General features: G+C 73.3%; 104 protein-coding genes and 3 pseudogenes (2 of these 107 cut by a window edge). 56 read left to right on the top strand and 51 right to left on the bottom strand.

Annotated elements, in window-relative coordinates; genetic code table 11:
- Positions 1–100, bottom strand: the 5' portion of a protein-coding gene (locus tag ACZ4MU_RS17695) for an MgtC/SapB family protein (protein WP_467876994.1). It extends 713 nt beyond the left edge of the window; only the first 100 of its 813 coding nucleotides appear in the window; its start codon is at positions 98–100; its stop codon lies off the left edge, out of view.
- A 139-nt stretch (positions 101–239) separates the two neighbouring features.
- Between ACZ4MU_RS17695 and ACZ4MU_RS17690 the strand changes: the two genes are divergently transcribed.
- The gene (locus ACZ4MU_RS17690; protein ID WP_467876992.1) at positions 240–545 is read left to right on the top strand and encodes a MazG-like family protein; all 306 of its coding nucleotides are present in this window, start codon (positions 240–242) and stop codon (positions 543–545) included.
- A 39-nt stretch (positions 546–584) separates the two neighbouring features.
- Here ACZ4MU_RS17690 and ACZ4MU_RS17685 read toward each other — a convergent pair whose 3' ends face one another.
- From ACZ4MU_RS17685 to ACZ4MU_RS17670, 4 genes and pseudogenes are all read right to left on the bottom strand, one after another.
- Positions 585–2,441: a cellulase family glycosylhydrolase gene (locus tag ACZ4MU_RS17685; RefSeq protein WP_467876990.1), complete on the bottom strand. Its 1,857-nt coding sequence runs from the start codon at positions 2,439–2,441 to the stop codon at positions 585–587.
- A 117-nt stretch (positions 2,442–2,558) separates the two neighbouring features.
- Positions 2,559–7,952: a pullulanase-type alpha-1,6-glucosidase gene (gene pulA / locus ACZ4MU_RS17680; RefSeq protein ID WP_467876988.1), complete on the bottom strand. Its 5,394-nt coding sequence runs from the start codon at positions 7,950–7,952 to the stop codon at positions 2,559–2,561.
- 116 nt (positions 7,953–8,068) lie between these two features.
- Positions 8,069–9,478 (bottom strand): annotated as a pseudogene (locus ACZ4MU_RS17675) (alpha-amylase); the annotation flags it as partial.
- A 361-nt stretch (positions 9,479–9,839) separates the two neighbouring features.
- Positions 9,840–10,502 (bottom strand): LUD domain-containing protein, encoded by a 663-nt coding sequence (locus tag ACZ4MU_RS17670; protein WP_467876985.1) that lies wholly within the window; start codon positions 10,500–10,502, stop codon positions 9,840–9,842.
- A gap of 97 nt (positions 10,503–10,599) precedes the next feature.
- Here ACZ4MU_RS17670 and ACZ4MU_RS17665 point away from each other — a divergent pair, with 97 nt between their 5' ends.
- Entirely contained in the window at positions 10,600–11,826 is a 1,227-nt protein-coding gene (locus ACZ4MU_RS17665; RefSeq protein ID WP_467876982.1) for an ROK family protein, read from the top strand.
- Positions 11,827–12,165: 339 nt separating this feature from the next.
- Here ACZ4MU_RS17665 and xylA read toward each other — a convergent pair whose 3' ends face one another.
- Positions 12,166–13,335, bottom strand: a complete 1,170-nt coding sequence (gene xylA, locus ACZ4MU_RS17660; protein ID WP_467876979.1) for a xylose isomerase — start codon at positions 13,333–13,335, stop codon at positions 12,166–12,168.
- Positions 13,336–13,518: 183 nt separating this feature from the next.
- On the opposite strand from xylA, the gene xylB reads away from it, so the two are divergent.
- Positions 13,519–14,991 (top strand): xylulokinase, encoded by a 1,473-nt coding sequence (gene xylB, locus ACZ4MU_RS17655; RefSeq protein ID WP_467876977.1) that lies wholly within the window; start codon positions 13,519–13,521, stop codon positions 14,989–14,991.
- Positions 14,992–15,017: 26 nt separating this feature from the next.
- On the opposite strand, the gene ACZ4MU_RS17650 is transcribed toward xylB, so the two are convergent.
- The 4 genes from ACZ4MU_RS17650 to ACZ4MU_RS17635 form a co-directional block, all read right to left on the bottom strand.
- Positions 15,018–15,434 carry an SsgA family sporulation/cell division regulator gene (locus ACZ4MU_RS17650; RefSeq protein WP_467876974.1) on the bottom strand — a complete coding sequence of 139 codons (417 nt, stop codon included), beginning with the start codon at positions 15,432–15,434 and terminating at the stop codon, positions 15,018–15,020.
- 183 nt (positions 15,435–15,617) lie between these two features.
- On the bottom strand, positions 15,618–15,806 hold the full coding sequence (locus tag ACZ4MU_RS17645; RefSeq protein WP_467876971.1) for a hypothetical protein: 189 nt from the start codon (positions 15,804–15,806) through the stop codon (positions 15,618–15,620).
- 166 nt (positions 15,807–15,972) lie between these two features.
- Entirely contained in the window at positions 15,973–16,686 is a 714-nt protein-coding gene (locus ACZ4MU_RS17640) for a class I SAM-dependent methyltransferase (protein ID WP_467876968.1), read from the bottom strand.
- Positions 16,687–16,731: 45 nt separating this feature from the next.
- Complete coding sequence (locus ACZ4MU_RS17635) at positions 16,732–17,055, bottom strand: putative quinol monooxygenase (RefSeq protein WP_467876966.1); 324 nt, start codon at positions 17,053–17,055, stop codon at positions 16,732–16,734.
- A 142-nt stretch (positions 17,056–17,197) separates the two neighbouring features.
- Here ACZ4MU_RS17635 and ACZ4MU_RS17630 point away from each other — a divergent pair, with 142 nt between their 5' ends.
- On the top strand, positions 17,198–18,004 hold the full coding sequence (locus ACZ4MU_RS17630) for a putative protein N(5)-glutamine methyltransferase (protein WP_467876964.1): 807 nt from the start codon (positions 17,198–17,200) through the stop codon (positions 18,002–18,004).
- Between the two features lie 31 nt (positions 18,005–18,035).
- Here the strand turns inward: ACZ4MU_RS17630 and ACZ4MU_RS17625 are convergent, their stop codons facing one another.
- Both ACZ4MU_RS17625 and ACZ4MU_RS17620 read right to left on the bottom strand, forming a co-directional pair.
- Positions 18,036–18,707, bottom strand: a complete 672-nt coding sequence (locus ACZ4MU_RS17625) for a DUF6445 family protein (RefSeq protein ID WP_467876962.1) — start codon at positions 18,705–18,707, stop codon at positions 18,036–18,038.
- Between the two features lie 178 nt (positions 18,708–18,885).
- On the bottom strand, positions 18,886–19,716 hold the full coding sequence (locus ACZ4MU_RS17620) for an SAM-dependent methyltransferase (RefSeq protein ID WP_467876959.1): 831 nt from the start codon (positions 19,714–19,716) through the stop codon (positions 18,886–18,888).
- 224 nt (positions 19,717–19,940) lie between these two features.
- Here ACZ4MU_RS17620 and ACZ4MU_RS17615 point away from each other — a divergent pair, with 224 nt between their 5' ends.
- From ACZ4MU_RS17615 to ACZ4MU_RS17590, 6 genes are all read left to right on the top strand, one after another.
- A complete protein-coding gene (locus ACZ4MU_RS17615; protein ID WP_467876956.1) occupies positions 19,941–20,771 on the top strand; it encodes a transporter substrate-binding domain-containing protein in 831 nt (276 codons plus the stop codon).
- Positions 20,768–21,568 carry an amino acid ABC transporter permease gene (locus ACZ4MU_RS17610; RefSeq protein WP_467876954.1) on the top strand — a complete coding sequence of 267 codons (801 nt, stop codon included), beginning with the start codon at positions 20,768–20,770 and terminating at the stop codon, positions 21,566–21,568. Before ACZ4MU_RS17615 ends, ACZ4MU_RS17610 begins: the two co-directional genes overlap by 4 nt.
- Before the next feature lie 7 nt (positions 21,569–21,575).
- Positions 21,576–22,412, top strand: a complete 837-nt coding sequence (locus ACZ4MU_RS17605; protein WP_467876952.1) for an amino acid ABC transporter ATP-binding protein — start codon at positions 21,576–21,578, stop codon at positions 22,410–22,412.
- A gap of 207 nt (positions 22,413–22,619) precedes the next feature.
- Positions 22,620–24,971, top strand: coding sequence for an ABC transporter ATP-binding protein/permease (locus ACZ4MU_RS17600; RefSeq protein ID WP_467876949.1), 2,352 nt, complete (start codon positions 22,620–22,622; stop codon positions 24,969–24,971).
- A 10-nt stretch (positions 24,972–24,981) separates the two neighbouring features.
- Positions 24,982–25,593 carry a hypothetical protein gene (locus tag ACZ4MU_RS17595; RefSeq protein WP_467876947.1) on the top strand — a complete coding sequence of 204 codons (612 nt, stop codon included), beginning with the start codon at positions 24,982–24,984 and terminating at the stop codon, positions 25,591–25,593.
- The gene (locus tag ACZ4MU_RS17590) at positions 25,593–26,591 is read left to right on the top strand and encodes a serine/threonine-protein kinase (protein ID WP_467876944.1); all 999 of its coding nucleotides are present in this window, start codon (positions 25,593–25,595) and stop codon (positions 26,589–26,591) included. The genes ACZ4MU_RS17595 and ACZ4MU_RS17590 overlap by 1 nt, the downstream gene beginning before the upstream one ends.
- Before the next feature lie 68 nt (positions 26,592–26,659).
- Here ACZ4MU_RS17590 and ACZ4MU_RS17585 read toward each other — a convergent pair whose 3' ends face one another.
- Positions 26,660–27,979 carry a streptophobe family protein gene (locus tag ACZ4MU_RS17585; RefSeq protein WP_467876942.1) on the bottom strand — a complete coding sequence of 440 codons (1,320 nt, stop codon included), beginning with the start codon at positions 27,977–27,979 and terminating at the stop codon, positions 26,660–26,662.
- A gap of 275 nt (positions 27,980–28,254) precedes the next feature.
- Between ACZ4MU_RS17585 and ACZ4MU_RS17580 the strand changes: the two genes are divergently transcribed.
- The gene (locus tag ACZ4MU_RS17580; RefSeq protein WP_467876939.1) at positions 28,255–29,598 is read left to right on the top strand and encodes a DUF6777 domain-containing protein; all 1,344 of its coding nucleotides are present in this window, start codon (positions 28,255–28,257) and stop codon (positions 29,596–29,598) included.
- A 234-nt stretch (positions 29,599–29,832) separates the two neighbouring features.
- Positions 29,833–31,716 (top strand): ABC transporter ATP-binding protein, encoded by a 1,884-nt coding sequence (locus ACZ4MU_RS17575; protein ID WP_467876937.1) that lies wholly within the window; start codon positions 29,833–29,835, stop codon positions 31,714–31,716.
- Positions 31,717–31,827: 111 nt separating this feature from the next.
- On the opposite strand, the gene ACZ4MU_RS17570 is transcribed toward ACZ4MU_RS17575, so the two are convergent.
- The 4 genes from ACZ4MU_RS17570 to ACZ4MU_RS17555 all read right to left on the bottom strand — a co-directional run bounded on the left by ACZ4MU_RS17570 (position 31,828) and on the right by ACZ4MU_RS17555 (position 35,185).
- Positions 31,828–32,904, bottom strand: coding sequence for a Leu/Phe/Val dehydrogenase (locus ACZ4MU_RS17570; protein ID WP_467876934.1), 1,077 nt, complete (start codon positions 32,902–32,904; stop codon positions 31,828–31,830).
- Positions 32,905–32,988: 84 nt separating this feature from the next.
- Positions 32,989–33,783, bottom strand: a complete 795-nt coding sequence (locus ACZ4MU_RS17565; RefSeq protein ID WP_467876932.1) for a hypothetical protein — start codon at positions 33,781–33,783, stop codon at positions 32,989–32,991.
- Positions 33,784–33,858: 75 nt separating this feature from the next.
- On the bottom strand, positions 33,859–34,596 hold the full coding sequence (locus tag ACZ4MU_RS17560; protein ID WP_467876930.1) for a Phenylacetic acid catabolic protein: 738 nt from the start codon (positions 34,594–34,596) through the stop codon (positions 33,859–33,861).
- Between the two features lie 178 nt (positions 34,597–34,774).
- Entirely contained in the window at positions 34,775–35,185 is a 411-nt protein-coding gene (locus ACZ4MU_RS17555; RefSeq protein ID WP_467876927.1) for a PaaI family thioesterase, read from the bottom strand.
- Between the two features lie 27 nt (positions 35,186–35,212).
- Between ACZ4MU_RS17555 and ACZ4MU_RS17550 the strand changes: the two genes are divergently transcribed.
- Positions 35,213–35,833, top strand: coding sequence for a TetR/AcrR family transcriptional regulator (locus tag ACZ4MU_RS17550; RefSeq protein WP_467876925.1), 621 nt, complete (start codon positions 35,213–35,215; stop codon positions 35,831–35,833).
- Positions 35,834–35,861: 28 nt separating this feature from the next.
- Here ACZ4MU_RS17550 and ACZ4MU_RS17545 read toward each other — a convergent pair whose 3' ends face one another.
- Positions 35,862–36,500 carry a LuxR C-terminal-related transcriptional regulator gene (locus ACZ4MU_RS17545; protein ID WP_467876922.1) on the bottom strand — a complete coding sequence of 213 codons (639 nt, stop codon included), beginning with the start codon at positions 36,498–36,500 and terminating at the stop codon, positions 35,862–35,864.
- Positions 36,501–37,357: 857 nt separating this feature from the next.
- On the opposite strand from ACZ4MU_RS17545, the gene ACZ4MU_RS17540 reads away from it, so the two are divergent.
- On the top strand, positions 37,358–38,725 hold the full coding sequence (locus ACZ4MU_RS17540; RefSeq protein WP_467876919.1) for an MFS transporter: 1,368 nt from the start codon (positions 37,358–37,360) through the stop codon (positions 38,723–38,725).
- On the opposite strand, the gene ACZ4MU_RS17535 is transcribed toward ACZ4MU_RS17540, so the two are convergent.
- From ACZ4MU_RS17535 to lnt, 4 genes are all read right to left on the bottom strand, one after another.
- Complete coding sequence (locus ACZ4MU_RS17535; protein ID WP_467876916.1) at positions 38,715–40,631, bottom strand: helix-turn-helix domain-containing protein; 1,917 nt, start codon at positions 40,629–40,631, stop codon at positions 38,715–38,717. The two genes, ACZ4MU_RS17540 and ACZ4MU_RS17535, sit on opposite strands and share 11 nt — an antisense overlap.
- Before the next feature lie 135 nt (positions 40,632–40,766).
- The gene (locus ACZ4MU_RS17530) at positions 40,767–41,576 is read right to left on the bottom strand and encodes a 3-hydroxybutyrate dehydrogenase (RefSeq protein WP_467876914.1); all 810 of its coding nucleotides are present in this window, start codon (positions 41,574–41,576) and stop codon (positions 40,767–40,769) included.
- Positions 41,577–41,631: 55 nt separating this feature from the next.
- Entirely contained in the window at positions 41,632–42,111 is a 480-nt protein-coding gene (locus ACZ4MU_RS17525; protein ID WP_467876911.1) for an NUDIX hydrolase, read from the bottom strand.
- 10 nt (positions 42,112–42,121) lie between these two features.
- Positions 42,122–43,756, bottom strand: a complete 1,635-nt coding sequence (lnt, locus tag ACZ4MU_RS17520) for an apolipoprotein N-acyltransferase (RefSeq protein ID WP_467876909.1) — start codon at positions 43,754–43,756, stop codon at positions 42,122–42,124.
- Between the two features lie 232 nt (positions 43,757–43,988).
- Here lnt and ACZ4MU_RS17515 point away from each other — a divergent pair, with 232 nt between their 5' ends.
- Positions 43,989–45,050 carry an O-antigen ligase family protein gene (locus tag ACZ4MU_RS17515; RefSeq protein ID WP_467876907.1) on the top strand — a complete coding sequence of 354 codons (1,062 nt, stop codon included), beginning with the start codon at positions 43,989–43,991 and terminating at the stop codon, positions 45,048–45,050.
- 230 nt (positions 45,051–45,280) lie between these two features.
- On the opposite strand, the gene ACZ4MU_RS17510 is transcribed toward ACZ4MU_RS17515, so the two are convergent.
- Positions 45,281–45,859, bottom strand: a complete 579-nt coding sequence (locus ACZ4MU_RS17510) for a hypothetical protein (protein ID WP_467876905.1) — start codon at positions 45,857–45,859, stop codon at positions 45,281–45,283.
- Positions 45,860–45,925: 66 nt separating this feature from the next.
- Positions 45,926–46,711, bottom strand: coding sequence for a glutamate racemase (locus ACZ4MU_RS17505; RefSeq protein ID WP_467876903.1), 786 nt, complete (start codon positions 46,709–46,711; stop codon positions 45,926–45,928).
- 58 nt (positions 46,712–46,769) lie between these two features.
- Between ACZ4MU_RS17505 and ACZ4MU_RS17500 the strand changes: the two genes are divergently transcribed.
- Entirely contained in the window at positions 46,770–47,945 is a 1,176-nt protein-coding gene (locus tag ACZ4MU_RS17500) for a glycosyltransferase (protein WP_467876901.1), read from the top strand.
- A 107-nt stretch (positions 47,946–48,052) separates the two neighbouring features.
- On the opposite strand, the gene ACZ4MU_RS17495 is transcribed toward ACZ4MU_RS17500, so the two are convergent.
- A complete protein-coding gene (locus tag ACZ4MU_RS17495; protein ID WP_467876898.1) occupies positions 48,053–49,369 on the bottom strand; it encodes a TerD family protein in 1,317 nt (438 codons plus the stop codon).
- Between the two features lie 242 nt (positions 49,370–49,611).
- On the opposite strand from ACZ4MU_RS17495, the gene ACZ4MU_RS17490 reads away from it, so the two are divergent.
- From ACZ4MU_RS17490 to ACZ4MU_RS17475, 4 genes are all read left to right on the top strand, one after another.
- Entirely contained in the window at positions 49,612–50,070 is a 459-nt protein-coding gene (locus tag ACZ4MU_RS17490; protein WP_467876897.1) for a DUF6643 family protein, read from the top strand.
- A 79-nt stretch (positions 50,071–50,149) separates the two neighbouring features.
- A complete protein-coding gene (locus ACZ4MU_RS17485; RefSeq protein ID WP_467876894.1) occupies positions 50,150–50,983 on the top strand; it encodes an MOSC domain-containing protein in 834 nt (277 codons plus the stop codon).
- 141 nt (positions 50,984–51,124) lie between these two features.
- Positions 51,125–51,730 (top strand): Rv1733c family protein, encoded by a 606-nt coding sequence (locus tag ACZ4MU_RS17480; RefSeq protein ID WP_467876892.1) that lies wholly within the window; start codon positions 51,125–51,127, stop codon positions 51,728–51,730.
- A gap of 91 nt (positions 51,731–51,821) precedes the next feature.
- On the top strand, positions 51,822–54,227 hold the full coding sequence (locus ACZ4MU_RS17475; protein ID WP_467876890.1) for a right-handed parallel beta-helix repeat-containing protein: 2,406 nt from the start codon (positions 51,822–51,824) through the stop codon (positions 54,225–54,227).
- Here the strand turns inward: ACZ4MU_RS17475 and ACZ4MU_RS17470 are convergent.
- Positions 54,197–56,643, bottom strand: a pseudogene (locus ACZ4MU_RS17470) (hypothetical protein). The gene ACZ4MU_RS17475 and the pseudogene ACZ4MU_RS17470 sit on opposite strands and share 31 nt — an antisense overlap.
- A gap of 143 nt (positions 56,644–56,786) precedes the next feature.
- On the opposite strand from ACZ4MU_RS17470, the gene ACZ4MU_RS17465 reads away from it, so the two are divergent.
- Positions 56,787–57,647, top strand: coding sequence for a DeoR/GlpR family DNA-binding transcription regulator (locus ACZ4MU_RS17465; RefSeq protein ID WP_467876887.1), 861 nt, complete (start codon positions 56,787–56,789; stop codon positions 57,645–57,647).
- Between the two features lie 119 nt (positions 57,648–57,766).
- Complete coding sequence (locus ACZ4MU_RS17460) at positions 57,767–58,261, top strand: SRPBCC family protein (RefSeq protein WP_467876885.1); 495 nt, start codon at positions 57,767–57,769, stop codon at positions 58,259–58,261.
- Positions 58,262–58,331: 70 nt separating this feature from the next.
- Here the strand turns inward: ACZ4MU_RS17460 and ACZ4MU_RS17455 are convergent, their stop codons facing one another.
- Complete coding sequence (locus tag ACZ4MU_RS17455) at positions 58,332–59,429, bottom strand: PLP-dependent cysteine synthase family protein (protein ID WP_467876883.1); 1,098 nt, start codon at positions 59,427–59,429, stop codon at positions 58,332–58,334.
- Positions 59,430–59,715: 286 nt separating this feature from the next.
- On the opposite strand from ACZ4MU_RS17455, the gene ACZ4MU_RS17450 reads away from it, so the two are divergent.
- Both ACZ4MU_RS17450 and ACZ4MU_RS17445 read left to right on the top strand, forming a co-directional pair.
- Positions 59,716–60,042, top strand: coding sequence for a hypothetical protein (locus tag ACZ4MU_RS17450; RefSeq protein WP_467876881.1), 327 nt, complete (start codon positions 59,716–59,718; stop codon positions 60,040–60,042).
- Positions 60,043–60,187: 145 nt separating this feature from the next.
- Positions 60,188–60,724 (top strand): ATP-binding protein, encoded by a 537-nt coding sequence (locus ACZ4MU_RS17445; protein ID WP_467876880.1) that lies wholly within the window; start codon positions 60,188–60,190, stop codon positions 60,722–60,724.
- A 114-nt stretch (positions 60,725–60,838) separates the two neighbouring features.
- Here the strand turns inward: ACZ4MU_RS17445 and ACZ4MU_RS17440 are convergent, their stop codons facing one another.
- Complete coding sequence (locus ACZ4MU_RS17440) at positions 60,839–61,060, bottom strand: hypothetical protein (RefSeq protein WP_467877216.1); 222 nt, start codon at positions 61,058–61,060, stop codon at positions 60,839–60,841.
- Between the two features lie 8 nt (positions 61,061–61,068).
- Between ACZ4MU_RS17440 and ACZ4MU_RS17435 the strand changes: the two genes are divergently transcribed.
- The 4 genes from ACZ4MU_RS17435 to ACZ4MU_RS17420 are packed head-to-tail and all read left to right on the top strand — an operon-like array spanning position 61,069 to position 63,537.
- Positions 61,069–61,632 carry a TetR/AcrR family transcriptional regulator gene (locus tag ACZ4MU_RS17435; protein WP_467876877.1) on the top strand — a complete coding sequence of 188 codons (564 nt, stop codon included), beginning with the start codon at positions 61,069–61,071 and terminating at the stop codon, positions 61,630–61,632.
- 27 nt (positions 61,633–61,659) lie between these two features.
- The gene (locus tag ACZ4MU_RS17430; RefSeq protein ID WP_467876875.1) at positions 61,660–62,064 is read left to right on the top strand and encodes a (R)-mandelonitrile lyase; all 405 of its coding nucleotides are present in this window, start codon (positions 61,660–61,662) and stop codon (positions 62,062–62,064) included.
- Between the two features lie 10 nt (positions 62,065–62,074).
- Positions 62,075–62,644, top strand: a complete 570-nt coding sequence (locus ACZ4MU_RS17425; RefSeq protein ID WP_467876873.1) for a DUF4865 family protein — start codon at positions 62,075–62,077, stop codon at positions 62,642–62,644.
- Positions 62,641–63,537, top strand: coding sequence for a phosphotriesterase family protein (locus ACZ4MU_RS17420; protein WP_467876870.1), 897 nt, complete (start codon positions 62,641–62,643; stop codon positions 63,535–63,537). The genes ACZ4MU_RS17425 and ACZ4MU_RS17420 overlap by 4 nt, the downstream gene beginning before the upstream one ends.
- A gap of 103 nt (positions 63,538–63,640) precedes the next feature.
- On the opposite strand, the gene ACZ4MU_RS17415 is transcribed toward ACZ4MU_RS17420, so the two are convergent.
- Positions 63,641–64,855, bottom strand: a complete 1,215-nt coding sequence (locus ACZ4MU_RS17415) for an ROK family protein (RefSeq protein WP_467876868.1) — start codon at positions 64,853–64,855, stop codon at positions 63,641–63,643.
- Between the two features lie 150 nt (positions 64,856–65,005).
- Here ACZ4MU_RS17415 and ACZ4MU_RS17410 point away from each other — a divergent pair, with 150 nt between their 5' ends.
- Together ACZ4MU_RS17410 and ACZ4MU_RS17405 are read left to right on the top strand one after the other, a co-directional pair.
- On the top strand, positions 65,006–66,217 hold the full coding sequence (locus ACZ4MU_RS17410; RefSeq protein ID WP_467876866.1) for an MFS transporter: 1,212 nt from the start codon (positions 65,006–65,008) through the stop codon (positions 66,215–66,217).
- A 209-nt stretch (positions 66,218–66,426) separates the two neighbouring features.
- On the top strand, positions 66,427–67,164 hold the full coding sequence (locus tag ACZ4MU_RS17405) for a maleylpyruvate isomerase family mycothiol-dependent enzyme (RefSeq protein ID WP_467876865.1): 738 nt from the start codon (positions 66,427–66,429) through the stop codon (positions 67,162–67,164).
- Positions 67,165–67,230: 66 nt separating this feature from the next.
- On the opposite strand, the gene ACZ4MU_RS17400 is transcribed toward ACZ4MU_RS17405, so the two are convergent.
- Positions 67,231–67,632 carry a MarR family winged helix-turn-helix transcriptional regulator gene (locus tag ACZ4MU_RS17400; protein WP_467876862.1) on the bottom strand — a complete coding sequence of 134 codons (402 nt, stop codon included), beginning with the start codon at positions 67,630–67,632 and terminating at the stop codon, positions 67,231–67,233.
- Positions 67,633–67,719: 87 nt separating this feature from the next.
- Between ACZ4MU_RS17400 and ACZ4MU_RS17395 the strand changes: the two genes are divergently transcribed.
- Together ACZ4MU_RS17395 and ACZ4MU_RS17390 are read left to right on the top strand one after the other, a co-directional pair.
- Positions 67,720–69,207 carry an MFS transporter gene (locus ACZ4MU_RS17395; RefSeq protein ID WP_467876860.1) on the top strand — a complete coding sequence of 496 codons (1,488 nt, stop codon included), beginning with the start codon at positions 67,720–67,722 and terminating at the stop codon, positions 69,205–69,207.
- A 72-nt stretch (positions 69,208–69,279) separates the two neighbouring features.
- Positions 69,280–69,567: a DUF6332 family protein gene (locus ACZ4MU_RS17390; RefSeq protein WP_467876858.1), complete on the top strand. Its 288-nt coding sequence runs from the start codon at positions 69,280–69,282 to the stop codon at positions 69,565–69,567.
- On the opposite strand, the pseudogene ACZ4MU_RS17385 reads toward ACZ4MU_RS17390, so the two are convergent.
- Both ACZ4MU_RS17385 and ACZ4MU_RS17380 read right to left on the bottom strand, forming a co-directional pair.
- Positions 69,528–69,713: pseudogene (locus ACZ4MU_RS17385) on the bottom strand (response regulator transcription factor); the annotation flags it as partial. The gene ACZ4MU_RS17390 and the pseudogene ACZ4MU_RS17385 overlap by 40 nt on opposite strands.
- 92 nt (positions 69,714–69,805) lie before the next feature.
- Positions 69,806–70,507 (bottom strand): TetR/AcrR family transcriptional regulator, encoded by a 702-nt coding sequence (locus ACZ4MU_RS17380; RefSeq protein WP_467876856.1) that lies wholly within the window; start codon positions 70,505–70,507, stop codon positions 69,806–69,808.
- 182 nt (positions 70,508–70,689) lie between these two features.
- Here ACZ4MU_RS17380 and ACZ4MU_RS17375 point away from each other — a divergent pair, with 182 nt between their 5' ends.
- Entirely contained in the window at positions 70,690–71,154 is a 465-nt protein-coding gene (locus ACZ4MU_RS17375) for a nitroreductase family deazaflavin-dependent oxidoreductase (RefSeq protein ID WP_467876854.1), read from the top strand.
- A gap of 171 nt (positions 71,155–71,325) precedes the next feature.
- Here the strand turns inward: ACZ4MU_RS17375 and ACZ4MU_RS17370 are convergent, their stop codons facing one another.
- Positions 71,326–72,630, bottom strand: a complete 1,305-nt coding sequence (locus ACZ4MU_RS17370) for a geranylgeranyl reductase family protein (RefSeq protein WP_467876851.1) — start codon at positions 72,628–72,630, stop codon at positions 71,326–71,328.
- 164 nt (positions 72,631–72,794) lie between these two features.
- On the opposite strand from ACZ4MU_RS17370, the gene ACZ4MU_RS17365 reads away from it, so the two are divergent.
- Both ACZ4MU_RS17365 and ACZ4MU_RS17360 read left to right on the top strand, forming a co-directional pair.
- On the top strand, positions 72,795–74,159 hold the full coding sequence (locus ACZ4MU_RS17365) for a M20/M25/M40 family metallo-hydrolase (RefSeq protein WP_467876849.1): 1,365 nt from the start codon (positions 72,795–72,797) through the stop codon (positions 74,157–74,159).
- Positions 74,160–74,281: 122 nt separating this feature from the next.
- A complete protein-coding gene (locus tag ACZ4MU_RS17360; protein ID WP_467876847.1) occupies positions 74,282–74,968 on the top strand; it encodes an MBL fold metallo-hydrolase in 687 nt (228 codons plus the stop codon).
- 25 nt (positions 74,969–74,993) lie between these two features.
- On the opposite strand, the gene ACZ4MU_RS17355 is transcribed toward ACZ4MU_RS17360, so the two are convergent.
- Complete coding sequence (locus ACZ4MU_RS17355; protein WP_467877214.1) at positions 74,994–76,031, bottom strand: NUDIX hydrolase; 1,038 nt, start codon at positions 76,029–76,031, stop codon at positions 74,994–74,996.
- A 240-nt stretch (positions 76,032–76,271) separates the two neighbouring features.
- Between ACZ4MU_RS17355 and ACZ4MU_RS17350 the strand changes: the two genes are divergently transcribed.
- Complete coding sequence (locus ACZ4MU_RS17350; protein WP_406555983.1) at positions 76,272–76,448, top strand: hypothetical protein; 177 nt, start codon at positions 76,272–76,274, stop codon at positions 76,446–76,448.
- Positions 76,449–76,565: 117 nt separating this feature from the next.
- Here the strand turns inward: ACZ4MU_RS17350 and ACZ4MU_RS17345 are convergent, their stop codons facing one another.
- Positions 76,566–77,528, bottom strand: coding sequence for an ROK family protein (locus tag ACZ4MU_RS17345; RefSeq protein ID WP_467876845.1), 963 nt, complete (start codon positions 77,526–77,528; stop codon positions 76,566–76,568).
- Between the two features lie 183 nt (positions 77,529–77,711).
- Between ACZ4MU_RS17345 and ACZ4MU_RS17340 the strand changes: the two genes are divergently transcribed.
- Entirely contained in the window at positions 77,712–78,749 is a 1,038-nt protein-coding gene (locus tag ACZ4MU_RS17340; RefSeq protein ID WP_467876843.1) for a LacI family DNA-binding transcriptional regulator, read from the top strand.
- 8 nt (positions 78,750–78,757) lie between these two features.
- On the opposite strand, the gene ACZ4MU_RS17335 is transcribed toward ACZ4MU_RS17340, so the two are convergent.
- Positions 78,758–80,464, bottom strand: a complete 1,707-nt coding sequence (locus ACZ4MU_RS17335; RefSeq protein WP_467876841.1) for a serine/threonine-protein kinase — start codon at positions 80,462–80,464, stop codon at positions 78,758–78,760.
- A 409-nt stretch (positions 80,465–80,873) separates the two neighbouring features.
- Here ACZ4MU_RS17335 and ACZ4MU_RS17330 point away from each other — a divergent pair, with 409 nt between their 5' ends.
- Positions 80,874–81,491 carry a hypothetical protein gene (locus ACZ4MU_RS17330; protein WP_467876839.1) on the top strand — a complete coding sequence of 206 codons (618 nt, stop codon included), beginning with the start codon at positions 80,874–80,876 and terminating at the stop codon, positions 81,489–81,491.
- A gap of 244 nt (positions 81,492–81,735) precedes the next feature.
- On the opposite strand, the gene ACZ4MU_RS17325 is transcribed toward ACZ4MU_RS17330, so the two are convergent.
- From ACZ4MU_RS17325 to ACZ4MU_RS17305, 5 genes are all read right to left on the bottom strand, one after another.
- Complete coding sequence (locus ACZ4MU_RS17325; protein ID WP_467876837.1) at positions 81,736–83,034, bottom strand: DUF6986 family protein; 1,299 nt, start codon at positions 83,032–83,034, stop codon at positions 81,736–81,738.
- Positions 83,035–83,194: 160 nt separating this feature from the next.
- Positions 83,195–84,157 carry an electron transfer flavoprotein subunit alpha/FixB family protein gene (locus ACZ4MU_RS17320; protein ID WP_467876835.1) on the bottom strand — a complete coding sequence of 321 codons (963 nt, stop codon included), beginning with the start codon at positions 84,155–84,157 and terminating at the stop codon, positions 83,195–83,197.
- Positions 84,158–84,214: 57 nt separating this feature from the next.
- Positions 84,215–85,000, bottom strand: coding sequence for an electron transfer flavoprotein subunit beta/FixA family protein (locus ACZ4MU_RS17315; RefSeq protein ID WP_467876833.1), 786 nt, complete (start codon positions 84,998–85,000; stop codon positions 84,215–84,217).
- 200 nt (positions 85,001–85,200) lie between these two features.
- A complete protein-coding gene (locus ACZ4MU_RS17310; RefSeq protein WP_467876831.1) occupies positions 85,201–85,710 on the bottom strand; it encodes a flavin reductase family protein in 510 nt (169 codons plus the stop codon).
- A 207-nt stretch (positions 85,711–85,917) separates the two neighbouring features.
- Positions 85,918–86,238 carry a TlpA family protein disulfide reductase gene (locus ACZ4MU_RS17305; RefSeq protein WP_467876829.1) on the bottom strand — a complete coding sequence of 107 codons (321 nt, stop codon included), beginning with the start codon at positions 86,236–86,238 and terminating at the stop codon, positions 85,918–85,920.
- Positions 86,239–86,472: 234 nt separating this feature from the next.
- On the opposite strand from ACZ4MU_RS17305, the gene ACZ4MU_RS17300 reads away from it, so the two are divergent.
- Positions 86,473–87,204, top strand: coding sequence for a lysophospholipid acyltransferase family protein (locus ACZ4MU_RS17300; protein ID WP_467876827.1), 732 nt, complete (start codon positions 86,473–86,475; stop codon positions 87,202–87,204).
- A gap of 21 nt (positions 87,205–87,225) precedes the next feature.
- Here ACZ4MU_RS17300 and ACZ4MU_RS17295 read toward each other — a convergent pair whose 3' ends face one another.
- The 4 genes from ACZ4MU_RS17295 to ACZ4MU_RS17280 form a co-directional block, all read right to left on the bottom strand.
- Positions 87,226–87,924, bottom strand: a complete 699-nt coding sequence (locus tag ACZ4MU_RS17295) for a B3/B4 domain-containing protein (protein WP_467876825.1) — start codon at positions 87,922–87,924, stop codon at positions 87,226–87,228.
- 293 nt (positions 87,925–88,217) lie between these two features.
- On the bottom strand, positions 88,218–89,279 hold the full coding sequence (locus tag ACZ4MU_RS17290; protein WP_467877211.1) for a threonine aldolase family protein: 1,062 nt from the start codon (positions 89,277–89,279) through the stop codon (positions 88,218–88,220).
- Complete coding sequence (locus ACZ4MU_RS17285) at positions 89,276–90,037, bottom strand: SDR family NAD(P)-dependent oxidoreductase (protein WP_467876823.1); 762 nt, start codon at positions 90,035–90,037, stop codon at positions 89,276–89,278. Before ACZ4MU_RS17285 ends, ACZ4MU_RS17290 begins: the two co-directional genes overlap by 4 nt.
- 23 nt (positions 90,038–90,060) lie before the next feature.
- A complete protein-coding gene (locus tag ACZ4MU_RS17280) occupies positions 90,061–91,458 on the bottom strand; it encodes a DUF6421 family protein (RefSeq protein ID WP_467876821.1) in 1,398 nt (465 codons plus the stop codon).
- Positions 91,459–91,843: 385 nt separating this feature from the next.
- On the opposite strand from ACZ4MU_RS17280, the gene ACZ4MU_RS17275 reads away from it, so the two are divergent.
- Positions 91,844–92,527 (top strand): glycerophosphodiester phosphodiesterase, encoded by a 684-nt coding sequence (locus ACZ4MU_RS17275; RefSeq protein WP_467876819.1) that lies wholly within the window; start codon positions 91,844–91,846, stop codon positions 92,525–92,527.
- 64 nt (positions 92,528–92,591) lie between these two features.
- On the opposite strand, the gene ACZ4MU_RS17270 is transcribed toward ACZ4MU_RS17275, so the two are convergent.
- Positions 92,592–93,137, bottom strand: a complete 546-nt coding sequence (locus tag ACZ4MU_RS17270) for a GNAT family N-acetyltransferase (protein ID WP_467876817.1) — start codon at positions 93,135–93,137, stop codon at positions 92,592–92,594.
- An 88-nt stretch (positions 93,138–93,225) separates the two neighbouring features.
- On the opposite strand from ACZ4MU_RS17270, the gene ACZ4MU_RS17265 reads away from it, so the two are divergent.
- From ACZ4MU_RS17265 to ACZ4MU_RS17240, 6 genes are all read left to right on the top strand, one after another.
- Positions 93,226–93,612, top strand: a complete 387-nt coding sequence (locus ACZ4MU_RS17265; RefSeq protein WP_467876815.1) for a VOC family protein — start codon at positions 93,226–93,228, stop codon at positions 93,610–93,612.
- 149 nt (positions 93,613–93,761) lie between these two features.
- A complete protein-coding gene (locus ACZ4MU_RS17260) occupies positions 93,762–94,334 on the top strand; it encodes a DUF5134 domain-containing protein (protein WP_467876813.1) in 573 nt (190 codons plus the stop codon).
- Positions 94,335–94,433: 99 nt separating this feature from the next.
- The gene (locus tag ACZ4MU_RS17255) at positions 94,434–95,369 is read left to right on the top strand and encodes a M56 family metallopeptidase (RefSeq protein WP_467876810.1); all 936 of its coding nucleotides are present in this window, start codon (positions 94,434–94,436) and stop codon (positions 95,367–95,369) included.
- Positions 95,370–95,490: 121 nt separating this feature from the next.
- Complete coding sequence (locus tag ACZ4MU_RS17250; RefSeq protein WP_467876808.1) at positions 95,491–96,183, top strand: phosphatase PAP2 family protein; 693 nt, start codon at positions 95,491–95,493, stop codon at positions 96,181–96,183.
- A 399-nt stretch (positions 96,184–96,582) separates the two neighbouring features.
- Positions 96,583–97,200, top strand: coding sequence for a TetR/AcrR family transcriptional regulator (locus ACZ4MU_RS17245; RefSeq protein WP_467876807.1), 618 nt, complete (start codon positions 96,583–96,585; stop codon positions 97,198–97,200).
- 68 nt (positions 97,201–97,268) lie between these two features.
- Positions 97,269–98,636: an FAD-dependent oxidoreductase gene (locus ACZ4MU_RS17240; RefSeq protein WP_467876804.1), complete on the top strand. Its 1,368-nt coding sequence runs from the start codon at positions 97,269–97,271 to the stop codon at positions 98,634–98,636.
- Between the two features lie 124 nt (positions 98,637–98,760).
- On the opposite strand, the gene ACZ4MU_RS17235 is transcribed toward ACZ4MU_RS17240, so the two are convergent.
- On the bottom strand, positions 98,761–99,108 hold the full coding sequence (locus tag ACZ4MU_RS17235) for an ArsR/SmtB family transcription factor (protein ID WP_467876802.1): 348 nt from the start codon (positions 99,106–99,108) through the stop codon (positions 98,761–98,763).
- A gap of 104 nt (positions 99,109–99,212) precedes the next feature.
- Between ACZ4MU_RS17235 and ACZ4MU_RS17230 the strand changes: the two genes are divergently transcribed.
- From ACZ4MU_RS17230 to ACZ4MU_RS17210, 5 genes are all read left to right on the top strand, one after another.
- On the top strand, positions 99,213–100,316 hold the full coding sequence (locus ACZ4MU_RS17230) for an NADH:flavin oxidoreductase/NADH oxidase (protein ID WP_467876800.1): 1,104 nt from the start codon (positions 99,213–99,215) through the stop codon (positions 100,314–100,316).
- A 263-nt stretch (positions 100,317–100,579) separates the two neighbouring features.
- Complete coding sequence (locus tag ACZ4MU_RS17225; RefSeq protein WP_467876797.1) at positions 100,580–101,668, top strand: WD40/YVTN/BNR-like repeat-containing protein; 1,089 nt, start codon at positions 100,580–100,582, stop codon at positions 101,666–101,668.
- A 10-nt stretch (positions 101,669–101,678) separates the two neighbouring features.
- On the top strand, positions 101,679–102,356 hold the full coding sequence (locus ACZ4MU_RS17220) for a uracil-DNA glycosylase (protein ID WP_467876795.1): 678 nt from the start codon (positions 101,679–101,681) through the stop codon (positions 102,354–102,356).
- Positions 102,353–103,450, top strand: coding sequence for an N-acetylglucosamine kinase (locus tag ACZ4MU_RS17215; protein WP_467876793.1), 1,098 nt, complete (start codon positions 102,353–102,355; stop codon positions 103,448–103,450). The genes ACZ4MU_RS17220 and ACZ4MU_RS17215 overlap by 4 nt, the downstream gene beginning before the upstream one ends.
- 95 nt (positions 103,451–103,545) lie before the next feature.
- Positions 103,546–104,475, top strand: coding sequence for a sirohydrochlorin chelatase (locus ACZ4MU_RS17210; protein ID WP_467876790.1), 930 nt, complete (start codon positions 103,546–103,548; stop codon positions 104,473–104,475).
- Between the two features lie 69 nt (positions 104,476–104,544).
- On the opposite strand, the gene ACZ4MU_RS17205 is transcribed toward ACZ4MU_RS17210, so the two are convergent.
- The 3 genes from ACZ4MU_RS17205 to ACZ4MU_RS17195 form a co-directional block, all read right to left on the bottom strand.
- A complete protein-coding gene (locus ACZ4MU_RS17205; RefSeq protein ID WP_467876787.1) occupies positions 104,545–105,588 on the bottom strand; it encodes a lactonase family protein in 1,044 nt (347 codons plus the stop codon).
- Between the two features lie 128 nt (positions 105,589–105,716).
- Positions 105,717–107,231, bottom strand: coding sequence for an FUSC family protein (locus ACZ4MU_RS17200; protein WP_467876784.1), 1,515 nt, complete (start codon positions 107,229–107,231; stop codon positions 105,717–105,719).
- Positions 107,232–107,413: 182 nt separating this feature from the next.
- Complete coding sequence (locus ACZ4MU_RS17195) at positions 107,414–107,785, bottom strand: VOC family protein (protein ID WP_467876781.1); 372 nt, start codon at positions 107,783–107,785, stop codon at positions 107,414–107,416.
- Positions 107,786–107,943: 158 nt separating this feature from the next.
- On the opposite strand from ACZ4MU_RS17195, the gene ACZ4MU_RS17190 reads away from it, so the two are divergent.
- Both ACZ4MU_RS17190 and ACZ4MU_RS17185 read left to right on the top strand, forming a co-directional pair.
- The gene (locus ACZ4MU_RS17190; protein ID WP_467876778.1) at positions 107,944–108,423 is read left to right on the top strand and encodes an Lrp/AsnC family transcriptional regulator; all 480 of its coding nucleotides are present in this window, start codon (positions 107,944–107,946) and stop codon (positions 108,421–108,423) included.
- A gap of 146 nt (positions 108,424–108,569) precedes the next feature.
- Positions 108,570–108,893: a cupin domain-containing protein gene (locus ACZ4MU_RS17185; protein WP_467876776.1), complete on the top strand. Its 324-nt coding sequence runs from the start codon at positions 108,570–108,572 to the stop codon at positions 108,891–108,893.
- Here ACZ4MU_RS17185 and ACZ4MU_RS17180 read toward each other — a convergent pair.
- Positions 108,877–109,881, bottom strand: a complete 1,005-nt coding sequence (locus tag ACZ4MU_RS17180; protein WP_467876773.1) for a tellurite resistance/C4-dicarboxylate transporter family protein — start codon at positions 109,879–109,881, stop codon at positions 108,877–108,879. The two genes, ACZ4MU_RS17185 and ACZ4MU_RS17180, sit on opposite strands and share 17 nt — an antisense overlap.
- Before the next feature lie 219 nt (positions 109,882–110,100).
- Here ACZ4MU_RS17180 and ACZ4MU_RS17175 point away from each other — a divergent pair, with 219 nt between their 5' ends.
- From ACZ4MU_RS17175 to ACZ4MU_RS17165, 3 genes are all read left to right on the top strand, one after another.
- Positions 110,101–111,153, top strand: coding sequence for a chitinase (locus ACZ4MU_RS17175; RefSeq protein WP_467876770.1), 1,053 nt, complete (start codon positions 110,101–110,103; stop codon positions 111,151–111,153).
- A 382-nt stretch (positions 111,154–111,535) separates the two neighbouring features.
- Positions 111,536–111,763: a type A2 lantipeptide gene (locus tag ACZ4MU_RS17170; protein ID WP_467876767.1), complete on the top strand. Its 228-nt coding sequence runs from the start codon at positions 111,536–111,538 to the stop codon at positions 111,761–111,763.
- A 74-nt stretch (positions 111,764–111,837) separates the two neighbouring features.
- A protein-coding gene (locus ACZ4MU_RS17165) for a hypothetical protein (RefSeq protein ID WP_467876764.1) crosses the window boundary here: on the top strand, positions 111,838–111,976 show its 5' portion. Its footprint extends 668 nt past the window's final position; only the first 139 of its 807 coding nucleotides appear in the window; it begins with the start codon at positions 111,838–111,840; the stop codon falls past the right edge of the window.

Raw genomic sequence — 111,976 nt, 5'->3', positions numbered from 1 at the left:
GCCCCGCCATCCGGGCCCGCCACTGGCGCTCCAGGCCGATGATCCCGCCATAGCCGAGGCCCGCGCCGATGTTGGCGGCCGTGTGCCACTCGTTGAGCATGGTCCGTACTCCTCGCCGTCTGCCTGTCCCCCTCCTATCGGCCACCGGCGCCCCGGTGTTGAACCGAGGCCGCGGGCGGACCCCGTTCGGCCCTCGTTAGGCTGGACGGACACCGCCGCACCCACCGCTCGGAGGAGTCTTGGACATCCGGACCGCCCAGGAGCAGGCCTGGGCGAACAAGATCGAGAAGGGCTTCAACGTCACCGATGTGCCGCTGGAGTTCGGTCTGCTCACCGCCGAGGTGGGCGAGGCGTTCACGGCCTGGCGCAAGCGGCTTCCGGACTTCGGCGAGGAGCTGGCCGACGTCTTCCTCTATCTGGTGGCGCTGGCCGAGATGAACGGCGTGGACCTGGACGAGGAGGTCGCCCGCAAACTGGAGAAGAACCGCCGCCGCGCCTACGCGCGCGACGAGCACGGCGTTCTGGTCCGGGTCACCGAGGGCTGAGAGCCCGCCTTCGCCCCCCGTCCGCGCCCCGCCGAGGATCTACGTGTGGGCCGCCGCCCAGGCCGCCAGTTCGGCGCGGGCCGCGCTCAGCAGCTCCGCGGACGGGTCGGTGGCGCCGTCGGTGACCAGCGCGAAGTGGACAGCGCCGGGACCGGGCGCGGTGAGCAGCAGCCGACGGCTGCCGGTGCCGCCCGGCTCGGGCGCCACGGCGACGGGGATCCCCCGTGTGTAGAGGGGCGGACCGTGGACCGCGCCGAGGTCGGAGACGACCGTGGTGGCGGCGAACGAGGCCGGCAGATGGAGCTCGGTGGGCGCCGCCACGCCGTTGGAGCGCCACAGCAGCACACCGTAGCGGCCGGCGCCGACGAGCCGGGCCACCTGCGGCAGCGCGGCCGGGACGGGGTTCCAGGTCTGGGTGGCGGAGCCGTCTCGGGAGCGGTCCTCGTAGGTGAGGGCGAGCACGCGGCCGGACGTGGCCGAGGGGTAGAGCCGGTCGAGGAGGCGGGCGTCCTGGCGCAGCACGGGCGCGCCGGAGTCGTCGCGGCGCACGGCCGAGAGGTCTTCGTCGTTCCAGGCGTCACCGGCGGTCCGGACCTTGTCCGGGTTGCCGTTCATGAGCTCGTGGTGGCGTCCGCTGTAGAGGTCCCACTGCCACTGGGTGCCGGAGAGGACGGCTCCGGACGCCGACGGGTCCGACCACCACGCGGCCCCCGTGAGGCGGGAGTCCAGCCCCTGGTACATCGCCTTGAGAACACTGGGGGCCTTGTCGGCGACGGTCCCGGAGAGCGGATGGCCGAACTCGCCGACGACCGCGGCCGTGTTCGCGGCGGCGGCCCGGTCGCGCACGGCGCCGAGGTCGCGCGTGTACTGCCCGTCGCCCGCCTTGCCCCACATGAAGACGCCGGAGATCGCCTTCTGGTCGTAGAAGTGGGTGTTGAACACATAACGCGGCCCGAGGGTGCCCGCGTCGAGCAGCCCTCCCTCCTGCCGCTGGAAGTCGAGGTTGGCGTTCCAGAAGAGGTTGGGCTCCACATACGCGGGCTTGGCCTGCCAGCCCGCCGCGTCCATCCGGGCCCGGAAGCGGGTGTAGAAGGGCCAGAGCACGTCACGCTCCCAGGACCGGCTCGTCTGCCCACCGTCGTAACTGCCCGCGTGCGGTTCGTTGTACGGATCGAACCCGGCGACGGCCGCGAACTCCTCGGCGGTGAGGTGCTGGGCCAGATGGGTCAACGTGCTCTGGGCGGTGGTGAGGAAGGCGTCCTGGATGCCGCGCGCGTTGTGCCAGAAGTCGTGGGCGGCGCGCTTGACGGCTTCGTTCTGGGTGATGTTCTGCCCCCAGAACAGGCAGATCCCGCAGGACTCGCGCGGATAGCCGCCGCCCGCGACGGCCCACGCCGGGGCCCCGTCGCCGGTGTACCAGCTGCCCGCGTCGAAGAGGTGGCGGGAGAACAGGTCCTGGTGGAAGTCGGGCAGCACCCGGACCCCGGCGTCCAGGAAGGCCCGCATCTGCTCGGTGACCGCCGCCAGGTACCCCTGGTCCACCTGGCCGCGCACGGGCTCGGCGGACGCCCAGGAGAGCAGGAACCGGACGGTGTTGGCGCCCCCCAGGGCGCGGACGGCGGCCGCCGAGGCGCGGGCGTCGGCGACCGAGGCGAAGGGCAGCCCGCCGTGCTCGGCCAGCTTGGTCTCACCGGAGACGTTGTAGCCGCGCAGCACCACCTCGCGGCCGAGCCCGTCGACCAGGTGCCCGTCCGCCACGGTGAGCGCGGAGGCCGTGGCGCCGTCGAACCACTGGGCGTCGGGGAGCCCGTCGGCCGCGGTGGCCGGGCTCTGCGCCCCGAGGAGCGCGGCGAGCAGGACGAGGACCCCGAACGGACGCGCCCACGGCTTTGGCATGCCCATCACCATCGCGGCGGCCCGGAGCACAGTCAACACTCCGGGCCGCCGCGCCTCGGGGACGCCGGGGCCGTGACCGTCGGGGCGCGACCCGTCACGGCGGACCCGTTCGGCCCGCTACCGGCGGGTGAACACGGCGACCGTCCGGCCCGGGACACCGAACGTGCCCGACCCCTTCTCGTACGAGGCCGACCTGACCGTGGCGTCACCGCCCGCCGCCTGCACCGGGTGCAGCGCGTATCCGTGGCCCGCGAGGTCCGCCACCCGCTGGGTCTGCCGGTCCGGCGTCGCGTTGAACACGACGACCAGGTGGCCGAGCCGCATGGTGATCACACCCGGGGTCTCGTCCTTGCCGGAGAGCGGGAAGGAGAGCGCCGACTGCACCTGGGCCGCGGTACTCAGCCGGAAGGCCGGGTCGGTGGAGCGGATCTTCAGCAGGTCCCGGTAGGCCGCCGAGGCGCCGGTGATCTCCGCACAGCCCGGGGTGAGCGCGCCGGCGGTCAACAGGGGCTTGGCGTACGGCCATGCGGACTGGTTGTCGGCCGCGGGCGGCAGCCCCCGCCCGAAGCCGTTGCCGTCCCGGCAGTCCCAGTGGACGGCGTTGAACCAGTCACCGCTGTCGAAGGAGTTGCGGTCCAGCGACTTGGAGCGCAGCAGGTCCGTACCGGCCTGCGAGAGCGCCGGGCCCTGCGACAGTGTGGCGGTCGCCAGCGCGAGCACCTGCGTCCTGGCCCGTCCGCCCGGCGAAGTGGTGCGCGGCAGCTTGAAGGCGAGCGCGTCGTAGAGCGACTCGTTGTCGTGCGCGTCGGTGTACGCGAGCGCGTCGCCGGGGGCCCGCGCGTACCCGGCGGGAGCGCCGTTGTAGTCGACGTCGGCGCCCTTGACCGTACGGCCGGAGGTGTCGGTGAAGGTGTACGCGGCCAGGTTGCCGGAGAGGCCGACCTTGATCAGGTCCTGGTAGTGCAGCAGCCGGGCGCGCTGCTGGGCCGGGCTGCCGTTGGCGGCCGAGGAGTTGGGGTCGGTGTACAGGCCGGAGGCGAAACCTTGGACGCCCGGGTCCTCGTCGAAGGGCCCGCCGCCGCGCACCGCGTCGCGCGCCCGGTCCGAGAAGGTCGCGACGCCGGTGCCCGCCATGTTCTTCTGGGTCGCCTGGACGAACCGGGCGTCGTCGGCGATCTCACCGAAGTTCCAGCCCTCCCCGTACAGGACGATCTTCTTGCCGTCGACGCCGTCCCTGGCGGGCGTGAGCGCGTCGAGGGCCTTGCGGACCGCGAGGATGTTGGCCTTGGGGTGGTGGCCCATCAGATCGAAGCGGAAGCCGTCGACCTTGTACTGCCGGGCCCAGGTGACCACCGAGTCCACCACGAGCTTGCCCATCATGGCGTTCTCGGGCGCGGTGTTGGCGCAGCAGGTGGAGGTGGCCACCGTGCCGTCGTCGAGGAGGCGCTGGTAGTAGCCGGGCACGATCTTGTCGAGGACCGACTTGTCCTGCTGGCCGCTCGCCACGGTGTGGTTGTAGACCACGTCCATCACCGTGCGCAGCCCGGCGCCGTTGAGGCCCTGGACCATCTGCCGGAACTCGACCGTGCGCCGGGTCCCCTCCGGGTCGGTGGCGTAGGACCCCTCGGGCACGGTGTAGTGCAGCGGGTCGTACCCCCAGTTGTAGGCGTCCTTGGCGGCGGTCTTCGCCACGCACGCCTGCTGCTCGGCCGAGTCCGGCGCGTACACCTCCAGGTCGCACGCGGGCACGGCCCGGTCGGACTTCTTCTCGGGGATCGTGCCGATGTCGAAGGCGGGCAGGAGGTGGACGTAGGAGGTCCCGGAGCGGGCGAGCTCCCTGAGGTGCTTCATGCCGTCCGAGCCGGTGTCCGTGAACGCCAGGTACTGGCCGGGGTGGCGGGAGGTGGGGTCGGCGACCGAGAAGTCGCGGATGTGCAGCTCCTGGATCTGCGCGGCGCGCAGCGGTACGGCGGCGGGCTTGCGCAGGGCGGCCCAGCCCCTGGGCGCGAGCCCCGGGTCGGCGAGGTCGACGACGAGGCTGCGGGCCGAGTCGGTGGTCAGGGCGGTGGAGTACGGGTCGGTGACCAGGTTGGTGACGACTCTTTGGACGCTGGGTGCCCACACCGTCACGGCGTACCGGTACGGCTTGCCCGACCAGGCGCGGGGGCCCGTCACCGACCAGACGCCGGTGGCGTCGTCGCGGCGCATGGCGACCGTGCGGCCGTCGATTTCGAGGGCGACCCGCCGGGCGGTGGGTGCCCAGAGCGAGAGGGTGGGGCGTCCGCCGGAGAAGACCGGGCCGAGCGCGGCCTTGGTGGCGCGGGCGCCGTAGAGGTCGTCGAGGACGCCCTGGGTCTGGACGCCGGTGGCGGCGAGCAGGGCGCCGTTGGCGAGACGCTGGGTGGCGACGACCTGCCCGGTGAGGGCCTGGCCGATCCGGGCGCGGTCGCGCGGGTCGACGGTGAAGGCCGCGTACGTGCCCAGGTGCGGGAACCGGGCCTTCTGCGCGTCGGTGAGTCCGCCGGGCACGGGGATGAGCCGCAGCCAGTGGCCCTCGCCGGTGAGGGCGCCGTCCTTCACGGCGAGGCCGCCGTCCGGCGCGTACACCAGCTGGTGGCTCGCGGCCGTCCCGCCCGTCTTCCAGGCGACGGTGTCCCGGTCGATCCACTGCGCCCGCGACTTCGCCAGGTCCAGATCGGCGGCGGAACCGGACCCCATGGGCAGCAGGTACTTCTCGACCCCGCCCAGGAGCCACACCTCGTGCCCGTACGCGGTGAGGTCCAGCGAGCGGTCGGAGCCGAACTCCTTGGTGTCGCCCTTGTGGAGGATGTAGCTCAGGCCGGTGGCGCCTTCCTTCAGTGGCACCTCGAAGACCGCGCCGAAGGCGTCGGTGCGCACGGGCGGCAGCGGGTCCGACCAGTCGGTGGGCGTCGCGGCGCCCGTCCAGGTGTGGATGCCCCAGCCGCTGTAGTCGCCGTCGGCGCGCCGGTAGTGGATGACGGCCTTGGTGGTGTCCTGCGGCGGGTAGGCACCGGCGGGCGGCGAGGTGAGCAGCGCGTCCTTGCCCTGCTCGACCCAGACCTCGCCGGTACGGCCCACGTCGATGGTGCGGTCCGCGGTGACGTCCTTGGTGCCGTCCTTGTCGATGACGAGGAACCCGACGCTGGAGGCGCCCGGCTTCAGCTTGACGTACGCGAAGGCGCCGTAGGCGTCGCGGCCGGTGAAGGCGTGGCCCGCGGGCCAGGTGGTGGACTCGCCGTCGGCGAGGTCGCCCCAGGCGTAGAGGCGCCAGTCGGTGTAGTCACCGGCGGGGCGCTTGTAGTGGACCACGGCGTAGTCGCGCCGGGAGGCGGTGGGAGCGGGCTCCGGGGCGGGGGTCCCGGTCGTGGTCAGGGCGGTCGCGCTCGCGGTGCGCCCGGCCGCGTCGACGACGACGGCCTTGTAGCGCACGGGCGTTCCGGGCGCGAGGGTCGCGGGCAGGTGCTGCACGACCTTGTACGGGGCGTGGTCGGCCGAGCCGAGGACCTGCCACGTGTCCGTGCCGGTCTGGGCGGCGAACACCACCCTGTTCAGCTGCCCGCCTTCGACGTCGGCCGTGATCTCGACGTCTCCGGTGGCGCCCGCGGCCGGGGCCGTCAGGGTGAGCGAGGGCCGTGCGGCGGGGGCACCAGGCGGCGCGGCCGCCTTGTAGACGACGGCGGACAGGGCCGGCACCCGGACCGTGACGCGGTGGTCGGCGCCGCTGGTGAGCGTGCCGGTGGCGCCGTAGATACCGGTGAACGCGGTGTCGGCGGAGCCGCTCGCGAACGCGGCGCTCTGCTCCTCGGTGGCGTTGTTGACCGCCACGACGTACTCGGTGCCGGTTCCGGCGTCGGTGCGGGAGAAGGCGTAGACGCCCTTGCCCGGCGCCGCGTACCGCTCGGTCTGCACCCCGTCGGCGAGTGCCGGGTGCTGTCGGCGGAGCTTGGAGAGAGCGGCGATCGCCTTGTAGAGCGGGTGCTCCGGATCGAAAGCACTGCTCGCGTGGGTGCGGGTCGTACCGATCTGAGGGTCGTCGAGATAGTCGGCGACCTTCGACGGGAACATCGTCTGCCGGGCGTCCTTGTCGCCGCCCGGGCCCGTGAAGCCCTGCTCGTCGCCGTAGTACACGACGGGGTTGCCGCGGCTGAGGAACATCAGCTCATGGGCGAGCCGGTCGCGCCGCAGCAGTTCGGCGGCGTCGGCCTTCGGATTGTCCTGGAGCAGGAAGCTCCCGATCCGGCCCATGTCGTGGTTGCCGAGGAAGGTCACCTGCTCGTAGGCGTTGGCCTTGTCGGTGGTGTAGCGGTAGTCCTGGCCGAGGGCCGCTCCCAGGTCCGCCGCCGAGCCGCCCTGCGAGACATAGCCGCGCATCGCCTGCTGGTAGGGGAAGTCCAGGGTCGCGTCGAGCCGGCCCCTTCTGACGTACGGAGAGGTCACGGACGGGTCGGCCGAGTACACCTCGCCGTAGATGAAGAAGTCCGGGCGGCCGCGCCTGGCCGCGTAGGCGTCCAGGGCGGTCGCCCACTGGGTCCAGAAGTCCAGGTCGACGTGTTTGACCGTGTCGACGCGGAAACCGTCCACGCCGAAGTCCTTCACCCACTTCTCGTAGATCTTCTCCATGCCCCGCACGACCTCGGGCCGCTCGGTCCACAGGTCGTCGAGCCCCGAGAAGTCGCCGTACTCCGCGCTCTCCCCGGCGAAGGTCGAGTCGCCCCGGTTGTGGTAAAGCGTCGGATCGTTGAGCCAGGCCGGGACCTTGGCGTCCCTCTCGGCGGCGGGCACGGTCGGGGTGTAGGGGAAGGAGCCGGGGCCGACGGCCGGGAAGCCCTTGCCGCCGGCCGCGTAGGCGCTGTCGTCGAAGGGCACGCCGTCCTTCGTCAGATACGGGAACGCGCCCTTGGAGAGGTACGCGGAGCTCTGTTCCCGGTGACCGATGACGTCGGCGGTGTGGTTGGTGATGACGTCGAAGAAGACCTTCATGCCCTTGGCGTGGGCCTTGTCGATCAGCCGGGCCAGGTCGGCGTTGGTGCCGAAGTGCGGGTCGACCTGGGTGAAGTCCGTGATCCAGTAGCCGTGGTACCCGGCGCTCTGGTCGGCGCCCGTGCCCTGCACCGGCTTGTTCTTGAAGATCGGCGCCAGCCAGATCGCGGTGCTGCCCAGCCCCTTGATGTAGTCCAGCTTCCCCGTCAGGCCCTTGAGGTCGCCGCCCTGGTAGAAGCCCTTGTCGGCCGGGTCGTAACCGGTCACCGAGCGGCTGCCGGTCAGGCCGCCCCGGTTGTTGGCGCCGTCGCCGTCCGCGAACCGGTCCGGCAGCACGAAGTAGGGCTGCTCCCGGGTGAGTTCGTGCCGGGCGGGCTCGGCGGCGAGCCGGGCGTCGGACGGCGGGGCCGGGGGCGCGGTGGGCGCCGGATGCGCCGCGGGCGCGGCCGACGCCAGCAGCGCGAGGGCCACGGCTGCGGTGACGGCGGTTCGGCGTGGAGAGCCGATCACGGACCTACTCCTTCTTCGGGGGACTTCTTCTTCGGGGGCCTTCGGGCACGGGCGTGGGGCACGGGGGGAGCGTCGGACCGGCCGGGCGGTTCCGCCAGGGGGTGTTCAGGTCACCTGCCGCCGCAGGTGCGGGCGCCGGTGTGCAGGGCCAGGGCGGTGTCGGCGCCCAGGGTCGCGGTGAACCGCCCGGAGCCGTCGACCGTGACGGTCCTGCCGCTCTGCACATCGCAGTAGCCGCCCGCCGGGAGCGACGTCTGGAAGGTGCGGGTGAGCGGCGAGCCCTCGTGGTTGAGGACCGCGTACGCCCTGGCGCCGCGCCCGAAGGCGATGGCGTTGCCGCCGTTGTCCCACCAGTTGGTCACCGGCGCGGTGCCCGCCGTGGTGCGGAAGTTGACCATGGATCGGATCTCCGGCCACGCGTGCTGGCACTTCCATCCGTCGCTGTAACAGGCGTTCACCCGGCCGCCGTTGGGCGCTCCCGCGTCCTTGTCGCTGAACACATAGCCGGAGTGGACGTCCGGGGAGCCGTAGGGCCAGGCCAGCATGAAGACATGGGCCAGGGTGTAGCGGGCGCCGTCGTTGTAGGTGAGTGTCTGCCCGCCGCGCTCGGTGTCGTGGTTGTCGACGAAGACCGACGCCTTGCCCCCGGTCAGATAGCCCCAGCCCTCGCCGAAGTTCTTCAGGTACGCGAGCTTCTCGTTGGTGAAGACCCGCTTGAGGTCCCAGCCGTAGCGGAACTCCTGGACGTCCCCGGTGTCGAGGTACTCGGTGGGCTGTACGGCCTCGCCCGCGCCGTAGATCGTCTCCTGCTTCCAGTAGACGCCCGGATTGCTCAGCCGGGACTTGATGGCGGACAGGTCGTCCTCGGGGATGTGTTTGGCGGCGTCGATCCGGAAGCCGTCGACGCCGAGCGAGAGCAGGTCGTTCAGGTACCCCGCGACGGTGGCTCGGACGTGTTCCTCGCCGGTGTCGAGGTCGGCCAGGCCGACGAGTTCGCAGTGCTGGACGTTCCAGCGGTCCTGGTAGTTGCCGACCTGTGCCCGGCAGTCGTCCAGGTCGGCGGCGGAGTAGGTGCCGGGGTAGTCGTACTTGCCGTACGCCGAGCCCGCCGAGCCGGTGCCGGAGCCGCTGGTCATGTGGTTGACCACCGCGTCGGCGACGACCTTGACGCCCGCCGCGTGGCAGGTGTCCACCATGGAGCGGAAGGCGGCGCGGTCGCCGAGCCGGCTGCCGATCCGGTAGCTCACGGGCTGGTAGGCGGTCCACCAGGCGTCGCCCTGTATCCGTTCCTGGGGCGGGGACACCTGGACGTATCCATAGCCGTCGGGGCCGAGTTCGTCGGTGCAGGCGCGGGCCACCGACGCGAAGTTCCACTCGAACAGGACGGCGGTCACGTCCTTGGGCCCCGGCGCGGCGGCCCCCGCCTGCGGGGCGCCGACCACGACGCCGCTCGCCGCTCCGGCGACGAGTGCGAGGGCGGCGGCCAGGGTTCTGCGCGTACGGGTGCGGGGGGTGCTGGCGTCCATGGGGGGACCTCCGTGGCGGAAACGCGGGGGACGGAGCGGCCTCGCGGAACGGCGCGGCCCGCCGCTCCTAAGGGCTCTGAATGTTCTTGCTGAAACAACCGGAAAGCTATTGCGGTCGTGACCGTAGGCGGCCTGGACCAGCTGGTCAACCCTTTGGACACACCCTCGTCACGCCGGGGAAATCTCCGCGTTTTCTCTCCACTTTCCCTCCGCAAGGTCTTTCGCAAGGGATTGCAGAGGTGTTACGTTCAACCACGCTTCGGCCGGGCGATGGCGCGAACTCGTCCCCTGAACGCCCGAAGCCGCCGCACCGGGGGGGGTGCGGCGGCTTCGGAGGGCGATGCGTGCGGGAAGGGTCCGCTCAGAACCCGATCGCCTCGCGGACCAGGACGACGGTGCCGCGGTACGGGACGACCTCGCGCCCGTTGATCAGGATCTTGGCGAGCACGCTGCGCCGGCCCATCACCCGCTGAGCACGGACGTCCTCCTTCGGCAGCGCGTACGTCTCGATACGGCGCAGCGCGGTGTCCAGGTCCGCGACGACCTTCTGGGCTCCGACCACCCAGATCGCCCGGCCCGCGCCGAACGCGTACGCGGCGAGCTGGCTGCCGCTCGCGGACGCGGTGACGAGCCGGCCGTCCTCGGTCACGGCGTGCACGCTGCCGACGACGACATCCGGCGCGGAGCGGGTGACGCGCACCTCGTCGCGGCGGGCGCGCGGGTCCCAGTCCGCCTGCTCGGCGCGGACGCTCCGGTAGCGGCCGGAGGCGTCGATGTCCTCCTGGATCCCGGAGAGCCGCAGGGTCTCGCTGGTGGAGACGAAGATCGCCTCGTCGGTGGGCAGCAGGCCGGCCACGAGCGCGCGGGCGTCGGCGGCGGTGTCCACTACGTGCACCGTAAATCCGTTGCCCCGCAGGGCCTCGGCGGCCCGCTCCACGCTCTCGGCGCTCGCGGCGACGGCGAAGGACTCGTCGGCGGGCAGTACGGTGACGGCCCTCTCACTGGTGATGGTCTTCTCGCTCATGCCCGCAGAACCTAGGCGCCGGGACGCGAGCGCCGTTCGAGCGCCGCTGGATCGGACAACTGAGGCGCCCCGCCCATCGCATAGGCTCGGCCACGACATGAAGAGCAACCTCGCCCCGCTGGCGCCCAAGGCCGACAAGGACACCGTGCGCCGGCACAACCTCAGTCTGGTGCTGCGGGCGGTCCACGACGAGGGCGAGACCACCCGGGCGGCCGTGGCGGGGCGCGTCGGACTGACCAGGGCGTCCGTGTCCTCGCTGGTCGAACAGTTGCTGGAGGGCGGGTTCCTCACCGAGTCGGGCAAGACCTTCAGCGGGCAGGCGGGGCGCCCCGGCACCGTCCTCAAGCCGGCCAGGACCGGTGTCGCGGGAGTCGGCGTCGAGATCAACGTCGACTACACCTCCGTGTGCGTGGTGGATCTGGCCGGAACCGACCGGGTCCGGCTCACCGAGCACCTGGACAACCGGGGCGGGCCACCCGCCGAGGTGCTGGCCCGGGCGGCGCGGCTCACCTCGCGGGCGCTGGAGTCCGCCCGGCAGCAGGAGCTGCGGCCCGCCGGGGTGACGCTCGCGCTGCCGGGTCTGGTCGCGGCCGGCACCGTGCGCCAGGCACCGAACCTGGGGTGGAACGGCGTACCGGCCGACGACCTGTTCGCGCGCGCCCTCGCGCGGTGCCCCGGCGCCCCGGCCCTCGCGGTGCGTTCGGAGAACGAGGCCAACTTGGCGGCGCTGGCCGAGCTGTGGTTCGGCGGCCCGGGCGAGACCCGTACGTTCCTCTACCTCTCCGGCGAGATCGGCGTGGGCGGCGCCCTCGTCGTCGACGGTGAACTCCTGCGCGGCGCGCACGGCTTCGCCGGGGAGATCGGCCACGTCCCGGTGGACCCGTCCGGCCCCGAGTGCCGGTGCGGGGCCCGGGGCTGTCTGGAGCAGTACGCGGGCCAGTCGGCGCTGCTGCGCGGCGCGGGCATCGAGGAGGGCGCCGGGGCCGCGGGCGTGGCCGAGCTGGAGCGCCGGGCCCGGGCGGGCGAGGAGCGGGCACTGGCGGCGCTGGAGACGGCCGGCCGGATGCTGGGCCGGGTGCTGGCGGGCGCCGTGAACCTCCTGGACCCGCAGAGCGTGGTCCTGGGCGGCGTCTATCGCACGCTGTCCCCGTGGCTCGCTCCCCCGGCCGCGGCCGAGCTCGCCGCCCGGGTGGTCTCGGGCCTGTGGCCCCGCGACAGCGGCCGGCTGCGCCCCTCGTCCCTGGCGGGGGACGCGGCCCGGGGCGCGGCGGCGCTGGTGGTGGAGGCGGTGCTGGACGATCCGGCGGGGTGGGCGACGGGCTGAGGGGGGTGGCGGGGTGCCCCGCCCGGGACGGGGGCCACGTGCCGGGCCACCCTGCTCGGAGCCGGTCCGGGTGCCGGTCCGGGTGCCAGGCCGGGCGGCGGGCCGGGCCGGGTGCTGGACCAGGTGAAGGCCGGGCCGGGTGCTGGACCAGGTGAAGGCCGGGCCGGGTGCTGGACCAGGTGAAGGCCGGGTGCCGGACCGGGCCCCCCCGCGCCCGGGTCCGGGCCGGGCCGAGCTCCGGGTCGCCCCCGCCCGAACCCGGTCCGTCCACCGCAACCCGGGCCGTCCGCGCCCGAACCCGGCCCGTCCGCCCCGACCCGGGCCCTCCCTGCCGACCCCTCAGCGCACCCCCGTAAGGTGCTCCAACGCCAGCTGGTCCAGCTGCTCGAAGGCCATCCCCCGGGCCCCCGCCGCCTCCGCGTCGAAGTCCTCGAAGGCCGCGCGGTCCCCGAGCAGTCCGGCCAGGCCGTCCTCCGCCGTCGGCCGGGCGAGGTCGTCCAGGCGGGAGGCCCGCAGCGCCTCCTGTACCGCCGGGTCGGCACGGAAGGCCGCCGCACGCTCGCGCAGGATCAGATAGGTGCGCATGTTGCCGGCCGCCGAGGCCCACACCCCCTCGGCGTCCTCCGTGCGCGGCGGCTTGAAGTCGAAGTGGCGCGGCCCCTCGTAGCCCGCCGACTCCAACAGGTCGACCAGCCAGAACGCGTCGCGCAGATTGCCCGCCCCGAACCGCAGGTCCTGGTCGTACTTGATGCCGGACTGGCCGTTGAGGTCGATGTGGAAGAGCTTCCCGGCCCAGAGCGCCTGGGCGACGCCGTGGGTGAAGTTGAGCCCGGCCATCTGCTCGTGGCCCGTCTCCGGGTTGACCCCGACGAGCTCCGGGCGCTCCAGGCGTTCGATGAAGGCCAGCGCGTGCCCGACCGTGGGCAGCAGGATGTCCCCGCGCGGCTCGTTCGGCTTGGGCTCGACCGCGAACCGCAGGTCGTACCCCTGGCTCACGACGTACTCGCCCAGCAGGTCGAAGGCCTCCTTCAGCCGGTCGAGCGCCACCCGTACGTCCTTGGCGGCCCCCGACTCCGCGCCCTCGCGCCCACCCCACGCCACGTACACCCGGGCGCCGAGCTCCACGGCGAGGTCGATGTTGCGGATCGTCTTGCGCAGCGCGTACCGGCGGATGTCCCGGTCGTTGGCGGTGAAGGCGCCGTCCTTGAAGACGGGGTGGGTGAAGAGGTTGGTGGTGGCCATGGGGACCGCGAGGCCGGTGGCGTCCAGGGCCGCGCGGAAGCGCTTGACGTGGGCGTCGCGTTCGGCGCCGGACGCGCCGAACGGGATGAGGTCGTCGTCGTGGAAGGTCACCCCGTACGCCCCGAGCTCCGCGAGCCGGTGGACGGTCGCTACCGGGTCGAGGGCGGGCCGGGTCGCGTCGCCGAACGGGTCGCGTCCCTGCCAGCCGACGGTCCACAGACCGAAGGTGAACTTGTCCTCGGGGGTGGGTGTGAAGCGTTCCGTCATCGTCGTGTCCACCTCGGTGCGGGGCGCCCTGAGGGCCCGGCTGCTATTTGTTTACTGACCTGACGAATATGACATGATCGCTGCGACTTCCGGAACCCCGGGCCGTCGCCTAATTTGTTCCAGGCACGCGCAAATACATCCGGCGCGTCCGTACGCGCGCCGTGCGCGGGAGAGGGGTGCCGTATGCCGCAGGCCCCGGTCGTCATCGGGGTGGACAGCTCCACCCAGTCCACCAAGGCCCTGCTCGCGGACGCGGAGACCGGGCGGACGCTCGCCGTGGGCCGCGCCCCGCACCGCGTCGACGGCAGCGCCGGGGCGCGCGAGAGCGACCCCGAGCAGTGGTGGCGGGCGCTGCGCGAGGCGGTGGCGGCCGGACTCGGGGAGGCGGGAGTACCCGCATCGGCCGTCACCGGCATCGCGGTCGCCGGGCAGCAGCACGGCCTGGTCGTCCTGGACCGCGCCGGCCGGCCACTGCGTCCGGCACTGCTGTGGAACGACACCCGCTCCGCCCCGCAGGCCGCCGCCCTCACCGAGGCGCTCGGCGGCCCGGACGCGTGGACCGCGCGCACCGGCTCGGTGCCCGTCGCCGCCGTGACCGCCGCCAAGTGGCGCTGGCTGCGGGAGAACGAGCCCGCGCACGCCTCGGCCGCCGCCCGGGTCCGCCTCCCCCACGACTTCCTCACCGAGCGCCTCGCCGGAACCGCCGCGACCGACCCCGGGGACGCCTCCGGCACCGGCTGGTACGCGACGGCGACCGGTGCCTACGACCCCGTACTGCTCGACCTCCTCGGCCTGGACGCGGCTCTGCTGCCCGAGGTCGCCGCCACCGGCGCCACCCGCGTCGGATCCCTGACGGCGCGGGCCGCCGACGCCCTCGGGCTGCCCGCCGGGACCGCGGTCGCCGCCGGCACCGGGGACAACATGGCCGCGGCCGTGGGGCTCGGGCTCGGCGGCGCCGGTCTGCTCGACCACCCCGTCCTCAGCCTGGGCACCTCGGGCACCGTCTTCGCCGCCACCCGCACCCGCCCCGCCTCCCGCGAGCTCTCCGGGTTCGCCGCGACCGACGGCACCTTCCTGCCGCTCGCCTGCACCCTCAACTGCACACTCGCCGTGGACCGCATCGCGGCCCTGCTCGGCCTCGGCCGCGACGAGGCGGAGCCCGGGGGCGAGGCCGTGCTCCTGCCCTACCTCGACGGCGAGCGCACGCCCGACCTGCCGACCGCGGCCGGACTGCTCACGGGGCTGCGGCACGCCACGACAGGCCCCCAACTGCTGGGCGCGGCCTACGAAGGCGCGGTCTTCACCGCCCTGCGCGCCCTCGACGACCTGCTGCGCGCGTGCGGGCTCGATCCGGCGGGCCCGGACGCCGCCGGCCGTCCGCTGCGGCTGATCGGCGGGGGCGCCCGGGGCCGCACCTGGGTCGAGACCGTACGACGGCTCTCGGGCCGGCCGGTCCTGGTGCCCCGGGAGACGGAGCTGGTCGCGCTGGGCGCCGCGGCCCTCGCCTCGGCGGCCGCCACCGGCGCGGACCCGGTGGCGACCGCGGCCGTGTGGGGCACCGGCGAGGGGACCGCGCTGGAGCCGGTCGCCCGCGACACGGCCGCCTGGGAGCGCATCGGCGCCGTCCTGGAGCGGGCGGCGCCGGTGCTCGGCTGACGACCGGCCTCAGCGGGCCGGCGCGCTCACCGGCTCTGGCGCAGCAGCTCGGCCAGGGCGCTGTCCATGTCGAGGTCCTGGTTCTCGGCCTCGGCGGAGACCTCCGCGTAGCTGAGGACGAGGAAGCGGCGCAGCGCCGCCGTACCGAATTCGAGGAGCGCCAGGCCGTCCGGGGAGCGCAGCTCCACCAGGGTCCGGGCGGCGTCGAGCGGCCGTACGCGCACATCGCCGGTGCCGGCCGGGGCGCGCAGCCCACGGTCGATGAGGTTGCGGGCGAAGACCCAGGTCACGCCGGTGCCGTCCAGGGAGACCTGGGCCGGGAACACCATCCGGACGGCCAGCGGGTCGGCGCCGTCGTAGGTGAGGGTGACGGGGACGGGGACGCTGTGGTGCGCGTCGGTGACGAGGCGGGCCAGGACGGACTGTTCGACGGTGGTGGACATCGGCGTGCTCCTTGCTGCCACTCCCGATCTGTGACCCGCATCACATCATCTCACTAGTCGCACATTCAACACCTTGCCTGGGATTTCGTACGAAAACCCCGGAAGGGCCCGGTGGACCGGGGGCCTGGCGCCACCTCCACGGCAGTTGGGCGGCGGACGCCTGAATCCGCCCCGGGGGCGTGCTCAGCCGCCGAGCTGGCCGAGCATGCCCATCACCGAGTTGACGGCGCTGTGCAGCGAGGGGGCTACCGCCGTATCGGCGAAGTAGAAGCCGAAGCCGGCGCAGGTGAGCGCGTGGGACAGCTTGGTGCCGCCTTTGCGCCAGAGGAAGAACGAAGCCGCGGCCAGCGCGAGCATCAGAGGAAAGTGCACGGAGGGCAAGGTCCTCACCTCGTGACCCCGAGAGTGTCGGATACCGTCCGGCCGCCTCGCGGCGGCGATCCGGTGGAAACCACCTCCGTCACGGTACGACTCCCGCTCACCGGGCGCCACACGAGCATTACGGGGTGTTATCAACGCAGGTGAGGGCCGTCGGTGTTCAGCGGGCCGTCGCGACCACCAGGCGGCAGCGGGGGCTCCCGTCGGGGCGCCTGCCGAGCTCCTCCAGCGCGTGGAGATCCACATGGAATCCGGCCCCGGCCAGCTCCGCGCGGAGGTCGGCGAGCCCGAAGTCCCGGTAGTACATGACGAACGGGGGCCGCCACAGCGCATTGCGCACCCGCATCGCCGCGTCGAAGCCGAGCAGCGCCCAGTAGCCCGGTGTGCCGGGGCGGGCGGGGGCCGCGACCGGGAACGCGAACCGGCCGCCGGGCGTGAGCACCGAGCGGACCTGGGCGAAGAGCCCGGGCCGCTCGGCGGGCAGGAAGTGCCCGAACGCCCCGAAGCTCACCACCAGGTCGAAGGCGTCCCGGAACGGCAGGGCGCGGGCGTCGGCGCGGATCCAGTCGGCGTCCCCGGCGTCGCGCGCCCGGCCCGCGGCGAGCATCCCGGCGCTGAAGTCCACGCCCGTGGCCCGCTCACGGCACACCGCGCGCAGCACATCCAGTCCCGCGCCGGTGCCGCAGCACAGGTCGAGGCCGCGGCCGAAGGGACCGAGTGCGGCCAGGACACGCGTGACGGCGTGGAGGACCGGGTCCGGGGTGCGGTACGGCGTGAGGTCGAACTTCGGGGCGAGCAGGTCGTATCCGCGCTCGACCGACGACAGCGCCTGGACGGCCAGTTCACGGACGGTGGGGCCCTGGGGAGCGAACATCGCCCTCAGCATAGGGGCACCCGCGCCTGCCGCCACCGAGGTCGACTAGTCGACCTTCAGCTCGCCCATGGCGCTCCACCCCGTCGTACCCTCGATGGTGGTGCTCACGATGTCGGGCGTGCGGCGCAGCAGCGGGCGCATCGTCTCCATGGCGGCCCGGAAGTGGTCGGAGTCGACGTGCGCCTCGCCCGCGCCGTCCTCGAAGGCCTCGACCAGCACGTAGGTGTTCGGGTCCTCCAGGCTGCGGGACCACTCGTACCAGAGGTTGCCCGGCTCGGCCCGGGTGGCGCTGGTGAAGTCCGCGACGTGCTGGGGCCACTCCTCGGCGTACTCGGGCTTCACGGGGAACTTGACGACAATAAAGATCATTAGGTCATTCTATGCATGGTATGCGCGGAAACGTCACTCCGCCCCTCGACACGCCCCGGACAGCCCCTCGGCACGCCCGGGGTAGGGTGACCGCGCCCCGCAGGCGTTCCGGACCCGGACGGGTTCCGGCCCCACACCCCAGGTGAGACCCATTACCGCACTGTCCCGCTCCGCCGTCGTGACCCGGCTCCGCGCCGCCGGCTGTGTCTTCGCCGAGGACGAGGCGGAGTTGCTGCTCTCCACCGCCCGCACCGCCGCCGAACTCGGCGCCATGGTGGCGCGGCGTGCCGAGGGCCTGCCCCTCGAACACGTCCTGGGCTGGGCGGAGTTCGCCGGGATACGGGTCGCGGTGGACCCCGGCGTCTTCGTGCCGCGGCGGCGTACGGAGTTCCTGGTGGAGCGGGCCGCGGCGCTCGCTCCTGCGGGCGCGGTCGTGGTGGATCTGTGCTGCGGCTCGGGGGCGTTGGGTGTGGCGCTCGTCGCCGGGCTCACCGGCGCCGAACTGTACGCCGCCGACGTCGACCCGGCGGCCGTGGAGTGCGCCCGGCGCAATGTCACCGCCGCCGGGGGCCGGGTCCACCGGGGCGATCTGTTCGCCGCGCTCCCGGCCGTGCTGCGCGGCCGGGTGGACGTCCTGCTCGCCAATGTGCCGTACGTGCCGAGCGAGGAGATCGAGCTGCTCCCCTCGGAGGCGCGGGTCCATGAGGCCCGGGTGGCGCTCGACGGCGGCGCCGACGGTCTGGACGTGCTGCGCCGGGTCACGGCCGAGGCGGCGCTCTGGCTGGCCCCCGGCGGGCGGCTGCTCTTCGAGACCGGCGAGCACCAGGTGCCCTCGGCCGTCGCGGCGGTCACCGCGGGCGGTCTCGTCCCGCAGGTGGCGACCTGCGAGGAGCGCTACGCCACGGTCGTCGTCGCCACCCGGCCCGCCCCGGCGGCCCGCACACCGTAACCCCCGGGCGGTCCGGGCGGGCCGTCCACCATCAGGCCATCCAGAAGAAGACGGCCGTCATCCGGCTGTCCTCCAGGGTGCTGCCCCAGTAGCCGGTGGCCGTGTGGATCAGGTTGGCGTTGTAGAGGAGCAGTCGGTTGTAGCGGTGGGCGACGCGGAGGTCCTCGGTGAAGGAGCCGGGCGGCACGAACCGGGTGCCGAGCGCCTCGACCAGGCTGGTGTGCGGCGCCGCGACCAGATTGCCGCCCAGGACACCGCCCGGCAGGCTCTGGCGGTAGAAGCTGGTACCGCAGTCCCTGGGCACGCCCGGGTTGAGGTAGAGCACGGCCGCGTACCGGCACAGCGCGCGCGAGTCGGTGTGCGGGCGCGGCTCGCCCTCGTCCCTGCCGACGACCTGGACGCAGTTGTGGTTGAGCGTGGCGCCGCCGGGGGCCTTCTCCAGCCACAGCTCTCGGGCCCCGGTCGCCTTCTTGACCAGGCGCTCCACCCGGGCGAGTTCGCCGGGCGCCAGGCCCGGCATCGTGCGCAGTCCCGGCCAGGTCTCGGGCTTGCGGGGGAATCCCTCGACCCAGTCGTCCGTGGCGAGGCAGCGCGCGCGGACCTCGTCGGCGTTGGGCAGGACGTCGTCGAGGACCCAGTAGTCCCGGCCGCGTGTGGGTGTGCGGTACGGCAGGACCGGGAGGGCGGGAGGGGTGGGGGCCATGCGGCCGAACCTACGTCCGCAACCTTCCGCATCCGTCGTCGCGTTGGTCAACCTTGCCTCAAGGTGCGGTGAAGCCGCTCCGGTGACGAAGGGCGCATTGCGGGGACATCCCGGCGGGAGGTCCCCGCAATGGCAAAGGCGGAGCCATTTTCGTCCCAGGAGACGACTCCGCGGCAGGTCAGGCCTTGCGGCCGACGCCGCCGAACATGGCCACCTCGGCCGGCTCGCCCTCGCCCCCGGCCTCCTCGGGCCGCCAGCGCGAGCACGAGACCACCCCGGGCTCCAGGAGCTCCAGGCCGTCGAAGAAGCGGGCGGTCTGCTCGGGGGTGCGCTGGGTGAGCTTGGGGGTGCCGTGCTCGTTCCAGAACGCCACCGCCCGGTCGACGTCCGGCATCTCGGGGTGGGTCACCGTGTGCGACAGGACGAGGAAGCTGCCGGGGGCCAGCCGCTCCATGAGGTCGCGCACCAGGCCGTACGCCTGGTCGTCGTCCTCGATGAAGATGACCACGCCGAGCAGCATCAGCGCGACGGGCCGGCTCAAGTCCAGCGTCTTCGAGGCGTGTTCCATGATGCTGTCCACATCGCGCAGATCCGCGTCGAGGTAGTCGGTCCGGCCCTCGGGCGTGCTGGTCAGCAGGGCCCGGGCGTGGGCGAGCACCAGCGGGTCGTTGTCGACGTAGACGATCCGCGACTCGGGGGCGATGCTCTGCGCCACCTCGTGGGTGTTGTCGGCGGTGGGCAGACCGGTGCCGATGTCGAGGAACTGCCGGATGCCCCGCTCGGCCACCAGGTGGCGCACGGCGCGGCCGAGGAAGAGCCGGTCGGCGCGGGCGTAGTCGCCGATGCCGGGGTGGAGCTCGCGGATCTGGTCGCCGACCGCGCGGTCGACCTCGTAGTTGTCCTTGCCGCCGAGCCAGTAGTTCCAGATCCGGGCCGTGTGCGGCTGGGAGGTGTTGATTCTGCTCCGAACGTGCTCGGGGGCGTCGAGGGGGGCCGGGTTCTCGGTCACGGGCGTCGTCTCCTGGGGCCTGGTGGAACGGTCAATGATCAGCCTAGATGGCCAAGTTGACCCGCGTCCCGGAACCCCGTCGGCCGGCGTCCCGGCAGGCGGGTGTCCCGGACGACGTCATCGGCGCGCCTGCCGCGTTCGGGGGCGAAGTCACCCCCAGTCTCATACGATCATGGCTGAACGGTTCCGCTCCTCAGCCACCCCCGTACCGATGGAGGTCAACCGTGACCAGGACGGCTCACCGTATCCGCAATCTGTCCACCGCCGCAGCCACCGCGGCAGGACTGCTGCTCGCCGCCACCGGCTGCTCCTCGGGCGGGGACGGCGCCGGCGAGGCCGCCGGCGGCGTGCCGGTGGTCAAGAAGGGCAAGCTGACCACCTGCACCCATCTGCCGTACCCGCCGTTCCAGTCGGAGCGGAACGGCAAGGTCGTGGGCTTCGACGTGTCCCTGATCGACCTCGTCGCCAAGAACCTCAAGGTCGAACAGAAGATCCTCGACACCCCGTTCGAGAACTTCAAGACCGGCGCCTTCCTCAACTCCGGCGAGTGCGATCTGGCCGCCGCCGGTATGACCATCACCGACGAGCGCAAGAAGAACGTGGACTTCTCCGTCCCCTACTTCGACGCCACGCAGGCGCTCCTCGCCACCAAGAAGAGCGGTATCACCTCGCTCGCCGATCTCAAGGCCAAGGGCCGCAAGCTCGGCGCGCAGGCCGAGACCACCGGCGAGAGCTACGCCACGGGCAAGGGCTTCAACCCGGTCGCCTTCGAGAGCTCCGACGCGGTGCTCAACGGCCTGCGCACCGGCCAGGTCGACGCCGTGGTGATCGACTACCCGGTGGTCCAGGGCTGGCTCAAGGACAAGGCCAACGCCGACCGGTTCGCCCTGGTGGCGAACATCGCGACCGGCGAGCAGTACGGCTTCTCGGTCAAGAAGGGCAACAGCAAGCTGCTCGCCGCCATCGACAAGGCGATCACGGACGCCAAGGCGAACGGCACGTACAAGAAGATCTATGAGGAGTGGATCGGCCCGCTGCCCAAGGTCCAGCCGTGACCTCCCGCCTGACGAGGCGTCAACGAAGGCGCGTCTCGCAGGGCATCCAGTACGCGGTCTTCGTGGCGGTGCTGGTCACCATCGGCGTGCTGGCCGACTGGGACCGGCTGCGGAACCAGTTCGCCCAGAAGGACCTCGTCGGGAGGCTCTTCCCGGAGATCATCACCATCGCCCTGCGCAACACCGTGGTGTACACGCTCTCCGGTTTCGCCTTCGGCCTGGTCCTCGGTCTGGTCGTCGCGCTGATGCGGCTCTCGTCCGTGGCGCCCTACCGCTGGGTGGCGGGCATCTACATCGAGCTGTTCCGCGGTCTGCCCGCCCTGCTGATCTTCATCTTCGTGGGGGTGGCGGTCCCGCTGGCCTTCCCGGGCACGGAGATCCCCGGCGGTACGTACGGCAAGGTCGCCCTCGGACTCGGCCTGGTCGCCGCGGCCTACATGGCCGAGACGATCAGGGCGGGGATCCAGGCCGTGCCCAAGGGCCAGATGGAGGCGGCCCGCTCGCTGGGGTTCTCGCACGCCCGGGCCATGGTGTCGGTGATCATCCCGCAGGCGTTCCGGATCGTCATCCCGCCGCTGACCAACGAACTGGTGCTGCTCTTCAAGGACTCCTCGCTCGTGCTCTTCCTCGGGGTGACCCTGGAGGAGCGGGAGCTGACCAAGTACGGCAGGGACCTGGCCAGCCAGAGCGCCAACTCCACCCCGATCCTGGTCGCCGGGCTCTGCTATCTGATGGTGACCGTGCCCCTGAGTTTCGTGGTGCGCCGCCTAGAGGCCCGTGCCGACCGGGCGAGGTGAGGAAGCGATGCCACAGAACGAGATGCCGCGAAGCGAGATGCCGCGCGATGAGGTGCCGCGCAACGAGATCGAGATCCGGGGACTGCGCAAGTCCTTCGGGGACAACGAGGTGCTGCGCGGGATCGACCTGGAGGTCGCCCGCGGCGAGGTGGTGTGCGTCATCGGCCCCTCGGGGTCGGGCAAGTCGACACTGCTGCGCTGTGTGAACCTGCTGGAGGAGCCGAGCGCGGGCCAGGTGTTCGTCGGCGGCACCGAGGTCACCGACCTGGACGTCGACATCGACGCGGTGCGCCGCCGCATCGGCATGGTCTTCCAGCAGTTCAACCTCTTCCCGCACATCACCGTGACCGAGAACCTGGTGCTGCCCCAGCGCCGGGTGCTGCGCCGGGACAGGGCGAAGGCCGCCGCCGTGGCCCGCGAGAACCTGGACCGGGTGGGGCTCGCCGACAAGGCCGGTGCCTATCCGGCCCAGCTCTCCGGCGGCCAGCAGCAGCGTGTCGCCATCGCCCGGGCGCTCGCCATGGGCCCCGAGGTGATGCTCTTCGACGAGCCGACCTCGGCGCTCGACCCGGAGCTGGTGGGGGACGTCCTGGCGGTGATGCGGATGCTCGCGGGCGAGGGCATGACGATGATGGTGGTCACCCATGAGATGAGCTTCGCCCGGGAGGTCGCGGACCGGGTGGTGTTCATGGACGCCGGCGTCGTCGTCGAACAGGGCCCGGCCGCGCAGGTCGTGGGCGCCCCGAGGGAGGAGCGGACCAGGAACTTCCTCAACCGCATCCTGGACCCGGCGGCGGAGGCTCCCCCGACCTCGCACCAGCCGCCGGGGGACGGGCCCGGCTGAGGCGCGGTGGCCCCGGTGCGCGGGTGCCGGGCGGTCCACGCCGGAATCCAGGGGCCGAAGGGCCGGATCCGCGTCCCGCGGGCGTATGACGTGGGCCGTCATCCCGGCGGCGTGGACCGGGCCGGCAGTAAACCCTGGCGGTATACCGCCGGTGGGCCCGCGTCCATCACCAGGCACACCATCGGACCAATAGGTAGAATTCCATCCATGGGAGAGCGGTCTGCCGCGCCGACAGCGCCCGAACTCGTCCTGGAGACCGACACCGGCTCCACGGTGATGAGTCCGAGCCGGGACTACCACGTCGGGCGCGACCCCCTCAGCGAGATCGTCATCGACGACGCCCGCGTCTCGTGGCACCACGCGGTGCTGCGTGCGGCGGGCGGCCACTGGACGGTCGAGGACGAGGGCAGCACCAACGGAACGTACGCGGACGGCCGGCGCGTGCACGAGTGGGGTGTGGGCCCCGGCAGCGTCATCCGCTTCGGCAGCCCCGCCGACGGCCCCCGTGCCGTGCTGGTGGGGCGCGCCCCGCCCCCGGTGCGCGCGCCCGAGCGGCTGTCGGCCGTGTCCATGCCCTCCGCCACGGGCGCCTTCCGGCAGCCCACCTCGGTACGGCCGCTGCCCGCCAGGACCGTACGGATCGGCCGCGCCCCCGACAACGACCTGGTCGTCGACGACCTGGTGGTCTCCCGCCAGCACGCCGAACTGCGCACCCGCCCCGACGGCGGCTACGAGATCGTCGACCTCGGCAGCCACAACGGCACCTTCCTCAACGGCCAGCCCGTCGCCCGCGCCGCCGTCTCGGACGGTGACATCGTCGGCGTCGGCCACTCGGCGTTCTGCCTGGTCGGGGACGAACTCCAGGAGTTCGTCGACACCGGCGAGGTCTCGCTCGACGTCCAGGACCTCACGGTCGCCGTCGACCGGGGCCGCAAGACCCTCCTCGACCAGGTCTCCTTCCCGGTCGGCGAGAAGTGCCTGCTCGCCGTGGTCGGGCCGAGCGGCGCCGGGAAGTCCACCCTGCTCAACGCCCTGACCGGGCTGCGCCCCGCCGACCGGGGCACGGTCCTCTACGACGGCCGCGACCTCTACCGCGACTACGCCGAACTGCGCCAGCGCATCGGGCTCGTCCCCCAGGACGACATCCTGCACGCCCAGCTCACCGTGCGCCGGGCGCTGGGCTACGCCGCCGAGCTGCGCTTCCCGCAGGACACCGCCAAGGCCGAGCGCCGCGCCCGGGTCGACGAGGTGATCGGCGAACTCGGCCTCCAGCAGCGCGCCGACCAGCCCATCCACAGCCTCTCCGGCGGCCAGCGCAAGCGGGTGAGCGTCGCCCTGGAACTGCTCACCAAGCCGTCGCTGCTCTTCCTCGACGAGCCCACCTCCGGCCTCGACCCGGGCATGGACCGCTCGGTGATGCACATGCTGCGCGGCCTCGCGGACGACGGCCGCACCGTCATCGTCGTCACCCACAGCGTCCTCAGCCTCGACATCTGCGACCGCATCCTCGTCCTGGCACCCGGCGGGCACATCGCGTACTACGGGCCGCCCCGCGAGACCCTGGACTTCTTCGGCTTCGAGGAGTGGCCGGAGGCGTTCGAGGCCTTCGAGCGCGACGGCGAACGGGACTGGGCGGGCGACTACGCCCGCTCGCCCTTCCACCAGCGGTACGTGGTCGCCTCCAGCGCCCAGCCGCACCTCGGCCGGGCCGCCGCCGCCCGGGTGGTGGGCCAACCGCCCAAGGCGCAGAGCTGGGGCGCCCAGCTGAGCACCCTGGTGCGCCGGTACGCGGCCGCGCTCGGCGCCGACCGGACCTTCCTCGCCATCATGATCGCGCTGCCCTTCGTCATGGGCGCCATGGCACGCGCCCTCGCGGGCGGCAGGCTGACCCAGGAGACGGCGATGAACGCGCTGCTCATCCTGTGTGTCGGCGGTGTGCTCACGGGGGCGGCCAACGCCGTACGGGAGTTGGTCAAGGAGCGCGTGATCTACCAGCGCGAACGGGCCGTGGGGCTCTCCAGATCGGCGTATCTGATGTCCAAGGTGGTGGTCCTGGGGACGATCACGGTCCTCCAGGCCGTCGTCCTGACCCTGGTGGCCCTCTTCGGAGTCAAGCTGAACGCCCCGGGCGGCAAGGGCGTGATCCTGCCCCCGCTGGTGGAGATCACGGTGGCGGTGGCCCTGCTCTCCTTCACCGCGATGATGCTCGGCCTGCTCGTCTCGGCGCTGGTGCGCAAGGAGGAGGTGACGATGCCGCTGCTGGTGCTGCTCGCCATCGTCCAGGTGGTCTTCTGCGGAGCGCTGTTGAAGCTGCACGGCGTCCCGGGCATCGAGCAGCTGGCCTGGCTGGTGCCCTCCCGGTGGGCGCTCGGCGGGATGGCGGGCACGATCGGGCTGTCCAGGATCGTGCCGGGCGAACTGACCGGCGACCCCCTCTTCAAGCACGACGCGGGCGTGTGGCTGCTCGACATGGGCATGCTGGTGGCCCTGTCGGTGCTCTTCGGCTTCGCGGTCGCCCGGCTGCTGCGGCGCCATGAGCCCGCCGTGATGCGGAAGTAGGCGGCCGCCGATGAGCGCTCCCGTGGACTTCCGTCCCACCCATGTGGTCCCTCCCGGCGGACTCGACGCCTGGGAGAGCCCGGACACCACCCGCCCCACGGTGCCGCTGGACGCGCTGCTGCCGGTGCAGCTCGTCGACCGGCGGGGCGACTGGGCCCGCGTGCTGTGCGCCAACACCTGGTCGGCCTGGGTCGACGGCCGCCTGCTGGTCGCCGTCCCGCAGGGGCCGCCGGTGGCGGGCGCGCCGCTGGCCCGTACGGCCGACCCGCGCCCGCTGCTCGCCCGCGTCCAGGACATGCTGAACCGCTACCGGGGCGCGGCGGAGGACCTGGCGGCCGGGCGCCTGGACGGCGAGACGTTCCGGCGGCGCACCCACGGGCTGCGCGCCGGGATCGTCGTGGACGGGGAGGCGGTGTGGCTCTACGACGCGGAGCACGAGCGGTGGGTGTACTGCGACGGGACGCGGCTGAGCACCTTCGCGGCCTCCGCGCCGCCGTCCGCGGCGCGCCCGGGCGCCGACGCCCCGGGGCCCGCCGACGCGACCCGGGTGGTCGGCACGGACGGCGCCGGGCCCTACCCCGGGGGCGTGGACGGCGCCCGCGCCCGGCCCGGTGACAGCTGATGGCACCCGAGCGGGAGCTCGACGCCGGGCGCCCCGCCGATCTCGTCGGACGGCGGATCGCCGGGTACCGCATCGAGCGGGAGATCGGGCGCGGCGGGATGGCCGTGGTGTACCGGGCCCGCGATCTGCGCCTGGAGCGCACGGTCGCGCTGAAGCTGCTCGCCCCCGAACTGGCCCGCAACGACACGTTCCGCCGACGCTTCACCCATGAGTCGCGGGTGGCCGCCGCGATCGACCACCCGCACATCGTGCCCGTCTTCGAGGCCGGGGAGACCGACGGCGTCCTGTACATCGCCATGCGGTACGTCGCCGGGCGCGATCTTCGGGCGCTCCTCGACCAGGAAGGTCCGCTGCCGGTCGCGACGGCGGCCAGGATCGCCGCCCAGGTGGCGTCCGCGCTGGACGCCGCCCACGAGCACGACCTCGTCCACCGCGATGTGAAACCGGGCAACATCCTGGTGGCCCCCGGCACCGACAGCGACCATCCCGAGCACGTCTACCTCACCGACTTCGGACTGACGAAGAAGTCCCTGTCGCTGACCGGGTTCACCACGGTCGGCCAGTTCGTCGGCACCCTCGACTACGTGGCGCCCGAGCAGATCTCGGGCCGCCCGGTGGACGGCCGCTGCGACGTCTACAGCCTCGCGTGCGTGGTCTACGAGACGATGGCGGGCACCCCGCCGTTCCAGCGCGACGACGACATGGCGCTGCTGTGGGCGCACCAGTACGACCAGCCGCCGGCGCTGACCGAGCGGCGCCCCGACATCGCCGCCGAGGTCGACGGTGTGATGGCGAAGGCACTGGCGAAGATCCCGGACGACCGCTACGACTCCTGCCTGGCGTTCGTGGCCGCGCTGCGCGCGGCGGCCAAGGGCGTGGGGCCGGGAGGGCATGCGCCGACACGGGTGGATCTGCGGGTGGTCGGCGCTCCGGACGCGCCGGGACCGCCACCGCGGCCGCCGGAGTGGGCGCGGCCGGTGTTTCCGGGGGTGGGGTAGGCGTCGGCCGGAAAGGTTCTGGGGCGCGGTGGGCGTCGGCCGGAAAGGTCCTGAGGGTGGGGTCGGCGTCAGCCGGAGGGGTCCTGGGGGCGGTCGGCCAGGGGTCTTCCTTCCGGCTCGACCTCCCCGCGCCGCCGGACGCGGCGGGCGAGCAGACTGCCCAGGAAGCCCGCGACCAGCCCCCACAGCACGGCGAAGCCCAGCCCCGTCCAGAGCCGCGGCTTCAGCGACACCTGGCCCGACAGACCGCCGCCGAGGTCGCCGATGCCGAGGAGGGACAGGCCGTAGTGCGCGGAGATCCGGGAGAGCAGACAGACCGCGAGCACGGTGAGGGCGAGCGCCAGGGCCAGGTGGAGGGCGTGCTGCCACGCCCGGATCCGGGCGGGCGAGCGGGCCGCCATCAGGAACCCGGCGGCCAGGACCAGCACGGCGGCGACGGCGAGCAGCCACCAGGCCCGCCCGTCGTAGTCGGCGAGGGTGCGCAGATTCAGGGTGGAGAGGTCGGGCGTACGCAGCACCTGGTCCAGTACGTGCGGCACGGGCAGCCCGAACGGCCCGTCCACCCGGCCTTCCCAGGAGGTGCCGAGCCCGAGGGTGAGGGCGAGCCAGACGAGGTTCGGCAGGCCGAGCAGGATCACCGCGAAGGTCTCCGCCGTATGCCCGCGCACCACCGCGACCACCAGCCCCGCCACGATCCCCAGCGCCACGTACGCCAGCAGCAGCGCGACCATCGCGAACGCGGCCGGGCGCACCGACTCCTGGAAGCGCAGCAGCCGGGCGGGGAGCGGGGCCCTGCGGGAGACCACCAGGGCGAGGAAGAGCAGCCCGGCGAGCCAGAGCAGCCCGAAGAGAAGGGTGAGCGGCACATCGGTCTCGAACCCGATACGGGGTGTGGCGCCCAGCAGGTCCCCGATGTCACCGAGGTCGCCGCCGCCCAGGCCGATGGTGAATCGCTTGCGGGCGAGGAAGGAGAGACCGAGGAGCGCCAGGAGCCACAGCACGGCCACCCGGGCGGCCCACAGGGCGAGTTCGCGGGTGCTCGCCACGGCCCGGTGCCGCAGCGGACGCAGGAACCCGGCGGCGACGAGCAGCGCGCCGACGAGCGAGACGGAGAGCGGCAGCACGGTCAGCCCGGCGTCGGTGTCACCGATCGCCCCGGCGTCGCCCTTGACGGCGACGGAGCCGCCGACCGCCAGGACGACCACGGCGGCGACGACCTGCGGGAGGGCGTGGTCGGGCAGGTCGGACGCCCCGGCCGCGAGCAGCCCGAGGGCGGCGACGGCGGCCATGGCGACCAGGCCGGTCAGCACCGCCACGAGGGCCTCGGCCCAGCCATGGCGCGCGCGTCTCTTCCCCGACGACAATTCGGGCGGTTTGTCCTGGCTCACGTCTGTCACGCTAAGCAGCACCGGGGCGGTCCGCCCGTCGTGGGGGGCCGACCGCGTCGGCTTGCGGGCCCGCCGGACCCCGGGCACACAATGGACGGGTCGGGACATTCCGGACGTGTCGCGCGTACAGCGCGGGGACGAGCCGGACCGCTCGGCCGGCTGCCGCCGCCCCCTCCGTGGCGCGACGGTACCCGGCCCCGCGGGGACGCCCCGGCCCAAGCCCGCACCGAACGTCCCGCTCCCCCGCGGGACCCCAACGCCGGGAAGAAGAGCTCGTGAGCGTCGAACCTCCCCCGTCCGGCCGCCCCACCGGCCCCCCGTCCGGCCCCCTTTCCGAGCCCTCCCGCCCCGGCCCGCCGACGGGCCCGCCGAGCGGCGGCGACCAGGACGGTACGGGCCGGGGCGGCGGGAGCGAGGGCGGTGGCCGCAGCGGGGGACACGACGAGACGATCGCGGTCGGTCCGGGCGGGGGCGGTGGACCGTCGGGTCCAGGGGGGCCGGGCGGCGGAGACGGCCCGGGCGGTGGAGGCGGGCCCTCCGGACCGTCCGGCCCCGGAGGCCCCGGCGGCGGCCCCGGTGACGGCGCCACCCCGGCGGGCAAGGGCGACCCCGACCGACCCTGGTGGCGCTCGGCTCCCCGGGTCGCCCTCACGACGGGCGCGATCGTGGCCGCCGTGGCGCTGATCGTCGTCTTCACCCGCCCCGACGGCTCGTCCGGCAAGAAGGACGCGGGCGGCGAGGTGTTCCTCCAGTCGGCCGGCAAGGAGGGGCCGCGGCCCTTCACCCAGTCGAGCGCGCGCGACAGCTCGCCGCCCCCGTCCCCGCCGTCCCTGCCCAGCGCGTCGGCGCCGGCCTCCGCCAATGTCACGCGCGGCGTGGACGGTTCGGCCCCCGGCCTGTACGGCGGTACGCGCAACAAGGCGAGCTGCGACGTGGAGAAGCAGATCGACACGCTGGCGGCGGAGCCGGCGAAGAACAAGGCGTTCGCGTCCGTCCTGGGCATCGCGCCCGACGCCGTGCCCTCGTATCTGCGCGCCCTCACCCCCGTCCAGCTCCGTATCGACACCCGGGTGACCAACCACGGCTACGAGAACGGCACCGCGACCGCCTACCAGGCCGTCCTCCAGGCCGGTACGGCCGTGCTGGTGGACGACCGGGGCGTGCCCAGGGTGCGCTGCGCCTGCGGCAACCCGCTGCTGCCGCCGGTCGCCCAGCGGGGCACGCCCCGGCCGACGGGTGACGCCTGGCCCGCCTACCGGCCGTCGAACGTGGCCGTCGTCGCCCCCGCCGACCGCCCGGTCCACAGGTTCGTCATGTTCGACCCCGGCCACGGCGAGTGGTTCTCGCGCCCCAAGGGCGACACCGGCGAGGGCGACCGGAAGGCCCCGCCGCCCGCCACCTCGACGCCGTCCGGCTCCTCGCCCCCGGACTGCCCCTCCCCGTACGCCGGTTCCTCCGCCCCCGCGTCGTGCGCCCCCTCGGCCTCCCGTGCGCCCGGGTCCGCGCGGCCGGAGGTCCCCGCCTCGCGGCTCCCCACCACCTCGGCGCCCGCGCCGGGCAGCTCGACCCCGTACGCCCCGGTGACGAGCACCGCGCCCGCGACACCGGGCGGTTACTGAGCACGGATTCGAACGACGGCGCGCGGGCGCCCGGTGACAGCGCCCGAACGTTTCTCCTCGACAGTCGAACGATTTCTCGACGACTCGGCCGTTACGCCGCGCTGATCAGCAGTGTTGTGCTTACGTCAGATCAGTGAGCGCCGTCCGAGGAGTCGCCGTGGATGCCCGTGGTCATGCCGTAGACGTTCATCCGGTGTTCGATCCGACGCATACGACGCATACGGGGAGGCGGGCATGAGCGGCGACGACGCGCCCCCGGAGCCCCCGGTCCCACCGCCCCCGCCCGCCGAGATCACCTTCTCGGGCCCCTATGGGAAGAACCCTCTGGGCGGGGCGTCGTTCCGGCGGATGTGCGGGCGGCTGCCTTCGGTGCTGGGGCAGACCTGCCGGATGGCGTGGCGGATCGACCGGACCGCCGTGCTGCTGCTGCTGGGATGCCAGGTGATGACGGGGCTCGCGGCGGCGGTGCTGCTGGGCGCCACCGCCCGGGCCATGGCGCCGGTCCTGGGCGAGGGCCGGGCGGCCGACCGGATCGACGCGGCGCTGCCGGCGCTGGTGGTGATCGCCGTCGCGGCCGGCGTCGCACGCGTGACGGCCGCGCTCGCGTCGTACGCGGAGGGCAGGATCACCCCGCCGCTGACCACGGCGGCCGACGCCGATCTGGTCGAGGCGGTGTGCCGGGTGGAGGCCGCGGCATACGGCGAGGAGGGGTTCGCGGACCGCCAGGAGGCGGCCGAAATGGGCGTGATACGCACGCACTTGATGGTGCGCGACGCCGAGCAGTTCATGGCGGCCGTGATCCGTATGGTCGCCGCGGCGGCCGTCCTGGCGGTGCTGCATCCCCTGATGCTCGCCCTGCTCGTGCTCGCCGTACTGCCCGCCGGGGCGGGCGCCGTGATGTCGGCGCGCGTCGACTACGAGACGCACTACGCCAATGTGGGCGACCGCAATGTGCGCGGGATGATGCGCTGGTGGGTGACCACGCCGAAGCTGGCGGACGAGGTGCGGGCCAACGGCATGACCGCGTACCTGATGTTCTGGTACCGCTCCCTTTCCGAGCGCATAGACCGGCGCACGCTGGCGACGGCGCCCCGGCTATTGCGGATCGCCCTGGCCACCTCGGCGCTGGGAGGCGTCTTCCTCCTCGCCACCTGGGCCACCCTGGCGTGGCTTGCCGTCACCGGCCGGGTGGAGTTGGGTGTGGCGGCGACGGCGGTGGTCGCGGTGCGCGGCTCGCTGGGCGCCCTGTCGCAGGTCGTCGCCAACGGGGCGGCGATGTTCCACACCAGTCTGTACCTGGCCGACATGCGCGCGTTCCTCGACTTCGCCGCCGAACGCGCCCCGAAGCGCGGTTCGTCGGCCGCCCCGGAGCACCCGCGGGAGATCCGCCTCGACGAGGTCGTCTACCAGTACCCCAACAAGGAGGCCCCGGCCGTGGACCGGGTCTCGCTCACCCTGCGCCGGGGCGAGGTCGTCGCGGTGGTCGGCGAGAACGGCTCGGGAAAGTCCACCCTCACGCGTCTGCTCACCGGCCTCTACCTGCCCGACAAGGGCCGGGTGGTCTGGGACGGCGTCGACGTGGCGGCGGCCGACCCGGAGACGGTGTGGCGGCGCACCGGCCTGGTCCCGCAGTTCTTCGGCCAGTGGCCGCTGGCCGTACGGGAGAACGTCACCCTGGGCCAGCCGCGCACGCACCACGACAGCCCGGTGTGGGAGGCACTGGACGCGGTGGGGATGCGCACGGCGGTGGAGGAGCTGCCGCACGGCCTGGACACCCTGCTGGCCCGGGAGCTGTGGGGCGGCAGCGAGCTCTCCGGCGGGCAGTGGCAGCGCCTGGCCTGCTCCCGGGCGCTCTACCGCCGCCCACCGGTGCTGATCCTGGACGAACCGACGTCGGAGATGGACGCGCGCGGCGAGCACCGGATGTTCACCGCCCTCAAGGGCATGGCCCGCGACCGCATCACCATCGTCGTCACCCACCGCATCGAGAACACCCGCATGGCGGACCGGATCGTGGTGATGGAACGGGGCCGCATCACCGAACAGGGCACGTACGAGGACCTGCTGCACGCGGGCGGCCTGTTCAGCGAGCTGCACGCGCTGTCGCAGGACCGTTAGAACCGGTCCTTCAACCCCCGGGCGGACCACGGGGATGCAAAGACCGCCCCGAGAGCCGGGCGGCCCCCGCCCCGCAGGACCGGCGGGCCCCGCCCGGCTCCCCCCATGCGCTCACGGGCAGCGCGGCGGCAGCCAGAACGACCGCACCGCGCGTACCGCCGCGAGCCGGTCACGCGCCATGCCGATCGCGGCGCCCGCCGTGCTGATGTTCATGTTCTTCGCCCGGGTGAAGATCTCGACGAGCCGCTCCGGGATCAGCTCCGCGCGCTGTCTGACCCGGTTCATGTCGTGGCCCGAGGGGTGGAGTTCGTCGACGACCTGGATCAGTCCGAGCGCGTTGATGACGAAGTCCGGCGCGTAGAGGATGCCGCGCGCCGCGAGCCGGTCGGCGACGGCCGGCGCGGCGAGCTGGTTGTTGGCCCCGCCCGCCACGATCCGGCAGCGGAGGTGGTCCACCCCGGCCGCGTCGATGACGTTGCCGACCGCGTTCGGGCTGAGCACGTCCGCCGGGAGGAGGTAGAGCTTCTCCCGGCTCACCACCTCCGCCCCGCACTCCTGGGCCACCCGTTCGGCCTTCGCCTGGTCGATGTCGGCCACCGTGAGGCGGGCGCCGCCCTCCGCCAGATGTACCGCGAGCCGCGAGCCCACCTTGCCCACCCCGTCGATGGCGATGTGGCGGCCCACGAGCGTGTCGTCCCCGTCCAGGTACCGCAGACAGGCCCGGATGCCGAGGCTCACTCCGTACGCGGTCATGGCGCCGGAGTCACCGGAGCCGCCCTCCTCGGCGTCCAGTCCGCGGATCCACCGGGATTCCTTGCGCATGATCCGGAGGTCGGCCGTGCTGATGCCCATGTCGCAGGCGGCGATGAACCGGCCGGAGAGGCTCTCTACCACCTGCCCGAAGGCGCGCAGCAACGGCTCGGTCTTCTCGATCCCCGGCCCGCCGAAGATGACCGCCTTCCCGCCACCGATGTCCAGCCCCGCACAGGCCGCCTTGTACGTCATGGCGCGGGAGAGGCGCAGGGCGTCGCCAACGGCCTGGTCGTCGTCGCGGTAGGGAAGAAAGCGGACACCGCCGAGCGCTGGGCCCAGCAGCGTCGAGTGAAGCGCGATGACACAGCGCAGCCCGTCGGGGCCGGAGCTGAACAGAACCTGCTCGTGACCGTCCATTTCCTTGAACACACTCATGACCCACCCCTCCATCGCGTCCAGTGGCAGCCGGGCCGGCGGCCCCGCCTCCCGGCGTGGACCGTCGGCCCGTCCGACGGATGACTACGCGGTCGGCCGCAGCCCGGACGTCAGCAGCGCCGCGTCCAGTACGTCCCACAGCGCGCACAGCGATTCGAGGAAGTCGTCCACCCCCTGGGCGATCCGCTCACCGTTCTCCTCGTCCATGACGGACGAGACGGCCCTGATCACGTTCGCCTCGTGCTGCTGCTCGGCACCGGTCTCGCCCCAGTGCTCCGCCATGTAGTGCATCTCCGGCTCGTCGAGGTCCGTCTTGTAGTGACCGGCGTCGACCAGGGCGCGCTTCTCCCCCGGGATCAGGGACTGGTTGGAGACGATCTCCAGCGCCAGGGCTGTGCCGAGGTTGCGTACGGTGGTCTCCGCGTCGGAGGAGAAGCGGCGCCGGAAGACCTCGATGGCCGCCGTCGTCTGCCGCGTCAGACCGGTGTCGCGGTCGTATCCCGGCAGATTGGAGAGCAGCCGGTCGGACTGGCTCTTGAGCCACGCCTCGACCGCCGTGGTGTCGTACACGTCCTCGAAGACCTGCGCGCCGCTGCGGTTGACGATGTGGCCCGCCATGGTCGCGAGCTCCGGCCCGTGACCGGCCTCGCTGTCGACGATCTCCTCGATGAGCACCGCCTGTTCGTCCCAGCCGAGGCCGCGCAGTGCGGCGGGGAACTTACCGGCCGGGCGGGTCGAGGCGCAGAAGGACTGCACCTGGTGGAAGAGCGCGCCCGAGACCTCGGGGGACGGGGGCGCGGCGGCCCAGTGCTCGTAGAGCGGGTGGTCGAACACACGGTGCGTCTTGATCCGGTCGATCAGCATGTCGGTCGTCGTCATCGATTCCTACTCCGGTGAGGTGGATGGGGCCGGGGAGGTGGATCGTCACGGGTGGGGCGGGGCCGCCCGTTCCGCTCAGGCGAACTGGAGCTGAGAGGGGTCGACCTCGGGGACGGTGAAACCGATCTTCTCGATGTGCTCGGCGATCGCGGTCTTGTAGAGCTCGCGCAGCTCGCCGTTGTCGTTCTTGCGCAGGCCCCACCGGACGGCGAGGCGGCCACGGCGGGAGTCGGGCCGCCCGAACATGTCGAGCGCCATCGGATAGAACCTGTCCAGCGCCTTCTGCGCCCGGTCCCGGGACTGTCCGCCCGCGTCGTAGGACTGCTGCATCAGCCGCTTGCCGTAGCCGAAGTGCCGGGCCTCCTCTTTGAGGATCGCGTCGGCCTCGACACGCAGCGGCCCGTAGGTGCTGGTGGTCATCTCCTTGATCTGGAAATGCCCTTCGAGCTCGCAGAGGAAGCTGAAGGCGGCACGCTCCTCCCAGGCGGTGAATTGCGTGGTCATGCTCTCCGCCGGGAAGTACCGCCGGTCCGCCACGGCCTGGTTCACCATGTGCGAGGTGTCGATGCCGAGGGGGGTGAGCAGTTTGGCGAAGCGGCGGAAGTGGTCCACCTCTTCCATACCGAATTTGAGGCACATATAGCGCTCGTCGGCATTGGGCGCCAACGGATAGAAAGCGTTCACGTACGTGTCGCCCGCGCTGAGTTCACCTTCTCCGTTCGCGAGCATCTGATGGGTCAGGACCTCCCGGTATTCCTCCGGGAGTTCACCGATGCTTTCCAGGTCCACAGTCTCCGAAAAGACGGTCGCCATGCGCGTTCTCCTCCGGTTGGCCGATGAATCGCAGCCTAGACAGAGGGTTCGCGGCGCCGATAGCCCACGTTGGTGCCGTGCGGACCGGAACGATGGGAGTAAGGGCGTAACTCTTTGGGAGTACTCCACAGGACTTCCCGGCCCCGCCTCCCGCCGGAGTCCGTACGGCCGGGCGGGCTCAGACCGCGTCGCGCGCGGGCGGCCGGATATAGGTCAGGGTGTGGTGGGAGACGGGCTTGCCCGCGGTGTCCGTCGTGGTGGCCGTGCCGTACACGATGAGCCGGCCGGGCCGGAGAATCGTCGACTCGCAGATCAGGTCGGTGCGCGCGGGGCCGAGGAAGCTCGTGGTCATCTGCTGGGTGACGGACGGGTCGTCCTCGCCGAACAGCGACATGATCGCGATCCAGCAGGTCACGTCGGCGAGCGTCATCGCGCATCCGCCCTGGAGGACGCCGCCGGGCCGGAAGAGCTCCGGGCGCTGCGGCAGCGAGACCCTGGCCTGCCCCTTCCCCACGGACTCCACGGTGAAGCCCCACCAGGGCCCGAAGGGGCTGTTATCGAGCACGGCCTGCGCTGCTTCGACATCCATCACCGGGGCAACATAACATCGTTCGGTATGTCCCGGCAGCGATCCAACGCGGAGCGAACCGCCGCCACACGCGCCCAACTGGTCCTCGCCGCAAGGCGGTTGTTCTCCGAACGCGGTTACGCGGCGACCACCGTCGCCGAGATCGCTCGCGGTTGCGGCCTCACGGTCGGCGCGCTGTACCACCACTGGCCGGGCAAGGAGGCGCTGCTGGTGGACGTCGTCCACGACATCCACCGGGAACTCGCGGTGCGCATACGGTCGTTCGACGTCGGGGACGACCCCTTTGCTCTGCTGCTGCGCTCAGGCCGGGCGTTCCTCGATCTGTGCGCCGACCCGGCCACCGCCCGGCTGCTCCTGCTCGACGCGCCCGCGGCGCTCGGGTACGAGCGGTGGCGGCGGATCGACGAGCGGTGGTGGCTGGCGCCGACGACCCGGCTGGTGGAGCATGTCCGTACGGCACGGAGAACCGAGGCGGGCGGCCCCGGCTCCGACCCGGACAGCGCCACCGGCACCGAGGCGTCCCGTCAGCTCGCGCTCGCCCTGCTCGGGGCGCTCACCAGCCTCGGGCACGAGGTCGCGGTGCGGGGTGCCGCCACGGCCGTCACGGCGGGGCGCACCTACGAGCGGCTCCTGACATCGGTCCTGTGAGGGCGAAGTCCTCGGCGCGCGCCCCGTTTTACGGCTTCGCCCCGAACTGGGTGACGAGCAGCGCCGCTTCGACCCGGTTGGCGGCCGACAGTTTGATCATCGCGTGGTGGACGTGCTTCTTCACCGTGTTCTCGGCGATGTGCAGAGTGGAGCCGATCTGCTTGTTCGTCATCCCGTCGGCGAGCAGCAGCAGAACGTCGTGCTCACGCGAGGTGAGGCTGGAGATCGCCACCGCGATCGAGGGTGTCGGGCGTTCGGTGGTGATGTCGGAGAGCCGGTCGCGCGGCAGGAGGTAGACGGCGCAACCCCGGCTGACGAGGGCCATCACAGCGGCGAAGTCCTCCTGGAGGATGTGCAGGTCCATGAATCCGGCGATCTTGGCCCGCAGGGCGTCCTGGATCGTAACGAGCGAGTCGTGGCACCACAGGACGATGATCGAGACGTGTGAGCCGACGAGCTGGACGAGCCGGCGGAAGCTGTCGCCGGTCAGATGGCGGAGATTGAGCAGGAGGATGTCGGGATCGCTGCGGTACACGACGGTCAGGACCCCTGCCACGTCCTGCACCACGCCGGCCACGTCGAGCCCGGGTGCCTCCTTGGTCATCGCCGTCAGACCGGATCGGGTCACCACCTGGTCGTCGGCGATCAGCAGTCGTATCCGGTCCATGTACGGCGTCCCGCCTTTCCCCCGTATGGCCGTCTGCGGACCTCTGTGGAGGGCCGGTCATCAGGGGCGACCACAAGATTGAATAGGGCCAGAACCGGCGAGGAGCCGGTTGTCCGGACCGTCGCCGTGGCGCAGTTCTTCGGGAACGAAGCGATCGAGAAGAATCCGGAAACGGGAACCGGCGGGGAACGGGTGGGCACCGGAACGAGGGTCCGCCTGCGGGTTGTCCGACTGGCCGCCCTCGGTGGATATCGGATGCCGCCCCGGATATCCGGTTACGCGAGCCGGTCCGGATTCACCATGGACGGAGAGGAGAATGAGCCATGAACGGGCTCTCGCCGCACCAAGACACATCCCTCCCCACAGCCCGACGTTGGATGTGACGGGTAGCGTACATCACGGCAAGAGGCATGGGGAGATCTGAACGAGATATTCCGGATCGAGCTATTGACAGGACGGCAACTCACCCGAACCGGCCACCCTTTCCGAAAACAATCGGCTCTTCGGCCCATGGGGCGGCCTCGGCGCGCCGCATGGAATCCGGCCATTCCCGCCCCCCGAACGGATTTCCCGTCCGGAAACGAGGCGGCGGCGCGAGCGTCACGGGAAACGACAACTCCTCGCGGGGGCCGGGCGCCCCCGGGCGCGACGCCTCCCACGACGGGCGCTGCTCTGCCGTGGTCTCCGAGGAGGGGTACGGGTACCTCGTCTCCGGCCGTCCCGCCTCTGCCTCATGGTGCCTGCGCGCACCCCCCGCCCCAGAACTATGGTGCCCCACCACATACGCCCCTGACCTGCGCATTCCTACGGTATGGCGACACACAACCGTCCCCGCCAACCGCCAGGAAGTGGTGCTGATGTCCTCCCCCGCGACCTCTCCCCCAGCCCCCTCCCACCTGCCCCGTATCGTCGCCGCGAGCCTCATCGGGACGACCGTCGAGTGGTACGACTTCTTCCTGTACGGGTCGGCCGCCGCGCTCGTCTTCAACAAGCTGTTCTTTCCCGGCTCCGACCCGCTCGTCGGCACGCTGCTCTCGTTTCTGACGTACGCCGTCGGGTTCGCCGCCCGGCCGCTGGGCGCGCTGGTCTTCGGGCACTTCGGGGACCGGGTCGGGCGCAAGAAGCTGCTCGTGCTGAGCCTGCTCATGATGGGCGGGGCGACCTTCGCGATCGGGCTGCTGCCGACGCACGCCACCGTCGGCTCCGCCGCGCCCGTGCTCCTGACCGCCCTGCGGCTGGTGCAGGGGTTCGCGCTCGGCGGGGAGTGGGGCGGGGCCGTCCTGCTGGTGTCGGAGCACGGGGACGCGCGGCGGCGCGGGTTCTGGGCGTCCTGGCCGCAGACCGGGGCGCCCGCCGGGCAGCTGCTCGCCACCGGGGTGCTCTCGGCGCTCACCGCGCTCCTCTCCGACGACGCCTTCCTCTCCTGGGGGTGGCGGGTGCCGTTCCTGCTGTCCGGAGTGCTGGTGCTCGTCGGTTTGTGGATCCGGCTCTCCGTCGACGAATCCCCTCTGTTCAAGGCCGCGTTGGCGCGGGCCGAGGCACGGCGGGCCGCCGAGCCGGCCGGGGTGGCGGAGAAGCTGCCGCTCGTCGCGGTGCTGCGCGACCACTGGCGCGACGTGCTGGTCGCGATGGGCGCGCGGATGGCGGAGAACATCAGCTACTACGTGATCACCGCGTTCATCCTCGTCTACGCGACGACCTCGGCCGGGATGGCGAAGCAGACCGCGCTCAACGCCGTACTGATCGCGTCCGCCGTCCACTTCGCGGTGATCCCCGCCTGGGGCGCGCTCTCCGACCGGGTCGGGCGCCGGCCCGTCTACCTGATCGGCGCGGTGGGTGTCGGCGCCTGGATGTTCCCCTTCTTCTCGCTGATCGACACGGGCGACTTCGGCAACCTCGTCCTCGCCGTCACCGTCGGGCTCTTCTTCCACGGGGCCATGTACGCACCCCAGGCCGCCTTCTTCACCGAGATGTTCGCGACCCGGATGCGCTACTCGGGAGCCTCGATCGGCGCGCAGTTCGCCTCGGTCGCGGCCGGTGCGCCCGCCCCGCTGATCGCCACCGCCCTCCTGAAGGACTACGACAGCTCCACCCCCATCGCCCTCTATGTGATCGCGGCGGCCCTCCTCACGGTGATCGCGCTGATCTGCGCCCAGGAGACGCGCCACCGCGACCTGGCGGACGACGATGCCGAGACGCTCGCCGGGGAGTCCGTCAGCGTCTGACGGCCGCTGCCATCAGATGGAGCCGCAGCGCCAGCTGGATCTCCAGTGCTCGGGCCGGACACTGCCAGTCCGGCCCGAGCAGCCTGCCTATCCGCTCCAGCCGCTGCGCCACCGTGTTCACATGGACGTGCAGGTCGTCCTTGGTGCGCGCCGGGCTCATCCCGCTCGCGAAGTACGCGTCGAGGGTGCGCACCAGGTCGGTGCCGCGCCGCTTGTCGTACGCCACGACCGCGCCGAGCGTCCGGTCGACGAAGCCCTCGATGTCCCGGGTGTCCGCGAGGAGCAGCCCGAGGAAGCCGAGCTCCTGGGCGGACGCGCCCTCGCCCGGACGGCCGAGCAGCCGCAGCGCCTCCAGACAGCGGCGCGCCTCCGCGTATGCCTCGGCCGTCTCGCCGGGGCGGGCCGCCGGGGCCTCGACGGGGGCCGACGCGCCGACGGTTACCCGTTCGTGGAGCGCGCCGCCGAGTTGCCCGGCCACCTGCCGGGCGAGCTCGGCCGGGGTGGCGGCCGGGCCCAGCGGGAGCAGCAGCACCGTCCCGCCGTCGCGGGTCGCGGCCAGACCGTGCCGGGTCGCCGCCAGATGCGCGGCGGCCGACCCCATCCGCTGGCGGTCGGCGGTGCGCCGCTCGGCCGTGCCGTCCTCGGGGCTCTCGATCCGGGCGGCGAGGACCACGTGCGGCGCGTCGAGGTCGGCCCGCAGCCGGGCGGCCCTGTCGCGCAGCAGCCGGGGGTCGCGGCCGGGCGCGTCGAGGAGGTCGTCCAGGAGCTCGCCGCGCACGCGCTGTTCGGCCTCGCCCGCCGAGCGCCGGGCGAGCAGCAGCAGTGAGGTGACCATCGCGGCCCGCTCCAGGGTGCGCCGGTCCACCGGGTCCAGCTCCGGATGGCCGCGCAGCACCAGCGCGCCCAGCACCTCGCCGCCGGCCGCGACCGTGGCCACCCAGTCCCTTCCGTTCCGTACCGCGTGGCCGTCCGTGCCGGTCAGCTCCAGGGCGGTGAAGGCGGCCGAATCGGCGTCGGCGAACTCCACCCTCCCGTCGAGGACTTCGGAGACGGCGCTCGCCACGTCGTGCACCCCGCCCCCGCGCAGCACCAGTTCGGTGAGCCGGTCGTGGACCTCCGAGGCGCGCTCCAGGACCGCGCTGTGGTCGCGGATGATCTCGTTGGCGCGCTCCAGCTCGGCCAGCGCCGACCGGGTCTCGGCGAGCAGGTTGGCGGTATCGATGGCGACGGCGGCGTGCGCCGCGAAGGAGCCGAGCAGGGCGATCTCCTCGCGCGCGAAGACACGGCTGTGGCGGTCGGCGGCGAACAGCACGCCGATCACGCTGCTGCCGAGCGTCAGCGGCACGCCGAGGATCGCGACCAGGCCCTCGTCGCGCACGCCGGTGTCGATGGTCCGGGTGTGCCGGAAACGCTCGTCGTCGAAGTAGCTCGACGTCACATACGGCCGGGCGGTCTGGGCGACGAGACCGCCCAGGCCCTCGCCCATGCCGAGCCGCAGCTGCTGGAAGCGGGCGGCCACCGAGCCCTCGGTGACCCGCATGTAGGTGTCGCCCGCCACCGGGTCGTTGAGGCTGAGGTAGGCGACCTCGGTGCCGAGCAGGGATCGCGCGCGCTGCACGATCGCGCGCAGCACCGCGTCCAGATCGCGCAGGCCCGCGAGGTCGTGGGCGGTCTCGAAGAGGGCGGAGAGCTCGGCCTCCCTGCGCCGTCTGCCCTCCAGGTCGGCGCGGACCCGCAGGGCGAGCTGCCGGGCGGACTCCAGGGCGGCCAGGGCCTGGGGTCCGGCCCCGTCGGCGCGGGCCAGCAGAGCGGGCCGGTCGTACGCCTCGGCCGCCGCGCCGCGCGCCAGAAGCTCCAGGTAGGGAGCTTCGGCGTGCTCGGTGGACTGCGGGTGATCGTGGGACATGTTCACAGGGATACCTGCCGTACGGGCGGCCGCGCCAGCCCTGTGGACAACTGTTGGCAGGCGCCGGTCAAGGGAGGGGAGGTGCGGTGGTGGCGCGGCGGCGGAACGGCGCCGGAGTGCGCCGCCGGGGAGGTGTCAGTGCGCGGTCCAGCCGCCGTCCAGCGCGAGCGAGGTGCCGGTGACGAAGGAGGCCTGCGGTGTGCAGAGGTAGGCGACGGCCTCGGCGACCTCGGACGGCTCGACCAGCCGTTTGAGCGCCGAGTCCTTGAGCAGCACCTCCGCCAGGACGCGCTCCTCGGGGATGCCGTGGGCGGCCGCCTGGTCGGCGATCTGCCGTTCGACGAGCGGGGTGCGGACATATCCGGGGCTGACGCAGTTGGAGGTGACGCCGTGCGGGGCGCCCTCCAGGGCGGCGGTCTTGGAGAGCCCTTCGAGGCCGTGCTTGGCCGCGACATAGGCCGACTTGTAGGCGGAGGCCCGCAGTCCGTGCACCGAGGAGATGTTGACGATCCGCCCCCAGCCCTGCCCGTACATGTGTGGCAGGGAGCCTCTGATCAGCCGGAACGGCGCTTCCAGCATCACCGTGAGCACGGTGTGGAACACCTCGGGCGGGAACTGCTCGATGGGGCGCACCAGTTGCAGCCCGGCGTTGTTCACCAGGATGTCGGTACCGGCGGCGGCCTGCTCGGCGGCTTCGAGGTCGGTCAGGTCCAGGACCAGCGGCTCCAGTGAGCCGGTGAGGCCCGCGACGCGAGCGGTCAGGGCGTCGAGGCCCTCGGCGTCCCGGTCGACGGCCCGCACCTTGGCGCCGGCGGCCACCAGGCGCAGCGCGCAGGCCCGGCCGATGCCGCCTGCGGCCCCGGTGACCAGGGCGGTACGGCCGCCCAGATCGAGGGCGATGGACGCGGGGGTGGGGGCGGGACCAGGTGTGGTGGGCGTGGTCATGCTGTCGACCCTAGGCAGGGTGAGGGCCCCCACCCATGTGGTCCGGACCCATACTTCAGTGCTCGGTCGTAGGCGCGAACCATGTGGGGTCATCGGTCATCGCCTGCTTGATCCGGAAGAGCGAGAACTCCTCCAGCTCGGGCAGCGCGTCGACCGGGAACCAGCCGACCTCCAGGGACTCGTCGTCGTTGACCCGCGCCTCGCCGCCGACGGCCCGGCCCCTGAAGCAGGTGTCCATGAACTGGCAGCGGTCGCCGTTGGGGTAGGTGACCGGGGGCAGCGCGTCCACCAGGACGACCTTCTCCACCACGCACCGCACGGCGGCCTCTTCGTACACCTCGCGCACGGCCGTCTCGGCGGGCTGTTCGCCCGGCTCCGGTATGCCGCCGATGATGGACCACCCGCCGGTGTCGACGCGGCGGCCGAGCAACACCCGGCCCTCGTCGTCGAAGACGACCACGCTGACCCCGGGCAGGAACAGCAGTTGGTGGCCGGCCGAGGCCCGGATCTCGCGGATGAAGTCTGGTGTCGCCATGCCTTCGACCCTAACGAGCCCCACCGACATCGGTCCCCGGGGCGCGGCGCGCACGGACGGTACGGCTGACCGCCCAGCCGAGACCCGCCGCGGCGAGCGCCACCAGGGCCCACTCGGGGGCGGTGCCGAGCCGGGTCGCCGGGGTCTCGGAGGAACGCAGCGGCACCCTGGCCACCAGCGAGTCCGGGGTGAACATCTCCGTCTTCTGGACGACTTCCCCGTCCGGCATGATCACGGCGCTGACCCCGCTGGTCACCGGAACGGTGACGGTCCGGCTGTGCTCGACCGCCCGCACCCGCGACATGGCGAGCTGCTGGTAGGTCATCTCGCTCCGGTCGAAGGTGGCGTTGTTGCTCGGTACGGAGATGATCTGCGCGCCCTGGGTGACGGTGTCACGCACGGCCCAGTCGAAGGCGGCCTCGTAGCAGGTGGCGATGCCGACCCGGGTGCCCGCCATGTCGAAGACCCCGGCCCTGGTGCCTCGGCTGAAGTCCTGCCGGACCATGGAGACATAGCCCGGGCTGAACTGCTTGATGAGGCCGCGCAGCGGGATGTACTCGCCGAAGGGCTGGATCTGCCGCTTGTCGTAGGTGGCTCCGGGGCCGGTCTTCGGGTCCCACAGCACCTGCTCGTTGAAGAGCCGTCCGTCGGGGCGTTCGACGACCGCGCCCACCGAGACGGGCGCGCCGATCGCCCTGGTGGCCCGGTCGATGTCGGTGTACGCCTGGGCGTCGGTGTACGGGTCGACGTCCGAGGAGTTCTCCGGCCACAGCACGAAGTCGGGCTTGGCGGCCTTGCCCGCCTTGACGCGGTCGGCGAGGCGCAGGGTCTCGCGGATGTGGTAGTCGAGGACCGCGCGGCGCTGCGCGTTGAAGTCCAGGCCCAGGCGCGGCACATTGCCCTGGATCACGGCGACCGTGGCGGTGCCGTTCTCGGCCGCGTCGCTGACCAGGCCGGTCGCGGCGAACGCGGCGGCGAGCGGCGCCAGCAGAGCGGCCAGGGCGGCGGCCGCGGCCGGCTTGCGCAGCGCGCCGGTGGCGCGCAGGTCCCGGCCCCGGCGCACGCACGCGTACAGCCCGAAGCCGCAGAGGACGACGGCGAAGCCGAGGACGGGCGTGCCGCCCAGGGCCGCGAGCGGCAGGAACACCCCGTCCGCCTGGCCGAAGGCGAGCTTGCCCCAGGGGAAGCCGCCGAACGGCACGCGCGCGCGTGCCGCCTCGGAGGCGGTCCACACGGCCGCGGCCCACACCGGCGCCGCGGGCAGCCGCGAGACGACCGCCATGCCCGCACCGGCGGCGGCGACCCCGAGCGCCTCGATGGCCGCGAGGGCCAGCCAGGGGCCGGGGCCGACCTCCACCCCCGTCCAGACGAGCAGCGGCAGCAGGAAGCCGAGGCCGAAGAGGTAGCCGAGGCCGAATCCGGCCTTCCAGGTGCGCCCGTGCAGACAGGCGGCGAGGAGGGCGAAGGCGGGCACCGCCAGCCACCACAGGGGCCGGGGCGGGAAGCTCAGGTACAGGAGCACACCGGACAGCGCGGCCGTGGCGGGGCGGACGAGCCGGTGCAGCAGCCGACGGCCGCGCGAGGCGGGGGCGGGCTGCGGTTCGAGCTGCTCTGGCTCGGCTGTGGGGGTGGTGGTCGTGCTCACCCGGCGGAGTCTACGGCCGCGAGCCGTGTCGGCGTCAGACCGGTTCGTACAGTAACCGGCCCTCTGCGCACGATGACCGGGGAAATGCGTGCGATCAGTACGTACGCGACGTACGCGCGCGTAGGAGCTGCGGCCCGCACCCCGCGCCGGAACGTTTCCGTACGATCTGTACCCGGATCGTGCCCGACGCCATTACGGTGTGCGCAGTCCGTAGACGGCCCGGGGGGCGGGGATGAGCACAGCGACAGGCCGGTCCGCCGCACCCGGGCACCGGGGCGGGCCGGATCTCGTCGGCGTCCTGGTGCTCGGCGCCTGCGCGGGCTGGTCGCTGGTCACGGCGGCGGGGCGGGAGGCCCGGCCGGAGGGCGTGCTGCTGGCGGTGCTCGCGGTGGCCGCCGGGTACGCGCTGGGCCGGATCAGCGGCAGCCTGGTGCCCGTGGCGACCGCCACCTGTGTCGCGGCCGCGGGCCTGCTCCTCGCGTACGCCTCACGGGACCGCGTGCCCGGCGCCACGGTGGACCCGCTCCCCGGTCACATCGGCGTCTCCGCCGCGCTTCCCGCCCTGGCCGCGGGCGCGGCCTGCTGCGCCGCCTGGGCGGCCCGCACGGCGGCGGCCCGCCTCGCCCTGCGGCTGCTCGCCGCGGGCTGCGCGGGCACGGCCCTCGCGCTCGGCTCGGCGGCGGGCTGCGTGGCCGCGCTCGGCATCCTGCTGTGCTCCTTGGCGGCGGCCCGGATGCGGCACCGGACGGTGGGACTCGCGGGGCTCGCGGCGGTCGCCGCCCTGGTGGCGGGGGGATCGGTGGCGGTGGCGGAGGACGTGCTGCCCGCGGGGCTCACCGTCTCCCTGGAGGGCCAGCTGACCCCGGAGCGGGTACTGCTGTGGCGGGACGCGATGGAACTGGCCGAGGAGCACCCCCTGCGGGGCACGGGTCCCGACCGGTTCGGCGGGCTGAGCCCGGTGGCGCGGCAGTCGCCGGTCGCGGCGGGCAAGCCGCACTCCGCCCTGCTCCAGCAGGCGTCCGAGCAGGGCGTGGTGGGCACCGCGCTGCTGGGGGCCACCTACGGCTGGATCCTCTACGCGCTGTGGCGCTCGCCCCGCGCCACCCCGGTCGTCCTCACGGCGGGCGCGGCGCTCACCGCGCTGGCCGCCTTCGCCTGCGTCGGCAACGCGCTGAGCTTCTCCCCGGTCACGATGGGCGCGGGCCTGCTGGCGGGCCTGGCCACCGCACGCCCGCACGGGGCCGAACGGCAGCAGGCGGAGCGGGATGCCGAGGTCGCGCACGCGGGCGGGTGAGGGGGCGTACGCGCGAAGGGGGGGGTGCGTCGGTGACGCGCCGAGGGAGCAGGGGGCCGGTCGCGTACGCGCGCGTGCAGCCCAGTCGCGTACGCGTGCGTGGATGCCGTTCCGGGTGCGTAGCGCGTACGGATGTGGGTGTGTATCCCGTACGGATGCCTGGTCCGTGCGGATGGAAGGGCGTCATACGTACGGACAAGGGCGCCCAAGAGCGTGGTCCCGCCGGTGCGTCAGGCCCCGGCGTGCTTCGTGGTGCCGAGCAGGCGCAGCCGGGCGCGGATGACGCGGACGGCGGCCTCGGCGTCGTCCACCGTCACGGTGAAGACGCGGCCGTCCCCGAGCCGCAGCACCAGGCCCTCGCCCCGGCGCACGACGACGGCGGTGCCCTTCTCCGGGCGCCAGCGGTAGCCCCAGCCGCCCCACTGGCGCGGGGTGACACGGGGCGCGAAGTCCGCGTCCACCACCTCGGCGAGCGAGATGCGGCGGCGCGGCAGACCGATGTGGCCGCAGCGCACTTCCAGCCAGTCGTCGTCCACCTTCACGGCCACATGGACGAAGGCGAGCGTTCCGTAGATGACCAGGAGCCCGGCGGCGACACAGCCGATCACGGACATGAGCAGCGGGGCGATGCCTGAGGTCCAGGTGGAGTCGACGGCCAGTTCCACGCCGAGCGCCACGCAGGCCGCGCCCGCGGCGGCGAGCAGCCACTGGACCCGGTTGGTCGCGCGACCGGTCCAGATCGGGGGCTGCGGAGAGAGCGCCGGCACAGCGCGGTCGTGCGCCGGAGGCTTCGGGGGAAGGTCCCTCATGCCTAGCAGAGTACTCAGAATCCACAGAACCGGCAGTGACGCCACTCTCAGTGACCGCGGTCACGGTCAGCCGGAGACGGTGACCTTCTGCAGAAGCCGTCCTTCGGGGTAGCCGAGAGCGATGTCCGAGAGGGCGCCCGCGCGGCCGTTGAGCAGTACGGTCAGCCCCCCGGTGGGCGCCGCGCCCGGCAGGGCCTCGATCCCGGCCCGGCGCAGCGCCTGAGCCGCGACGGCGGGGGCACTGGCGTACAGGCCGGGCGCGGGCAGACCGGGGCGGCGGACGGTCGCGCGGACCCGCTCGGCGACCAGCTCGTAATGGGTGCAGCCCAGGACGACGTCCCTTACGTCCTCGGGGGTCCGTTCGGCCGCGGCGGCGATCGCCAGCTCGATGGCGCTCTCGTCGCCGTGCTCGATCGCGTCCGCGAGCCCCGGACAGGGGACCTCGGTGACCTCGACGCCGTCGGCGAACTCACGGATGAGCCCGCGCTGGTAGGGGCTGCCGGTGGTGGCCGGGGTCGCCCAGATGGCGACGGGCCCGCCGTGGGCCGCGGCCGGCTTGATCGCCGGTACGGTCCCGATCACCGGGATACGCGGTTCGAGCGCGGCGCGCAGCGTCGGAAGGGCGTGCACCGAGGCGGTGTTGCAGGCCACGATCAGGACGTCGGGCCGTAGCTCGGCGGCGGCGCGTGCCACCCCGAGCGCGCGGGCGGTGACGTCCTCGGGTGTGCGCGGGCCCCACGGCATGCTGTCGGGGGCGGAGGAGAGGACGAGGTCGGCGTCCGGCCGCAGCCGGCGCACGGCGGCGGCGGCCGCCAGCAGGCCGATTCCGGAGTCCATGAGCGCGATCTTCACCCGGTCACCATAGTCGACCGCCCTTGCGCACCGGCCACGGTGGTGCAGACTGCGGCGGATGAGCGCCCTCGCATGGATCGCCGCGGTGTCCCTGGTCTGCTGGCTCTGGCTGCTGCTCGGCCAGGGCTTCTTCTGGCGCACCGACCAGCGGCTGCCCACCCGGTCCGCCCCGCCGGACTGGCCGTATGTCGCCGTCGTCGTCCCGGCCAGGGACGAGGCCCAGGTGCTGCCGCACAGCCTGCCCACGCTGCTCGCCCAGGACTATCCGGGCGAGGCGGAGGTCTTCCTGGTCGACGACGGGAGTTCGGACGGCACGGGTGAGCTCGCGCGGGCGCTCGCCGCGCGGGAGGAGTGCGCGCTGCCGCTGACCGTGGTCGAGCCGGGCGAGCCGGGGCCGGGCTGGACGGGGAAGCTGTGGGCGCTGCGCCAGGGCATCGCGCTGGCCCGCGCGCGCGAGCCCGAGTATCTGCTGCTCACCGACGCCGACATCGCCCATGAGCCGGACAGTCTGCGGGAGTTGGTGGCAGCGGCCCGTTCGGGCGGCTTCGACCTGGTGTCGCAGATGGCGCGGCTGCGGGTGGCGAGCGGCTGGGAGCGGCTGGTGGTGCCCGCCTTCGTCTACTTCTTCGCGCAGCTCTACCCCTTCCGCTGGATCAACAGCCCCGGGAAGCGCACGGCGGCGGCGGCCGGAGGCTGCGTCCTGCTGCGCACGGACGCGGCCGAGCGGGCCCGCGTCCCGGAGTCGGTGCGCCAGGCGGTCATCGACGACGTGTCGGTGGCGCGCGCGGTGAGCCGCTCTGGCGGACGGATCTGGCTGGGGCTCGCCGAGCGCGTCGACAGCGTGCGCCCCTATCCGCGGCTCGCCGACCTGTGGCGGATGATCTCCCGCAGCGCCTACGCCCAGCTGCGGCACAGTCCGCTCCTGCTGCTCGGGACGGTCGCCGGGCTCGCGCTCGTCTACCTCGCGCCCCCGGTCGCGCTCGTCGCCGGGCTGGTCCTGGGCGACGCCGTGGCGGCGTGGGCGGGCGGGCTGGCGTGGCTGGTGATGGCGGGGACGTACGTACCGATGCTGCGCTACTACCGCCAGCCGCTGCCGCTAGCCCCGCTGCTGCCGTTCACCGCGCTCCTGTACCTGCTGATGACGGTGGACTCCGCCGTCCAGCACTACCGGGGGCGCGGGGCCGCGTGGAAGGGCCGCACCTACGCGCGCCCGGAGGCCGCGCCGGACCAGTGAGCCGGGTGCCCCGACCGGTGCCCGCCCCACGGCTCGGGCCCGCGGCCCGCGGGGACCCGGGACCGCGACCACGCGCGCGTCAAGGCGCCGGGACCGCGACGCGTGCGTCACTTGCGGCCGGGCGTCCAGTTCATGCCCCACCCGTACGCCTGATCGACGGTGCGCTGCGGGCTGACACCGCGCGCGGGCACCAGATAGCGGGCCTCGCGCTGGACGACCAGGTCACCGCCGTCGTTGGTGAGCAGGACGAGGGCGCAGACCGTGGAGGGCACGGTGCACTCGTCGAGCGAGAAGTCGATCGCGGCGCCGTGCTGCGGCTGGAGGGTGACCGTGGCGTGCAGGTCGGCGAAGCTGCGCGCGCCCTCGTAGATCGTCACGAAGATCAGGACGCGGCGGAGCAGGTCCTTGTGGTCGAGGTTGACCGTGAGGTTCTCGCCGGAACTGCGCGCGCCGGTGCGATCGTCGCCGTCGAGGTGGATGTAGGGCGGCCGGCTGAGCGAGCCGAAGGCGTTGCCGAGCGCCTGGACGACGCCCTTGCGGCCGTCCGTGAGCTCGTAGAGGGCGCACAGGTCCAGGTCGAGGTCGGCGTGGTTGGCGACAGCTCTGCCGAGCTTGGCGCCCCAGCCGGTGAACTGCTTGCGCGTCTGCCAGTTGAGGTTGACCCGCAGCGCCCCCGAACTGCCGCCCTGCTTGGCGAGCGAGACGGTGGGGGCCGCCTTGGTCAGGGTCACCTTGGACAGGCGCACGGGCGTGGGAGGGGCGGCGGGTGGCGCGGGCGGAGGCGGCGGGGTGGCGGCCGGAAAGGCGGGGGCGGCCGCCGCGGGGGTGGGGGTGGCCGTTGGGGGAGCGGCCGGGGCGGGAGTGGGCGGCGCGGGAGACGGAGCCGCCGTTGCCGGGCGGTCGACCGTGATCCCGAAGTCCGTTGCCAGCCCTTCGAGTCCGGAGTCGTACCCCTGGCCCACCGCGCGGAACTTCCACGCCCCCTGGCGCCGGTAGAGCTCCCCCAGGATGAACGCCGTCTCCACGGAGGCGTCCGCGCTGTCGAAGCGGGCGAGTTCCGCGCCGCTCGCCGCGTCCAGGACGCGGATACGCAGCCCCGGGACGCGGCCAAACGTTCCTCCGTCGGCGGAGGCGGCCAGCACCACGCGCTCCACCTCGGCCTCCACGCGCGCGAGGTCGACGAGGAGCGTGTCCGTGACCTCCTCGGCCGAGCGCCGCTTGCCCTCGTGGCGCACCGCGCCCGAGGCGTGCTCGGGCTGGTTGTAGAAGACGAGGTCGGCGTCGGAGCGGACCTTGCCGGTGCCCGCGGCGATCAGCAGGGCCGAGGCGTCGGCGTCCGGCACCCCGGGGCCGGAGCGCCAGGCCAGTTCGACGCGTACGACCGGCGCCGGTACCGGAACGTTGGACCCTTTAAGCATGGACATGCTCGCCCCCATCGCGAGTCGGGGTGCCGAAGTTTCTCCGCACCGTCAACCTAAACCCCGGCGGACGTTCCGGCACCGCCGGTAACCCCTCCCGAGCTCGGCCTTTACAGGATTCATGGGCTCTTGGGCGACCGATTTTCCCATGTTCGCTCGCATTGGGGCCGTGCGGTCACGCCGAACCCGTAAAACAACCCCCTTATCGGGCTCCCCAACGACCACATCGTGGGCTTAACTTATGTGCCATGACCTCCCCCCGCTCCACCTATGGCGGCGGTTACTACTCCGCGCCGTCCTTCCCGGACACCCCCATCTACGACTCCCTCGTCGCAGAACGGGGCACGCCCCAGATCGCCCCGATCCGCGTGCCCGCCCTGTACGACACCGGCAGCAGCTATCTGCCGGCCCTCCCGGCCGCGCTTCCCGCCCTGCCCGTCGGCCCCTCCCAGCAGCCTGCCCACGCCTCGTCGTACGGCTACCAGCAGGCACCGCAGCCGGTGCCGCTGCAGAGCGCGCCCGCGCCCTACATCCCGCAGCAGACCGGTGCCCCGCGCGCTTACCCGGGCCCGCAGGTCCAGCAGCAGCGCCCGATGGCCCCGACCGGCTACGAGGCGATGCGCCCCGCGGCCCCGCGGCCCGCGCCCGCCCCGGCGCCCTACTACGACGGCGGGTACCAGCAGCCGTACCAGAACACGGGGTACTGAGCGGGAGGCACCGAGCGGAGAGGCCCTCCGCTCCCCCGGCGTCCGGCCGGATGTCAGGGGCGGCTGGCAGGATTGGCTCATGGAGAGTCCGCTTCGGCCCGTCGTGCGCCGCATCAACGTCTACCCCGTCAAGTCGGTCGGGGGGTACCGACTCGACGAGGTGCCGGTCGAGCCCTGGGGGCCGGTCGGTGACCGCCGCTGGATGGTCGTCGACGCCGCCGGGAAGGCCGTGACCCAACGCGAGCGTGCGCGGCTCGCGTTGGCGTCCGCCCGGACGCTGCCGGACGGCTCCGTCCGGGTGTCCGCGCCCGGCAGGGAGGATCTGACCGTCGCCGTGCCCGAGCCGATCGGGCCGGTCACGGTGACGCTCTTCGGCAAGAAGGTCGAGGCGATAGCGGCGGACGAGGCCGCGCACGCCTGGTTCAGCGCCCACCTGGAAGCGGAGGTCCGGCTGGTCCACCTCGACGATCCCGCGACCCGGCGGCCGGTCGACCCGGACTTCGCGCGGCCGGGCGAGACGGTGAGCTTCGCCGACGGCTTCCCGCTCCTCATCGCCACCACGGCCTCGCTGGACGCGCTGAACTCCCTGATCGCCCAGGGCGACCGCCCCGACGAGGGCCCGCTGCCGATGAACCGGTTCCGCCCCAATGTGGTGATCGACGGCACCGAGGCATGGGCCGAGGACCACTGGACGCGGATCGCGCTCGGCGACGTCGTCTTCAGGGTCGCCAAGCCCTGCGGGCGCTGTGTCGTCACCACCACGGACCAGGCGACCGCCGAGCGCGGCCGCGAGCCCCTGCGCACCCTGGGCCGCCACCGCCGCTTCGGCACCCAGCTGGTGTTCGGACAGAACCTGGTCCCCGAGCGCCCCGGTGTCATTCGCACCGGTGATCCCCTGCGCGTTCTCGCGTAAGGCGCCCGTGCGCGGGAACTCGTGGGAGCAGCGGACGCGTTGTGCGGAGGGGGCCCGGCTGCTGTCGCTCTCTTCCGGGCCCGCTCGCGTGTACGGCATGCCGTGCGGGGCCAGGACGCAGGCGGAAGGGGGTGCGATCCAGTGCGATCCGCAGTCGGGGTGTGGCGGTGGCGGAAGAACCCCTTGTGCCGCCGTACGGATCGGGTCGAGGCGTGGGTGGCGCTGGTCGCCCTGGTGCTGATGCTGGTGGCCTCACCGGTGCTGGGGGGCCTGTGCGGGGCGGTCACCGACCACGCCCTCCAGCGCACGGCGGCCAGGGAGCAGCGCGAGCGCCATCCGACGACGGCCGTGGTGCTCCGCGCGGCCCACGAGCGCGGCGCGCGCGCCGAAGCGGAGGGCGTGGCAGGCCGTGAGGGCCGCGTCCGGGTCGTGGCCAACTGGACGGCACACGACGGCACCCTCCACACCGGCACGGTCGCCGCCCCCAGGCGGGCGGCCCCCGCGGGCTCCACCTTCCGTATGTGGACGGACGACCGCGGCATACGCACGGGCCGTCCCCTGGACTCCACCACCGCGCACGCGCACGCGGTGTTCGCCGGTCTCGGCGCGGCGTCGGCGGTGGCCGGCCTCGTGGAGGCCGTGCGGCGGCTGGTCGTATGGCGGCTGATGCGACGGCGGTATGCCCGTCTGGAGCGCGCCTGGGCCGGATACGGTCCGGACTGGGGCCGCGCGGGAGCGGGCAGCTGAGCGGTCAACCCCGCGGCCCCGCGCGCGCTACGGTGGACCATCAGTCGCACGTACAGCGTTCGCACGCACGAGGTGGGGGCACAGCAGCGCCATGGCTCAGGGCACGGTCCAGGTAACCCACACCGGCACTTCGAGGTGGCGGCGCCGTACCGGCGAATACGCCTCGCTCGCCGCTGCCCTGGAGGCCGCCGCGGACGGCGACGTCCTCACCGTCGCGCCCGGCACCTACCGGGAGAACCTGGTCCTCGGGCGGGCCGTGACGTTGCGCGGCCCCGAGGGGTCGGCCGGTTCGGTGCGGATCGCCCCGGTCGACGGCGTGCCGCTGACCGTGCGCGCCTCCGCCACCGTCCAGGACCTCCAGCTGGAGGGGCAGGACGCGGCGGCGCCCGCGCTGCTGATCGAGGACGGCGCGCCCGAGCTGTGCGACCTGCGGGTGGTGACCCGGTCGGCGGTCGGCATCGAGGTGCGTGGCGCGGCCCGCCCCACGGTCCGCAGGTGCACGGTGGACAATCCGGGCGGCGTCGGCATCGGCGTGCTGGACGGCGCGGGCGGGCTGTTCGAGGAGTGCGAGGTCGTCGCGGCCGGTCAGTCGGGCGTCTCGGTCCGCGCGGGCGCCCACCCCCGCCTTGAGCGCTGCCGGGTGCACCACGCCTCGGGCGCGGGCCTGTCGGTCACCGGCGAGGGCACCGGTCTGGAGGCACTGGGCTGCGAGGTGTACGAGATCAAGGGCGCCGGGGTGCAGATCGCCGCGCGCGCCACCGCCCACCTCACCGACTGCACGGTCCACCGCACCTCCGCGGACGGGGTCACCCTCGACACGGACGCGGTGCTCACGCTCGCGGACTGCGACATCCACGACATCCCCGAGAACGCGGTGGACCTGCGCTCCCGGTCGGTCCTCACCCTGACCCGTTCGGCGGTGCGGGGCTTCGGCCGCAACGGCCTGTCGGTGTGGGATCCGGGGACCAGGGTGGACGCCAACCAGTGCGAGATCCACGACAGCACGGGCGACTACCCGGCGGTGTGGGTCAGCGACGGCGCCACCGCGGTGCTGGAGTCCTGCCGGGTCCACGACGTGCCGGACGCGCTGTTCGTCCTGGACCGCGGCTCGCGCGCCGACGTCGTCGACAGCGACATCTCGCAGGTGCGCAACACGGCGGTGTCGGTGAGCGACGGCGCCACCGCGCAGCTCGACGACTGCCGGATCCGGGAGGTCTCCACGGGCGCCTGGTTCCGCGACCACGGCAGCGGCGGCACGCTCGCCAACTGCACCATCGACGCGGCCCAGACCGGGGTGATCGTCACCAAGGGCGCCGACCCCCGGATCGAGCGCTGCACGGTGACCGCGCCCGCCGAGGCCGGGTTCTACGTCTCGGCCGAGGGCCGGGGCACCTTCCACGGCTGCCGGGTCACCGGCAGCGGGGGCTACGGCTTCCACGTCGTGGACGGCTGCCGTACGACGCTGACCCGCTGCCGTACGGAGCGCTGCGCGCGCGGGGGGTACGAGTTCGGCGAGGACGGGCCGGTGTCCGAGGACTGCACCAGCGACGAGAGCGGTGTGCGCGCCGGGTCTGCGCAGCCGGCCGCCGCGCAGACCGCGACCCAGACCGTGGGCCTGCTCACCGCGGTGCCGGGCCAGCGCCCCACCGGGACCGCGGCGGCCCCGGAGCCCGCCGCCGCTCCGGCGCGCTCCTCCCAGGACGTGCTGGGGGAACTCGACGCGCTGGTGGGCCTGGAGAGCGTCAAGCGCGAGGTGCGGGCGCTCACCGACATGATCGAGGTGGGCCGCAAACGGCAGCGGGCGGGTCTCAAGGCCGCGTCCGCGCGGCGGCATCTGGTCTTCACCGGCTCCCCCGGCACCGGCAAGACCACGGTCGCCCGTCTCTACGGCGAGATCCTGGCCTCGCTCGGCGTCCTGGAGCGCGGCCACCTCGTCGAGGTGTCCCGCGTCGATCTGGTGGGTGAGCACATCGGGTCGACGGCGATCCGCACCCAGGAGGCGTTCGACCGGGCGCGGGGCGGAGTGCTGTTCATCGACGAGGCGTACGCGCTCTCGCCGGAGGACTCCGGCCGGGACTTCGGGCGGGAGGCCATCGACACCCTGGTGAAGCTGATGGAGGACCACCGCGAGGCCGTGGTGGTGATCGTCGCCGGGTACACGGCGGAGATGGAACGCTTCCTCGGCGTCAACCCCGGGGTGGCGTCCCGCTTCTCACGGACCATCACCTTCAACGACTACGACCCGGACGAGCTGCTGAGGATCGTGGAGCAGCAGGCCGAGGAACACGAGTACCGGCTCGGGAGCGGGACGGCCGAGGCGCTGCTGAAGTACTTCACGGTGCTGCCCAAGGGCCCGGCGTTCGGCAACGGCCGCACCGCGCGTCAGACGTTCGAGTCGATGGTGGAGCGGCACGCGGGCCGCGTGGCCCAGTTCGCGGACGCGAGCCCGGACGATCTCAGCCTTCTCTACCCGGACGATCTGCCGGAACTCCCCTGACCCGGCGGGGCGTCGGCGCCTTTCAGCGCGGGCGCGGGAGCGTGGGTGAGAGCGCGTCGAGGAGTCCGGTGCGCTCCTCGGCGAAGGCCGGGTCGGCCTGGTAGTCGGAGTGGGCCAGGATCGGGGCGGGCAGCGGCAGGCGTCGCGTACGCCCGAAGGCGAGCGGGTCCAGGAGCGGGCCACGGTCCACGTTCGTGCCGGGCAGCACCGGCCCGCCGATCGGGTCGGTGGCCCGCCACAGGTTGCGCCAGCAGTGCAGCTCCCGGTGGAGGGCGTCCAGCTCGGGGCGCCCGAAATAGGCGGGGAACCAGCGTCCGTACAGCCGCTCCAGGGGCGAGCCGTAGGTGAGCAGCGCGACGCTGCGGCGGGTGCGGGCGGGGAGCTGCCACACGGCGGCGGCGGCCAGCACGCTGCCCTGGGAGTGGCCGGAGATGACCAGACGGCCGCCGGTGCGCCCGGTCCAGGTGTTCATCCGCCAGGCGAGGTCGGGCACGGCCCGCTCGGCGTAGCAGGGCGGGGCGAACGGGTGGGCGGCGCGCGGCCAGAAGGTGCCCACGTCCCACAGGATGCCGATGGTGCGCCGGGCCGCCGCGTCCTTGTAGGCGCGCCGCCCCCAGGTGACGAAGAGCAGGAAGCCGAGGCCGGTGAACCAGGAGCCGAGCGCCTGGACGGTGTCGGCGGCCGAGGAGATCACGCCGGGCGCGTCGTCCGCCGCCCGCCCGGGGACCTGCCCGGTGGCCCAGGAGCCCGCGAGCGCGCCCGCGCCGAGCAGCAGGGTGGCGGCGGCGACGATCCCGACGAAGACGGGCGCGCGGTCGGTGAGCCCGGCCCGCGCGCGGACGGTGGCGATCCGCCGGGAGCGTGCGGCGTCCGGGAGCTCCCCCGGGTAGTCCATGAGCAGCCCCGGCTCCTGGGCGCGTGCGGTGCGCCAGGTGCGTAACGCGAAGTACACGACGGCCGGGACGAGGAGCACGAGCAGGGCGGGGATCACCGAGGCCTGCCAGGTGAGCAGCGGCGGCGGGCCCGCGAAGCCGTCCCGGGCCGCGCCGGGCGTGCCCGCGCCGTCGAGCCAGTCGGCCACCCGCTGGGCGGCGCCGCCCGTCATCACCCCGCCCAGCGCGCACGCCAGGAGGGCCACGGCGGGGCCGCCGAGTCCGGTCAGGGCGGTACGGGAGTCGTGGGCGCGGCGCCGCAGCCCGAGTGCGACCGCGGCGAGCAGGACGACCAGGACGCCCTGGCCCAGCGCGATGATCCCGAAGGTCCGGTCGCCGGGGAGGGTGGAGTGCGAGACCCAGCCGGGGCGCTCCCACGACGCGTACACCATCGACAGGACGAGCAGGCCGAGGGCGGCGGTGGGCAGGGAGGTGACGACGGCCCGGTCCAGGTGTTCGTCCAGGCGCGACTCGCTGCGGCCGCGGCCGCACACCACACCCACCACGACGGCCGCGCCCGCCAGCAGGGCCGCCGCCAGGAGCCAGCCCACCGTGTCCAGCGCGGTGTTGGAGGCGGCCCGGTCGTGGCGGGCCGCCGCCGTGGTGAGGGCGGCGGCAACGGTGAGGAACCCGGCGGCGGTGTGCGCCGCGCGCAGCCGGGCGACCAGCCGCCGCCCGTACCAGAAGCCGGGGCGGCTCAGGGCGGGCGCGTCCGGCTCGTCCTCGTCCCCGGCGGCGCCGAGCGGCTGCTGTGACTCGTACGCGCTCCAGGTGCGGTTGGACAGATACCAGAGCAGTCCGGTCAGCGCGGCGGGGACCGGCGCTGCCAGCGTCAGACGGCGGCCGGGCGCGCTCCACCAGCCGTGCCGCCCGGGCGCCAGGAAGCCCAGCCAGGACTTCCCCTCGGCGCAGCCGGCCGTGCCCGCGCACTGCCAGGCGCCCAGGTCCAGCGCCACCTCGCAGGCGGTGGCGGTGAGCAGCACGGTCAGGCTGAGCGCGACGAGCCGCACCAGCACCCCGTAGAGCCGCACCGCGCGGTCCGAGTCGCGGGCGGGCGGACGCATCCAGTGCGCGAGGTTGACCACCATGAACGGCAGGAGCAGCAGCCACAGGGCGCGGGCGCCGTTGCCGGAGGTGAGGTTGGCCCAGCAGTACGCCTCGGCCACCGGCCCCTCGCGGTGGCGCTCGGGGTGGTCCTCGGCGTCGGCGTCGTCGGCGCGGCGGTAGACGGCCGCGGTCTCGTCCCCGGTGACCCGGACCGTACGCGGGTCGTCGAGCATGGACTGCGGGGTGGCGCCGCCGACGCCGTGGACGAGGAGTTCGAGCGCGGGCCCGCCGTCGTCGGCGGCCGGTGTGGCACGGGACACTTCTGTGACTCGCTCTCGGGGTGGGAGGATCGGCGGCGGAACACGGCGCGGGCGTCGTGCGGAGCGCGGATCGTGCGGGTCGGGCGGCGTGCGGATCGGGTGCGTGCGGGCCGTCATACCCCGGCGCGCGGCCGTGGCGTGCGGGTTCTCAGGATCTCGGATCCAGGGACGCGGTGCGGTGTCCTCACGGAATCTCCCCGTGACAGGATTCGGAGGTAGGGCGACGACATGTACGGCGACGCGGAAGGACCGACCCAGCGGTGAGCGACAACCAGAACCTGCTCGCGGAGCAGCGTCGCGCCCTGATCCTCGACGAGGTCAGACGGCGCGGCGGTGTGCGGGTCAACGAGCTCACCCGGAAGCTCAACGTCTCGGACATGACGGTGCGCCGCGACCTGGACGCGCTGGCCCGGCAGGGCGTGATCGAGAAGGTGCACGGCGGGGCGGTGCCGGTGGTCGAGGCCTCCACCCACGAGCCCGGCTTCGAGGCCAAGTCGGGCCTGGAGCTGAACGCCAAGGAGGACATCGCGCGCGCGGCGGCGGCGATGGCCGTGCCGGGCAGCGCCATCGCGCTCTCGGGCGGTACGACGACGTATGCCTTGGCCCACCGGCTCCTGGACGTCCCGGATCTGACGGTGGTGACCAACTCGGTGCGGGTCGCGGACGTCTTCCACGCCGCGCAGCGGGCCGCGGGCTCCTCCGGCGGCCGACCGGGGGCGGCGACCGTGGTGCTCACGGGCGGGGTGCGCACCCCGTCGGACTCGCTGGTGGGGCCGGTGGCGGACCAGGCGATCCGCTCCCTCCACTTCGACGTGCTCTTCCTAGGCGTGCACGGCATCTCGGTGGAGGCCGGGCTGTCCACGCCGAACCTGGCGGAGGCGGAGACCAACCGCCGGTTCGTGCGCTCCGCGCGGCGGGTCGTGGTGGTGGCGGACCACACCAAGTGGGGCACGGTGGGGCTGAGTTCGTTCGCCTCACTGGACGAGGTGCACACGCTGGTCACGGACGCGGGGCTCACGGAAGCGGCGCGCGAGGAGATGGCCGAGCATCTGCCCGGGCTGCTCGTGGCGGGCGAGGACGACGGGGCAGAGGCGGACTCGGGCTCCGCCGAAGGCATCTGACGGCCCGCCAGTTAAGGTGTCCGGGCCCGCTCACCCGGGCCCGCCGCCCGCCCGCGCACGCTCCCCCCGGGCCCGTCCGCCCCTGCCCGTCCCCGCCGACCACTGGAGGTGCGGTCCCGATGGCTCGCCGACTCCGTCCCGTGGAGCTCGACTTCGTCGAGTCCGCTCCGCTGCGCCTGGTCTTCACCGCCGACGCGGCCGCCCCGCCGGACGCCCTCTACCGCGCGCTCGCCGACGAGACGGCGGCCTGGCCGCAGTGGTTCGCGGCCGTGACCCACGCCCGGGCCACCGAGGGCGGCCGGGAGGTCCGGCTGCGCGGCGGCACCCGGTTCGCGGAGACGGTGCTGGCCGCCGAGCCCTGCGCGCGCTACGCCTACCGGGTCGACACCACCAACGCCCCCGGGCTGCACGCCCTGGTGGAGGAGTGGCACCTCACGCCGACCGCCGGCGGCACCCGGGTGCGGTGGACCTTCGCGGCCGACGGCGGCGCGCCCGTGCGGGTCGCGCTGCGCCTGGGACGGCCGGGCTTCGGCCGGGCGTTCCGCGACGCCGTGCGGGCACTCGACCGCCGCCTCGCGGCGCCCGGCGCCGGCCCGGCGGCAGCCGCTTCCTAGGCCCCGGGGGCAGCCTCCCGGGACTCACCGGCCGCTTCCGGCCGCCTCCCCCGTCCGTAGAACCGTCGTGCTACTCCGGCCACACCCCGCTCGCCAGGAACGTGTCGATCGCCTCCGCGTACGGCGTGATGTCCAGACCCTGTCCGGCCAGCCAGGCGTCCGAGTAGTACTTGTCGAGGTAGCGGTCGCCCGGGTCGCAGAGCAGGGTGACGACGCTGCCGGTGCGCCCGGCCGCCACCATTTCGGAGACGATCTTCAGGGCGGACCACAGGCCGGTGCCGGTGGAGCCCCCCGCCTTGCGGCCGATGGCCGTTTCGAGGGCGCGTACCGCCGCGATGCTCGCCGCGTCCGGGACCTTCATCATCCGGTCGATGGCGCCGGGCAGGAAGCTCGGCTCCATCCGGGGGCGCCCGATTCCCTCGATGCGCGAACCGCAGTCACTCGTCGCGTACGCGTCGCCCCGCGTCCAGCCGTCGAAGAAACAGGAGTTCTCGGGGTCCGGCACGCAGATGCGGGTGTCGAACTGCATGTAGTGCACATAGCGGGCGATGGTGGCCGAGGTGCCGCCGGTACCGGCGGTGGCGACGATCCAGGCGGGCTCCGGATAGCGCTCCAGCCGCAGCTGCTGGTAGATCGATTCGGCGATGTTGTTGTTGCCGCGCCAGTCGGTGGCCCGCTCCGCGTACGTGAACTGGTCCATGTAGTGGCCGCCGGTCTCCAGCGCGAGGGCCGCGGCCTCCTCGTACATCTTGCGCGAGTCGTCCACGAAGTGGCACTGGCCGCCGTGGAACTCGATCAGCCGGCACTTCTCGGCGCTGGTGGTGCGGGGCATGACGGCAATGAACGGCACGCCGACGAGACCGGCGAAGTACGCCTCGGAGACGGCGGTCGAGCCGCTGGACGCCTCGATGACGGGCTTGCCCGGCCGGATCCAGCCGTTGCACAGCCCGTACAGGAAGAGCGAGCGGGCGAGGCGGTGCTTGAGGCTGCCGGTGGGATGGGTGGACTCGTCCTTGAGGTACAGATCGATCCCCCACCGCTCGGGCAGCGGGAAGCGCAGCAGATGGGTGTCGGCGGAGCGGTTGGCGTCGGCCTGGACCTTGCGCACGGCGTCCTTCAGCCACGCCCGGTAGGCCGCGTCACTGCGGTCCACGTCAATGGTCTCCATGCCACTCCTCCATGTATCGGCGCCCCGGGGGACGGGTGCGCCCGCGCGGGAGATGTCGTGCAGCGTGTCGCGGAAGTCGGCTGGAAAGGCCCGGCTCCGTCGCTTGACAATACCGCCCTCACCTGCACAAACATTCCCTTTGAGGATCCATAGGAGTGGCTTGTGGGACACCCGGGAGGGGGGCGTACGGCGGCGGGTGACGGCCGATCCTCCGTGCGCCCTGGTGCGCGGCGCCATCGTTGTGCAGACTGCCCAGCAGGAACGGTACGAAGGGGGCACAGCGGCCATGACCGAGCCGGAGTTCAGCGCCAGGGGTGTGCGGATCGAACGGTGGACGCGTTCGCTGACCAGGGCGGGGCAGGTCCTCGTCAAGGACGGGCGGCTCGCCCTGCTCACCAGCAACGGGCGGGAGATCGACAGCGCGCCGCTGCGCGCGGTCAGCGCGGGCAAGCCCCTGCTGCCGTGGGGCGCCAAGGCCGACCGCACCGTGGCCAGGCTCAACGGCCACCGCTACCGGCTGACCATGGGCCAGCAGAGCGGGAGGCCGCGCGGCGCGGAGCTGGCGCGGCGTTTTCTGCAGGTGGTGCGCCCGGCGAACGGGTCGCACGGCTGAGGGGACCGGCGGGGCGCGAGTTGCGGAGGGTCCCTCCCTGAGCCACGCTGGTCTCACATCACTCAGGGTTTACCGGCGGTCACGCTGTGATCCAGCCCGCCGGACAGACAAGCTTCTTCCGGACCTCAATCGGGGAGTCGCAGCCGTGATCAGCCAGTCGAGCAGGCATTGCACGGTGGAGCTCCAAGCCCTGCCGTCGCGGATCGGACAGGTCCGCAGAATCGTTTCAGCACAGTTGCGTTACTGGCATCTCGATCCTCTGATAGACGAGGCGGCGCTGGGCGTCACCGAGTTGCTGACCAACGTGCACCGGCACGCCCAGCCGGACAAGCTCTGCACCGTGGAGATCGAGCTGTTGCGCGACCGGCTCACGGTGTCCGTCCACGACCACGACCCGCGGATGCCCACCGTCCGCAGCACCGACCCGTTCGCCACCAACGGCCGCGGACTCGCGATGATCGCGGCGGTCAGTGAGAGCTGGGGCGTGCGCCCACGGGGCGCCGCGGGCAAGACCGTGTGGTTCACGCTTCCCGCGCCGCCGTCCCCGGTGGCACTGCCGCCCCGTCCGGCCTACGGGACGAAGACGGCGGGGCCGTGCCTGCACAAGCGGCCCGCCCTGGTGCGCGCCGACGGCCGCGGCGGCCATCCGCGCACTCCCGCACGGCTGCCCGCCGCGGGCTGACCGGGCGGGCGGACCAGGCGGGCGGGCCGGACCGCGCGGTGGCGGCCGGCCCGCTTCTCGCTGTGACCCGCGACCGCCCGTGCCGCGTCCGGCCGGGCGGTCGCGCCGCGGCGGTCAGGCCGCATCACTCGCGCGGCGGCCGAACTCCTCGTCCAGGACGGAGAGCCGGCGCCGGCGCTCCTCCTCGCCGATCTCACCGGCGGCGAAACCGCGGCCGAGCACGGCGAGCGGCGGCCGGTCGCGCAACCCCTCGCGGAGCAGGCCGGGCACGGACGACTGCTCCCCCGCCCGGCCCGGACCCGCCGCCCTGGATTCTGTACCTACTAGTATGTACAGTACGGATCATGAGCACCCCAGAGCGTCTGATCGAGGCCACCCGGGAGCTGCTGTGGGAGCGGGGCTACGTCGGCACCAGCCCCAAGGCGATCCAGCAGCAGGCGGGCGCGGGCCAGGGCAGCATGTACCACCACTTCACGGGCAAGCCGGACCTGGCGCTCGCCGCCATCCGGCGGACCGCCGAGGAGCTGCGCGCGAGCGCCGAAGCCTCCTTCGGGGGCGAGGGCACCGCGTACGAACGCGTCCGCGGCTATCTGCTGCGCGAGCGTGACGTCCTGCGCGGCTGCCCGGTGGGGCGGCTGACCATGGACCCGGACGTCCTCGCCAGCGAGGAGCTGCGCGCGCCCGTCACCGAGACGATCGACTGGCTGCGCGGGCGGCTCGCCGCGATCGTCCAGGAGGGTCTGGACGCGGGCGAGTTCGCCGTTCCGCTGGTGCCCGAGGAGGTCGCGGCGACGGTGGTCGCGACCGTCCAGGGCGGCTATGTCCTGGCGCGCGCGTCCGGCTCGCCCGCCGCCTTCGACGCGGGCGTGCGCGGACTGCTCGCCCTGCTCGCGCCCCGTACCGCCTGACCGCCCGACCGTCGCCGAGGAGCACCCATGCATGTCACCCGTCAGCGTCCCGCCAGCGCGCGAGGCCCGGCCGAGCACTTCACGGGCACGGTCTGGCTGGACGAGATCGCCGCGCCGCCGTCCCCGTCCCGGCTGCGGATGTTCAGCGTCCACTTCGCCCCGGGCGCCCACACCGCCTGGCACCGCCATCCGCACGGCCAGGTCCTGCACATCACCGAGGGCGAGGGCCTGGTGCAGCGCGCGGGCGGCCGCGTCGAGCCGGTCCGGGCGGGCGACACCGTCTGGATCGAGCCGGACGAGTGGCACTGGCACGGCGCCGGGCCGCACACGTTCATGACCCATCTCGCGGTCGTCGAGGCGGCGCCGGACGGCACCACGGTGGACTGGGGCCGCCATGTCGACGCCGACGCCCACCCGTCGACCCCTTCCTGAGGAGTAGACCGTGCACGCCCTCCAATACGAGATCACCCTGCCCGCCGACTACGACATGGACATCATCCGCACCCGCGTCGCCACCCGGGGCCATCTCCTCGACGCCTTCCCGGGCCTGGGCCTGAAGGCGTATCTGATCCGCGAGCGCGGCGCCGGCTCCCCGGTGAACGCCTATGCGCCCTTCTACCTCTGGAACACCCCCGAGGGCATGAACTCCTTCCTGTGGGGCCCCGGCTTCCAGGGCATCGTCGACGACTTCGGCCGCCCGGAGGTCCAGCACTGGATGGGCCTGTCGTACGAGGAGGGGCCGGCGGCGGGGACCGTGCCCCGCTCCGCGACGCGCGAGCGCCTGGCGATGCCGCGGGACGTACGCCCCGCCGACTTCGTGGCCGGACAACTGGAGCGGTCGGCCGGGGCGGGGGCGGTGGCGAGCGCGGTGGCGGTCGACCCGCGCCGCTGGGAGCTGCTGCGCTTCACCCTCTGGGAGCAGGAGGTGCCGTCAGCGCCGGGCGACCGGTTCGAGGTGCTGCACCTCTCGGCGCCCGAGCGCGCCGGCCTGACCCGGGGACGGAACTGGTGAGCGGCTTCGTGCGGACCGTGCTCGGCGATGTGCCGGCCTGCCGGCTCGGCGTGGTGGACGCGCACGACCACCTCTTCATCCGCAGCCCGCTGCTCCCGGGCCAGGAACTCGACGACGCCGACGACGCGACGGCCCGCCTCGCCGCCTTCCGCGACCTCGGCGGCGGCACGGTGGTGCAGTGGACACCGTACGGAATGGGGCGCCGGGCGGACCGGCTCGCGGAGCTGTCCCGGCGGACGGGGGTCCGGATCGTGGCCGCCACCGGACTGCACCAGGCGGTCCACTACGCGCCCGAGCTGCTCGACTCCGTACGCGACTCGCTCGCCGAGCTGTTCGTGCGCGAGATCACCGAGGGAGTGGCGGGCGCGGACGGCGTACGGGCGGGGCTGATCAAGGTCGCGGGAGGGTTCCACGGACTGGACGCGCACGCCCGGCTCACCCTGCGCGCCGCCGCCGAGGCCCAGCGCCGCACGGGCGCGGCCATCGCCGTGCACCTGGAACTCGGCACCGGCGCCCTGGACGTACTGGACCTGCTCTGCGGGGAGTCGGGGGTCGCGCCGGACCGGGTGATCCTCGGCCACCTCAACCGCTCACCCGACTTCACCGTCCACCGGCAGGCCGCCGCCGAGGGCGCCTATCTGGGCTTCGACGGGCCGTCCCGGGCCAACCACGCCACGGACTGGCGGATGCCCCAGGCGCTGGAGGCGCTCGCCGACGCGGGGTTCGCGGACCGGCTGCTGCTCGGCGGGGACACGGTGACCCCGGACACGCCGGGCATGCCGTATCTGCTGCGCCGGGTGCGGCCCGGGCTCGAACTCGCCCTGGGCGAGGAGCTGGTGGAGCGGGTGCTGGTGGCGAACCCGGCGCGGGCGTTCGCGCTGCGCACGCCATAGGGGGCGCGAGCGGCCGCGCGCCAGGGGGCGACTGCGGCCCCGCACCGTGCGCGCATGCCGTGGGGGACGCGTCCGGCCCCGCACGTTCAGCGGCCGGACGGCGTCAGCCCAGCGCCCGCAGCGGGTCGTCCAGCACCGGCTGCCACGCCAACTCGGCCGCCCCCACCAGGCTGTTGTGGTCGAGCGAGCACGCCAGGATCGGCACGCCGCCGCTGCGGCCCCACAGGCTGCGGTCGGCCACGACGGCCCGCAGCCGGTCCGGGTCCGCCTCCAGCAGGGCCTTGTGCAGCCCGCCGAGGATGATCCGGTCGGGGTTGAGGATGTTGACGAGCCCGGCGAGGCCCAGCCCCAGGCGGTCGACGAGCTCCTCGGCGGCCCCGCGCACGGACACGTCCTCGTACTCCGTGCGCAGCAGCTCACGGGACTGCTCCAGGAGCGAGACCTCGGGGCCGGGGTCGCGGCCCGCCGCCGTCAGGAAGGCGAGCGGGTCGGTCTCCACGTCGAGGCAGCCGCGCCCGCCGCAGTAGCAGGGGCGGCCCTCGGGGTTGACGGTGAGGTGGCCGACCTCCAGGGCGAGGCCCGAACTCCCGGTGTGCAGACGGCCGTCGAGGACGAGCGCGCCGCCGACGCCGCGGTGCCCGGTGGCCACGCACAGCAGGTGCTGGGCGCCGCGCCCGGCGCCGTGGCGGTGCTCGGCGAGGGCGGCGAGGTTGACGTCGTTGCCGGTGAAGGCGGGGCCTTCGATGCCCGCCGCCCGTACCTGCTCGGCGAAGATCTCGCGGACCGGGGACCCGGCGGGCCAGGCCAGGTGCAGCGGGTTGAGCGCGGTGCCGTCGGGTTCGGCGACGGCCGAGGGCACGGCCAGGCCCGCGCCGACGCAGCGCAGCCCGCTGCCGCGCAGGAGTTCCGCGCCCGCCTCGACGACCTCGCCCAGCACCTGGGCCGGGTCGGCGGAGACGGTGACGCAGCCGGGGGCGGTGGCGACCGTACGCCCGCCGAGGCCGACGAGCGCGGCGCGGAAGCCGTCGGCGTGCACCTGTGCGGCGAGGGCGACGGGACCCGAGTCGTTGACGGCGAGGCGGTGCGAGGGGCGGCCCTGGGAACCGGCGGCGGCGCCGGGGCGGGAGTCGACCTGGATGAGGCCGAGCGCTTCGAGTTCGGCGGCGACCGCCCCGGCGGTGGCCCGGGTGACGCCCAGCTCGGCGGTGAGGACGGCGCGGGTGGGCGCGCGGCCGGTGTGGACCAGTTCGAGCGCGGGCCCGAGTGCCCCGCGGCCCCGGTCCAGTCTCGTCCTGGTGTGCGTCGCCTTGCCGTTCATGGGGGCGAGTCTCCCATGATCCAGCACGGAGTCATTCCCTCCGGCACCGGCCCCCGTTCACCCGCCGCTCACCCGCCGGTCGCCCCGGCGGACGGGAACCGAGGGGGAAACGGGTTGTATGCGGGGGCCGACGCCCCCTATCCTGAGTTTGTGCCGCTACTAAACAAAGTGCGGACGGCCCTCCCGGCAGGACCCGGCGCGCACACCCCCGCGCCCTCCCTGCTCCGCCTCCGCACCGCCCTGACCGTGTTCTTCGCCCTCGACGGATTCCTCTTCGCCGGCTGGGTGGTCCGTATCCCGGCCATCAAGCAGCAGACCGGCGCCTCGGCCGGTGATCTGGGCCTCGCCCTGCTCGGCGTCTCGGCGGGCGCCGTGGTGACGATGGTGCTCACCGGCCGGCTCTGCCGGCGCTACGGCAGCCACCCCGTGACGGTGGCCTGCGCCGCCCTGATGGCGCTCGCCATCGCCCTTCCGGCACAGACGCACTCCGCGCTTTCGCTGGGCGCGGTCCTGCTGCTCTTCGGCGCCGCGTACGGCGGGATCAACGTCGCCATGAACAGTGCGGCCGTCGACCTGGTCGCCGCCCTGCGGCGCCCGGTGATGCCCAGCTTCCACGCCGCGTTCAGCCTCGGCGGGATGCTCGGGGCGGGTATCGGCGCGCTGGTCGCGGGCGGCCTCTCCCCCACCGCGCACCTGCTCACCCTGACCGCTTTCGGCCTCCTGGTCACCGCCCTCGCGGGACCGGTCCTGCTCCGCCACCCGGCTCCCGCCCACACCGCGACCCCGCACGCGCGGGGAACGCGGCCCGACGGCCGGGCCCGACGGCTGGTGCTCCTCTTCGGCGTGATCGCGCTGTGCACGGCGTACGGGGAGGGGGCGATGGCGGACTGGGGCGCGCTCCACCTGGAGCAGGACCTCGACGCGGCCCCCGGCGTCGCCGCGGTCGGCTACTCCCTCTTCGCCCTGGCCATGACGGCGGGCCGGCTCAGCGGTACTTTCCTGCTCGAACGCCTCGGTCAGACCCGCGCACTCGTCGCGGGCGGCGCCACGGCCGCGGCCGGGATGCTGCTCGGCGCGCTCGCGCCGAACGTGTGGCTCGCGCTCGCCGGATTCGCGGTGATGGGCCTGGGCCTGGCCAATATCTTCCCGGTCGCGGTGGCCCGCGCGGGCGCGCTGGCCGGACCCGGCGGGGTCGCCGCCGCGTCCACCCTGGGCTACGGCGGCATGCTGCTGGGCCCGCCCGCGATCGGCTTTCTGGCCCAGTGGTCCTCGCTGCCCGTGGCTCTGACGACGGTGGCCGCGCTGTCGGCGGCGGCGGCCCTGATCGCGTACGGCTCACGGCACGCGACCGCGGGAGCCTGAGGGACGGACGGCGGGTGCCACGGGCCGGCACCTCGCCACGGGGTGGCCGACGCCCGGGAGCCGGACGCAGGGCTGCGCGAGCCGACGCGGGACCGCGGGAGCCTCCGGGCCGGATCCGCCGTCGGGGCGGCGCCCACCCGCGTCCCGCGTGAGCCCCGGACGAGAAGAATGATCAGCTCATCCGACCGCTTCCCTGGCAGAATCCCGCCATGGACACCCCTGACTTCATCAACACCCTCGACCGCGAGGGCCGGTTGCTGGCCCGGGCCGCCGAGGCGGCGGGCACCGACGCGCCTGTTCCGACGTGCCCCGAGTGGCAGGTGCGGGATCTGCTGCGGCACACCGGGGTGGTGCACCGCTGGGCGACCGCGTTCCTCACCGAGCGCTACACCGAGTTCCACCCCATGGGCGCGGAGCCCGATCTGGACGGCCCGGAACTCCTCGCCTGGTTCGGCCTGGGCCACCGCGCGCTCGTCGAGGCGCTGAGCGCGGCGCCGGAGGACCTGGAGTGCTGGCACTTCCTGCCCGCGCCCTCCCCGCCGGCGTTCTGGGCCCGCCGACAGGCGCACGAGACGGCCGTCCACCGGGTGGACGCCGAGTCGGCCCGGGGCGGCGGCTTCACGGCGCCGGAGCCGGAGTTCGCCGTCGACGGCGTCGACGAGCTGCTCCTCGGCTTCCACGCCCGGGAGAAGAGCCGGGTGCGCACCTCGACGCCGCGCGCCCTTCGCGTCCGGGCGACGGACACGGACGCGGTGTGGACCGTGCACCTGTCGGACGGGGTGCCGCGTGCGGTCCGGGACGACGAAGGCCCCGCCGACTGTGAACTCAGCGGCTCCGCGCAGGACTTGTATCTGACGCTGTGGAACCGGCTGCCGCTCTCCCGCCTCGCCGTGACCGGCGACGACTCGCTCGCCGCGCTGTGGCGGGAGAAGTCCGGCGTCATCTGAGGACGGGACCGACGGGGGCGGGGGCATGGCGCGGGCGGCCGGGGCACCGCCCCCGTACCGCGAACGTCAGGCGGAGGGGTCCGCCAGCATCTTGGCGAGCACCGCGCGCTGGAGCGGCCGTACGTCGGTGTGCCGTGCCCGGCCCTTGTCCGTGATCATGACCCGGACGCCCCGCCGGTCCTCGCTGCACATCCCGCGCGTGACCAGGCCCTCCTTCTCCAGCCTGCCGATCAGGCGGGACAGGGCGCTCTGGCTGAGATGGACGCGCGAGGCGAGATCCTGGACGCGGAACGCCGTACCGCCGTCCTCCGCACACCCCTCCACGAGCACGTCGAGCACCTCGAAGTCGCTCGCTCCGATCCCGTACGGGTGCAGCTCGCGATCGAGCTCGCACGTCGTACGCGCGTGCACCGCGAGGATGCCGCGCCACTCGTCCACCAGCACGCGCTCGGACTTCTTGGCCGCCATGACCGCACGTTAGCAGAAATGACGCGCTTTGTTGCACCGGAATTAAATGCGCTTGCACTCGATGCATATGCATGTAGTCTGCTCCGCATGACCTCTCCGCTCAACGTCCAGTCCACTCAAGAGCGTTGGAGCCCGCGGCTGTGGGGCACCCTGCTGGTGCTCTGCGCCGCGATGTTCCTGGACGCGCTCGATGTCTCCATGGTCGGCGTCGCCCTGCCCTCGATCGCCAGCGACCTGGACCTCACCACTTCCACGCTCCAGTGGATCGTCAGCGGCTACATCCTCGGCTACGGCGGCCTGCTGCTCCTCGGCGGCCGGGCGGCCGACCTCCTCGGCCGCCGCCAGGTCTTCCTCATCGCGCTCGGCGTCTTCGCGCTGGCCTCGCTGCTCGGCGGGCTCGTCGACTCGGGACCGCTGCTGATAGCCAGCCGCTTCATCAAGGGCCTCAGCGCGGCCTTCACCGCCCCGGCCGGCCTCTCGATCATCACCACGACGTTCAAGGAGGGCCCGCAGCGCAACCGCGCGCTCTCCATCTACACCACCTGCGCCGCCACCGGCTTCTCGATGGGCCTGGTCCTGTCCGGTCTGCTCACCGAGCTGAGCTGGCGCTGGACCATGCTGCTCCCGGCGCCGGTCGCCGTGATCGCCCTGGTCGCGGGCCTCAAGCTCATCCCCCGCAGCCCCGGCGGCGAAGGCAAGCGCCACTACGACGTCCCCGGCGCCATCACCGGCACCGGCTCGATGCTGCTGCTCGTCTACACCGTCGTCCAGGCACCCGAGGCCGGCTGGGCCTCCGCCCGCACACTGCTGTCCTTCCTCGCCGTCGCCGTCCTGCTCACCGCGTTCGTACGGATCGAGCAGCGCACCGCCAGCCCGCTGATCCGGCTCGGCGTCCTGCGCTCCGGCACGCAGGTGCGCACCCAGCTGGGCGCCGCCGCCTTCTTCGGCTCCTACGTCGGCTTCCAGTTCATGGTCACCCAGTACATGCAGTCGGTCCTCCAGTGGACCGCGCTCCAGACCGCGCTGGCGTTCCTTCCCGCCGGTGTGCTCGTCGCCCTCTCCTCGACGAAGATCGGGTCGGTCGTCGACCGCTTCGGCACCCCGCGCATCATCGCCATCGGCTTCGCGGCACTGGTCCTCGCGTACGCCCTGTTCCTGCGCATCAGCCTCGACCCCCAGTACGCGGCGGTCATCCTGCCGTCGATGCTGCTGCTCGGCGCGGCCTGCGCGCTCGTCTTCCCCTCGCTCAACATCCAGGCCACCACCGGCGTGGACGACAGCGAGCAGGGCATGGTCTCGGGTCTGCTCAACACCTCCATCCAGGTGGGCGGCGCGATCTTCCTGGCCGTGGTGACGGCCGTGATCACCGCGGGCGACCGGGGCGACTCCCCGCAGGACCTGCTCGACAGTTTCCGGCCCGGCCTGATGGTGGTGACGGGCATCGCGCTCGTCGGCCTCCTCATCACCCTGACCGGACTGCGCGCCAAGCCCGACCGGCAGACGCTGGTCGTGGCGGGGGCGGCCCCGGAGCCGGCCGCCGCACAGGAGCCCGCGAAGGTCGCCGTAGGCGACTGACGCCGCCACGGGGGAAGTGCGGCCGACGGGTGCTTCTTGCCCGTCGGCCGCATCTGTGCGAAGACTGCTCCCATGAGCCACCGAAGCCAGGGCGAACGCGACGCCATCACCGTGGAGATCATGTACGCGGTGGTGACCGCCTCCGTTGCCGCCCTGCTCGCCTTCGGCATGGTCGCCGGACCCGTCTTCCTCCTCGGCCTGGGCCATCCGGCACGGGGATTGCTGCTGCTCGCCGGGGCGGCCGCCGCCGTGCTCGCCTTCGTCGCCAGGACCGCGCGCGTCCTGTGGCGCTTCTCCTACGCGGGCGACGGCGGCCCCCGTCAGCCGAGCCGGCCCGGCCGCACCAGCCCCGACTCATAGGCCGGCACCGCTAGTGGGGCCCGGTCGCGGGCGCCCGGTTCGACCGTGGTGCGGCTGACGTGGGTCTTGACGGTGAGCGGGCTGACGACCAGGCGGCGCGCGATCTCCTCGTCGGAGAGCCCGATCCCGACCAGGGCCATCACCTCCCCGGCGGGGCGCGCCGGTTACTGCTCTTCCCTACGGGCCACGCCGTCCCCGGGCGCGCCGCCCGGGCGTCAGCCGGGCGTGGTGGTCGCGGCTACTCCCCGGGGAGTACCAGTCCCACCGAGGAGGCGAGCCCGGCGGCCGCGTGCGCGAAGAACGCGTCCCGCTCCTCGACGACGCGGTGGAACTGGCCGAAGAGCTCGAACGAGATCAGCCCGAAGAGCTGCGCCCACGCGGCGACGAGCGCGGGGCCGACCGCCGGGGGCAGCCCCGGCGCGAAGTCGGCCGCCATCCGCTCGCCCTCGGCGCGCAGTCCGGGCGCGGGCCGGGGGACGGCGATGCCCCGTCCCTGGTGGGCGTCGCGCACGATCCCGATGAGCACGAGCGCCACGCGCGAGGCGGGGCCGACGGTGGCCTGGGGCGCGGTGTAGCCGGGCACGGGCGAGCCGTAGATGAGCGCGTACTCGTGCGGGTGCGCCAGCGCCCACGTCCGTACGGCACGGCAGACGGCGACCCAGCGCTCGGCCGGGGCATCGGTGGGCGCGGCCCGGCCGAGCGCCCGCTCGGCTGCCTCGCCCACGGCGTCGTAGGCGTCGACGATCAGCGCGGTGAGGAGGTCGTCGCGGCTGGGGAAGTAGCGGTAGAGGGCGGAGGAGACCATGCCCAGCTCGCGGGCGACGGCACGCAGCGACAGCTTGGGGGCGCCCTCGGCGGCGAGCTGTTTTCTCGCCTCGTCCTTGATGGCGGCGGTGATCTCGGTACGCGCGCGGGCTCGGGCGCCCTGGACGGTGCTCATGGGGCCATTCTGCCATGGCGGAGAGCAGTGCACCGGAACGAGAGCGGTGATCCGGTCAACGCACCCCCGGATACATTCGAGAGCGCTGCTCTTGCTTTGGAGCGCCGCTTCCGTGCACACTGCTCTCAAGCGAGAGCAGTGCTCTCGAAACGAAGCAGCACCGCAGCCCCCGGGAGTTCCCGATGTCGTCGATGTCCAGCGCGCAGCCGTACTACCGGAAGGCCGGTCGCTTCGCCACGCGGCTCAACAGCGCCATCGGCTGGCTGGCCCGGCACGGGATGAGCCTGGCCGGAACCGCCGAGCTGTCGGTGCGGGGCCGCAAGAGCGGGCAGATGCAGCGGGTGCCGGTCAACCCGCACACGTACCAGGGCGAGCGGTACCTCATCTCGGCCCGCGGGCACTCGCAGTGGGTGCGCAACATGCGGGCGGCGGGCGGCGGTGAGCTGCGGGTGGGCCGCAAGGTCCGCGCCTTCACCGCCGTGGAGATCCCGGACGCCGAGAAGGCCGCCGTCCTGCGCACCTATCTGGAGCGCTGGGGGTGGGAGGTGAACCAGTACTTCAAGGGCGTGACGGCGAAGTCGAGCGACGACGAGCTGCTCGCCGCCGCGCCCGACCATCCGGTCTTCCGCATCACCGTCGAAGCCTGAACGGAACCGACGCCCCGGCCCATGCGTCCCGGACCCGGCCCCGGCCCTATTTTGACCGGGCCAAACCCGGACCCGGACCTTCCCAGCCCCCCGCGACTCGGACCCGGATCCTCCGGACCGAGGGAGTCCAGGGCGGCCCGGCCCCCCCAAGGCCTCGCCCTCGCCCCCGGCCTAGACCTTGTCCTCCGCCGTGACCGCCTTCTCCTCCGGCGCGGTGGCCGTCTCCTGGGGCGCCGCGGCGCGGCCCTGGGTGCGGCGGTCCACCGCGTCCAGGAAGCGCCGCGCCATCGGGTGCGTACGCACCAGGCCCGCCAGGGTCGTCGTGCCGCGGGTGATGTCCGCGAACGCCCGCCAGGCCGGGCGGAAGCCGGTGAGCGCGGCGTGGAACATCGCCGGGCGCTTCGCGAAGAGCGCCAGCATCCGCCGGCCCACGCCCATCTCGACACCGAGGCCCGCCTTGATGGCGAAGGCGTAGTTCAGCGCCTGGCGGCGGGCGTCCACCGCGTCCTGCGCCTCCGCGATCCGCACCGCCCACTCCCCCGCGAGCCGCCCCGAGCGCAGCGCGAACGAGATGCCCTCCCGGGTCCAGGGCTCCAGCAGCCCCGCCGCGTCCCCGCACACCAGGACCCGCCCGCGCGAGAGCGGCGAGTCGTCGCTGCGGCAGCGCGTCAGATGCCCCGAGGAGATCGCGGGCTCGAAACCGGCCAGGCCCAGCCGGCCGATGAAGTCCTCCAGATACCGCTTGGTGCCCGCGCCCTCGCCCCGGGCCGAGATCACACCGACCGTGAGGGTGTCGCCCTTGGGGAAGACCCAGCCGTAACTCCCGGGCATCGGGCCCCAGTCGATGAGCACCCGGCCCGCCCAGTCCTCGGCGACCGTCGCCGGCACCGGGATCTCCGCCTCCAGGCCGAGGTCGACCTGGTCGAGCTTGACGCCGACGTGGGCTCCTATCCGGCTCGCGCTGCCGTCGGCCCCGACGACCGCGTGCGCGAGGACGGTCTCGCCGCCGGCCAGGACGACCGCCACCGTGCGCCGGTCGGGCACGGCCGGGCCGTGCTGCTCGACGCGCTGCACGGTCACTCCCGTACGCAGCTCGGCGCCCGCCTTCTGGGCCGACTCGACCAGCGCGGCGTCGAACTCCGGCCGGTTGATCAGGCCGAAGAGCATCCGCCGGGAGCGGCGGGTGCGCGTCAGTCTGCCGTTCAGGGAGAAGGTGACCGCGTGCACCCGCTCCCTCAGGGGCAGTTCGAAGCCGGGCGGCAGGGCGTCCCGCGAGGGTCCGATGATGCCGCCGCCGCATGTCTTGTAGCGGGGCAGCTCGGCCTTCTCCAGGAGGAGCACCCGCCGGCCCGCGACCGCCGCCGCATAGGCCGCCGAGGCGCCCGCGGGTCCGGCGCCGACCACGACGACATCCCACACGGACGACTCCTGCGGCTCCTCCGGCTGTGTCCCGGCATCTGCGTTCTCGCTGCTCACGATGGGCTTCTGCTCCTGATCCGACCCGTGGTCAAGCTGACGACGGCATCCTACGGCGCGGTGGGGCCTGTCCACCCTGTGGGAGGATCGGCTCTACCTTCGTCATACATTCACGTGCACTTGCGTACACGTACTTCAACGTCGCACCCACGAGGAGCGTGCCCATGACCGCGAATCCGATCGCCGAGACCGTCGCCTCACTGATGCCCCGCGCCCAGGCGGAGCTCACGGAGCTGGTGGCGTTCCAATCGGTGGCGGACGAGGCGGTGGCGCCGAGGAGCGAGTGCGAGGCGGCCGCGGCGTGGGTGGCCGGGGCGCTGCGCGACGAGGGCTTCCAGGACGTCGCACTGCTCGACACCCCGGACGGCTCCCAGTCGGTCTACGGCTTCCTGCCCGGCCCCGCGGGCGCGCCCACCGTCCTGCTGTACGCGCACTACGACGTCCAGCCGATGCTGGACGAGTCCGCCTGGCTGAGCCCGCCGTTCGAGCTGACCGAGCGCGACGGCCGCTGGTACGGGCGCGGGGCCGCCGACTGCAAGGGCGGCTTCATCATGCACCTGCTGGCGCTGCGCGCCCTGAAGGCGAACGGCGGCGTCCCGGTCTCCGTGAAGGTGATCGTCGAGGGCTCCGAGGAGCAGGGCACCGGCGGTCTGGAGCGGTACGCCGAGGCGCACCCCGAGCTGCTGACGGCCGACGCGATCGTCATCGGCGACACCGGCAACTTCCGGGTCGGTCTGCCGACGGTCACCGCGACGCTGCGCGGTATGACGATGATCCGGGTGCGGATCGACACGCTCGAAGGCAACCTGCACTCGGGCCAGTTCGGCGGCGCCGCTCCCGACGCGCTGGCCGCCCTCATCCGCGTACTGGACTCGCTGCGGGACGAGAACGGACAGACGGCCGTCGAGGGGCTGTCGGCCGACGCCTCGTGGGAGGGGCTGCAGTACCCGGAGGAGGAGTTCCGCAAGGACGCGAAGGTCCTGGACGGGGTGGGGCTGCCCGGTACGGGCACGGTGGCCGACCGCATCTGGGCGCGTCCGGCCGTCACGGTGATCGGGATCGACTGCCACCCGGTGGCGGGGGCGACCCCGTCGATCCCGGCGAGCGCACGGGCCCAGATCAGCCTGCGGGTGCCGCCGGGCGTGGACGCGGCGGAGGCCACCAAGCTGCTGTTCGCCCACATCGAGAAGCACACTCCGTGGAACGCGCGGGTCTCCTTCGAGCAGGTCGGCCAGGGCCAGCCGTTCCGCGCGGACATCACCAGCCCGGCGTACACCTCGATGGCCGAGGCGATGCGGATCGCGTACCCGGGTGAGGAGATGCAGTCCTCGGGCATGGGCGGCTCGATCCCGCTCTGCAACACGCTGGCCGCGCTCTACCCCAAGGCCGAGATCCTGCTGATCGGGCTGAGCGAGCCGGAGGCGCAGATCCACGCGGTGAACGAGAGCGTCTCGCCTCAGGAGCTGGAGCGGCTCTCGGTGGCCGAGGCGCACTTCCTGCTCAACTACGCGCGCTCCCAGCAGGCCTGACGAACCGTTACATCACGCCCCGGACCGGAGTGAGGCTCCGGGCCGGGGCGTGACGCTCTGGGCGGAATCGCGCAGAGCGTAGATCCGTGCGGCGGCCGTCCGCGCCGCCGTACGGTCGCCGCATGGATCTCGTACGGGTCACACCCGAGCTGCACATGTTCCGCTTCCCCATCGGCCAGGCCTATCTGTGGCGCGACGGGGACGGGTTGACGCTGGTGGACGCGGGGGACATCAACGCCGCGGCCCCCATGGAGAAGGCGATACGCGAGCTCGGCCTCGACCCGGCCGCGATCCGCCGGATCGTCGTCACCCACGGCCACCGCGACCACTACGGCGCGGCCGGGGAGCTGGCCGCCCGGTACGGGGCCGAGGTGGTCGCGCACCGGCTGGACGCGCCGGTGATCCGGGGCGAGATCCCGGTACCCGAGCCGGACCTGCTCGACTGGGAACTTCCCCTGTACGAGCACGGGTTGACGGTGCCCGAGGCGCCGCCGACGCGGGTCGACCGCGAGGTCGAGGACGGTGAGGTGCTCGACTTCGGCGGTGGCGCGGTGGTGGTCCACTCCCCCGGCCACACCGACGGCTCGATCGGCGTCCATCTGCCGCGCCACGGCGTGCTCTTCACCGGTGACTGCGTGGCCGGGGTGGGCCGGGTGATGCTCGGCGTCTTCAACGTGGACCGCGCCCGCGCCCGGGACTCCTTCCGCCGTCTGGCCTCGCTCGCCCCGTCGGTGGCGTGCTTCGGGCACGGGGACCCGCTGACGCGGGACGCGGCGAGGGTGCTGCGCGAGGCGGCGGAACAGGACTGACGGCCGGCGCCGCGGGCCCGGGCGCTCAGCCCACCGGCACCCCCGCCTCCAGGTTGAGCACCGTGGACTTCTCCCGGGCCCGCAGCGCCCAGCGCAGCCGTTCGTAGCGGGCGGGCGGCAGCAGCCGGGACGCCTCCTCCTCGCCGACGAACCGCCAGTCCCGCAGTTCGGCGCCCGGCAGCAGGACCTGCCCTGCTTCGGCGCTGTCGAGCCGGCCGCCGTCGAAGAGCAGCCGCAGCCCGCCGTAGCCCGGCGGGACGGGCGGCTCCCAGTCGACGACCAGGAGGCGGGGCACGCGGTCGAGCCGTATCCCTATCTCCTCCTCGACCTCGCGCATGCCCGCCCGCGCGGGCGCCTCACCGCGCTCCACCACCCCGCCGGGGAACTCCCAGCCCGGCTTGTACGTCGGATCCACCAGCAGCACCCGGTCGCTCTCGTCGAAGAGCAGCACCCCGGCCGCGAGCGTCTCGGCGGTGGGCTCCGGGGTCTGGACGATCTCGCTGACGGGCGCGGCTCCGGTGCGTACGGCCTCGGCGACGCGCTCGGCGGTCTGGCGCGGGGTGAGGGCGCTGTTGTCGATGGCGTGGGCGTCCCGGGCGAGCCAGCCGAGAGCCGCCCGGTAGGGCTCGATGTGCTCGTAGGCCCACTGGCGGCAGCGCTCGCTCGCCTCGGGGTCGTCGGGGACTTCGACCCGGGCGGCCGTCCGGCTGCGCAGGATCGTTTCCTCAGGTGTCAGGAGCACATGCCGCACGGGTATGCGACGGGAGGCGAGGCCGCCGAAGATCTCGTCGCGGTACTCCTGCCGCAGCAGCGTCATCGGCACCACGAGCACCCCGCCGACCTCGGCGAGCAGCGCGGCCGCGCCCTCCACCACCAGCCGCCGCCAGCTCGGCAGGTCCTGGTAGTCACCGACCTCCGCGAGGCGCTTCTGCGGGAGCAGGTGCTTCAGGACGGCGCCGATCACCTCGGGGTCGTACAACGTGCTGTTGGGGATCAGGTCGACCAGTTCGCGCGCGGTACTGGTCTTGCCCGCGCCGAACGTACCGTTGATCCAGACGATCACGGTTTCCCCCTCTTCCATAGCACCCAGTGGATTGCCCGCAACAGAGTGCCACGGAATCGCCGGGGCGGAACCGGGCGTCCTGATCTTGCACACAACTGTGGCGCCCTTGTTGCAGATCCACCCGGGCCTTCCCGGCCGCCCGCGGCGTCCTTCTCCCCGAGCACCGGTCACGGGGGCCGTAACGCATTCGACGGGAACATCGTTGGGCGTGTGCCGGAAGAGAGTGAGGGGGTGCGGCGGATGCGCCGTACTGTGCTGGAGCGCTTTCCCGCGGGTGGCCCGCGCGGCAGCTGGCCCGCCGAGGAGTTCGCGCGCGACCGCCGCGACGAGGGCGTTCCGGCGGAGGTCGTGATGGACCTGGAGTCGGACGCGTTCCTGGTGGTCGTCCGCCAGTACGCACCGGAGCCCGCCCACTGACTCCGCGTGTTCAGGGCCGAGGTGACCAGCGCGCCCTGGTCGCGTGTCCGGGGAAAATGAGGAAAAGGGTGGCGAATCGTTTCATCCGGCCTGGAAGCGCGGGAAGGAGATGAGCAGTCACCTACCCGCCCGCACCGCCCGGCGAGCACTCGTCGGGTCGCTGGTCGCGGCGGCCGCAGCACCGACCAGGCCCGCGTCCGTGCCCATCAGGGCGGGGGCGACCTTGAGGCCCTGGACGAAGGAGAGGGTGGCGTAGTCGTGCAGGGCGCGGCGCAGCGGGTCGAAGAGGACGTCGCCCGCCCCGGCCACTCCCCCGCCGATCACGGCGATCTCGATCTCCGTCAGGGTGGCGGTCGCGGCGATGCCTGCCGCGAGCGCCTGGCCGGCCCGCTCGAACGAGGCCAGCGCTACCGGGTGCCCGGCGCGCGCCGCGGCGGCCACGGCCGCGGCCGACGCGTCGCCGTCCGGTCCGGGGGCCCAGCCGTTCTCCAGGGCCCGGCGGGCGATGTTGGGGCCGCTGGCGATGCGCTCCACACAGCCGCGCGCCCCGCACGGACAGGGGTCACCGTCGAGTTCGACACTGATGTGGCCGATGTGACCGGCGTTGCCGGTGCGGCCCGCGTGGAGCCGGCCGCCGAGGACCAGTCCGCCGCCCACCCCGGTGGAGACGACCATGCACAGGGCATTGTCGTAGCCGCGGGCCGCGCCCAGCCAGTGTTCGGCCGCCGTCATCGCCACCCCGTCGCCGACGAGCTCGACGGGCAGCCCGCCGGTCGCCGCCCGCACCCGCTCCACCAGCGGGAACCCGCGCCAGCCGGGGATGTTGACCGGGCTGACCGTCCCTTCGCAGGCGTCGACCGGGCCCGCGCTGCCGACCCCCAGCGCCCCCACCCGTCCCCACAGTGCGGATCCGGCCAGCTCCGCGAGGACCTCGTCCACGGCCCGCGCCACCGTCTCGCCGTCCTCCCGCGCGGGAGTCGCCCGCTGGGTCCGGACGAGCAGTCGGCCGCCGGCGTCCACCAGCGCTCCGGCGATCTTGGTGCCGCCGATGTCGAGCGCGGCGACGAGGTCGGTCTGCATCGGTGTCGGATCTCCTGGTGGGCGAGGGTGTCGAGCCGGTCTGATGAACAGTCTCCATTCCCCTGACAACGTTGTCCAGGGCCTATGCTCGACGCCACACCGCGATCCACTCGGATCCGCCCCGGACACCCGCCCCCAGCGCCCCGGGCCCGCCGAGCCCCCGACGACGACAGGACACCGCACGTGGCCGAGACCGCCCGCCACCATGAGCCCCGCTACGGCATCCGGCCCACCATGAAGGATGTCGCCGCCCGCGCCGGTGTCGGGCTGAAAACGGTCTCCCGGGTGGTCAACGGCGAGGCCGGGGTCACCCCGGACACCGAGCGCCGGGTGACGGAGGCCATCGACGCGCTGGGGTTCCGCCGCAACGACAGCGCGCGCGTGCTGCGCAAGGGGCGGACCGCCTCCATCGGGCTGGTCCTCGAGGACCTGGCCGACCCGTTCTACGGACCGCTCAGCCGCGCGATCGAGGAGGTGGCCCGGGCGCACGGGGCGCTGCTCATCAACGGCTCCAGCGCCGAGGACGCCGACCGCGAGCAGGAGCTGGTACTGGCCTTCTGCGCCCGCCGCGTCGACGGGCTGATCGTGATCCCGGCCGGGGGCGACCACCGCTATCTGGAACCCGAGATAAAGGCCGGAGTGGCGACCGTGTTCGTGGACCGCCCGGCCGGGCGGATCGACGCCGACGCGGTACTCTCCGACAGCTTCGGCGGCGCGCGCGAGGGCGTCGCCCACCTGGTGGCGCACGGCCACCGCAGGATCGGCTTCATCGGCGACCAGCCGCGCATCCACACCGCCACCGAGCGCCTGCGCGGCTACCGCGCGGCCATGGAGGAGGCGGGGCTCGCGGTGGCGGACGGATGGGTGGCGCTCGGCTCCACCGAGCCCGAGCGGGTGCGACAGGCCGCCGAGGCGATGCTGAGCGGCCCGGAGCCGGTCACCGCAGTCTTCACGGGCAACAACCGGGTGACCGTGACGGTCGTCCGCGTCCTGGCGGGCCGGGAGCACCCCGTCGCGCTGGTCGGCTTCGACGACATCGAGCTGGCCGACCTGCTCGGCATCACCGTGGTCTCGCAGGACGCCGCCACCCTCGGCCGCACGGCGGCCGAACGGCTCTTCCGCCGCCTCGACGGCGTCGACGAGGCTCCCGCGCGCGTGGTGCTGCCCACCACCCTCATCGCGCGCGGGTCGGGCGAGATCCGGCCGCCCGCCGCCGGCTGACCCCCGGGTCAGCACACCGGCAGCCCCGGCACCGGGGCGTTGTCGGCGCCGCCCTTGAGGTAGACCACGCTGACGTAGACATTGGTGTTGCCGCTGTCGTCGTCGGTGCGCGCCCAGTAGGTGTTGGTCCACTTCCCGTACGTCTCGCGGCGGCCCAGGTCGGTCTGGCAGTAGAAGTAGTTGGTGCCCGCGTTCAGCACGCCCGCCTCACCGCCGTCACGGCGGTAGCTCTTCGCGGTGCGCCACACCTGGCAGTCGAACTTGCCCGGGCCCCCGGGATGGCAGGACGGGGCGGGAGTGGAGCCGGTGCCGCCGCCGGACGTTCCTCCGGCGCCGCCCGGGGTGGCGCTCGCGTGGCCGCCGGTGGGCGCCCTGCCCGGGGCGCTACCGCCCTTCCCGGCGGGGCGCTTGCCGTCCTTGCCGCTCTCGCCGTCCTTGGCGGGGCGGGTCGCGCCGGGTGAGGCGGAGGGGCGGCCGTGGCCACCGGTCCGGCCGGGGCTCGCGGCGCCGGGACCGCCGCCGTCCCACACGCCGCCCGTGCCGTCCTGGGCGCCGGACGCCGAGGGGCTCGCGCCGGACGCCAAGCCGACGGCCTGCTGCCGGGTGCCGTCGTCGTCCCCGGTGCCCACCAGGGCGTACGTGACACCGGCGCCCGTGAGGACGACGGCCGCGACACCCGCCGCCACCAGGGCGCGTGCGCGCCCGCTTCGCGCGGAGGGCTCCGCTTCGGGCTGCTGGGTGACCAGCGGCCCGAAACCCTGCGGCCGGTGCGGCAGCACGTCCCGTACGGTCGCCTCGCGCGGCGGCGCCACCGGCCGCGGGGCCGGGGCGGGCGCCTGGACGGGCGGCGCGTCCATCGCGGGCGTGACGGCCGCGTCCCGGCCCTCGGCCACCGCCGCCAGCATCCGGGCCGCCGTGTCCGCGTCCGGGCGGCGGGCCGGGTCCTTGTGCATCAGCTCGCGCAGGACGGGCGCGAGCGGCCCCGCGTGCCCCGGCTCGGGCAGCGGCTCCGACACGATCGCGGAGAGCGTGGACCAGGTGGAGGTGCGGCGGAACGGCGAGGAGCCCTCCACCGCCGCGTACAGCGTGGCGCCCAGCGCCCAGACGTCGGAGGCGGGGCCGGGGTCCTGGCCCTGGGCGCGCTCGGGCGCCAGGTAGTCCAGGGAGCCGACCAGCTCGCCGCTGCGCGTCAGGTGCGTGGCCGAGCCGTCGCCCGGGTCGTCCATGGCGGCGATGCCGAAGTCGGTGAGGACCACCCGGCCGCCGTTTTCGAGCAGGATGTTGCCGGGCTTGACGTCCCGGTGCAGCACGCCCGCGCGGTGGGCGGCGGCGAGCGCCTGAAGGACCCGGGCGCCGATCGCGGCCGCCTCGCGCGCGTCCAGCGCGCCCCGCTCGGCCAGCACCCCGTCGAGCGAGGGCCCCTCGACGAGCTCCATCACGATGACCGGACGGCCGTCGTGCTCGGTGACGTCGTGCACGGCGACCACTCCAGGGTGGCGCACGCGCGCGGCGGCGCGGGCCTCGCGCTGCATGCGCAGCCGCAGATCGCTCAGTTCTGGCCCGGACATGTCCGTGTAGGTGCGCAGTTCCTTGACCGCGACCTCGCGGCCCAGCACCTCGTCGCGGGCGCGCCAGACGACGCCCATGCCGCCCCGGCCCAGCTGTTCGATCAGCCGGTAGCGGCCCGCAAGCCGGTCGTTCTCCCCCGAAGACACCGCTGCCCCGTTCCTGTGGTGATGGTGGTCGCGTCCAGGGTAGAGCCTGTCTTCGAACCCCCGTCGCCCGCCCGGAGGCCGGGTGCGTGCCGGGCGCCGAGGGCGCGGACGGGGTCAAAGACAGGCTCTCGGCTTCAAGCGCGGACGCACGCGCTTCCCCTCGCGGAATCCGCAACTCCCGCTCGGACAAGGAGTGGTGGGCGGTCCCCACGTGATGCGACCTGCAACCACACGGGAAAGCCCCATATTTACACAAGAAGAACTTCAAGCCAGAATTTGAGCAATCAGGCCATTTAAGTCATTGGATCATTCATTATGATGAATCGGGCGTCTTCCCGGCTAGGTTGATGAGTGCCGGCCGGAGAATTTCTCCGACTGAGCAAAAGGGAAGGCGTACATCATGCGCTCCATGCGCACCACCCTCGTTCCCCGTACGGTCTTGATCGCCGCGATCGCCGCGGCCGGCCTGGCCTTCACCCCCACCCTCGCCTCCGCGGCGGCCCCGGCCGAGACGAGCAGCACCAGCACCGCCACCGGCTTCGGCATCCTCGGGTTCCCCGGCGCCAACGGCGCCAACGGCGTAGGCACCAACGGCGGTGTCGGCGGTCTCGGCGGCACCGGGGGCGCGGCCGGCGCCAACGGCAACGGCGGTACCGGAGGCGCCGGCGGCAACGGCGACGGCAGCGCGAGCACCGGAGGCGCGGGTGGCACCGGCGGGGCCGGTGGCGCCAACGGCAACGGCGGTGCCGGCGGCTTCGGCGGCGCGGCCAAGCTCGGCGGTACAGGCGGCAAGGGCGGAGTGGGCGGCGTAGGCGATGCCGGTGCCGGTATCGCAGGCGGCAAGGGCGGCAACGGCGGCGCGTCCATCGTCGGTGGCGGCCACACCGGTGGCAGGGGCGGCGCCGGCGGCGCGGCCAGCCCGGTGTGCCCCGGCAAGCCCGGCGGCAACGGCACCGCGGCCACTCTCACGGCCGACGGCACCACCGGTGCCACAGGAGCAGCCGGCAAGACCACCCTCCCCTGCTGAACGGGCTCTCGGGCAAGCGACAGGCCCGTGACCCAGTTGCGGTCAGGAACGGAGTACGGGCCCGACCGTGACAGAAGATCCAGGACACACTCAGGTGTCACGTGAGCGGTACGGGCCACCGAGATGTGGTGAACCATTCACGAGAGCGCCCGGCTGGAAGAACTCCAGCCGGGCGCTTTTTCGTCCCAAATCGTCAACCGAGGTGTACGGGCCGGGCTCAGGGGCGGCGGTGACAGCCTCGCGGCTACGGGGCCGTGACGGTGAGCGCGGACCGGCGCGGTGAGGAGAAGCCGTCGAGGTCCTCGCGGGTCAGTCCGGTCAGCCGGGTGACCTCCTCGGTGTCGAGGGCGCCGCAGTCCAGACCGCGCAGCAGGAAGCCGCTGAGCGCCTTGGCGGTGGCGGGCTCGTCCATCACGTCGCCGCCGGCCTTGGCCACATAGGCCGCCAGACGTGCCGCGGCGGCCTCCAGGCCCTCGCGGTAGAAGGCGTAGACCGCCGCGTACCGGGTGGGCAGGTGGCCCGGGTGCATGTCCCAGCCCTGGTAGTACGCGCGGGCCAGGGCGCGGCGGGTGAGGCCGTAGTGGAGGCGCCAGGCCTCGTGGACGTGGGCGGTGGGGCCGACGGGAAGGACGTTGGTGGAGCCGTCGGAGACCCGTACGCCGGTGCCCGCGGCGGCCACCTGCATCACCGCCTTGGCGTGGTCGGCGGCCGGGTGGTCGCTGGCCTGGTAGGCGGCGGAGACGCCCACGCAGGCGCTGTAGTCGAAGGTGCCGTAGTGCAGCCCGGTCGCGCGGCCCCCGGCGGCGTCGATCATCCGGGCCACGGCGGCGGTGCCGTCGGAGGCCAGGATCGACTGGCTGGTCTCGATCTGGATCTCGAAGCCGAGCCGCCCGGCGGGCAGGCCGTGGGCCTTCTCGAAGGCCTCCAGGAGCCGGACGAAGGCGGAGACCTGCTCGGGGTAGGTCACCTTCGGCAGGGTCAGGACGAGCCCGTCCGGCAGACCGCCGTGCTCCATCAGGCCGGTGAGGAAGACGTCGGTGGTGCGGATGCCGCGGTCGCGTACCGCCGCCTCCATGCACTTCATACGGATGCCCATGTACGGGGCGGCCGTGCCGTTGGCGTACGCCTCGGTGATCAGCCGGGCCGCGCGCGCGGCGGCGGCGTCCTCCTCGGCGTCCGGGCGCGGGCCGTAGCCGTCCTCGAAGTCGACGCGCAGGTCCTCCACCGGCTCGCGCTCCAGCTTGGCGCGGACCCGCTCGTACACGGGCCCGGCGAGGGCGTCGGCGATGCCGAGGACGCGGGCGAAGGAGGCGGCGTCGGGGGCGTGCTCGTCGAGGGCGGCCAGCGCCCGGTCGCCCCAGGAGCGCAGGGTGTCCGCCTCGAAGAGGTCGCCGGGCACGTAGACGGTGTGCACGGGCTGGCGGGTGCCGGGGTCGCCCGGGTAGCGGCGGGCGAGCTCCTCGTCCACGGCCGCCAGCGAGGCGCTGATCTCCTCGCTGACCGTGCCCGCGAGGCTCGTCGCCACCTTCTCCTGTTGACCCATCCTGCACCCTCCACACCTTCGGTTTTCCACTGAACGGAATCGTCGATCCGCATAGCAGAATTTAGTTAGGGGTACCCGTCGCGTCAATGGTTGCCCGAAACGGCCGGGGGCCGCGCGGCGAAGATCACCACGCGGCCCCGGGGCACTACGGACGAGCAGGTCAGCCCTTGCGCGCCTGCACCGCTTCGGTCAGCTGCGGCACGACGTCGAACAGGTCGCCCACCACGCCGTAGTCGACCAGGTCGAAGATCGGCGCCTCGGCGTCCTTGTTGATCGCGACGATCGTCTTCGAGGTCTGCATACCGGCGCGGTGCTGGATGGCACCGGAGATGCCGGAGGCGATGTAGAGCTGCGGCGAGACCGACTTGCCGGTCTGGCCGACCTGGTTGGAGTGCGGGTACCAGCCGGCGTCGACGGCGGCGCGGGAGGCGCCGACGGCGGCACCGAGCGAGTCGGCCAGCGCCTCGATGATCGCGAAGTTCTCGGCGCCGTTGACGCCGCGGCCGCCGGAGACCACGATCGCGGCCTCGGTCAGCTCGGGGCGGCCGGTCGACTCGCGCGGGGTGCGGGAGACGACCTTGGTGCCGGTGGCCTGCGCGGAGAAGATGACCGACAGGGCCTCGACGGCGCCCGCGGCCGGGGCGGCCTCCACGGCGGCCGAGTTCGGCTTGACCGTGATGACCGGGGTGCCCTTGGAGACGCGGGACTTGGTGGTGTAGGAGGCGGCGAAGGCCGACTGGGTGGCCACCGGGCCGTTGTCGCCGGCCTCCAGGTCGACGGCGTCGGTGATGATGCCGGAGCCGATGCGGATCGCGAGGCGGGCCGCGACCTCCTTGCCCTCGGCGGAGGACGGGACGAGCACGGCGACCGGGGACACGGCCTCGTACGCGGCCTGGAGGGCGTCCACCTTCGGCACGACGAGGTAGTCGGCGAACTCGGGGGCATCGGCGGTCAGGACACGGGTGGCGCCGTGCTCGGCCAGCGCGGACGCGGTGGCCTCGGCGCCGGGGCCGAGGGCGACCGCGACCGGCTCGCCGATGCGGCGGGCCAGCGTCAGCAGCTCCAGAGTGGGCTTGCGGACGGCGCCGTCGACGTGGTCGACGTAGACGAGAACTTCAGCCATGGGACTCAATCTCCTGCGAGTGCGAAGAATCTGGGGGCAGTTGGGGCTCTGCGAGCCTTAGATGAACTTCTGGCTCGCGAGGAACTCGGCCAGCTGCTTGCCGCCCTCGCCCTCGTCCTTGACGATCGTGCCGGCGGTACGGGCCGGACGCTCGGCGGCCGAGTCGACCGCGGTCCACGCGCCCGCGAGGCCGACCTCGTCGGCGTCGAGGTCCAGGTCGCCCAGGTCCAGCGACTCCACCGGCTTCTTCTTGGCGGCCATGATGCCCTTGAAGGACGGGTAGCGGGCCTCGCCCGACTGGTCCGTCACGGACACGACGGCCGGCAGGGACGCCTCCAGCTGCTCCGACGCGGTGTCGCCGTCGCGGCGGCCCTTGACCACGCCGTCCTCGACCGAGACCTCGGAGAGCAGCGTGACCTGCGGAACGTTCAGACGCTCGGCGAGCAGCGCCGGCAGCACGCCCATGGTGCCGTCGGTCGAGGCCATGCCGCAGACGACCAGGTCGTAACCGGTCTTCTCGATGGCCTTGGCGAGCACCAGCGAGGTGCCGACGACGTCGGTGCCGTGCAGGTCGTCGTCCTCGACGTGGACGGCCTTGTGGGCGCCCATGGAGAGCGCCTTGCGCAGCGCGTCCTTGGCGTCCTCGGGGCCGACGGTCAGCACGGTGATCTCCGCGTCGTCCGCCTCGTCGGCGATCTGCAGTGCCTGCTCGACCGCGTACTCGTCGAGCTCCGAAAGGAGGCCGTCGACGTCGTCGCGGTCGACGGTCAGGTCATCGGCGAAGTGCCGGTCGCCGGTGGCGTCGGGCACGTACTTCACACAGACAACGATCCTCAAGCTCACGCCGGCTCTCCTACTGCATCGTCATTTCTGGGCTGCCTTGTTGCACGCAGCATAGGCGCCTGATGGGGCGGTTTCCGGTCGGGGCGACCGACGCTCCGAACGAAATATTACTCGTCAGTACACCCACTGTGTTCCCCGTAAGCAAGCGCTTTGAACTGTGACGTTGCCAACGCTGAGTAACCGGCGAGTACGGAGACGATTCAGTCCCGCAACGCGTTGAAGCGGCCCTGGTGGTACAGGAGCGGACGGCCGGGTCCGGCGGGCTCGCCGACGACGGCCTCGGCCACCACGAGGCGGTGGTCACCGGCCGGGACACGCGCGGCCACCCGGCACACCAGCCAGGCCAGGACGCCGTCGAGGACGGGCACGCCCTCGGGGCCCGGCCGCCAGCGGGTGGCGCCGCCGAAGCGGTCGGCGCCGCTGCGGGCGAAGGTCGCGGCGAGGTCTTCCTGGTGTTCGCCGAGTATGTGGACGCCTATGTGCTCGGCCTCGGAGATCACCGGCCAGCTGGAGGAGCCGGTGCCGATGCCGAAGGAGAGCAGCGGGGGCTCGGCGGCCACCGAGGTGAGGGAGGTGGCGGTGAAGCCGACGGGCCGGCCGTCACGCTGTGCGGTGATCACCGCCACACCGGCGGCGTGCTGACGGAAGACCGCGCGGAACAGCTGGGGGGAGGCGGCGCGTGCGGTGCCGAGTTCGGGCGAAGCCGTCATGGAGTTGTCCTTCTGCGGTCGGTGCGAGGGGGCTGGGGACTGCTCAGCAGCCCGGACAGCGCGCACGTGCGGTGCGGGCGGCGTCCGCGGGGACGCACCCGAGGAGAAGGATTCTGTTCGGCACGTCGTCAGATTGACGATTGCGGGTACACGCAGTCAAGTGCCTTCTACGATGTGGGAGATCCGTCACGGCCCCCTCCGACCCGCTCACACCGCCCGCCCCAGCGCCGCGATCACGTCGGCCCTGCGGGGCTGTCCCGCCGCGCGGCGCACGATCCGGCCGGAGCGGTCCAGGACCAGGACGGTGGGCGTGACCCGAATCTCCAGCTCCCGTACCAGCGCCAGGTGCTCCTCGGCGTCGATCTCCACGTGGGCGACTCCTTCGACCATGGCGGCAACGTCCGCCAGGGTGCGCCGAGTTGCCCGGCAGGGCTGGCAGAACGCGCTGGAGAACTGCACCAGGGTCGCCCGCTCGCCCAGCTCGGCGCCCAACTGGGCTGCTCCCAGCCTCGGCCCGTCCTCGCCCACCGTGCTCCCTCTCCTTCGTCCCGCCGTCCCGCCCGTTCAGCGCCGAGGGCCGCCCAGAAGATTCCCACCCGCCCCCGACCTGGGCGTACGTGACGAGAATCTCCCCGTCCGAAGGCCCCAGGACTGGCCACCACGGCGCGTATCGGGCACGATCTGCCCAACGCCGAAAACCTACGGCCGCGTAACTTCCTCCGGAAGAACCCTCCCCCGGGAAAACAGAAGGGTCTCCCCCAGATGGCAGAGCTCGTCTATCGGCCGGTCGTCGGCGCCGCTCTCACGATGTTCAAGGCGCTCGACCTGAAGATCGACACCCAGGGTTCGGAGAACATCCCGCGCTCCGGCGGCGCGGTGCTCGTCAGCAACCACATCAGCTATCTGGACTTCATCTTCACCGGACTCGCCGCCCTGCCGCAGAAGCGCCTGGTTCGCTTCATGGCCAAGGAGTCGGTCTTCCGGCACCGGATCTCAGGCCCGCTGATGCGCGGGATGAAGCACATCCCGGTCGACCGCAAGCAGGGGGAGAACGCCTACGCGCACGCGCTGGAGTCGCTGCGCTCGGGAGAGATCGTCGGGGTCTTCCCCGAGGCGACCATCTCGCAGTCGTTCACGCTGAAGAGCTTCAAGTCGGGCGCCGCCCGGCTCGCCCAGGAGGCCGGGGTCCCGCTGATCCCGATGGCGCTGTGGGGCACCCAGCGGGTGTGGACCAAGGGCCGGCCGCGCAACTTCAAGCGCAGCCACATCCCCGTCACCATCCGTGTCGGCCAGCCGGTCGAGGCGCCCGCCGACCAGTTCGCCGGAGCCATCACCCGGCGGCTGCGCGAGCGCTGCCAGGAGCTGCTGGAAGCCGCCCAGCGCGCCTATCCCGTACGCCCCAAGGACGCCGCGGACACCTGGTGGATCCCGGCCCACCTCGGCGGCACCGCGCCCACGCCCGAAGAGGTGCGCGAGCGCGAGGCCAGCCACTGAGGCGGCGCCACCGCCACATCGTCAGGCCCCGGCGGTGACCGGGGCGTGCACGGTGACGTGCGCCCCGGGGCTCACCTTCTCCAGCAGCTCGGCGAGCTCCGCCCCCGCCTCCTCCAGGCGGGCGTGCGGAGCCATCCCCTCCAGCAGGAAGAGGGCGTTGGCGGTCTCCTCGGTGAGCCGGGTGCGCACGCCCTGGCGCCAGTTCCAGCGCCGGCAGGTGACGCCCTCGTCGTCGCACCACACCACCTCGCCCGCGTCCGGGTGCTCGATCGCCGGCTCGCCGCCCGCCACCGTGGGGAACGGCTCCTGACCGGTGGCCCGGACCAGCCGCATGGATCCCGCGATGTGGTCGGTGTCCTCGCCGCCCACGGGGACGAGGTGGGCCACGCTGACCGCGTTGTAGACGTCGACGAGGCGGTTGATCCGCGGCAGCCCTCCGTCGGCGAGCGCACGCTTGGCCAGCGCCTCCGCCGAGTTGCGGGTGCGCGAGGGCTTGGCACCGAACGCGGTGTACGCCTCCCGCCAGGCCGCCATGTGCGGGTCCTCGTGCGGGGCGCGGGACCCCAGCCGCTCCCGCAGCCGCCGGGCGGCGTCGTCGAGCAGCGCCGAACTCGCCTCGTCGCTGGGGCCGTTGACGAGCCCTCGGGCCTCCACGGCGAGATGGGTGAAGCCGGGCGCGAGCGCGCGCACCTCGTCGGATACGGTGACGGTGAGCGTCATGGTGGGTCGTGCCTCACAGTTCGGTCGGGAGCGTCCGCCAGAGGTACGGACGGTCGGGCGCGGCCCGCAGAGCGGTCGGCAGCACCGAATGCGGTACATCATAGAGTACCGGACAGTCCACCTCGTTGAACTTCGAACGCACCCTCCAGGGCGGCCGTTCCTCGTCACGGAACGTGGGACGGCCATACCCGCCGGGCGGGTGAGCGTACGGAAGCGGCCGACCGCAAGTCAATGACTTACGGTCGGCCGCATACCCATTCACACGGCAGCTCGGCTGCCGACCGCGAGGTCGCTCAGCGGGCCAGCTCTTCCTTGAGCGCCGTGAGGAAGCCGTCCACGTCGTCCTCGGTGGTGTCGTACGAGCACATCCAGCGCACGTCGCCCGCCGCCTCGTCCCAGAAGTAGAAGCGGTAGCGCTTCTGGAGCCGCTCGCTCACATCGTGCGGCAGCCGGGCGAAGACCGCGTTGGCCTGGACCGGGTAGAGGATCTCGACCCCGTCGACCGAGCGGACGCCGTCGGCGAGCCGCGCCGCCATCGCGTTGGCGTGGCGCGCGTTGCGCAGCCACAGGTCCTTGGCGAGGAGCGCCTCCAACTGCACCGAGACGAAGCGCATCTTGGAGGACAGCTGCATCGACATCTTGCGGATGTGCTTCATCCGGCGCACCGCGTCCGGGTTGAGCACCACGACGGCCTCCCCGAAGAGCATGCCGTTCTTGGTGCCGCCGTAGGAGATCACGTCGACACCGGCGGCGTTGGTGAACGCGCGCATCGGCACGTTCAGGGACGCGGCCGCGTTGGCTATCCGGGCACCGTCGAGGTGCACCTTCATCCCGTGCTGGTGGGCGTGGTCGCAGATGGCGCGGATCTCGTCGGGCGTGTAGACCGTGCCCAGCTCGGTGTTCTGGGTGATCGAGACGACCTGCGGCATCGCGCGGTGCTCGTCCTCCCAGCCCCAGGCCTGCCGGTCGATGAGCTCGGGGGTGAGCTTGCCGTCCGGGGTCGGCACGGTGAGCAGCTTCAGCCCCGCCATGCGCTCCGGCGCGCCGCCCTCGTCCACGTTGATGTGCGCGGACTCGGCGCAGACCACCGCACCCCAGCGGTCGGTCAGCGCCTGGAGGGCGACGACGTTGGCGCCCGTTCCGTTGAAGACCGGGAACGCCTCGGCACCGGCGCCGAAGTGGCTGTGGATGACGCGCTGGAGGTGGCCGGTGTAGTCGTCCTCGCCGTAGGCGACCTGGTGCCCGCCGTTGGCGAGGGCGATGGCGGCGAGGATCTCGGGGTGCGCGCCCGCGTAGTTGTCGCTGGCGAAGCCGCGCACCTCGGGGTCGTGGTGCCGTCGCGCGTCCGTCCTCACGGCTTGGGGGTCAGCCACAGGCGCTGTCCGTTCACTTCCTCGGCGGGCTGGTCCCAGACGCCGGTGATGGCCTCGGCCAGCTCCTTGACGTCGGTGAAGCCCGCGAACTTGGCGTTCGGGCGCTCGGCGCGCATCGCGTCGTGCACCAGTGCCTTGATCACCAGGATGGCGGCAGCCGTGTGCGGCCCGGCCTCGCCCCCCGCCTTGCGGAACGCGTCGGCGAGCGCCAGGGTCCAGGCCTCGGCCGCCGCCTTGCCCGCGTTGTACGCGGCGTTGTTCGCGGTGGGCTTGTGCGCCCCGGACTGGCTGACCAGCACGAAACGGCCCCGGTCGCTGCGCAGCAGCCCGTCGTGGAAGGCGAGCGAGGTGTGCTGCACGGTCTTGACCAGCAGCTTCTCCAGAAGCTCCCAGTCGGCGAGGTCGGTCTCCGGGAAGGAGGGGCTGCCGCGCCAGCCGCCCACGAGGTGGACCAGGCCGTCGATCCGGCCGAACTCCTTCTCGGTCCGGGCCGCCCACTCGCGGGTGGCGTCCAGGTCGAGCAGGTCGACGGTGTCGCCGACGACGGTCGCGCCGCCGTGGGCGTAGCGCGCCGCGTCCACGGCCTCCGCGAGCCGTTCCGGGTCCGCGTCGGACGCCACCACGGTGGCGCCCGCCTCGGCGAGCCGGAGCAGGGCGGCGCGGCCCGCGGGGCCCGCCGCACCGGCCACCGCGACGACGGCGCCGTTCAGCGGCCCGCTGCCATTGCTGTTGACGTTCATGTTCGTCTCCTCCGCACCAGTGCTCACGCGGCAGCCCGCTGGGTGCTCGCCGCGGTGATCCCCTTGGTGGAGGCAATCACGTCCTTCAGCTTCTTGGCGAGCGCCTCATAGAACATGCTCAGGGGAAACTCGTCCGCGAGCACGTCGTCGACGAGCTTGCGCGGCGGCAGCGAGAGGTCCAGGGCGTCGGGGCCCTTGGCCCAGCGCGATCCCGGGTGCGGGGCGAGGTAGGTGGAGACCAGGTCGTACGCCGCGAACCAGTGCACCAGCTTCGGGCGGTCGATGCCGTCCCGGTAGAGCTTCTCGATCTCGGCGCAGAGCTCGTTGGTGACCCGGGGGGCCTGCTCCCAGTCGATGTGCAGCTTGTTGTCGGTCCAGCGCACCACGTCGTGCTTGTGCAGGTACGCGAAGAGCAGCTGGCCGCCGAGGCCGTCGTAGTTGCGGTTGCGGTCGCCGGAGACCGGGAAGCGGAACATCCGGTCGAAGAGCACCGCGTACTGCACGTCGCGGCCGTGCTGGTTGCCCTCGGCCTCCAGCTTCACGGCCTCCTTGAAGGCGGTGAGGTCGCAGCGCAGCTCCTCCAGGCCGTACATCCAGAACGGCTGGCGCTGCTTGATCATGAACGGGTCGAACGGGAGGTCGCCGTGGCTGTGGGTGCGGTCGTGGACCATGTCCCAGAGCACGAAGGCCTTCTCGCAGCGCTCCTGGTCGCTCACCATCTCCCGGATGTCCTCGGGCAGTTGCAGACCGAGGACGTCGACGGCCGCCTCGGTGACGCGGCGGAAGCGGGCGGCCTCGCGGTCGCAGAAGATGCCGCCCCAGGTGAACCGCTCGGGCGCCTCGCGCACGGCGATGGTCTCCGGGAAGAGGACGGCCGAGTGGGTGTCGTACCCGGCGGTGAAGTCCTCGAAGGCGATGCCGCAGAAGAGCGGGTTGTCGTAGCGGGTGGCCTCCAGCTCGGCCAGCCAGTCGGGCCACACCATGCGCAGGACGACCGCCTCCAGGTTGCGGTCCGGGTTGCCGTTCTGCGTGTACATGGGGAAGACGACCAGGCGCTGGAGCCCGTCGGCGCGGTCCGCGGCCGGGTGGAAGGCGAGCAGCGAGTCCAGGAAGTCCGGCACGTCGAAGGCGCTGTCGGCCCATTTGCGCAGGTCCGCGACGAGGGCGTGGTGGTAGGCGACATCGTGCGGCAGCAGCGGGGAGAGCTCCTCGACCGCGCCCGCGACGCGCTCGACCGCGGCCTCGACGGTGGCGCGGGCCGGGGCGCCCTCGGCGTCGAAGTCGATGGAACCGTCCTTGGACTGCCAGGGCCGGATCTCCTCGACGGAACTCTTGAGCACGGTCCAGGCAGGGTGCTCGACCACGGGCCGGGCAGCGGCAACGCCCCCGACAGCCACGTCCTGCACAAGAATTTCCGTCATGTCACTTCCTTCACGGGAGAACCTCGCGTTAAGACACCGTATCCGTGTTCGGTTACCCCGCTCAAGGGGGATCTCCGGAAATTATCCTGTGCGCCGTCACACACGCCGCTGTTCTTCCTGCGAAGCTCCGCCGGGGCACTCGGTTCTGCCACGGCGCGGACGTAGTGCCGCTCGGGCCGCCCACCCGTTGTCAAGGGAACGGCAACTCGCCCACCCGCGAGTGATCCCGCAGGCCCGCGCATGCCCCGTGGCGTCCGGGCGGACACCTCCAATGCCCCGCGCGAGCCGGGGTCCGTCGCGCGCCCGGGCCGTTAGGCTGCGGCACTGCCGCCAGGGCACGGGATGGCCCGCGCGGAAACCGCCGTCGACGGAAGCGAGGCCTGTCTTGACGTTCCTCACCATCGGTCATCGCGGGGTCATGGGTGTCGAGCCGGAGAACACCCTGCGTTCCTTCGTCCGCGCCGAACGCTCAGGCATGGACGTCATCGAGCTGGATCTGCACCTCAGCAAGGACGGCGCGCTGGTCGTGCTGCACGACGCGGACGTGGACCGCACCACGGACGGCAAGGGCCCGGTGGCCGACAAGACGGTCGCCGAGCTGAGGGAGCTGGACGCCGGACAGGGCGAGCGCATCCCGCTGTTCGAGGAGGTCCTGGACGCGGTCGGGTCACCGCTCCAGGCCGAGATCAAGGACGTCAGGGCCGCCGACGAGCTCGCCCGCGTCATCCACGCGCGCGATGTCCTGGGACGCGTGACGGTCTCCTCGTTCCACGAGGAGGCGCTGGAGCGGATGGCCTCGCTGGTGCCGGGGGTACGGACGGTCCTGGTCGCGAGCCGCTGGGACGCCGACATCGTGGACCGGGCCACGACGGTGGGCGCGCACGCCCTCTCCCTCGACATCCGCCGGCTGACCCTGGAGGACGTCGAACGGGCGCACGCCGCGTCCGTGCAGGTCATCGGCTGGGTGGTGAACACCCAGGACCATCTGAGGCTGGTGCGCGCGCTGGGCCTGGACGGCGCGACGACCGACTATCCGGAGATCCGCCGCACCGGCCGCTTCACGGCCTGAGGGGCGTCCCGGCGGACACCGCGGCCGGCGCGGCCCCCGGGGCCGGTCGGTGCGGACAGCGCGGTCAGGGGGTCAGCTCCTTCACCAGCAGCTCGAAGGCCAGGTCCGCGCGCTGGGGGATGCCGAACCGCTCGTCGCCGTACGGGAAGGGCGTCATCTTTCCCGTACGGCGGTAGCCGCGCCGCTCGTACCAGGCGATCAGCTCGTCCCGTACCGAGATCACCGTCATGTGCATCTCGGTGACGCCCCACGTCTCGCGCGCGGTGCGCTCCGCCGCGGAGATGATCTCCTTGCCGAGACCGCCGCCCTGGAGCTCGGGGCGGACCGCGAACATCCCGAAGTAGGCGGCGTGGCCCCGGTGTTCGAGCTGGCAGCAGGCGACGATCCGGCCGTCCCGCTCCACCGTGAGCAGCCGGCTGCCCGGCGTCGTGATCACCTGGCGCACCCCCTCGGGGTCGGTGCGCTGCCCCTGGAGGATGTCCGCCTCGGTGGTCCAGCCCGCCCGGCTGGCGTCCCCGCGGTACGCCGACTCGATGAGCGGGACCAGCTCCTCGACATCGGCCTCGGTGGCGTCCCGGTAGCTCAGCTCTCCGGCGCGGGTGGTGTCCATGGCGAACGTTCTCCCAACTGCATCATGACGTGGCGGGCGCACCCCGAGCCTAACGCCGCCCCCGCGGGTGTCTTCTAACCTGCTTCCCATGGTGCATGTGCTGAGCAGCAGGACCCTTCTGCGCCCCACCGACCCGGACCGCTCCCGCGCCTTCTACGGCGGGCAGTTGGGCCTGGCGGTCCACCGCGAGTTCGGCACGGGGCCGGAGCGCGGCACGGTCTACTTCCTCGGCGGCGGCTTCCTGGAGCTCTCCGGCCGCGCCGAGGCGCCCCTCTCCCCCGGACTGCGGCTGTGGCTCCAGGTGGCGGACGCGGCCGAGGCGTACGAGGAGCTGACCGGGCGCGGGGTGGAGATCCTGCGGCCCCCGGCGCGCGAGCCGTGGGGGCTGGTGGAGATGTGGCTCCAGGACCCGGACGGAGTGCGCATCGTGGTGGTCGAGGTGCCCGCCGACCACCCGCTGCGCTTTCGCCCCTGACAGCGGGACGGCCGCCGGATCCGGCGGCCGTCCCGCTGTCACGCGAGCCCCTCGCGCGCCCCCTTGTGTGTCCTTGCGCCCGCGTGCGCGACCGACCGCACGGGCATCGACCCCTGGGCGGGGCGACGGGTCGAGCGGGGAGGTGGGCCATGCACGGAACCGCGCTGTCCGGCTGGCTGCTGGTGGCGGTGTGCGCGGCGACCGGCGCGTACTGCGTCCTGCGGCTGCGCAGCGAGTGTCCACGCGCGCGAAGCTCGGCCGGGGGTGAGGCGGTGATGGGGTTCGGCATGGCCGCGATGGCGGTCCCGGCGGCCTTCGTCACCCCGCCGCCCTGGATCTTCGCCGGGTACGCGGCGGTCTTCGGGGCCACGGCCCTGCGGGCGGGCTGGCTCGTCCACGCGCGCGTGGACGGCGGCGGCCACCATCTGCACCATGTGATCGGCTCGCTCGCCATGGTCTACATGGCGTTGGCGATGAGCGCCCCCGGCGGCCACACGGCCCACCAGGGCCACACCGGACCCGCGGGCGGCGTCCCCGCGCTCACCGGCGCCCTGCTCGTCTACTACGTCGGCTACGTCCTGACGACGGGGACACGGCTGCTGCCCACGGCGGCCCCGGCCGGTGACGGCGCCGCGCCCGGCTGGGGCGCGCGGCCCGAACTGACGCTGGCCTGCCGGTTGTCGATGGGGATCGCCATGCTGGCGATGCTCCTCGGCCTCTGACGCGCCGGGACCGTCCGCAGCCGTGATCAAAACGTGGCGTGCGTCACTTGGCGTGCGAGGTCATACCTATGGGGACGGCCCCGCTCATAGGCTGAAGCCATGATGGTCTCCCTCGCGCTGCTCGCGCTCGGCGTCGTGTCCGCCGTGGTGGCCCCGCGTCTGTTCGCGCGCGCCCACTGGGCCGAGCGCGAGCCGGTGGTGGCGCTGTGGGTGTGGCAGTGCGTGGTGGGGGCGGTGCTCCTGTGCTTCGCGCTGGCGATGGTCTTCAGCGCCGCGGCGGCCTGGCAGACGGTGCGGGGCCAGGTGTTCGCGACCGCCCCGCGCGCGGTGATCGACGCGTACGCGCTGGGGCCGTACGGCCCGTGGTCGGCGGCGCTCGCGGTGGTGCTCTTCTGCGGCGGCGCCTGGACGGCGGCGATGCTCACCCGGGAGATCCGCGACGCGCGTGCGCGGCGCCGGGCGAGCCGTTCGGAGCTGCTGGTACGCGCGCCGCTGCTGCCCGGCGAGGAGCCCGGCGGGGCGCCGCTGGTGGTCCTGGAGGGGCCGCGTCCGGACGCCTGGTGGCTGCCGGGGCCCAGCCCCCAACTGGTCATCACCACCGCGGCACTTCGCCGCCTGAAGGGGCGTCAGCTCGATGCCGTGCTCGCCCACGAGCAGGGCCACGCGCGCGCCCGCCACCACTGGCTGCTGAACTGCTCGGCCGCGCTGGCGAACGGGTTCCCGAAGATACCGGTGTTCGCCGCCTTCCGGGACGAGATGCACCGGCTGGTCGAACTGGCCGCGGACGACGTCGCCTCACGGCGCTACGGCCGGCTCACGATCGCGCTCGCCCTGGTCGAACTCAACGAGGACCGGGGCCTGTTCGGCCCCTGCCCGACCCCGCACGGCGAGGTCCCGCAGCGCGTCAACCGCCTGCTGGCCGCCTCACCCCGGCTCACCGCGGGCCACCGGCTGCGGCTGACGGCGGCGGCGGCCCTGGTCCCGGTCGTCCCCCTGCTCGTGGCCTTCGGCCCGGGGCTGCGCGCCCTCGGCTAGGGCGCTGTCGCCCCTACCGTCCGGCGCCGCCCGCCCCACGACGCCCGGCACGCATCCCCGCGCGCACGAACCCACGCCCCCCGCGCGCACGAACCGCGGGCGTCTCAGCGAGGATCGAACCATGCCCGTCGCACCCCCGCCGCCCCACGCGCCCGCCCCCGTCACCGGGCCGGCCCGCGCGGGCGCGGCCCTGGCGGCCCTCTCCGGCCTCCTGCTGGCCCTCGTGGCGGCCTCGTGGGGGCCGCTGATGTCCCTGGACCGCACGGTCGCCGACAGGCTCCACAACAGGGCCGTGGCCGAGCGGGGGTTCACCCACGCCAACCGGGTCCTCACCGACTGGATCTGGGACACCTGGACGATGCGCGCGCTGCTGGCCGTGGTGGTCGTCGCCGTCTTCGTACGCGGCGGGCGGCGCCCGGCGCTGTGGGCGGCGGCGACGAGCGCGCTGGGCACGTTCGTCCAGCAGACCATGAAGGCGGCGCTCGGCCGGGAGCGCCCCCGCTGGCCGGATCCCGTCGATTCCGCCTCGTACGCCGCCTTCCCGTCCGGCCACGCGCTCACCGTGACGGTGACATTCGGCCTCCTGCTGTGGCTGGCCACGGCCCGGGGCGTGCGCCCGGCGGTGCGGCGGGCGCTCGTCGCCGTGGGCGCCGTCTCGGTGCTGGGGGTGGGCTTCACCCGCGTCCATCTCGGCGTCCACTGGCTCTCGGACGTGGTCGGCGGCTGGCTGATCGGGGCGGCGCTGGTGTGCCTGTCGGTGGCGGCGTACGGGCGCTGGGGCGCGAACCGGCCGCGCGGGGCCGACGGGGCTTGAACCGGCCGGGGACCGCACGCGAGGATCGCCGCCGTGGCGATCAAGGGTTGCGGTTCGACTTTCCCGGGACGCGGTTCCCTACCGGCCCCGGTCGCTCCGCGACCGCGGTGGCGTACCCCATTCGGCGGTGGACACGGGGCTCGCGGAAACCGGCGACTTCGACGGATCCGCAGTTGCCCACCGTGCCCCGGAACGGCGAGGCGGTGAGGGCGGGTGCGACCGCCGGACGGACGGCGGCGCCCCGGGCGGAGTGGGCAAAAAAGGGCCGCCCCTCCTGGGTGATCCCCCGCGTCACCCAGAAAGGACAGCGAATCCGCAGGCCAGAACCCCCGGCAGGGGTTCCCGCACACGGTCACCTGAGTATATTGGCTCAGAGCCAGTCAACGCAGGAGTTACAGCATGTCCCCGCGCAGCGCATCGGTCAATGAAGAGTTGCGCCGACGTTCCCGTGAACGGCTGCTCCAGGCGACGGTCGAGCTGGTGGCGGAGCGCGGCTACGAGGCGACCACCCTCGGCGACATCGCCGACCGGGCCGGGTCGGCCCGTGGCCTGGTCTCGTACTACTTCCCGGGCAAGCGCCAGCTGCTCCAGTCGGCCGTCCACCGGGTCATGCACCTGGCCCTGGACGCGGGACTGGAGCGGGAGCCGCGGACCGAGGACGGACGGGAGCGGCTGGCGCGCGCCATCGACGCGATCCTGGGCCTCACCGAGGTCCACCCCGTGCTGATGCGCGCCCACATGGCCGGGATCCTCCAGGCCGAGGGGTTCGTGCAGTGCCCCGAGCAGCAGCGCCTCTCCTGGCTGCTGAAGGACACGATGGAGCGGTACGGGTCGGCGGACGTGGACGGTGAGTACCCGATGCTGCGGGCGCTCCTGATGGGCGCGGTCTTCGCGGCGCTGCTGCCCGGCGCCCCCATGGAGGTGCCCCGGCTGCGGGCCGAGCTGTTCCAGCGCTTCGGGCTCGACTGGGAGCTGGGCAACCCGCCGCCGCAGGGGAAACCGCTCGCCGTCCCCTGACGCCACGCGGCCCCCGGTGCGATGCTGGAGTCCCCGGTGGGATCCGCCTGCGGGAAGGGAGACCCTTCGTGCTGCGCATAGCCGTCATCGGTTCCGGGCCGAGCGGGGTCTACACCGCTCAGTCCCTGGTCGCCCAGAGCACGGTCCCGGGGCTGCGGGTCGACGTCCTGGACCGGCTGCCCTGTCCGTACGGTCTGGTGCGCTACGGGGTGGCGCCCGACCACGAGAAGATCAAGTCCCTCCAGACCAATCTGCGCACGGTCCTGGAGGACGAGCGCATCAACTTCCTCGGCCACGTCGAGATCGGGCCCCGGGGCCTGTCTCCCGAGCGGCTGCTGCGGCTCTACCACGCCGTGGTGTACTGCGTGGGCGCCTCCGCCGACCGCCGGCTCGGCATCCCCGGCGAGGATCTGCCGGGAAGCTGCTCGGCCACCGACTTCGTCGCCTGGTACAGCGCCCACCCGGACGCCTCGACGGGCGGCTTCCGCCTCGACTGGCTCCGTGCCCGCTCGGCGGTCGTCATCGGCGCGGGCAACGTGGCGGTGGACGTGGCCCGCATCCTCTCGCGCGGCGCCGACGAGCTGCGCCCCACCGATGTGCCGCACACGGCGCTGGACGCGCTCGCGGCGAGCCGGGTGCGCGAGGTGCACATGGTCGCCCGGCGCGGCCCCTCGCAGGCGAAGTTCACCACCAAGGAGCTGCGCGAGCTGGGTGCGCTGCCGGGGGCGGAGGCTGGGGTGGACGCCGCCGAACTGGCCCTGGACCCCGCCTGCGCGGACCCCACGGCGCTGCCCGCCGCCGTCCGCCGCAACATCGAGGTGCTGCGCGGCTGGGCGGCGCCGGACCGCGCGCCGCGCGGGGTGGAGCGCGCGCTGCGGCTGCGGTTCTTCCTGCGCCCGGTGGAGATCCTGGAGCGGGACGGGCGGGTGGGCGGCGTCCGGTTCGAGCACACCGCCCCGGACGGGGCCGGTGGCGTGCGCGGCACCGGTACGTACGAGGAGATCGAGGCACAGCTGGTGCTGCGGGCGGTCGGCTATCTGGGCGTGCCGCTGGCGGGCCTGCCGTTCGACCCGGCGACGGGGACGGTCCCGCACGCGGCCGGCCGTGTGCTGCGCGACGGCGTGCCCTCACCCGGTGAGTACGTGGCCGGGTGGATCAAGCGCGGTCCGACCGGCGTCATCGGCACCAACCGCCCGTGCGCCAAGGAGACGGTGACCTCGCTCCTGGAGGACGCCGAGGCCCTGGCGCGGCGGCCCGTCGAGGGCGAACCCGTGGACGCCATGCGGGAGTCGGGGCTGCGCCCGGTGCTGTGGCGGGGCTGGCAGGACATCGAGCTGGCGGAGGCGGCGCTCGGACGCTCACTGGGCCGGGGCTCGGTGAAGATCGCCGACTGGGAGGGGCTGCTGGCGGCCGCGCTGGGCGCGCGCGAGGACTGAACGCCGCCGGCGTCGGTGTCGTCACAGCCGCACTGGGCGCGCGCGGACCGCGCGGCCCGGCAACAGAACGGCCGCCCCCGGGGGGAAGCAGCCCCGGACGGCGTGCGGGAGCGTCGGACGGTGGTCAGGTGCCGAGCCGCGCCCCTTGGAGCGCCGCCGCTTCCAGGATCCGGTCGAACAGCCCGGGGAAGAGCGCCTCCAGGTCGGTGCGGCGCAGCCCGTTCATCTTGGCGGTGCCCCGGTAGGTCTGCTGGATGACGCCGCTCTCGCGCAGCACGCGGAAGTGGTGCGTGGTCGTGGACTTGGTGACGGGCAGGTCGAAGTACGAGCAGGACAGCTCGCCGTCGGCGGCCGCCAGCTCGCCGACCACCCGCAGCCGGATGGGGTCGGAGAGCGCGTGCAGCACCGCCTCCAGCCGGATCTCGTGGCGCGCCGGGTGGTCGAGTTCGCGCTTGCTCGTTGCAGAGGACACAGAGGCATTGTACGAGAGCCATCGTAGTTTGACATCTCCCGTACTACGATGGGTATCGTACGAAGTGGACCCGGCGCCACCCCGAGGCGCCGCGGCCGTCCTGAATGGAGTCTGCCGTGCCTGCTGCGAGTGCCCTGTTCGAGCCCTGCACCCTGCGGTCGCTGACGATCCCCAACCGGATCTGGATGGCCCCGATGTGCCAGTACAGCGCCGAGGCGTTCGGCCCGAACGCCGGTGTGGCCCACGACTGGCACCTCGCCCACTACGCGGCCCGCGCGGCCGGCGGCACGGGGCTGATCCTCGTGGAGGCCACCGCCGTCAGCCCCGAGGGCCGGATCTCCCCCGCAGACCTCGGCATCTGGAACGACACCCAGGTCGAGGGGCTGCGCCGGATCGTGCGGTTCCTCAAGACGCAGGGCACGGTGCCCGGCATCCAGATAGCCCACGCCGGGCGGAAGGCCTCGACCGACCTCCCCTGGCGCGGCGGCGCGCCGATCGCCCCCGACGCCGAGGAGGGCTGGCAGCCGGTCGGACCGAGCCCGGTGCCGTTCGACCCCGACCACACCGTCCCCACCGAGCTGACCACCGATCAGATCAAGGAGATCGTCGGGCAGTTCGCGGACGCGGCCCTGCGCGCACGGGAGGCGGGGTTCGAGGTCGTCGAGATCCACGGCGCCCACGGCTATCTGATCGGTGAGTTCCTCTCCCCGCACTCCAACCGGCGCACCGACGCGTACGGCGGCTCGTTCGAGAACCGCGCGCGCCTCGCGCTCGAGGTCACCGAGGCCGTACGGGCGGTGTGGCCCGAGGAGCTGCCGCTGTTCTTCCGGATCTCGGCCACCGACTGGCTGGAGGAGGGCGGCTGGACCGCGGACGAGACCGTCCGCCTGGCCACGCTGCTCAAGGAGCGCGGCGTGGACCTCCTCGACGTGTCGACCGGCGGGAACGCCGCCGGGGTGCGCATTCCCGTGGGCCCCGGCTACCAGGTGCCGTTCGCGGCCCGGGTGCGCCGCGAGAGCGCGCTGCCCGTGGCCGCCGTCGGCCTGATCACCGAACCGGCCCAGGCCGAGAAGATCCTCGCCAACGGGGAGGCGGACGCGGTACTGCTCGGCCGGGAGCTGCTGCGCAACCCGTCCTGGGCGCGGCAGGCGGCCCGTGAGCTGGGCGGCGAGACGCACATCCCCGAGCAGTACCTCAGGGCCCGCTGACCTGCGCGCCGCCGCTCGGCCCCGGCCCCACGGCGCATGCGGCCGGGGCCGGGCCGCACCCACACCCGTGCCCGCACCCGTGCCCGCACCCGCACCCGCACCCGCACCCGGCGCGACCCTCCCACGGGCCGGGCCCACCCGCCCGCCCGGCGCCGCCCGCCCACGCCCTGTGACCTGCGCGGATCTCCGCTGTGGGGGCCGCTGTCAGTGGTCGGGTGCAGACTGGCGGATATCCGGGACAACGGCGTTTTGGAGGGGTAGCGATGACCGACGTACTGCTCACTGTGGGGACCCGCAAGGGACTGTTCATCGGCCGCAGGCAGGGAGGCGAGTGGCGGTTCGACGGGCCGCACTTCACCGCCCAGGCGGTCTATTCGATCGGGATCGACACCCGGCGCCCGGTCCCCCGGCTGCTCGTCGGCGGTGACAGCGCGCACTGGGGCCCCTCCGTCTTCCGCTCGGACGACCTCGGCGCGACCTGGGTGGAGCCACCTCAACCCGCTGTGAAGTTCCCCGAGTTCACCGGGAAATCACTGGAGCGGGTCTGGCAGCTGCACCCGGCGGGCCCCGAGGCACCCGACGTGGTCTACGCGGGCACGGAGCCCGCCGCGCTCTTCCGCTCCGAGGACGGTGGCGAGAGCTTCGCCCTGGTGCGTCCGCTGTGGGAGCACCCGACGCGCTCGCAGTGGGTGCCGGGTGGCGGAGGCGAGGGCCTGCACACCATCGTCACCGACCCCCGCGACGCGCGGAGCGTGACCGTGGCGGTGTCCACCGCCGGGGTCTTCCGCACCCGGGACGGCGGGGAGAGCTGGGCCCCCGCCAACAGGGGCGTCTCGGCGGTCTTCCTGCCCGACCAGCACCCCGAGTTCGGCCAGTGCGTCCACAAGATCGCCCAGGACGCGGCCGACCCGGACCGGCTCTTCCTCCAGAACCACTGGGGGGTCTACCGCAGCGACGACGGCGGCGGGCACTGGCAGGACATCGGCGAGGGTCTGCCGTCCACCTTCGGATTCGCCGCCGCCACCCACCCCCACCGCCCGGACACCGCCTACGTCTTCCCGATCACGGCCGACTCCGACCGCGTCCCGGCCGAGAACAGGTGCCGGGTCTTCCGCACCGAGGACGGCGGCCGCACCTGGGAGCCGCTGTCGGCCGGCCTGCCCTCCCAGGCCCACTACGGGACGGTGCTGCGCGACGCCCTGTGCACCGACGACGCCGACCCGGCGGGCGTGTACTTCGGCAACCGCAACGGCGAGGTGTACGCGAGCGCGGACGACGGCGACACCTGGAGCCTGCTCGCCTCGCACCTGCCCGATGTGCTGTGCGTACGGGCGGCGGTGATCCGCCAGTAGAGTGACGGCCGTGGCAGCACGACCGTTGAAAGAGATCGTCGAGCCCGGGTGGGCGGACGCTCTGGAGCCCGTGGCCGGAAGGGTCGCCTCCATGGGCGACTTCCTCCGTCAGGAGATCTCCCAGGGACGCACCTACCTCCCGGCCGGACAGCATGTGCTGCGGGCCTTCCAGCAGCCGTTCGAGGACGTACGGGTCCTGATCGTGGGCCAGGACCCGTATCCGACACCCGGGCACGCCGTGGGGCTCTCCTTCTCGGTCGCCCCCGAGGTGCGCCCGTTGCCGGGCAGCCTGGAGAACATCTTCCGGGAGATGCACACCGACCTGGGCCTGCCCAGGCCCTCCAACGGGGATCTGACGCCTTGGACCCAGCAGGGCGTCCTGCTCCTCAACAGGGCGCTGACCACGGCGCCCCGCAAGCCCGCCGCGCATCGCGGCAAGGGCTGGGAGGAGGTGACCGAGCAGGCCATCCGCGCGCTTGTCGCGCGCGGCAAGCCGCTGGTCTCGGTGCTGTGGGGGCGCGACGCGCGCAATCTGCGGCCACTGCTCGGCGAGCTGCCGGCGATCGAGTCCGCGCACCCCTCCCCCATGTCGGCGGACCGGGGCTTCTTCGGGTCGCGGCCGTTCAGCCGGGTCAACGAGCTCCTGGTCCGCCAGGGCGCGCAGCCGGTCGACTGGCGCCTGCCGTGACGCTCGGCGGCGGGGGCGGCGGCGCCTGGGTGCTGGGGGTCGACTCCGGCGGCTCCGGCGTGCGGTTCGCACTCGGCCGCGCCGACGCGGACGCCCCGGCGGAGGTGTCGCTCTCCGGCGAGCCGGTGCGTACGGGCCGCGCCGGGATCGACGCGGGGCAGCTGCTGGCCCAGCTGGTGCCCGCCGCGGGGCAGTTGCTGGAGCGGGCCGGAGCGGACCGGGTGGCGGCGGTGGCCGTGGGGGCCGCCGGGATGGCCTCGCTCGGCGACGACCTGCGCGCCAGGCTGCCCGCGGGGCTGGCCGGTGCGCTGGGGGTGCGGCGCCTGGCGCTGGCCACCGACGCGGTGACGGCGTACGCGGGAGCGCTCGGCCAGCGGCCCGGGGCGGTGGTCGCCGCGGGCACCGGAATGGTCGCGCTGGGCACGGATCTGACGCGGTGGTGGCGGGCCGACGGCTGGGGCCATCTGCTCGGCGACTGCGGCGGCGGCGCCTGGATCGGCCGTGCGGGCCTGGAAGCGGCGCTGCGCGCCCACGACGGCCGCCGCGGTGGCTCGGCGGCTCTGCTGGAGCGCGCCGAGGCACTGTTCGGGCCCGTGGCGGAGCTGCCCGGTCTGCTGTATCCACGCACCGACCGGCCCGCCGTACTGGCCTCGTTCGCGCCGGAGGTGGCGCGCTGCGCCGCGTCCGACCCGGTAGCGGCGGCGATCCTGCGCGAGGCGGCCCGCGCCATCGCGGAGTCGGCGGCAGCGGTCTGCCCGGACGCCCCGCCGAGGGCCGGGGAGGACCGGGCGGGAGGTCCCGGGCCCGGCCCGACCGGTGCGGTCGCCGCACGCGCGAAGACCGGCGCCGGAGCGGGCGTAAGCGTGAGCGAATGCGAAGTGGCGCTCACCGGCGGCCTGTTCCGCGTGGGCGACCCGCTGCTCGTCCCCGTACAGCAGGAGCTGGACGCCCTGCTGCCGTCCGTGCGCAGGGTGCCCGCGGCGGGAGATCCGCTCGCCGGAGCCCTGCTGATCGCCTCGGCGCTGGCCCGCGACGCACTGCGGCTGCCGCACCATCCGCGCATGTTGTGGGTCACGACAGAGCGGGACACTTGAGGGCAAGGTCACTCACGGGATAAATGCGGACAGATACCGCTCACCTGCCCCCTACCCGAACAGCCGCGCCCGCAAAGCCAGTAGCATGCGGCGCCATGAGCTCCCCCACTGGGCCCGCATCCGGCCTGCCTGTACGAATGCCGCGACCCCGCCAGCCAGGGCGGCACCGCCGCCCGGAGCCGGTGGTCGCTCCCGAGGGCGCGCCCGCGCTCGTTCTCGCCGTTCCCGGTACCCCCTCCCCCGCCGTGCGCGCCCTGGCGGAGGAAGTCATCAGCATCGCGCGCTCCGAGCTGCCCGGTCTCGACGCCCGGATCGGCTACCTGGACGCGGCCGGCGAGGCCGCCATGGAGTTCCCCCCGCTCGACGCCGTGCTCGCGCACACCGCCGCCGAGCGCACCGCCCGCTACGAGCAGGCCCGTGCCGCCGGCCAGGACGTCGCCGCGCCCGACGGCCCCGTCGCCGTCGTCGTGCCGCTGCTCGCGGGCCCCGACAGCGCCCTGATCCGCCGGGTGCGCCAGGCCGTGACGGACAGCCGTGCCGCCGCCGAGCTGACCGATGTCCTCGGCCCGCACCCGCTGCTCGCCGAGGCCCTGCACGTACGCCTCTCCGAGGCCGGTCTGGCCCGCGCCGACCGTGCCCGGCTGTTCACGGTGGCCACCGCCGCCGACGGCATCATCCTGGCGACGGTCGGCGGCGAGGAGGCCGTGCAGGCCGCCGGGATCACCGGCATGCTGCTGGCCGCCCGTCTGGCCGTGCCCGTGATGGCCGCCGCGCTCGACCAGGAGGGCTCCATCGGCGCCATGGCCGAGCAGCTGCGCGGCTCCGGTTCGGCGCAGCTCGCGGTCGCCCCCTACCTGATCGGCCCCGAGGTCGCGGACGGCCTGCTGGACGCCGCCGCCAAGGAGGCCGACTGCCTGGCCGCCGAGCCGCTGGGCGCCTACCCGGCGATCGGCAAGCTCGTGCTGTCGCAGTACGCGGCCGCGCTGGGCATCACGCCGCAGCCGCAGGGCTCCCCGGTGCACTGACGTACGGATGCCCCAAGGGCCCGCGCCCCGGTCGGGGCGCGGGCCCTTCGGCGTAGTACATCGGGGGGCTCAGCCGAAGACGACGCACGAGGCCGCGGGGGCGGGCACCGAGCCCGCCAGGCGCGGGATGCCGCTCTCCTCGTAGAGGTCGAACCAGCTGACGTCGCCGGAGCGCTCGTTGGCCGCGTACAGGCGCCGCCCCGAGGGGCCGAGCGTCAGATGACGCGGCCAGCGCCCGCCGCAGTCCACGGTGGCCACCAGGACGGCGTGCTCTCCGTCCGGATCGAGCGCGAGGGTGGCGATCGAGTCGTGGCCCCGGTTGGCGACCCAGAGGAACCGCCCGTCGCGGGCGACGACGACCTCGGAGGGAAACGTCTGCGTCGTGACCCCGTCGTGGATCACGCGGGTCTCCCCCAGCGGCTCCAGGGCGCCCTCGGCGGCGTCCCAGCGGCAGACGACGAGCGTGGGCTCCAGCTCGTTCAGGACGTAGGCGTGACGGCCGTCGGGGTGGAAGGCCAGATGGCGCGGGCCACTGCCGGGGCGCAGCGCGGTCGCGCCGTGCGGGCGCAGGACGCCGCTGGACCCGTCGAGCGCGCAGACCTCCACGGAGTCGGTGCCGAGGTCGACGCTCAGCAGCCAGCGCCCGCTGGGGTCGGACAGCACCTGGTGGGCGTGCGGCCCGGTCTGGCGCTTGGGGTGGGGGCCGGAGCCGTGGTGCTTCAGGACGTACGAGGCGGGCCCCGGGCGGCCGTCGGGGCGCAGGGGGAGCGTGGTGAGGCTGCCCGAGGTGTAGTTGGCGGTGACCAGGTGTCCGGCGGCGAGGGCGAGGTGGGTGGGGGCGGCGCCCTCCACCGGCACGGGTTCGCCGAGCAGGACCGGGTCGTCGCCCCGTACGTCGAAGGCGGCGGCGGTGCCGTGCTCGCTCTCGCCCACCGCGTACAGCACGGTGGCGTCGGCCGACAGGGCCAGGAACGAGGGGTCGGGGACGGCGTCCGTGGCGCCCACGGGGGTGAGCGCGCCCGTCAGGGCGTCCACGGCGGCGACGGTCACGCCCTTCCCGCCCGCCGTGGTGAACGACCCGATGAATGCCCGCCCGGCGCTGCTCTCGGCCACCGTGCCACCCCTCTCGCGCGACTGTGCGCCGGGGCTGGCCCGGCGCCGACTGCGGCGACCGTAGCAGGCGGTCTAGACCAACCGGCGGGCGACGCCCCGGGCGCGGGGCGGCCCGGCTGCGCCGGGGGTCAGGCGTCGGCCAGCGGTGACCCGGGGGCAGCCTGCAGGGGCCTGCCCAGGCTCACCAGGACCCGCTCCAGTTCGTGCAGGTGGGCCAGGGCCGGATGCTCCGCGGCCGCCGCCTTCTGGTCGACCTCCGCCGTACGGGCGCGGGCCGCCTGCGTGGCCGGGGTGGCGACCAGCGCCGCCACTGCGGCCTCCACGCGCTCGCAGGCGGCGGCGAGCCGCTGGTCGTGGGAGGCCTCGGCGTCGGCCGCCACCAGGGCCAGGTTGCGGGCCTCGCGGGCGCAGTCGTCGAGGTAGCCGAGGATCTGCCGGGCCCTGGCCTTCCGCGCGCGCCGTGGGTTGAGCGGGTGGACCAGCGGCGCCAGCGACAGCCGGACCCTGGCGAGGGTGTGCTCCAGCTCGGTGATGTGCGGTGTCGGGTCGGCGTCCTCACCGGCGAGGCGGGCCGCGGCCGCCGCCGCGGAGGCACGCACGCTGTGCAGGGCGTGCCGCACCCAGGAGTCCGTCGTGGTGTGCGTGGTGACCGGCAGGACGAGCAGGACGGCCAGGGCGGACCCGGCAAGCCCCACGCCCGTCTCGAAGAGCCGCAGGGCCAGCAGGTCGGTGTTCAGAACGCCCAGCAGCCCGTAGAGCAGGCTGGCCATGACGGTGACGGCGAGCATCATCCAGGTGTACGACACGGCGGCGGTGTAGAAGATCCCGAACACGCACAGCGCGATCAGCACCGCCGAGGGCACCGGTGCGCCGTGCAGCGGGATCGCGACCGCCACCCCGCAGACGATGCCGATGACGGTGCCCAGGACCCGCCGGAAGCCGCGCACCAGCGTCTCACCGCGGGACGTCGTGTTCACGAAGATCCACCAGGTCGCGCCCACCGCCCAGTACCAGCGCTCCTGCGACAGCAGTTGCCCGATCGCCAGCGCGAAGGCGGCGCCGGTCATGGCCTGCACCGCCTGCCGCGTGGTCGCCCGGCGCAGGCCCCGGCCCGGGGCGGGCGCCGAGACCAGGGGCGGCGGCGGAAGGCGCCGCTCGTAGCACCAGGCGCCGAACCGTACGGCCGCCGCCACCAGCACGGACAGGAGCACGGCCGCGTACAGCTCGGGCAACTGGCCGGGGACGGTGTGCAGGAACTGCGTGATGAAGAACGCCATGAAGGCGAACACGCCCAGGGAGTGGCCGCGCGGACCCCAGCGCCGGGCGTAGACACCCGCGCCCACGATCGCGAGGAAGGCGAGGTCGCGGGCGAGCGGGTAGGCGTGCAGTTCGGCCGCCAGGGCGAAGACCGGCAGGCCGACCGCCGGCAGCAGAGCGGTGGTGACCGCCTGGCCGCGCACCGTCGGGTCCGTGACCGTGAAGAGGGCCAGCAGGGCCGCAAGGCCGCCGGTGATGGCCGCGACGAGCGAGTGGCCGACCAGGCCGCACACCGCGACCGCGAGAGCGATGCCCACGACGGCCCGGCTCGCGCTGCGCAGCCGCATCCGCCTCGGGTCCGGAGCCACGAACACCCTCTTCAACACGGACCTGCTGCTCCTCTCCCGGGACGACACGAGAAAGGCGCTGCGGAGATCCGCAGCGCCATCGACCCGTCCATGAGATCACTCCCGGACCCAATGGCTCAAGTGGTCCTCACTCGACTGTGCCATTGGTACGCCTCGTCACGCCGATGGACGTCCAGGCAGGTCCATCGGTCCAGCCCTCCTCAGTGTTCGCACAGGCAGAACGGATGGCCCGCCGGGTCCGCGTAGACGCGCCAGTTGGCCTCCCGGAGCTGGTCCGTGCGCTCCAGCACGGTCGCGCCGAGGGCGAGCGCCCGCTTCTCCTCCCCTTCGAGGTCGTCCACGTCGAAGTCCAGATGGACCTGCTGCGGGCGCTCCTGGCCGGGCCACTGGGGCGCCCGGTAGCCCTCCACCCGCTGGAAGGCCAGCGTGGTGCCCTCGAAGCCGTGCACCTCGACCCAGTCGGAGTCGTCCGGATCCGCGACCACCCGGCCGCCGAGCAGCTCCGCGTAGAACTCCGCCAGCCGTACCGGATCGGCACAGTCCAGCGCGACCGCCTGCAGCTTTCGAATCACGTCCGACACCCCTTGCTCTCAGGTCACTTCCGTCCCATTCGTACAGCGTCGTACCCGCAGGCTCCCCCGCCATGCGCGGCGGCACGCCGTCCGGTTCCGACTGGGCCATTGGTACGGTTGAATCGCGTACGGCAGCACCAGGAAGGGACCGACGGACCATGGCGGTGGACGCGCTCGACACCCGGATCCTGCGGCTCCTCATCGAGCGGCCGCGCACCAGCGTCCGCGAGTACGCGCGGCTGCTCGGCATCGCGCGCGGCACGCTCCAGGCCCGGCTCGACCGGCTGGAGCGGGACGGCGTGATCACCGGAACGGGGCCCTCCCTCTCTCCCGCGGCCCTCGGTCACCCCGTGCTCGCCTTCGTCCACGTCGAGGTCACCCAGGGCCATCTCGACGAGGTGGGGGACGCGCTCGCGGCGGTGCCCGAGATCGTCGAGGCGTTCTCGATCACCGGCGGCGGTGATCTGCTGACCCGGGTCGTGGCCCGCGACGCCGGACATCTCGAAGACGTCATCCAGCGCCTGATCCAGCTCCCCGGCGTGGTGCGCACCCGCACCGAGGTGGCCCTGCGCGAGCGGGTGCCGCACCGGCTGCTGCCGCTGGTGGAGTCGGTGGGACGGGCCGCCGGAGCTCCGTAGCGGAATCCGCGTCCCGCCGCGGCCGCCCGGGACCCGGTGCCCGCACCGTCCCCCGAGTTGCGTAACGGCGGGGAGGCGCAAGGCTGGAGTGCGACGCCCGTACCCGATCGGAGCACGGCCATCCGGCCGAGGAAGGGGACCGGCCCATGCAGGATCTCGCAGCGCTCACCGAGGAGCATCTGGCTCTGGCCCGCGTCGCCTCGCACGGCCGCAGCGCCCAGCTGGTCGTGCACGACGGCCCGCTGCGGCAGAGCGTGATCGCACTGGCCTCGGACTCCGAGCTCGACGAGCACAACGCGCCGCTCGCGGCCAGTCTCCAGGTGCTCCACGGCCATGTGCGGGTCACGTCGAACAGCGGCAACAAGGAGCTCCGTACCGGTGAGTTCTGCGAGCTGCCCAAGGAGCGCCACGGTCTGCTCGCCCTTGAGGACTCGGCGGTACTGCTGACGGCCGTCACCGCCGTGGAGTAGGTCTCTCGCGGGTGGCGCGGTCCGGGACCGCCGACGGCGCGGCCCCCGTGCGCGCGCCCGACGTCACGCGGGTCGCCAGGAAGGCGGCCAGCGTCAGCAGCCAGGCCGCCACCGCGACCCACAGCAGCACCTCGCCCAGCGTGCGCAGCCCCCTGATCTGTGCGGAGGCGCTGGTGGAGAGGGTGGCCACGGCCGCCATGCCGAGCGGGAAGACCGTCGCCCAGCGCCGCAGGTCGTAGTACGGCCGGGGCCGGACCACCTCGGCCGTCAGCAGCACCGCGTACCAGGCGAGAACGAGGCCGAGCAGGACCGGGGTGGCCGTGCGCAGGGCGTTGTGGGCGCCGCCGGTCCACAGCGCGGACGCGGTCAGCTTCGAGCAGGCAAGCGCCGAGATCGCCAGGGCGCCGCCCGCGATCCACTGGTCGCCCGCTCCGGTCCATACCTGGCGGAAGTCGAACCGGACGAGCGCCTGCCCGTACAGCAGTACCCCGAGGCAGAACAGGACGAGGGCGGCCCGGCCCAGCCAGTCGCCTTCGCCCGCCGCCGCGAGCGTGGCCGCCAGGACCGCCAGGCCCTGGGTCGCGACACAGACGAGGAAGGCGCCGCCGGGCATCCGCCGCCGCCGGCGGCGCAGGACGGAGCAGAGCAGGAAGGGCCAGAGCGCGGCGGCCAGGGCGAGCAGGGCGAGGGCGAGGAGCCGCAGGCCCAGCGCCGAGAGCCGGGTGCCGAGCACGGCCGTGGCGGCGACGGCCGTCAGGGCGGCCGGGGTGTCGGCCTGGGTGCGCCAGCGCGGGCGGTCGCGCAGGAAGCAGACGCAGAAGTCGGCGGCGAGCACCAGCCACACCGCTCCGGCCGCCGCGAGCGCGGCGAGCGAGAGCGTCTCGTGGCCGACGAGGTGCAGGCCGACGGAGACGATGCCGGTCGCCATGACGGCGGCGCCGGCCGCCGGGGGGAGCTCGGCCCACCGGGGGACGGGAGGACGGGTCACCGTGCCATCGGTACGCGGCACCGGTCCCGCCCGCCACTCGGATGCGCCGACGGGACCAGGGGAAGCACCCGTTCCCGCGCGGTCCAGAGCACCCGTTCCCGCTTGGTCCAGACCTATTGACGGAAGGTCTGGACCACTTTACGGTGTGGCGCAGCCGGTCCCCGTACCGCAACCGGACCCGTACGTCTCCAGGTTCCCCACAGCCCAGGAGGTACCCCCATGCTCGGTCGGACATTACGTCTCGCGGGAGCGGGCCTGACCCTCGCGCTCGCCGCTCAACTGCCCGCCTCCGCCGCGCCCGCCGCACCCTCGGGCGACACCTGCGCGGTGAAGTCGAAGCCGGCGGGCAAGGTGCTCCAGGGCTACTGGGAGAACTGGGACGGCTCCTCCAACGGCGTCCACCCGCCGTTCGGCTGGACCCCGGTCACCGACTCCCGTATCGCCGCGCACGGTTACAACGTGCTCAACGCGGCCTTCCCCGTCATCCGCTCCGACGGCACGGCGCTGTGGGAGGACGGGATGGACGCGACCGTGAAGGTGGCGACACCGGCGGAGATGTGCGCGGCCAAGGCGGCCGGGCAGACCGTCCTGCTGTCCATAGGCGGGGCGGCGGCCGGAATCGACCTCAGTTCGAGCGCGGTCGCGGACCGGTTCGTCGCGACGATCGTGCCCATCCTCAAGACGTACAACTTCGACGGCATCGACATCGACATCGAGACCGGCCTGGTGGGCAGCGGGAACATCGGCCAACTCTCCGCCTCCCAGACGAATCTGATCCGCATCATCGACGGCGTCCTCGCGCGGATGCCGTCGAACTTCGGGCTCACGATGGCGCCGGAGACGGCCTATGTGACGGGCGGGAGCGTCACGTACGGGTCGATCTGGGGCGCCTATCTGCCCATCGTGAAGAAGTACGCGGACAACGGCCGGCTGTGGTGGCTGAACATGCAGTACTACAACGGCAATATGTACGGCTGCTCCGGCGACTCCTACGCGGCGGGCACCGTCCAGGGTTTCACCGCCCAGACCGACTGCCTGAACAAGGGGCTCACCCTCCAGGGCACCACCATCAAGGTCCCTTACGACAAACAGGTCCCGGGCCTGCCCGCGCAGCCGGGCGCCGGGGGCGGTTACCTGTCCCCGAGCCTGGTGGCCCAGGCCTGGAACCGCTACGGCGGCGCGCTCAAGGGCCTGATGACCTGGTCGGTCAACTGGGACGGCTCCAAGGGCTGGACGTTCGGCACCAACGTGAAGGCGCTGCAAGGGCGCTGATTGTGTTACTCCACTGCGGAACCTCATCTTCCGCAAACCTGCACACCGTATGCCCGAACCGGTCACGTCGAGCCCGCCCGGGGCGGACCCGCCCCCGGCGGACCGGCGACTGAAGGCCCGGAGTGTCCCACTTGGGAGAAAGGGCGCCCGGCCGAACGGAATCCATGAAGTGAAGCTCGTGAAGAAGCTGCCACCGATCCCTCAACAGATGTGCACGGGACGGCGGTCCAGGGCGGAACAACGCCTGGTCAGACGCGGTGGAATTGGCTGGGGGGCGCGTCGGCGTGCTTTGATCCTGGCCCATGCGGAGCGCCCCTGAGGGGCCTTCTCCGCAGGGATTCCCCCCACACCATTTCCCCCCCATACGAAGGGCAGTTCCCCCATGAACAACACCCCCCAGGTCGAGACCCGCGAGATCTCCGACGCCGACCTCGACAACGTGTCCGGCGGCCTCGTCGGCACCGTGCTCGGCAACGTGACCGGCACCGCCGACTCGCTCCTGCCGGTCTCGGGCATCGTGGGCTCGGTCACGGGTCTCGTCCACTCGACCACCGGTGTGAACACCGCTCCGGTCACCGGCCTGGCCTCCGGCCTCGTCGCCGGTCTCTGAGACGGCGCGCGAGCCCCGGAACCCGCTCGGTTCCGGGGCTCCCGCTTCCGTCCCCCAGGCAGGGGCAGCGTTCCGTGCAATTCCGCCAACAGGCCCTCACCAAGCTCCAGTCACCGGAGGAACTCGACCTTCCGGTGCGTTTCGCGCGCCCGCAGGGGCGGCTCGTCCTCGCCGTGACCGTGGCCGTCATGGCCGCCGCCTGCTTCTGGGCGG

It is taken from the genome of Streptomyces sp. NPDC026377 (assembly GCF_055567715.1).
Note: the sequence above shows the minus strand (reverse complement) of the source record. Positions and strands in the feature narration are given on the sequence as shown.

Coding starts and splice junctions, on each gene's coding strand:
- ACZ4MU_RS17170 (WP_467876767.1), top strand. CDS start 111,536: ATGAACAACACCCCCCAGGTCGAGACCCGCGAGATCTCCGACGCCGAC.
- ACZ4MU_RS17250 (WP_467876808.1), top strand. CDS start 95,491: ATGCCCGTCGCACCCCCGCCGCCCCACGCGCCCGCCCCCGTCACCGGG.
- ACZ4MU_RS17430 (WP_467876875.1), top strand. CDS start 61,660: ATGCATGTCACCCGTCAGCGTCCCGCCAGCGCGCGAGGCCCGGCCGAG.
- ACZ4MU_RS17185 (WP_467876776.1), top strand. CDS start 108,570: ATGCAGGATCTCGCAGCGCTCACCGAGGAGCATCTGGCTCTGGCCCGC.
- ACZ4MU_RS17565 (WP_467876932.1), bottom strand. CDS start 33,783: ATGACGACGACCGACATGCTGATCGACCGGATCAAGACGCACCGTGTG.
- ACZ4MU_RS17595 (WP_467876947.1), top strand. CDS start 24,982: ATGAGCGCTCCCGTGGACTTCCGTCCCACCCATGTGGTCCCTCCCGGC.
- ACZ4MU_RS17450 (WP_467876881.1), top strand. CDS start 59,716: ATGACCGAGCCGGAGTTCAGCGCCAGGGGTGTGCGGATCGAACGGTGG.
- ACZ4MU_RS17640 (WP_467876968.1), bottom strand. CDS start 16,686: ATGTTCGCTCCCCAGGGCCCCACCGTCCGTGAACTGGCCGTCCAGGCG.
- ACZ4MU_RS17400 (WP_467876862.1), bottom strand. CDS start 67,632: ATGGCGGCCAAGAAGTCCGAGCGCGTGCTGGTGGACGAGTGGCGCGGC.
- ACZ4MU_RS17650 (WP_467876974.1), bottom strand. CDS start 15,434: ATGTCCACCACCGTCGAACAGTCCGTCCTGGCCCGCCTCGTCACCGAC.
- ACZ4MU_RS17350 (WP_406555983.1), top strand. CDS start 76,272: ATGCGCCGTACTGTGCTGGAGCGCTTTCCCGCGGGTGGCCCGCGCGGC.
- ACZ4MU_RS17560 (WP_467876930.1), bottom strand. CDS start 34,596: ATGGCGACCGTCTTTTCGGAGACTGTGGACCTGGAAAGCATCGGTGAA.
- ACZ4MU_RS17535 (WP_467876916.1), bottom strand. CDS start 40,631: ATGTCCCACGATCACCCGCAGTCCACCGAGCACGCCGAAGCTCCCTAC.
- ACZ4MU_RS17415 (WP_467876868.1), bottom strand. CDS start 64,855: ATGAACGGCAAGGCGACGCACACCAGGACGAGACTGGACCGGGGCCGC.
- ACZ4MU_RS17600 (WP_467876949.1), top strand. CDS start 22,620: ATGGGAGAGCGGTCTGCCGCGCCGACAGCGCCCGAACTCGTCCTGGAG.
- ACZ4MU_RS17670 (WP_467876985.1), bottom strand. CDS start 10,502: ATGAGCGAGAAGACCATCACCAGTGAGAGGGCCGTCACCGTACTGCCC.
- ACZ4MU_RS17575 (WP_467876937.1), top strand. CDS start 29,833: ATGAGCGGCGACGACGCGCCCCCGGAGCCCCCGGTCCCACCGCCCCCG.
- ACZ4MU_RS17280 (WP_467876821.1), bottom strand. CDS start 91,458: ATGACGGAAATTCTTGTGCAGGACGTGGCTGTCGGGGGCGTTGCCGCT.
- ACZ4MU_RS17175 (WP_467876770.1), top strand. CDS start 110,101: ATGCTCGGTCGGACATTACGTCTCGCGGGAGCGGGCCTGACCCTCGCG.
- xylB (WP_467876977.1), top strand. CDS start 13,519: ATGCCGCAGGCCCCGGTCGTCATCGGGGTGGACAGCTCCACCCAGTCC.
- ACZ4MU_RS17310 (WP_467876831.1), bottom strand. CDS start 85,710: ATGACGGCTTCGCCCGAACTCGGCACCGCACGCGCCGCCTCCCCCCAG.
- ACZ4MU_RS17530 (WP_467876914.1), bottom strand. CDS start 41,576: ATGACCACGCCCACCACACCTGGTCCCGCCCCCACCCCCGCGTCCATC.
- ACZ4MU_RS17490 (WP_467876897.1), top strand. CDS start 49,612: ATGACCTCCCCCCGCTCCACCTATGGCGGCGGTTACTACTCCGCGCCG.
- ACZ4MU_RS17365 (WP_467876849.1), top strand. CDS start 72,795: ATGACCGCGAATCCGATCGCCGAGACCGTCGCCTCACTGATGCCCCGC.
- ACZ4MU_RS17525 (WP_467876911.1), bottom strand. CDS start 42,111: ATGGCGACACCAGACTTCATCCGCGAGATCCGGGCCTCGGCCGGCCAC.
- ACZ4MU_RS17495 (WP_467876898.1), bottom strand. CDS start 49,369: ATGTCCATGCTTAAAGGGTCCAACGTTCCGGTACCGGCGCCGGTCGTA.
- ACZ4MU_RS17500 (WP_467876901.1), top strand. CDS start 46,770: ATGAGCGCCCTCGCATGGATCGCCGCGGTGTCCCTGGTCTGCTGGCTC.
- xylA (WP_467876979.1), bottom strand. CDS start 13,335: ATGACGGAACGCTTCACACCCACCCCCGAGGACAAGTTCACCTTCGGT.
- ACZ4MU_RS17300 (WP_467876827.1), top strand. CDS start 86,473: ATGGCAGAGCTCGTCTATCGGCCGGTCGTCGGCGCCGCTCTCACGATG.
- ACZ4MU_RS17685 (WP_467876990.1), bottom strand. CDS start 2,441: ATGCCAAAGCCGTGGGCGCGTCCGTTCGGGGTCCTCGTCCTGCTCGCC.
- ACZ4MU_RS17270 (WP_467876817.1), bottom strand. CDS start 93,137: ATGGACACCACCCGCGCCGGAGAGCTGAGCTACCGGGACGCCACCGAG.
- ACZ4MU_RS17475 (WP_467876890.1), top strand. CDS start 51,822: ATGGCTCAGGGCACGGTCCAGGTAACCCACACCGGCACTTCGAGGTGG.
- ACZ4MU_RS17625 (WP_467876962.1), bottom strand. CDS start 18,707: ATGGCCCCCACCCCTCCCGCCCTCCCGGTCCTGCCGTACCGCACACCC.
- ACZ4MU_RS17510 (WP_467876905.1), bottom strand. CDS start 45,859: ATGAGGGACCTTCCCCCGAAGCCTCCGGCGCACGACCGCGCTGTGCCG.
- ACZ4MU_RS17665 (WP_467876982.1), top strand. CDS start 10,600: ATGAAGAGCAACCTCGCCCCGCTGGCGCCCAAGGCCGACAAGGACACC.
- ACZ4MU_RS17285 (WP_467876823.1), bottom strand. CDS start 90,037: ATGAACGTCAACAGCAATGGCAGCGGGCCGCTGAACGGCGCCGTCGTC.
- ACZ4MU_RS17485 (WP_467876894.1), top strand. CDS start 50,150: ATGGAGAGTCCGCTTCGGCCCGTCGTGCGCCGCATCAACGTCTACCCC.
- ACZ4MU_RS17255 (WP_467876810.1), top strand. CDS start 94,434: ATGATGGTCTCCCTCGCGCTGCTCGCGCTCGGCGTCGTGTCCGCCGTG.
- ACZ4MU_RS17545 (WP_467876922.1), bottom strand. CDS start 36,500: ATGGACCGGATACGACTGCTGATCGCCGACGACCAGGTGGTGACCCGA.
- ACZ4MU_RS17550 (WP_467876925.1), top strand. CDS start 35,213: ATGTCCCGGCAGCGATCCAACGCGGAGCGAACCGCCGCCACACGCGCC.
- ACZ4MU_RS17320 (WP_467876835.1), bottom strand. CDS start 84,157: ATGGCTGAAGTTCTCGTCTACGTCGACCACGTCGACGGCGCCGTCCGC.
- ACZ4MU_RS17265 (WP_467876815.1), top strand. CDS start 93,226: ATGGTGCATGTGCTGAGCAGCAGGACCCTTCTGCGCCCCACCGACCCG.
- ACZ4MU_RS17325 (WP_467876837.1), bottom strand. CDS start 83,034: ATGGGTCAACAGGAGAAGGTGGCGACGAGCCTCGCGGGCACGGTCAGC.
- ACZ4MU_RS17570 (WP_467876934.1), bottom strand. CDS start 32,904: ATGAGTGTGTTCAAGGAAATGGACGGTCACGAGCAGGTTCTGTTCAGC.
- ACZ4MU_RS17225 (WP_467876797.1), top strand. CDS start 100,580: ATGACCGACGTACTGCTCACTGTGGGGACCCGCAAGGGACTGTTCATC.
- ACZ4MU_RS17210 (WP_467876790.1), top strand. CDS start 103,546: ATGAGCTCCCCCACTGGGCCCGCATCCGGCCTGCCTGTACGAATGCCG.
- ACZ4MU_RS17515 (WP_467876907.1), top strand. CDS start 43,989: ATGAGCACAGCGACAGGCCGGTCCGCCGCACCCGGGCACCGGGGCGGG.
- ACZ4MU_RS17460 (WP_467876885.1), top strand. CDS start 57,767: ATGGCTCGCCGACTCCGTCCCGTGGAGCTCGACTTCGTCGAGTCCGCT.
- ACZ4MU_RS17605 (WP_467876952.1), top strand. CDS start 21,576: ATGCCACAGAACGAGATGCCGCGAAGCGAGATGCCGCGCGATGAGGTG.
- ACZ4MU_RS17260 (WP_467876813.1), top strand. CDS start 93,762: ATGCACGGAACCGCGCTGTCCGGCTGGCTGCTGGTGGCGGTGTGCGCG.
- ACZ4MU_RS17345 (WP_467876845.1), bottom strand. CDS start 77,528: ATGCAGACCGACCTCGTCGCCGCGCTCGACATCGGCGGCACCAAGATC.
- ACZ4MU_RS17390 (WP_467876858.1), top strand. CDS start 69,280: ATGAGCCACCGAAGCCAGGGCGAACGCGACGCCATCACCGTGGAGATC.
- ACZ4MU_RS17230 (WP_467876800.1), top strand. CDS start 99,213: ATGGAGTCTGCCGTGCCTGCTGCGAGTGCCCTGTTCGAGCCCTGCACC.
- ACZ4MU_RS17375 (WP_467876854.1), top strand. CDS start 70,690: ATGTCGTCGATGTCCAGCGCGCAGCCGTACTACCGGAAGGCCGGTCGC.
- ACZ4MU_RS17395 (WP_467876860.1), top strand. CDS start 67,720: ATGACCTCTCCGCTCAACGTCCAGTCCACTCAAGAGCGTTGGAGCCCG.
- ACZ4MU_RS17245 (WP_467876807.1), top strand. CDS start 96,583: ATGTCCCCGCGCAGCGCATCGGTCAATGAAGAGTTGCGCCGACGTTCC.
- ACZ4MU_RS17295 (WP_467876825.1), bottom strand. CDS start 87,924: ATGACGCTCACCGTCACCGTATCCGACGAGGTGCGCGCGCTCGCGCCC.
- ACZ4MU_RS17540 (WP_467876919.1), top strand. CDS start 37,358: ATGTCCTCCCCCGCGACCTCTCCCCCAGCCCCCTCCCACCTGCCCCGT.
- ACZ4MU_RS17455 (WP_467876883.1), bottom strand. CDS start 59,429: ATGGAGACCATTGACGTGGACCGCAGTGACGCGGCCTACCGGGCGTGG.
- ACZ4MU_RS17190 (WP_467876778.1), top strand. CDS start 107,944: ATGGCGGTGGACGCGCTCGACACCCGGATCCTGCGGCTCCTCATCGAG.
- ACZ4MU_RS17435 (WP_467876877.1), top strand. CDS start 61,069: ATGAGCACCCCAGAGCGTCTGATCGAGGCCACCCGGGAGCTGCTGTGG.
- ACZ4MU_RS17360 (WP_467876847.1), top strand. CDS start 74,282: ATGGATCTCGTACGGGTCACACCCGAGCTGCACATGTTCCGCTTCCCC.
- ACZ4MU_RS17405 (WP_467876865.1), top strand. CDS start 66,427: ATGGACACCCCTGACTTCATCAACACCCTCGACCGCGAGGGCCGGTTG.
- ACZ4MU_RS17635 (WP_467876966.1), bottom strand. CDS start 17,055: ATGATCTTTATTGTCGTCAAGTTCCCCGTGAAGCCCGAGTACGCCGAG.
- ACZ4MU_RS17590 (WP_467876944.1), top strand. CDS start 25,593: ATGGCACCCGAGCGGGAGCTCGACGCCGGGCGCCCCGCCGATCTCGTC.
- ACZ4MU_RS17330 (WP_467876839.1), top strand. CDS start 80,874: ATGCGCACCACCCTCGTTCCCCGTACGGTCTTGATCGCCGCGATCGCC.
- ACZ4MU_RS17555 (WP_467876927.1), bottom strand. CDS start 35,185: ATGGATGTCGAAGCAGCGCAGGCCGTGCTCGATAACAGCCCCTTCGGG.
- ACZ4MU_RS17380 (WP_467876856.1), bottom strand. CDS start 70,507: ATGAGCACCGTCCAGGGCGCCCGAGCCCGCGCGCGTACCGAGATCACC.